The sequence below is a fragment of the Fructobacillus sp. ChS1-6f1-1-27 genome, assembly GCF_059579415.1.
Genome location: NZ_JCAOER010000003.1, coordinates 46,511 through 161,853, shown reverse-complemented (window position 1 = coordinate 161,853; position 115,343 = coordinate 46,511). Strand labels below are relative to the sequence as shown.

Here is a 115,343-nt window from a genome sequence, read left to right as displayed (position 1 = left end):
CCAACAACTAACGATAGTGATGACCAGAGACCAAAGCCTCGATTCAATTTTTCTTCTTGCGCCATAAAAATGACCCTCCAATACTAAAACTTCCGAATGCTACTATTTTATCATAAATTCGGACATTCCCGCCATTATTTGATTGTTTTATGAGAAAATATTCGTATAATACGAACTATAAAACCTTAAAAATCGTTTTTATTCAATAAAATATTATAAAATCAAATAACTTCTCTACTATATTATCGAAATTTATGAATTGCTGCAAACAAAAAAGAACCTCCGAACCAACCATCATTTGGTCGATAAAAAGTTCTTTTTCTTCTATTATATAGTGTTTTCTGTAAGTACCCTTACAGTTCCTGCTTAAAGTCTTCAGGCGTATACCACTTGAGTAACTTTGAAAAGATAAATTGAGCTAGCAATCCGGCAACAACTGGAATAATAAACCAAGCCAAGATTGCTACTACTGGTGAAATCCAGTTATCCATTACTGACAATGGCACCGCTGAGTCTTTCAAGATTGATTGAAGTGGCGAAACCATTCCGATGTAGCCAAAACCAGCGGTTGTTGCAGTCCCTTGGATGTTAAAGAGCGCAACTGACACACCAGAAATGGCGGCTGCAAACATAAAGGATAGGATGGTAACCGGCTTTTTGAAGACCGATGGCATCATTCCCTTCATGGCACCCAAGAAGATGGCAACTGTTGTCCCCTTCTTGTTAACCTTCCAAGAGTTAATTAGTAAGACAACCGTTGTCGCAACCACACCCATAGCAGCTGCTCCAGCAGTCATACCGTGCAAGTTGATAGCCAAAGAAATTCCAACAGTCGAAATTGGGGTAATGATAATCACCGCAAAGGCCATCCCGATCAGAATTGCCATTGGCAATGGTGCCAAAGTGGTAAACTTTTCGACCAAGTCGCCAATCCAAGTCGTGACCTTTCCGACTGTTGGGGCCATTTCCTTACCAAGCAAGCCAACACCACCACCAACGATGATTGGCGTCAAAATAATGGCAACAGAACCAAATCCGGCTAAGTAACGATAGATTAACCACATCACGAAGACAGCGATCCCCGCTACTAACATGGCGTTAATCACATCACCGGCACCATTGGCGACGTACAAACGAGTGTCAGCCAAGTAGGCTTTTCCGGTCAAAGGTTGGCTTGTACCAGCTTTCATCATTCCCCACTGGATTGAGTTAGATGAAACCAAAGCCGCCAAAGCAACCACACCGGTGTCAAGGGGCTTCATTTTGAAGTTCATCGCCACGGCCATTCCAATCAAGAAAGGTACCATTGAGGTAAATAAAGTTAAAATGGCGGAATAGTTAGCCCCGGCTTGGGTATTGGCCATCCCTGTAAACTGAATAACGTACTTCATCACGGCTGATGGTAGCACGCCAATCAAAATTCCATTGGCAGAACCTGACAAAACCTTAAAGAAGAAATCTTTGATCTTGATGGATTCTTTACCTGAAAATACTGCTTCTGTCATAATAATCCTCCGGCCCCACTTAGTGAGGTCTTTTATTTCACCTATAAGTATACCAGCTTTCACCAATAATGTGAACATTTTTACATAATAAGTTTAGAAAATTTAACCAAATATCATAATTTAACACCTTTTATTTAGAATAATTATAAATATAATCAAATTTACTAAATGATAAGTGATAAATTTCACGGTATTAACAACCACAAAAAAAGGCAAGAACTACAGTTCTTGTCTTTTTAAACTAAGTTGTTTTAATCAAATTAGTACTTAACAGCGATTGAAGGTGTTTCACCCTTGGCAAATGATACAGCAGCATCAAATGATTGGTGAATCATTTCTTCAACGGCCTTCGTCGTGTAGAAAGCGATGTGTGGCGTAACCAAGACGTTTTCACGGGCAATCAAGTCCGCAATCTTAGGGTCAGGGAATTCCTTACCAGACCAGTCTTCGTTGAACAAACCAACTTCTTCTTCGTAAACATCCATAGCGAAGTCTGAAATCTTACCTGAGTTCAAGCCATCAATAACGGCATCAACATCAACCAAGTTTCCACGAGAAACGTTAACAATCACAACGCCATCCTTCATCTTAGCGATGCTGTCCTTGTTAATCAAGTGGTGGTTTTCAGGAACACCAGGAACGTACATTGAGATTGCATCAGCTTGGGCGAACAATTCGTCCAAAGTATCAACATACAGACCTTCTTCTTGCAATTCCTTGTTAGGGAACTTGTCAAAAGCAATCACCTTAGCGCCGAAGCCCTTCAAGATGTTGATAGCTTTGCGACCAATGTTACCGGTTCCGATAACCCCAACAGTTTGCATCCGCATTTCACGACCAATTGTTGGTGCCCAGCGCAAGTCATGCTTAGCAACCTTGGCATCCATTGGCTTGGTGCGACGGAGCAAACGTGACAATTGAATCATTGAGTGTTCCGCAATTGCGTTTGGTGAGTAAACAGGGACGTTTGAGATGTTAAAACCAAGTTCCTTGGCTGCATCAAAGTCGATGTTGTCTGTACCAACGTTACGCAAAGACATGTTCTTAACACCAACAGCGGCCAAGGCTTCCAAAGTTTCCTTGGTGTAGTCCAATTGTTGGTAAACAACGGCTGAATCAGCCCCTTCGGCCAACTTAGCAGTTTCAGGCGTCAACAATTCCTGGGTGTAGTCAACTTCGACTTCAGGGTTTTGTTTCTTCCAATCTTCCAAAGATGGCTTTTCATCATCACGAATTCCGTAAGCAAAAACTTTCATGTTCGTCCTCCAAATTAATATCTAAGCATATTATACCGCAAAACGGCTTTAAATTGTCTAAATTAACGGCTTATTTTTTTAAAGTGGTTGGCTTTTCGCCAGCTTTTTCCATAATGCCGTCAATCAAACCATACTTCAAAGTTTCTTCCGCTGACATCCAGAAATCACGTTCTGTGTCACGGGCAATTTCTTCAATCTTCTTGCCAGAACCATCAGCTAAAATTTTGTTCAACTTTTGCCGGGTCTTGGTCAACTGGTCGGCAATAATCGCCATATCCGTTTGTTGGGTACCACCAGCAGCCCCACCCATTGGTTGGTGAATCAAGTATTCGGCATTTGGCAACATGTAGCGGTGACCTTTTTCACCAGAAGCGGCGATAATGGTTCCCATTGAAGCTGCCAAGCCCATCACGATTGTCGTAACTGGGGCCTTGATAAAGTTCATCGTATCAGTAATTGATAGACCAGCAGTCACTGACCCACCCGGTGAATTGATGTACATTGAAATTTCTTTTTCAGGGTCTTGGGCTTCCAAGAAGAGTAACTGAGCAACGATCGACGTTGCCATGCTATCTTCAACCTCTCCTTGAACCAAGATAATTCGGTCTTTTAACAACCGGGATGGCAAATCGTATGATTCACGTCCGTTTGCTGTTTGTTCAATAACTCCAGGCCACATATGCTGTACTCCTTTTCCCTTTTCTTAAAGTATAATTGTAACGCAAAACTAGCACAAGAAACAGGACTCTGCTAAATTTGGACTAAATTTTGTCCAAATCAACTTCCTCGCCGGCCTTAATCTGCTCAGCCAGCTTGGTCAACTTCCGCATCCGATGGTTGGCACCCGATTTTGAAATTTCAAGCATATCACCAATTTCTGCCAAGGAAGCATCCTGGTATTCCAAGCGAATTCTGGCAAAGTCAGCTAATTTAGGTGGCAAGTCATCTAGGTCACCAATTTGGCCCTGAATCGTTAACAAGGCTTGGACTTGACTGTTAGCCGCATCCGCTGTCCGCTGCAAGTTTGCCGTGTCGGCGTTGTTAACCCGGTTAACCGAATTCCTGGTATCACGGACCAGGCGGATATCTTCAAAACGCAGCATCATCTGACTAGCACCAATGACTTTCAAAAAATCAACAATTTTTTCGGCCCGCTTCATGTAGACCACATAGTTATGGTGACGACTAATCATTTTGACCGGCAAGGTAAAACCATCAATCAATTCAAGTAATTGCTTGGCCAAAGTTTCCTGACCCGTGGAAATTTCCAAATGATAGTTAGCTTTTTCCGGCGAATTGACTGATCCCGCCGCTAAAAAGGCACCGCGCAAAAACGACTGTCGCTTTTCTTCGGTATTTAATAACCAGGCTGGTACGTCTTGGTCTAATCCAAGCGGATCAACCCCCAAGTTATCCAAAATTTCTTCGACATGGCTCTGCAAGACAACAATCAACGTCTTACGCTCCGTCAGCGCCATTCGGTGGTTCACTTGGACATCCACCAGGGCATCTGGATAGATTTGCCGGATCAAGGTGTAAATTCGCCGAGCAATCGCTGGATTTTCTGTTTGGACACGAACTTCTTGGTCTAACCCCCAGGTTGAAACCCCATTCATTTGTAATAAGGCTGCCAGTTCTGACCGGGCCCCGTCATCCGAAACAATTTTTCCAGTTAATTCTTTTTTGACTTCAGCAGCGTATGACATCTTAGTCCTCCACTAGTGAAAGCAAGGCATCGGCTACCTTTTGGCCATCGTGGAAGGCACCGGCATCCCGCAGTTTCAAAAAATCACTTGAGATTGACTGGGCACCAAGGCCTTCAACTCCGGTTGGGTCCAAAACAACCTGCTTGGCAATCTCAGACCAACGTTGCAGGTCAACGAAGTCAGCTGGAACTTCCTCGTTATTACTCAAAACGTAGTCGATTAAATTGGCACCTAAGTGCTGGTTCAAAGCCGCCAAATGTTTGGCGTCGGTGTACCCACCAGTTTCACCTTTTTGGGTCATGATGTTAGCAATGTAGACTTGCTTGGCCTTAGTTTTTTGCAAGGCCTCTTTAATGCCTGGCACAACCACATTTGGCAAAACGGAGGTAAAGAGTGACCCTGGTCCGTAAATGACCATGTCAGCCTCTTCAATCGCTTGAATAGCATCCAGTGATGCCGTAATCGGCTTTTCACTTACGTCATTTTCAGACCGAGTCAGCCAAACCTTTTCCAAGTCATCATGGGCAGCAGTGATGGTTGCCTCACCAACTAGTTCTCTGCCAGACCGAGTCTTAGCATGTAAGATAAGCGGTTCCTTAGCAACCGGAAACACATGGCCTTTAATTTTTAAGTACCGGGCCAACCGGGCAATCGCAGTTGAAACATCCCCCGTCATTTCCGTCAAAGCAGCAATTAGCAAGTTGCCAATCGCATGCTTGGCCAAAAAGTCATCATTGGTATTAAAGCGGTATTGAATTAAGTCTAAGAGTTCCTGGTCCGCTTGTGACATCGCCACTAAGATATTGCGGATATCCCCAGGCGGAATAATATTGACGTAGTCCCGTAAAAGCCCAGAAGAGCCCCCATCATCAGCAACCGTCACGATTGCCGTCAAGTCGACGTCTTGTTGGATTAGCGGGTTAATTATGACCGGCAGGCCGGACCCCCCACCAATCATCACAATTTTTGCAGTCATTTACTGACCCCTTTTGCTGGTATTCTTACTTTTTATTTTACCATTTTTTCATTAAATAAAAGTAGACGGTTCACTCAGTTTTATCGGTTATCACCACTAAATTCTTTGCCTAGTTGGTGATTTTCTTGCATCGACCAATACTTTGTTTTTGTCACTACAAAAGCATCCAAGACTGGCAAATTCAATAAGTTCCCCAATTCGACCAACCGCCTGGTTAGCTGAATATCTTGGATGGATGGTTTTACCTGACCAGATGGATGGTTATGGGCAACAATCACAGCATAGGCATTAGCCTGCAGGGCCCGTTGAAAGATTTCTCGCGGTGAAGCCGCCACCTCGGTCAAGGTCCCAACGAAGACAACCTCAAAACCAATCACATCTAATTGTGCATTTAGCAAAAGCAAGAAAAATTGTTCCTGCCTCAAATGGCCAAGCTCTTCTTTTACAAAGGCACCAACCTCTTCTGAGTGTTTAGCAGACAGCAAAACCGGTCGGACCGCTTTTGCCAGTTCTTGGCCCAAGGCCATCGCTGTTAGTAAGGCCTCATTAACCGCCGGGTTTTCCGCAATAAAGTCAGCCTTGGTATCCTCATCTATCTCTTTGAGTAAGTAACCGTGCTGGAAGTACAGCAAAAACTGGTCCAAACCCTTTTGCCCGTCCTGGCCAAGCAACTGGTAAAAATTAAAAATCTGTTCTTTCATGAAAATACTCCTTTCAAAGTATTAGACGAAAAAACAGATTAATTATTTTTTGAATTTAATTATTTTTTTTGTTGGTAGGACTTCTTCACCACTGATAGCGATAGTAAGACCGCCACCACAATCAAGACGACATCCAACCGGTAGGTAAACTTAATACCGGCTAAAGTACTCTTTGCCAGGTCGTGACTCCCTGCTTGGAAGAAGGAAACCACCGAAGCTGCCAAGGCAATTCCGACCGCTGCCGAATAATTGTTAACAGCAGAGAAGACCGAATTACCAGCACTATGGTAGTTTTGCTCCAGGTAAGAAATCGCGTTGGTCATGTTATTTCCAGTCCAAATCCCACCCCCAATTTGTGTGAGGATGAAACCAAAGGTAGCTGAAAAAACAGTAAAGGGGGCCAAAACCATCCAGGCCATCCCACCAGCAATAAAGGTCAACCCAACCATGTTCGGCACTTTCAAGCCAATCCGGTCATAGAAGTTACCAGCAACCACAGCCATTACGGCAAAGCAAATTGCCCCTGGGAAGAGGGCTAAGCCAGCAACATCCGAATTTTGGTGCAAAACCAACTGCAAGCCCATTGGGATTGCGTAGTTATAGGTCAGGTTAACTAATTGAATTAAGACCACTGCTAAAACAGCTTGGCGGAAAATCGGGATAGCAAAGATATGGGGTGGCAAAACTGGATCATCAACCCGCTTTACATGCCGGTAATACAAGACCATGCTAATAACCGACAAGACTACCAATCCAAATGTCAGTAAATTCAATAACCCAACTGAAGACAAACGGTCAATTGTGATCACCAAACTAATTAAGAAAATTGAAAGGTAAGACCAGCCGACAAAGTCAAATTTGGCCGGGTGAACGGCATCAAACTGACGGATGGTCACCCAACCCAAAACTAAGGCCATAAACTGGACTGGAATCACAGCCCAAAAGACCATGTGCCAACCATAGTACTCGGTCAAAAAACCACCGAAAGCAGGGCCCAAAGCTGGTGAGAAAGAAACAATCAAAGAGGCTAAGCCAATCATTGTTCCCCGCTGGTTCATTGGGGCCTGCTCAAAAATAACATTATTCATCAATGGCAAACCGACACCGGCACCAACGCCTTGCAAAAGTCGGCCAAATAAAATGAAACCGAACTGATTTGAGGTGGCATCAATCAAAATACCGATTAAAGAAATAATTCCAGCCACCATAAACTGGGACCGGTTGGAAAACCGCTTCTTTAACCAGGGGGACATCAGGATAATCATCGTTGTTAACAAGATTACCCCAGAAGTCAACCACTGAACAGTGGCCGAGCTAACATGAAGCTGGGCCATCAGCGTTGGGAAAGAAACGTTTAAAGCCGTTTCCAACATAATATCAGTAAAGCCAAGCAAGGCAATGGCTAGGATACTTAAAATAAACCGTAAATCTAATCTTTTTTCTGGCATAGTTTCTTTCTAATTTCACTAACAAAGTAAAGAGAACCCGTTACCACCACTGTACTACCCTTGGCAAAGTCAAAAGCCTCTTCAATCGTGTCAAAGTAGGTTAAGTCTGCCAAGCCCTCATGCACATCAGCCAAGGTCAAGCCGGCCCGGCCATGCAGACCCTCAAAGGGTACCAAAACAAGTTGGATATTCGTGTCCTTTTCCAAATCCAAAAAGGCGCTGTCAATATGCTTATCTGCTAGGGCCCCAACAATGACCGTCACTTTACCAGTGAACTGGTCTTTAATTGTTTGGTGCAAAGCCGTAATTCCGGCTTTATTATGAGCACCGTCAAGGTAAAGGTCAGGCGTGATTTTTTCAAACCGGGCTGGGATAAAGGCTTTGGCCAAACCAGCTTGGATAACTTCGTCTGAGACGGCCGGGTCAAAGGACCGGATGGCAGCCACGGCAGTGGCTGTATTTTCCACCTGGTAAGACCCGGGCAAGCCAGGGGTAAACTCGCCAACCTTGACCGGTTGAATTGGGCTTTCCAGACTTGTCGTAATTTCCTTAATCACTCGCATTGGTTCTTTACCAACCGAAGGACCGACAATTGTCTTTTCACTAGCCTGGATAATCCCGGCCTTTTGCCAGGCAATTTCTTTCACCGTGTCTCCAAGCATCCCCTGGTGGTCTAAGGCGATACTGGTAATCACAGCGACCTTACTAGTTTTCAAGATATTGGTTGAGTCATACCGGCCCCCAATACCAACTTCAACCACGGCCAAATCCAAGTCCTGGTCCTTAAAGTAGGTCAGCATAATCGCTGTTACCACTTCAAATTCAGTTGGTTGGAGGCGGAAAGCGGTCGCATTCTCGAGAAAATCAACCCCGTTTTTAACAATCTTAGTGTAACGGGTCAGATCAGCTGCAGAGATTTTTTGACCGTTAACTTGGATTCGTTCCTCAAAGTCAACAATATAGGGCGAAGTAAAGGTTCCCACCCTCATGCCAGCTTCTTTAGCAATCGCGGCCACCATGGTGACAACAGAACCCTTCCCATTAGTTCCCGTTACGTGAATGGCGGGTCCTAGGTCGTTTTCAGGATGGTCCAAGACACCCAGTAAAGCGGCCATCCGTTCAAAGCTGTCCTTTTTACCAGACTTCGGCCGACCATGAATGTATTCAATTGCCTCATCAACGGTTTCCAAAATTTATCTCCAATAGTTAATTTAAACGTGTAATTTCATTATAAAACAAAAATCCCGCTAAAACCGGTAGTTTAAGTGGGATTTATCAAATTAGCTTAGTCTTTTTCGCGGACAGTAAAGTCACGACGACGGCGTTGGCCACCTTGACGGTTACCACCACGGTTATCTGAATGAGACCGGTTACCTTGTCCATTACCGTTCTTGCGGTAACCACCGTTTGACCGACCACCATTGCGGTGGTTGTTACCACGGTAGCCACCATTTGACCGACGGTTACCACCACGGTAACCGCCACGACGTGATGACCCACCCTTGCGGCGAGGCAATGGGCGTTCACGTGACAAAACAACCGGTGCATTTTGCTTGTCCAAACCAGCAACGCTAGCCAACAAACCAGCAGCCAACTGTTCAGCAGTAAACTGTGAAGTCAGTTGGTTCACCTGAGACTACAAGTCAGCAGGATCAATTTCGTTCATCGTCTTTGCAGCGGTATCAATTGAACCATTAATCCGGCCAATCCGAGCTTCCTTCAAGGTTGCTGGTTGCATCGGCGTCATCCGCTTCTTGGTCAATTCTTCAATGGCCCGCAAGTAGTCCATTTCATTTGGTGCAACCAAGGTAACAGAGGTTCCTTCAGCCCCGGCACGACCTGTCCGGCCAATCCGGTGAACATATGATTCTGGGTCTTGTGGAATATCAAAGTTATAAACGTGTGAAACGTCCTTAACATCCAAACCACGGGCAGCCACATCAGTCGCCACCAACAAGTTAATTTCATGAGACTTGAATTGGTCCAAGACGCGAGACCGCATTTGCTGGGTCAAATCACCGTGCAAACCAGCTGCACGGTAACCACGGGCTTCCAAGCCACGAGCCAATTCTTCAACCCGGCGCTTTGTTCGACCAAAGACAATTCCCAAGAATGGTTCTTGGATATCAATTGTTCGTGACAAAGCATCAAACTTTTCTTCGTGACGAACACGGATAAAGTACTGGTCAACCAAGTCAGTGGTCAACTGCTTTGCTTCAATCTTCACCATTTCAGGGTTGGTCATAAACTTAACCCCAATCCGACGGATTGATTCAGGCATCGTTGCTGAGAAGAGCAAAGTCTGACGGGAATCAGGGACTTGGGCGATAATTGATTCAATATCGTCCAAGAAGCCCATGTTCAACATTTCATCGGCTTCATCTAAGACCAAAGTCTTAACGTTGTTTAACTTAGCCGTCTTACGGTTGATGTGGTCAAGCAAACGACCAGGAGTACCAACCAAGATCTGTGGGTGAGACTTCAAGCCCTTAATTTGAGCCCGAATATCAGAACCACCAAAAACAACTTGGACGTTGACAGACTTATCGTGGCCTAACTTCTTTAATTCATCAGCCGTTTGGATGGCCAATTCACGGGTTGGTGAAATAATAACTGCTTGAATATTTTGATCATTTAAATCAATGTGTTCCAAGATTGGCAAGCCAAAAGCTGCGGTCTTACCAGTTCCGGTTTGGGCCTGACCGATAACGTCTTTACCCGCTAAGGTCAATGGAATTGTTTTTTCTTGGATTGGGGTTGCGTCAACGTAACCATGGGCTTCAATTGACTGCAAAATGGCTTGTGACAAGCCGAGTTCACTAAACTTCAAAATTATCTCCTTTGTGCGTGCCGTCTTGCACGCCTTGACCCCAATGGGGCCTTTTACAACAAACGTGCAATTGGCACGTCAAACGCCAAGCAGTTTAGAGTCTAGCTGGGCTGACTATTAACTTTAATCTGAGATTGTTTGACCGGTAACTGTCTCATACAAACTCTCAGATAAGTTTTCAAATGAATGACCATTATAGAATTGGTTGGCCAGTAAGATTACAGCATCCTGGCCGTTGTGACCAACTACCGTTGATGGTTCATAACCATTAAAGACACCATGGGAAGTATAAATATCGCCATAGCGGTACAAACCAGAAGTATAATGGGCTGGCAAGTGTTGGCTAAATAAAGTGTTTGAATTTTTAACAATCTTATTATTAAAGGTCAACCAGTATAGCCGATATAAGCTTCCTGCTGAGACTGCATAAGCCCCAGTTCCCGTTTCTCGCTGGTATTCTTCTTTAGTTGAATCAGTTGATGTTGTCAAATCCTTTTGATAGCCAGAAGCGGCATGCTTATCAGAATGGAACTTAGTGTACCCTTCCAAATTCAACCCTAGAGTCTTATTGTAGTACTGGTTCATCAAGGTTGTAAACGACTTACCAGTAATCTTCATTAAGATACCAGCCAAAAGGCGGTAGTTAACCGGCTGGTATGACCAGCCAGAACCAGCCCCAATGGTTTCCCCAGTAGTAATGGCGGTATCAGCAGAATACTGGACGTTATCTTGGTCCGAAGTAAAAGTCGTTGGCTGGGTAGCCTGTCGCAAACCAGAAGTCATCGTCAACAAGTCCCGAATGGTAATCTGATCAGCATCCTTAACGTTTGGATAATACTTTGACAGCAAGTCATCATAAGAAAGCTTGCCCTGGTCAACCTCACGGCCAATCAGCAAGGCGGTCATCACTTTTGCAGACGAAGCAATGTGATAAGTCGTTTTGGCATTATTCTTCCACTGCTTAGCATAATTAGCATAGCCATAACCTTGGTTCAAAATAATCTGACCGTTTTTAACAATCAAAGCTGTTCCAGTAAACTTGTTCTTCTTTAACTGCTTATCAACTTCCTTGGCCGTACTGGTTTCAGCCGACAAGTTGGTTGACAAGTTCGTAACATTGGCTGCTGACAGCGTTTTTTGTGTTGGACTAGCTTGCTTAACTTCCGGCTGGCTATACTTTGACAAAGCAATTGACCCACCCAAGCACAAGACAATTAAGATAATGGTTGTAATGGTCAACCAGTGGTCCTTTAACCACAAGGCCTTCACTTTTTCGGGGAAAATATCAACCCGTTTCAGCATTGAAACCCTCCTAGTCTTTAGAATCCGAGACTAATCGTTCAACAATTTTTTCAAGGTGGACACCGTGGCTGCCCTTTAAGAATACTGTATCATTTTTTAAAACAGTTTGAGCAATTTGCTCGGCTAAGTCATCAACCTGATGACCACGGTACTCACGAATTTTCTCAACTACCATCGTGTTTGGCAAAGCCTGGCCTAAGTTATCGGCCATTAGCGGTCCAACCAAGTAAACTTTTTTGGGCTTTGCAGCTACCACTGCACCCGCCAAGCCCGCGTGTAAGGCTGGACCATCTTCGCCTAACTCCAGCATGTCTCCCAAGACCAACACTAAGTTAGTCGCCTGATCTTTGGCTAAGGACTGCAAAACTTCCTTTGTTGCCGTAGGGTTTGCATTGTAAACATCTGAAATAACAGTACAACCATTGGTTGCCGTTAAAATTTGAGTTCGGTTCTTAGTTAAAGAAAAGTTTTCTAGCGCACTGGCAATTGTCTTCAGGTCAATTCCAAACGATTGACCGACTTTAATTGCAGCTAGAGCATTCCTAACATTATAACGGCCAGGCAAAGGAATTGCAAACTCTTGGTCAAAAATGACAAATTCAGTCCGGCTTAATGATTCTTGAATATCCGCCGGCTCTGGTCCAAAAGTCACCGTGTTAACTGGCAAGTTCTTCGCCTTTGTTAACAACGGTTCATCAGCCGGGATAAAGAAGACCCCGTTTTCCTTTAGACCAGCCATAATTTCTAGCTTAGCCTTGGCAATATTAGCCCGGGTATGGAAGAATTCCAAGTGGGCCTCACCAATCATGGTAATAATGGCCATATCGGGTCGAGCTAATTCCGATAAGAAGGTTAACTGGCCTGGTCGGTCCATCCCCATTTCCAAAACAAGAATTTCGGTTGTTTCCGGCATTTCTAAAATCGTCACCGGCACCCCAATTTCATTATTAAAATTATCCGGTGTCTTATAAGTCGCAAACTTCTGCGACAAAATAGCAGCAACCATATCCTTGGTCGTTGTCTTACCATTTGACCCCGTGACCGCTACTACCTGAGGTTGGACTTCAGCCAAGTAGTACTGGGCCAAATCTTGCAGACCTTTTAAGGTATCTGGCACAATGACAGCCGGAACGTCCCCACCCACCGGATGCCCTTCTTCGGCTAAGACGGCCAAGGCCCCCTTTTCAAGCGCCATCTCAATATAGTTATGGCCATCATTTTCACCAACTAGGGCCACAAAAAGGTCGCCCGGCTTCACTTTGCGAGAATCAAAAGCAACCCCGGTCAATTCTTGGTCTAAGTCACCTTGCAAAATTCCATCAGTTGCTAGTGCAATTGCTGGTAATGAAAGTTTCATCTTTTTCTCCACTTACTCAACTTTTTTGTAAAACCGTAATCGTTTCAATATGGGCCGTTTGTGGGAACTGGTCCACCGGAACCACTGGACCCTTGATGACATAGCCCTGGTCTTTGAACAAGGCAATGTCTCTGGCCGCCGTTACCGGGTTACATGATACGTAAACAACCCGGTCTGGCCCCATTGCCACTGTACTATCAATTAAAGCACTTGTTAAGCCTCGCCGCGGCGGGTCAACAAAGACCACATCCGGCTGAATGCCAGCCTCCTGCCATTCTTGGAATTGCACAGGGGCATCTTTTTCGATATAGGTCGCGTTTTGGATGTTATTCAAAGCCAGGTTTTTGTTCGCATCGACAACAGCGCCTGACACAACCTCGACACCAATCACCTGCTTAACCCGGTCAGCAACCGAAATCCCAATCGTGCCGATGCCGGCATAAGCATCAACTACTAGGTCGGTTTCTTTCAACTCGGCCAGGTCGGCCGCCTTTTGGTAGAGCTTTTCGGTCATAACTGGGTTAACTTGGTAAAAAGAATTTGGCCCAATCAAAAACTTTTTATCAAAGAGCGTGTCTTCAATGGCATCCTTGCCAAATAAGGTCCGGTTTTTTGCACTCAACAAAACGTAATCTTTCTTCGGGGCATAGTTCCAGATCAATGATGTCAAATCCGGCAAAGCCGCCTGAATCCTTTGAACTAAGTCGTCCTCTTGGTCAACCCTATCTTGATTGGCCACTAGGACCACCATTAGCTGTTCGGAGTAATACCCCCGGCGGACCATCACGTACCGGATGGCCCCAGCCTCAGCATCTGGGTCAAAGGCCGAAATTCCAAGGTCTTTGATAATATCACGGACAATCACAATGACTTCATCCAAGCGAGCATCGTTAACATAGTAGTCTGTCATTGAAACTAAATGGTGGGACCCACGTTGGTAAAAGCCAGACAGCAGGTCACCATCTTGGTACTTCAACGGCACGACCGTTTTGTTCCGGTAGTAATTAGGGGCCGTATCCATTGTAATTGGTTCAGCCACTTGAACTTGCAGGCCGGCATCCTCAAAGTTCTTTTGCACTTGGGCTTTTTTAAAGGCAACCTGGGCTTGATAGCCCCAGTTTACCAAGGGTGCGGTCCCCGCTTCAATCAGGTACTGCCGGTCTTGGTTTTGCCGCAAATCCGACGACTTGACCCAGTTAATAATTTTGCCATAAGCAGAGTGCTTATCGACTTGGATAATTTGAACGTCGACCACTTCACCAAGCATGGCATCAGCTAGGTAAATTGGGTAGTTTGGCTTGTCTTCTAAATAGGCCATCCCCATCGCATTTTGACGAATTGCTGATACAGTCAGCTCAAGTCGTTGATTTAATTGAACGGGTACAACCGTCTTAGCCATCCAAGCCTCCTTTAAAAAATATGTATTAAGGAAAAAAACGCCCACCAAGGTGAGCGCTTTTTAATCCAGAACTTAATCGTTGTTCTTAAAACCGAAGTTAGCAAACTTCTTGTTAAACTTGTCAACCGCACCATCGGCTTGGGTAAACTTCTGCTTACCAGTGTAGAATGGGTGGGAATCTGAAGTGATTTCCATACGGATTGATGGGTATTCTTGACCGTCAAATTCAACAGTCGTATCAGTTTCAGCAGTTGAAGCTGACAAGAACTTCTTACCAGTTGCAGCATCAATGAAGACAACTGGACGGTAATTTGGATGGATATCTTGTTTCATGAGTTTCTCCTTAGCGCCCTGGTCTTTGTCAACCAGAGTCAGTTATTAACCTAATTATTCTACCATGGACCCTTGGTTTAAGCAAGGACTTTATGGCATCAAATTAATCATGTCAACGCCTTCGATGGTTAAATCAACCCCAAGATCTGCTAACTTTTCAGCCAAGCGGTCATAGCCACGCAAAATGTGGGTCGCATTATCAACAATCGTTTGACCGTCCGCCATAATTCCAGCAATTATCAATGCAGCCCCTGCACGGATTTCGGCAGCTTCAACTGTCGTACCAACCAAACGTTCGGAATGGTTGACCTTGATTTCACCAGGGTTAACAGATGACACTTCAGCCCCCATCCGACGGAGTTCCGCCACATGCTTGTTTCGCATCGGGTAAATCGTTTCGGTAATCACACTTTCACCATTTGCTAGGAAAAGCAACGGTGTAATTGGTTGTTGTAAATCAGTGGCAAATCCTGGGTATGGCATTGTTTTAATAGCAACAGGCTTTAAATCATGGCTTGGTCCGATATAAACGGAATCTTCACCAATCGTCATATCAACGCCCATTTCCACTAACTTAGAAGTATATGACTCCAAGTGCTCTGGAATAACATTTTTAACAGTTACTCCTTCGCCAAATGCAGCAGCCATCGACATATAGGTTCCGGCCTCAATCCGGTCAGGAATGACCGTATGAGTATTCCGTGCTTCCAGCCGGTCAACCCCGGCAATTCGGATCGTATCGGTTCCAGCACCACGGATATTGGCGCCCATGTTGTTTAAGAAGGTCGCAATATCGATGATTTCTGGTTCCTTGGCAACGTTTTCAATGATGGTCTGACCCTTAGCTCGGACCGCTGCCAAAATAATGTTAATCGTTGCACCGACCGAAACCGTATCAAGGGTAACGCGGGCACCCTTCAAACCATTTTTGCTAGCATCGATGTTAATGACATCATCTTTTTCGGTCACGACCGCACCCAAGGCTTCAAAGCCCTTAATGTGCTGGTCGATTGGACGTGAACCCAGGTTATCACCGCCTGGGAAAGTCACCGTTGCCCGACCGAACCGGCCGAGCAAGGCCCCCATAAAGTAATAAGAAGCCCGCAAGGACTTAATTGCTGAAGATGGGAGTTCTGATTCCATAATTGTTGTTGGATCAATTGATAAATTGCCTTCCATGAAGTCAGAGCGGACGTTCATTGCGGCCAAAATATATTGTAAGTTTTTAACGTCTAAAATCTGGGGGACATTATCAAATTTAACTGGTGTATCCGCTAAAATAGCGGCCGGAATCAACGCAACGGTTGAGTTCTTGGCACCACCAATTGTGACCGATCCTGAAATCTTTCGGCCACCATTAATTATAATTTTTGCCATGAGGGCTTATCCTACTTATTTTTGGTCTTAGTGTAATTATATCTTTTTTGTTACAAAAGCTCAATTACTTTAGCGAATTTCCCCATTAAATTCTTTGACCAATTCAGCTGTCATTTTGTCAAAATCGGTCGTGACATTCTCTTCTACCAGGGTATCAGTCAAGTCTTGGTAGACTAACTGGTAAGCCAATGACTTCTTACCCTCTGGCAAACCTTGGCCTTCATACAAGTCAAAGAAAGTGACTTGTTGCAAGTACTGGCCACCGTTGGCAACAATACTAGTTTTGACTGTTTCTTCGCTCACTTCTTGGTCAACTAAGATGGCTAAGTCCCGGCTAATTTGCGGGTACTTAGAAATTGGCTGGTAAGCAACAACGTTTTGACTTTTGGCAATCACTGCTTCTAAGTCCAACTCAAATGCGAAGACCGCTGGCAACTTTTGGTTGGCCAATAATTCTGGGTGGATTTGGCCGACAAAGCCCAAGTAGGTATCACCTAAATAAATATCAGCTGTTTGGCCAGGGTGCATCTGAGCGTGGACCTGGCTTTGAACAAAGCGGGCGCCTTGAATGCCAATCGTTTCAAGGTAAGCTTCGACCCGACCCTTAATAGCAAAGAAGTCAACTTCTTGGTCTTTTTGGCCAGCCTGCCAAGTTGATTCAGCCAAGTTTCCAACTATCACACCAGCCAAGTGTTCGCGTTCTTCAGGCTGCTTATCTGCTGTCGTTGCCAAGAAGACCCGGCCCTGTTCGTACAAGTAAATATCCTTGACTGACCGGGCAACGTTATAAGCAACATCGTCAAGCAAACCAGCCAGCAAATTTTGCCGGGCAGTCGTCCGGTCTGATGACATTGGGTAATCCAAGGCCACCGCTTGGCGGTCCTGATTAAAGCTAAACATCATCGCTTTTTCAGGCGTAGTCAAAGCATATGAAATCGCTTGGTCAAAACCAAGGCCTTCCATAATTGACCGGCTGGCCCGGATTTTTTGCTGTCGGGCAGTCAACTTACCTGGGGTAGTTTGACCAACAATCAAGGCAGTTGGCAAGTTATCATAACCATATATCCGGCCAACTTCTTCAATCAAGTCAGCAGGAATCGTCAAATCAGTCCGTCGGCCCGGAATGGTAACCGTTAGCTGACCGTTTTGGTTATCGACTGGCAAAGACAGGCGGGCAAAAATCGCCAAAACTGTTTCAACTGATAAGTCGGTTCCCAAAATCTGGTTAATCCGGTCAACGGAAATATTAATCGTAGTTGGCTTGTGGTAGCCAAAGCCAGCCTGGCTAATACCAGGAGTTAACTGACCGTCGGCCAACTTTGTCGTATAAGCGGACACTTGGTCCAAAACCTCAATGGTTTGATCCAAGTCAATCCCACGTTCAAAGCGGAAAGAAGCTTCTGACCGGAGAGTATGGCGGCGGGCTGCCTGACGGATTTTACCTAGGTTAAATTGACCAGCTTCAATCACAACGCGAGTGGTTTGATCTGTCACGGCAACATCTGCAGCGGCCTGGATACCGGCCAATGAGATGACCTGGTCACCTGCTGCAACCACAATATCTTGACCAGGACGGAGGTCAACAGCTTCTTCAGCAGTCGCCTGCGCCAATTTTTCACCTTCTTTTGCCAAACGAACGGTCAATTCTTGACCGTTAATTTGGTCCAAGTCATAAACCTGGACTGGTTGCCCCGTCAAAAGCATCCAGTAGTTAGCCATATCAACCACGTTGTTAACCGGCTTAAAGCCAGCATTCCACAACCGGCTTTGCAACCAGAGTGGTGAGTCTTGGACATGGAGGTCCTCGATAACTCGGACCCCATAACCAGTGGCCAATTCTTCGTCCACTTTAACAGTCACAACAGAATTAGAATTGGCTTGGTCAGCCAGCAAAACTGGTGTTGGCAACACCACTTCTTGATCAGTCATGGCCGCCATTTCATAGGCCATCCCCGTCATTGACAACAGGTCGGCCCGGTTTGGAGTCAAGTCGGTATCGATGATTGGGTCGAGCAAGCCAAGGGCATTTAACCCATCATCGCCAGGATTCACGCCAGCATCATCTGCAAAGACGTGGATACCAAGGGCTAATTCTTGTGGGGCCACGGCGTCAGGCAAGCCGATTTCTTGCAAGGCGACCAACATTCCAAGGGATTCTTCACCACGGAGCTTGGCCTTTTTAATTTTTACTAGTTCGCCTGATTCGCGGTCAATAATCGTTGAACCAACCGTTGCCAAAATTACCAACTGGCCTTCGGCCACGTTTGGTGCCCCAGTCACAACTTGGAAAGTCTTTTCGCCATCAAAAACTTGGGTAATGTGCAAGTGGTCTGAATCAGGGTGGTCAACCACGGTCTCAACTCGAACGACAACTAAGCCAGACTGCTTGGCAGCTGGGTTACCGACTGATTCGAGCTCAACACTTGTTTTTTCGATTTGCTGGGCTAGGGCCAAAACACTTTCATCTGATAAGTCTAGACCGGGTTTCAAGTATTCATTAAGCCAGGTTAAGTTTGTTTTCATGATTAGTTTCCTCGCTGGTTAAATTGGTCTAAGAAGCGGACATCATTCAAGTAGAACTGACGGATGTCTTCAACGCCGTACTTCAACATGGCAAAGCGGTCTGGACCCAAGCCAAAGGCAAAGGCCGAGTATTCTTCAGGGTCAACCCCGTCCATCTTCAAGACGTTTGGATGGGTCATCCCGGCTCCCAAAACTTCAATCCAACGGATGTCTTCTGGCTTGGTATCTTCGGTCACTTCGTCCCAAGAAACATCGACTTCAACAGAAGGTTCCGTAAATGGGAAGTAAGATGGACGCAAACGAATTTGGTGCTTTTCGCCGAAGAGTTCTTGCATAATTGATAGCAAAGTTCCCTTCAAGTCGGCCATCGTAATATTTTTTCCAACAACCAATCCTTCAACCTGGTGGAATTGGTGGGAGTGGGTCGCATCATCAGTGTCACGGCGGTAAACCTTACCAGGGGCAATCATCTTCAATGGCCCCTTTGAAAAGTCATGCTTTTCCAAAACGCGGGATTGGACCGGCGAAGTCTGCGTCCGCAATAGAATTTCTGGGGTCACATAAAAAGTATCTTGCATGTCCCGAGCCGGGTGGTCCTTTGGCAAGTTTTCCCGTTCAAAGTTATATTCATCGGTTTCAACTTCCGGTGAGTCAATTGGATCATCAATGACTTGAAAGCCAAGACCCAAAAAGTGAGTTTCAATTTCATCAATAATTTGCTGCAAAACGTGACGGTTGCCGACTTCTGGCTTAGCACCTGGTAGCGTCACGTCAATCGTTTCAGCAGCCAACTTGGCATCTAAAGCTGCCTTTTTCTGAGCCGCCTGCTTATCAGCTAAGTCTGCTTGGATTTCTTGGCGGACCTGGTTTCCCACCTGGCCAACCGCCTTCTTTTCATCAACCGACAAGTCCTTCATCGACTTCAAAACGGTCGTAATCTTTCCCTTTTTACCAAGGTATGCGACCCGAACTTGTTCAAGGTCAGCCCCCTCTTCAGCTAAGTCCGCCTTGGCCTGCACAGCTAGTGCTTGTAATTCATCAATTAGTGTCATTTTCTTCCTCTTTTTTCCAAATAAAAAAGTCCCTCACGTTATAAAACGTAAGGGACGTAAGAGAACTTCCGCGGTACCACCCAGTTTCTAGCAGTTGCTAGCACTTGAAGCCGGTATCGGCGGCTGCCGTTGGCGGTTAAGCCAAAGTCTCCAGACTGAAATTCAGGGTTTTCTTAGACGGCCTTCCACTGGCTACCGCTCGCTTGACTAAGAAAGGACCCCTACTAGGTCTTTCATCGTAAGTTCAGTATACCAGATTTAACCGTTGCTTTCACACCTTAGTTGACTTGGTGGTCAGTTCCTTTACCAGTCAAAACATCCACCACATCATCAACCGCTGTCTTAGCAACTTCATAGATAGCTTCCTTTGAAATCATACCAACGTGTGGCAAAACAAAGGCATTTGGCAATGACAGCAATTCGTTTTGTGGTGAAACGGGTTCGTGGGTGACAACATCCAACCCTGCCCCAGCAATTTGACCCGACTTCAAAGCCTTAATTAAGGCCGGTTCATCAATGACTGGCCCACGGCCAACGTTAACAATCACAGCAGATGGCTTCATCTTGTCAAAGGCGGCTTGGTTAATCAAGCCGGTTGTTGCCGGTGTTGCTGGAACCGCTGAAACAATAAAATCGGCCTGTTCAAAGATTTCATCCAAGTCGGCCATCCGGCCATTTGGTACTACACGGTCATGACGGGCATAGGCCAGGATATGGACGCCAAAGCCAGACAAGAGTTTGGCAATTGTTTGGCCAATATGACCAAAGCCGATAATTCCAACAATCTTACCGGAAACTTGCTGGCCTTGTTGGCCAACCAGGTACTTTTGATCAGCTTCATTGGTGATAGAATCATGGCGGGTCACAAAGAGCCGACCAGCGTTTAACATCAAACTAACGGCCGTTTCGGCTACGGCTGTCGCGTTAGCCCCGGGCGTATTGGTGACAATAATACCTCGGTCTTTAGCAGCTTGTAGGTCAACGTTATCATAGCCAACACCATGTCGGGCGATAACCTTCAAGTTTGGGAACCGGTCCATCACGGCCCCGTCCACCTTATAAATCATCAAAACCATTCCAACGACGTCTGGATCACCGGCAAAGTCTTCAGCACTTTGTTGCTTGTTAGCTACGATTTCGTAACCAGCCTTCTTCAAGGGAGCTAAAGCATCTTCGTTAATGCCGTCAAATACCAAAACTTTTTCCATGGAGTCTATCTTCTTTCTATTCTTACTTTTGTTCTAACAATACTTCTAACTGGTTCAACCGGTCTTCAAAAACCTTAAAGGCCTGATCAAGGTACTCACCTTGTTCCATATCAACCCCGGCCTTTTTAATCACAGCCAATGGGTTAGCAGATGAGCCAGCCTTCAAGTAGTCTTTATATTGTTCGGCCTGACCTTTTTCAACAATGTTTTGAGCCAGAGTGGTTGCGGCCGCTTCCCCGGTTGAATACTGGTAAACGTAGAAATTGTAATAAAAATGCGGAATCCGAGTCCACTCATAAGCAATTTCTTCGTCCTTATCTAGGGCTGGTCCGTAGTACTTGGCATTCAAATCACCGTAGTAATTAGCCATGCTTTCAGCAGTTAAGGCCTGACCCGCTGCATCTTGGTCATGGATCCAGGCTTCAAAGTTGGCAAACTGAGTTTGCCGGTAAACCGTCCCCTTGAACCCATCCAAGTACTGGTTCAAAACATAGGCTTGGACCTTAGGGTCATCATAGGTCTTTAAGAGGTAGTCCGTCAAGAGCCCTTCATTGGTTGTTGAGGCAATTTCAGCCAAGAAAATTGGGTAATCGCCGTAGTAATAAGGCTGGTTATGCCGGGTCAAATAAGAGTGAACCGTGTGCCCCATCTCATGGACCAGGGTATAAACGTTGTCCAGAGTGTCTTGCCAATTTAACAAAATGTATGGGTTAGTATCATAGGCCCCACCGGAATAGGCCCCAGACCGCTTCCCCTTGTTTTCAACCACGTCAATCCACCGTTCAGCAAAGGCCTTTTTGACGACTGCCAAATAATCCTCACCCAGAGGAGCCAAGGCCCTCAAGGCAATTTCCTTAGCGTCTTCATAAGTCACTGGCAAATCAACTTCATCCGTCAACGAAACATACAAGTCGGCTGAATGAAGGTGGTCAACGCCCAAAACCTTTTTGCGTAAGGCGACATAGCGGTGCAAGAGTGGCAAGTTTTCTTCAACCTTTTGGTTCAACGTATCGTAAACCGCCGTTGGAATTTGGTTTGAAGTCATCGCTGCTTGCTTAGCTGACTCGTACTTACGAGTCTTAGCCAAAAAGTTATGCTTTTTAACCGTGGCTGACAGGGTCGAAGCAAAGGTATTCTTCAATGACATGTAAGCGTCATAGAGGCTAGTAAAAGCTTCCATCCGCACTGCTGGTTTCTTCGACCGGAGCATGATGGCGTAAAGTCCATTGGTCAATTCTTGGACCTGACCGTCTTCATCCATCACATCGCCAAAGTCGATATCGGCATTGTCCAAAACTGAAAAGGTCTGTTCAGCAGATGACATCACCGTTGAAGCTCCTGCCAACAAAGCTTCCTGGTCAGCTGGCAAAGTATGAGGCTTTTCTGCTAACAAGACTTCAAAGAAGTGAGCATAATGCTTTAACCCTGGCGTAGCCAAGTACTGGTCCAAGGTTTTAGCGTCCATGGCCAAAACTTCTGGTTGAAAGAAAGCCGTTTTCTGGCTCACTTGAGCCAACAAGTCTTGGGCCTGGGCGTTCATCGCTGCATAAGTGCTGTTGGCCGTGTCCTGGTCAAACTTTTGGTGAGCATAAACGTACAAAGTTTCAAAGGCCCGTTCGATGGCTAAATCAGTCTCCAAGCCAGCTTGCAAAACCTCAGCAGAGTCAGCCAGGTGGCCAACATACTGGTCTAAGTCAGCCAAACGGTTTTGGAGGTCCTGAAAGGCTTGTTCATAAGCCTGGTCATCTTTAAAAATCGTCGATAAGTCCCAAGTTAACTCACTTGGAACCTCTTGTCTGGTAATTTGTCCCATCACATTTTTCTGCGGATTTTTAGTCCTCACAACCCACAGAATTCCCCCTTTGTTCTTTTAACTCATTTTAACATAGGGCTTTTAATCGGTGACAAATTCAGGCAGGTTTTGTACCAAGATTTGCTGGTGTGAGATGACCACAATGTTTCTCTTGACCATCTCTGCTAGCACAATTTTTATTTCTACTTGAGAGCCCAGGTACCCCGGGTAGAAATAACGAGATAACCGCTGATAAAAGGCGGCTAGGTTGACAGACTTTTGAAGACCCTTTTCCAATAATACCCAAATCACGAGGCGGAAGTGCCAGTTTGGCACCTTCAAGCCAAAAGTCTTTCCTAATAAGCACCAGTCAGGTACCTGGTCTAATCGATAGCCCCGCTGGTATAAGTAGGCAATAATTTTTGGGTCAGCTCTTTTTTGGAGCATGAGCAACATCAGTTTAGTCCGCTGATAGTCAACTCTGGCCTGGTCCTTGGCAACATTAATCGGTTGGCCCAGCCTGTTAAATTGTTGGGGTCCCTCCAAGCCCACTAGTTTTCGCCACTGATTTTCAGCCACTCTGTAAGTCGGCCTGTGAAAGTCTTCTTTCATAAAATCAGTCCTCGTCACTAACCGCCTGCCCTCTGGTAAAAAGAACCATAGCTGACCTGCCTGTTCAAACCGACAAATTGTTTTAGCAGACAACCGTTTTTCAAAGTATTTTGGTCCTAATACCCAGCAGACTGTTAGGCCGACCCTAGCATACCCGGCATTGCGCCTTGATAATAAATCCGGACTAATTGGGGAACACTGATATTCAACGGCCAGTTTATCCCCATCTGCTCGTTTTAAAAGCAAATCTGGCCGCTGGCTAATTTCAGACAGAACAGGTTCAATTTGGACAGAGCCAAAGACCTGCAAATGTTTAGCTAAAGCTAGTTTGCCGGACAAGTGGCCCAGACTTTCGCCTTCTGTTAAAAAGTGACAGCGGTGCTCTTTTTGGTGAGCAAAGTGAGCCACCATCACAGTCCCCCGCCTGAGTAAAACAGGCGCTAAACAGCCTGGACAGAAGTAATCCTGACTGCGGTCTGCCTGTTCAGCCAGGCAATATTCTTGTTGTTGGTTTAGTGCAATTAACATAAAAAAGACCCCAGTTCATTAGACGAACTGGAGTCAAAATTATTTTAATTATTTTTAGCGTAACCGCTTCTTCAACCAATTTGATAGCCAAGTTAAGAGCGTAATCACAATTAAGTAGATTACTCCAACAATGGCCCAAACCCGGAATCCCTGAGAGTTACGAGCAACAATCAACGTGCCGGTCTGAGTTAATTCCAAGATACCGATGGCTGACAAGATTGACGTATCCTTCAAGGTAATGATGAATTGGTTAACAAAGGACGGCACAATGATCTTCAACCCTTGTGGCACAACCACCTTCCACATTGACTTACCATATGGCAAACCAAGTGAGCGAGCAGCCTCTAACTGACCGTCATCAACAGCTTCGAATCCACCACGAACAAAGGCACCGGTATAAGCACCTTCGTTCAAAATCAACGTTAGCAACCCAGCAGTAAAGGCTGGAATCTTAGCACCAACCACGCCAGGCAAACCGATATAGATAAAGAAGGCCAAAACCATCAGTGGCAAACCACGGAAGATATAAATGATTGTCGTTGACAAAGCACGAATCCACTTTGATTGGGCAATACCCATGAATCCAAGTAACAAGCCCCAGAGGGAAGCTAAGATAATTCCCGCAACGGTCAAGTAAATTGTTTGAACTAAGCCGTTCCAGAAGGCAGTCTTGTTTGACTTCAGAATTCCCCAAACAGAGTTGTTATCAGACTGGTTACCAGCAAACTTTGATTGCTTTGAGTTCAAGTACTTGTTAACAATCTTTTGGTAAGTCCCATCGGCCTTCATTTGCTTCAAGGTCTTGTTAAAGTCGGCAATCAACTGTGGGTTTGACCCCTTCTTAACGAAGAAACCATATGAGCCAGCGTTACCAGGGTTGTTTTCGTTGCGAATTTCAAGCTTCAAGCCGTTCTTGATAGCATATTGCATCACGGGCAGGTCTTCAAAGGTAGCAGCAGAGTTACCGTTGACAACATCGTTATACATGGTATCGGTGTCGTTGAAGTACTTAACCTTAAAACCGTACTTCTTTTGCATTTCCAAACCGTAGTTTGCAGCGGCAGTACCAGACTTTAAGGCAACCGTCTTGCCCTTCAAGTCAGCCAAAGACTTAATCTTGGAATTTTTCTTAGTAACCCAGGCAACCCCAGAAGCATAGTAAGGGTCTGACACATCATAGACTTGCTTACGTTCGTCAGTAATTGCCATTCCGGCAATAATTCCGTCTGCCTGGCCGTTGGCCACCATTTGAGCCGCTGAGTTAAAGGACATTGGCTTCAAAGTATAGGTAAAGTGGTTTCGTTTCGCCACTTCTTTTAAAATATCTTGGTCAATTCCAACATAATTATTATTCTTATCTTGGAAATCAAAGGGTGCATAAGTGGCATCCGTTGAGATAATGTAGTTGGGTTCAGAAGCACTGGCGCGGTTTCCAAGGGCAATTAGTCCAAAGAAAAACGCCAAGACAACCAAAAGCGGCTTTAATCGTTGCTTGACCATAAATCTTATTCTTCCTATTCTATCAATGGCTAAGAGAAAGGCTTACATCACCTTTGACAAGAAGGTTTGCAAACGTTCGTTCTTTGGCGCATTGAAAACTTGTTCAGGCGTACCGGATTCTTGAATCTTACCAGATTCGAAGAAGACCACTCGGTCAGCCACTTGCTTGGCAAAGCCCATTTCGTGGGTAACGATAATCATCGTCATTCCAGACTTAGCCAACTTCTTCATGACGTCCAAAACATCGCCGACCACTTCAGGGTCCAAGGCAGAGGTTGGTTCATCAAAGAGCATAATATCTGGGTCCATTGCCAAGGCACGAGCAATCGCGATTCGTTGCTTTTGTCCACCAGACAATGAATTAACGGAAACATTGGCCTTGTCAGGCAAACCAACTGTTTCAAGCAGTTCCTTGGCCTTCTTTTCAGCTTCTTCCTTGGTCATCTTACCCAATTGAACGGGTGCCAAGGTGATGTTTTCCAAAACTGTGTAGTTATTAAAGAGGTTAAAAGTCTGGAATACCATTCCAATGTTTTCACGGACCTTGTTAATATCAGTCTTTGGGTTTGAAATATCAAATCCGTCAACTTCAATCAAACCAGAATTTGGTTCTTCCAATTGGTTTAGCATCCGCAAGAAAGTTGACTTTCCTGAACCAGATGGGCCGATCATTACAACCACTTCGTTGTCTTCAACATCCAAAGAAATGTCACGTAAAACGTGGTTGTCACCGTATGACTTGTTGACCTTGTCAACGTGTACTTTTACTTGCTTTTCTTCACTCATACTCGTGTCCTTTTTTCAACCCAGTTACTAAACCATGTTAGTAACGTAATTACAATTAAGTATATCACAGCAACAATTGCCCACACACGGAATCCCTGAGAATTTCGAGTAACAATTAACGTTCCTGTTTGTGTCAATTCCAAAATACCAATAGCAGAAAGAATTGATGTATCCTTCAACGTGATAATGAATTGGTTAATAAATGAAGGAACCATCAACTTCAAACCTTGTGGAATGATAACCTTACGCATGGCTGCCGAGTGTGACAAACCAAGTGACCGGGCGGCTTCCATTTGACCAGCGTCAACAGAATTGAAACCGCCGCGAACAAAGGCACCAGTATAGGCTCCTTCGTTTAAGACTAAGGTCAAAACGCCAGCGGTAAAGGCCGGAATCTTGGTTCCCAAAGCGACTGGCAAACCAATGTAGATAAAGAAGGCCAAAACCAACATTGGCATTCCACGGAAGAAGTAAATGATGGTTGTTGAAATAGCCCGAACCCAGGCAGCCTTAGCAACACCCATTACACCCAAGACCAATCCGAAAATTGAAGCTAAGATAATTCCAACCACTGTCAAATAAAGGGTTTCTTTCAAGCCAGACCAGAAAGCAGAGCTGTTTGAAGTCAAAATGCCCCAAACAGTGCTATTGTCAGAGGATGACCCAGTAAACTTAGAAGCAGAAGAATCCAAGTACTTGTCAACAATCTTTTGGTAAGTGCCATCAGCCTTGATAGCAGCCAGACCATTGTTAAATGATGTCAACAATTGCTTGTTAGCGCCCTTTTGAACGGCAAAGCCATAGTCACCAGCGTTAAATGGATTCTTAGCGTTTTGGACCTTCAACTTTGTACCGTTCTTAATCGTATATTGCAAAACTGGCAAGTCACCGAAGGTAGCGGCAGAGTTACCATTAATGACGTCACGGTAAGAAGTATCAGAATCAGAGAAGTAAGTAACCTTAAAGCCGTACTTATCCTTGATTGATTCAGCGTACAAGGCTCCAGCAGTTCCGGTCTTCAAAGCAACCGTCTTACCACGCAAGTCATCTAATGACTTAATCTTTGAATTCTTTGCCGTTGCCCAGCCAATGCCACTGTTATAGTAAGGCGTTGAGAAGTCAAAGACCTGCTTACGGGCGTCAGTAATCGACATACCAGCAATGACACCATCGGCCTGTGATGATGAAACCGCTTGAGTTGCCGCGTTGAAAGACATTGGCTTTAACTCGTAAGTAAAGTGTTCTTTCTTGGCAATCGCAGCCAATAAGTCTTGGTCAATTCCAACATACTTGTTGTTCTTGTCTTGGAAGTCAAAGGGTGCATAAGTTGCATCCGTTGCAATCACATAATGCTTTTCGCTTGCAGAAGCAGGCTTAGCGCTTGGTAGGCCAAGCACCAAAAAAGCTGCCAGAGCAGCCACCAAAGTCAAAAGTCCCTTTTTCATAATAACCTCTTTTTTATCTTGATTTAATTGTACCAAAAACTGCCCCAGCCCGTCTGGCCGATGTCAGTTTTTATGACATCGCCGGTCTAGTCCAAGTCAGATTTAAAAGGTCGTTCTAAAGTTAAAAACTCTGCTATAATGAGGTCGATGACAGAGTGGATTAGCCAAACAATCGAGCCTTGGATGCCCGCTGGTGCGCTAAAGGCCAAAGATGATTACGCCAAAATTGCTGTAGAAAACCATTGGCAAATCCTGCCAATCGAACGCTATAACGATGACAGACTCGGAGCCGTTGTCCGCTCTGAAAAAATCACGGCCTGGGTTGACCAAGTTCACACCGGTGACCTTGTTTTACACCAATTCCCTACATATCTAAGCACAACCTTTGAACAAGAGTGGCAAGAAGCCATTCAAACCGTTGGTGCTTACTACGTCTTACTAATCCATGACTTTGAGCCCTTCCGACTAGATAAAAAAACTAGCACGGAATTTGATTTAGCCAAAAAAGCTGACCTAATTGTGGTCCATTCACAGGCCATGGCTGACAAATTAAAACAGAACGGTGTCAGCACTAAAACAATCGTCCAACCACTCTTTGACTACTTAGGACCGACGACAAGGCTAGCCCACTTTAGCCAAATGGTTAACTTCGCCGGTACTTTTCAAAAATCTCCCTGGTTACATGACTATACCGGACCAAAGGTTCGACTCTTTGGATCCAAACCGCGAAAATGGAAGGACTGGCAAGTCCCAGCAAATATTGACTGGCAGGGCAACTTAGACCCCGACGAAATCACGACAGCCCTAACTGATGGCTTTGGTCTAATCTGGGATGAAGACATTGACAAGGGCCTGTACCAAACCTACACCAAAATTAACGCCCCCCATAAGGCCAGCCTCTATCTCAAAGCCGGCCTACCGTTGATTGCTTGGAACCAAAGTCATATCGGACGACTAATTAACCAGCACTACCTGGGCTTCACTATTGAAAATCTCAGTGACCTAGAACCGGTTTTGAAGAATACAACCGCTAACCAATATCAAAAATGGCAGAATAACTTGCAACCATTCCGCGACAAAGTCAGCCAGGGCGACTTCACTAAGAGGACTCTTCAGCAAGTTAAAACCTTTTTCAACGACTAAAAAAGTACCACGCTTTTCTAATAGAAGAGTTGTGGTACTTTTTGCTTTTATTTTCAAAGTTGCTCAAAGGCCTGCGCCAAGTCCCCCTTCAAATCTTCCAAATCTTCCAGTCCAACCGAAAACCGTAGCAACCCATCCGTAATTCCGCGGTCATGGCGTTCTTCTCGTGATAATTCAGCATGCGACATCTTGGGTGGGTAAGACAAAATTGATTCGGTTGCACCCAAAGAAACTGAAAAAACAGGAATTTTAGTCAGTTCGGCCACCTTGCGGGCATTGTCTTCATTGCCTACATCAAAGGACAAAACCGCCCCACCGGCCTTTGCCTGAACAGACTGAACATTATAACCGGAGTGACTAGTCAAACCAGGGTAGTTTACCTGGGTCACTTGGGGTTGACCACCCAGCCATTCTGCCAAGGACTGGGCATTTTGATTTTCTTTTTCAACTCGGATCGCCAAGGTCTTAATTCCACGCAGCAAGAACCAGGAATCTAAGACACTCAGAGTTGCTCCCATGGCGTTTTGTAAGAAATAGATTTGCTCGCCTAAGTCCTTACTTTTTGTGACCACCAAGCCAGCCAAAACATCACTGTGGCCAGCGATAAACTTTGTCCCGGAGTGCAGGACCAAGTCGGCACCCAAGTCCAGAGGCTTTTGCAAGATTGGCGTCATAAAGGTATTATCAGCAAAGACCAAGGCCCCGTGTTGGTGGGCAATCTCAGCAACACGGCGGATGTCGGTTACTTGCAGGGTCGGATTGGACGGCGTTTCCAAATAAACCACCCGGGTATTATCCCGAAAAGCAGCTTCCAAAGCCGCTTCATCACTCAAGTCAACAAAGGTATAAGAAATCCCATACTTGACCAAAATCTCAGTAACCAAGCGGAAGGTCCCACCGTAAATATTTTTAGTTAAAATCACGTGGTCACCCTGGTTCAGCGTCAATAAGGACGTTGAAATGGCCGCCATCCCCGTTGCAAAAGCAAAGCCACGGCTGCCGTGCTCCAGGTCAGCAATACTTTCTTCTAAGACCTGCCTGGTTGGGTTGCCCGACCGGGCGTAGTCGTACTGGCCAAAGTGGTCAAAGTCCTTTTGCTCAAAGGTGGATGATAGGTAAATCGGCGGGTTAACTGCCCCCGTGGCAGGGTCTGGTTTGGTTGTGGACTTAATCGCCTTCGTCCAATCAGAGTATTCTTCAATCGACATCAGCTTCCTCCTTAACGGCTTGTTGTAGCGCTTGGTTAATATCATGAACTAAGTCAGCTTGGTTTTCAATTCCACAAGAAATTCGCAACAGGTTCTTAGTCAGTCCCCGCCGGTTCCGCTCTTTTTCTGATAAATTAGCATGAGTCTGAACTGCTGGCACCGTCACCAAACTTTCAGTCCCACCCAGGCTTTCAGCAAACGACAACACTTCTAGTGACTGTAAGAACCGATTGATGTCAACAGTATCTTTGACATATAGGCTGACCATTCCGCCCCGACCAGGGTACAGAACCTTTTCAACCAAGGAATGCTCTTGCAAATCAGCCACAATCGCCGTCGCATTTTTCTCCTGCCGCTCTAAGCGAAGTGGCAGGGTTTTTAAGGAACGCAACAGCAACCATGAATCAAATGCTGACAAATTTGGACCAGTCGTGATTAAATTACTGCCAATCACTTCGGCAGTCTTTTCGTCCTTACAAACCACCACCCCAGCTAACAAATCATTGTGTCCAGACAGGTATTTGGTCGCCGAATGAACGACCACATCAGCCCCTAACTTCAAGGGCTGCTGGATCAAGGGTGTGTAGAAAGTATTATCAACAAAGAGCTTGGCCCCAAAGCGGTGGGCATGGTCTGCTGCTTTTTTGATGTCAATTACCTTCATCAGCGGGTTCGACGGGGTTTCTAACCAGAGACCTTTGCCACCATCTGCTAATAACCCATCTAATTGCTGGTAGTTTTGCCCGTCCCATTCGCTAAAGCGTAAGTGATATTGCTCTTCTAACAAGTCAAAGAAGCGGAAGCTGCCACCATATAAGTCATCTGAGACAATAATATGGTCACCCGTGCCAAATTGGCTGAGCGCCAACTGGATGGCTGCCATTCCTGACGAGACCGCAAAGGCCTTCGTCCCTTCTTCCAACCGGGCCAAAACATCTTCTAAAACATCCCTAGTCGGAATATTCATCCGCGAATAATCATAACCAGTTGATTGGCCTAAGCCCTCATGCCGGTAGGCTGTTGAAAAATACAATGGCATCGAAATTGACCCGGTAACATTATCCACCCGGTTACCAGCCTGGGCTAGGATTGTCTCAATCTTTTTGGTCCACGAACAGTCACTTGTTGTCATACATACTCCTTTTGATTTCAAATCTTCCTACTAACTACCAAATTAATGCTTACAACGAAACCACTTTCCGGTCATAACTAACTTCTCCTTCTTCAATCAAATCCAACCAATTTTGGTATAACAACTGGCTGCTCTCCCGCCAGGTGTTTTTCACTTCTTCACCATGGTCATAATAGCCATCCGGATAGTAATTTTTTGGTTCGACAATTACCCGGCGTAAATTTAAATCCCGCCGGTACTCCTCATCCAAAGTATTTGTTTGGTACTCCGCGTGGCCAGTTAAGTAAGTCTGCCTTTGGTCCGAATCGGCCAAGATAATTGGCCCGGCTTCCTGGCTATCAACCAAAACTTCCAAACCCTCTGGCAAATCCTGCCGGTCAACTACTGCTTCAGAATGCCGCGATTGGGGTACCAAGACCCGGTCAAAGCCCCGAACCAAGGGGCTGACCTTTTGAACAGCAACTCCCTCGTAAATGCCAAAGAGCTTACAGGCGAGTGGCTGTTTTTCAATCCCAAAGTCTTGGTACAAAGCTGCTTGAGCAGCCCAACAGGTATTGATCGTTTGCTTAACGTGGGTCTTGGCCCAGGACCGGATTTGCAAAAATTCTGACCAATAGTCGACGTCCTCAAATTTCAAACTTTCAAGTGGCGCCCCCGTAATAATCAAACCGTCAAAATTTTGGTTGTGTACGTCTGCTAAGTTAGCATAAGTAGCCTCGATTTTGGCCTGACTAACCGTTTTAAACCGGTGCGACTGAGCATAGAGGAAGGTGACTTCCACATCTTGACGAAGGCTATCCAACAATTCCAAAAACTGCTGTTCGGTATTGACCTTAGTTGGCATCAAGTTCCAAACCAAAATTCGCAGTGGCTGGCTAACCACCTGGTCCTGCCATTCACCCTTGTCATGTAAAAATCCATTTACTGCGGTTGCTGTCATTTTCTTCCTCCTTTTTCCAAATAAAAAACGCCCCTAGAACTACAAAAAGTAATTCTAGGGGCGCCTAAATCAATGGCACGGTACCACCCTACTGTTGGTTTATTGACCAACCCTCAAGACACTAAAGAAGCTATCTATCAACACAGTAACGTGTGTTAACCCGTGGATAGCTCATCGAAACTCACCACCCAAACCATTTTTAAAGACCATCTTCAACATCCTTTGAAATACCCGCTTTCACCAACCCGGGCTCTCTTCTCAAATCAAATGAACGTTTACTCATCTTTTTATTAGCTGAATATAATTTATTTGTTGTTTGTATCTTAGGGCTTTGAATTTTATTTGTCAACAGTCAATTAGAATCTTTTTAATAAATTCCACTGCCACTAAGTTAGCAAAAAAGGACAAGAGCCTGACTTTACAGTCATTTTCTTGTCCTTTAAAAATTTTAGCAATTATGCCCCAAAAATCTTAGCAACTTGGGCTTGCACCTTGTTCAAGTAAGTTTCTTGGTCCTTTTCAGACTGGTCAAACATGCCTTCGTCAATAGCTTGCTTGTCTAACAAGACACCATCAGCCATCATCTTAGTGGCATCGGCGTAATCTTGGTAAGCCTTCGCCAAAATCTTGTGAACACCGAGGAAACGAACTGGGGCGGTTAAGCCTGCCAAAGTCTTGGCGTTTTCTTGGTAGACAGCAACAGCATCGTCAAATTCTGACTTAATTTCGGCAAATTCAGCCTTGGGCATGTCAGCCAAAGCACCCTTTTCCTTTGCTTCATCGAGCCTCACGTAAAATGGTGAAACTTGGTCAGCTGTTTCTTGGGTCTTCGTCAACACTTCTTGAATGCTTTGCAAGTAATACTGTAATTGTTTGGGGTTAAATTTAGCCACTATCTTTTATCCTTTATTGAAAAATTGTCGTTGCACCCATTTTACCAGTTCAACAATCACAATGATAGCAAAAGCTGCACCCAGAACAATTGACCACTGGTGACCATTCAAGGCCGTCACGTGGAAGATTGGGTTCAATGGTTCGATAAAGACCACGGCCATCATGGCAAAGAGTGAGAAGACCAACGCCCAGTTAAAGAACTTATTTGAGAAGGCCTGCTTACCAATTTCTGACTGGTAAACACTCTTAACGTTAAAGGCGTTAAACATTTGCATCAAACCTAAGGTCATAAAGGCCATCGTCAAGGCATCGGCGTGGGCCAAGCTCGTTGCAGCGTGGTCTGGGAAAGCTAAGGCTAAGCCATAAACGCCCAAGACCAAGGCTGCTTGCAACATTCCCTGCCAGATAATGGCAGATCCGACTCCACCAGATAAGAAGTTTGCCGACTTACCCCGTGGCTTTTGGGACATCACACCCTTTTGGGCTGGTTCCAAACCAAGGGCAATTGCTGGCAAAGTATCAGTCACCAGGTTAATCCATAAGATCATCACTGGGGCCAAGACTTCCCAACCAAGCAAGGTCATCATAAAGATCGCAATTACTTCGGCTAAGTTTGAGGCCAACAAGTACTGCAACGCCTTTTGAATGTTGGAGAAGACCTTCCGGCCTTCCTTAACGGCTGAAACAATCGTCGAGAAATTATCATCGGCCAAGACCATATCGGCCGCTTCCTTGGAAACTTCCGTTCCGGTAATTCCCATCGCAACGCCAATATCGGCTGTCTTCAAGGCTGGTGCATCGTTGACCCCGTCACCAGTCATGGCAACGACCTTCCCCTTATCCTGCCAAGCCTTCACAATTTTCACCTTGTGAGCTGGGGCAACCCGGGCGTAAACATGGACGTCTTTGACCTTTTGGTCAAATTCTTCTTCAGACATTTCGTCTAAATCAGCCCCGGTCATCACAGCCTTGGTCCGGTCCTCATCCTCTTCCAGGATGCCTAACCGACCAGCGATTGCTGCCGCCGTCTTCGGGTGGTCACCAGTAATCATGATTGGTTGGATACCAGCCTGCTTGGCTTGGGCAACCGCATCCTTAACTTCCGGACGTTCGGGGTCAATCATGGCAATCATGCCGACCAAGGTCAAGCCCTGTTCAACTTGGTCAGCTGCTAATTCAGCTGGCACTTCATCCATATTCTTAGTAGCAAAGGCCAACACTCGTAAGGCTTGGTCAGCCAACTGAGCGTTGATATCTTGGTACAGAGCCAAATCGGCCTCGGTTACCGGCCGGGCAGCCCCATTTTCCATAACCTGAGTAATCCGGGCTAAGATGGAATCCGGTGCCCCCTTAACGGTTGCTTCATAGGCTGAACCTTCGGCATGGACAGTCGTCATCAACTTTCGTTCGGAATCAAATGGAATCTCATTCAACCGTGGCTTAGCAGCCAACATTTTCTTGTAGTAATCAGGACGGTACTTTTGGTTAAAGGAAATCAAGGCCGTTTCGGTCGGGTCACCAACCAAGCCATTATCCGTTTCCTTGGTATCGTTGTTTAAGGCTAACAAATCGGCCAACTTAGCTAAGGCCGGGTTGTCTTGTTTAGTTTCAAAGGGGTTTTCTTCTTTTAAGTCAATAATTTGACCATCCAAGACCAACTTTTCGACCGTCATCTTATTTTGGGTCAAAGTTCCAGTCTTATCAGAACCGATAATATCGGTTGACCCTAAGGTTTCAACCGCTGGCAACTTACGAACCAAGGCAGCCTTTTTGGCCATCCGGGCCGTACCAAGGGCCAAGGTAACCGTCACAATCGCTGGCAAGCCTTCTGGAATTGCGGCAACGGCCAATGAAATTGAGGTCAAAATCAAGTCAATAATCTTGGCGTTTTGAGTAAAGTAACCCACCATGAAGGTCAAAGCGGCAATTCCCAAAATCAAATAAGTCAAAATCCGGCTCAATTGGGCCAAGTTTTCTTGCAATGGCGTCTTATTTTCATCAGCCGACTGCAAGGATTCGGCAATCAAACCGACTTGAGTCTTCATTCCGGTTGCAACCACAACCCCAGTCGCCTTTCCATAGGTGACGTTGGCATTCATAAAGGCCAGGTTGGCTTGGTCACCCAATGGCAGCTTGTCACCAGACAAGGTATCGGCAGTCTTTTCAACGGGAACTGATTCACCTGTCAAAGTTGATTCTTCCACCCGTAGGTTGGCAACATCGACCAACCGCAAGTCGGCTGGAACAACATCCCCCGCTTCCAAATAAACGACATCCCCGGGCACCAAGTCCGTCGCTAAGACTTCTTGGTCCTTACCATCACGGATAACCTTGGCCTTTGGAGTCGCTAAGGCCTTCAAGGCGTCAATCGCCCCTTCAGCCTTCGATTCTTGGAAAACACCAAAAATAGCGTTAATAATGACAATCGCTAAGATAAAGATGGCATCAGTCTGTTCACCGGTAAAGGCTGCCACTAGGGCAGCCACCAGCAAAATTCCAATCATCAAGTCCTTAAACTGGTCCACAAACTTTTGAAAAAGGGACTTCTTTTTCTTAGCCACTAAGGCGTTTTGCCCGTATTCTGCCAACCGGTCTTGGACCTGGTTCTTTGACAAACCAGCCTGAGCACTGGTTTCGAGCTGACTGGTTAAGTCAGCCACATCTACTTGGTAAGCTTTCTTCGACAAGGTTCTCTCCTTTATTGTCTACTTTTTCTGCGGTAAAAGAAAAAGACCCATACCACACAAAAATAAGTGTTAGTATGAGTCTCACTGTTTAAGGCTGAGCCGGTGTCATCGACACGATATAAAACATTGCTGTTTTGCTTTGACGGTTATCAGCCACGAACATTTCGTCAGTTACTCCCTCAGAAATTTAACTATGTCATTATTATAACAGAATTTTTTCAACTGGTAAACATTTCGCCCGACTTTACGGCTAAACCACGGTATTTATTCATTTCTTTTTAATTTTTCTTGACATACTTTCAAAAGCCCGTTATGATTGAAACATCGAAATAAACAAGTTGATCAGGAAAGTAAAAAGCAAACTTGGCTTAGAGACTTACCGGTTGGTGCAAGGTAAGGTAAGCAAGCTTTTGAAAATGACCTGTGATTGGCGACTGCGACCCGGTTTACCGTTAGCAGTCGACGGTTTGGCCCTCGTTACTTGGGCACACCATTCGGCTAGGATCATTCCCCGATGCCCGATGGTTAGTGAGCTGCCTAAGGGTAACCCTAGGCAAAAACTCAGAATGGTAACGCGAAAGTCGCTTCTGTCTTAAATCTTAGAGATAGAAGCGACTTTTTTTTGTTATCAAATATATACCTACCTGCGCAGGAGAACACACATATCATGACAGCAAAACGTTGGCTTAAATTAGGAATTGGTTTTCTAATCCTAGTAATCCTTGGCTACTTTAGTTTTGGTAACCCCGGAAAGAGCACACAAAAGACCGTAACCGTTGGAATTATGGCCGGTGATAAATCAGATGACGCCGTTTGGCAAAGCGTTGCTAAAACAGCAAAATCAAAGTACCACATCACCATCAAATTCAAGCAATTCACCGACTACTCACAACCAAACAACGCCCTGCAAAACGGTGACGTTGATTTGAACGCCTTCCAACACTACGCCTTTCTAAAGGCTTACAACCAAAAGAATGGTAACCAGTTGAAGGCAATCGGTGAAACGGTCATTAGCCCAATCCACTTGTACTCGAACACTTATAAGAAGGTTTCTGAATTTAAGGATGGCGATACCATCGCCATTCCAAACGACCCTTCTAATGAAAGTCGGGCCCTATACCTACTAAAGTATGCCGGATTAATTAAGCTCAAGTCAGGCCTGTCACTTGCAACAACCAAAGACATTACGTCAAACCCTAAGAACTTGAACATCAAGGAAATGTCTGCTGACCAAACGGCCCGGACACTTGATAATGTTCAAGGGGCAGTCGTGAATGCCAACTACGCCAAGACGGCCAACTTGAAGGAAAAGCAATCAATCTTCACGGAACCACTGAACAAGGACTCCCACCAGTGGGTCAACATCATCGTGGCCAAGAAGTCTGATGCTTCCAACAAGCTCTACCAAGATGTCGTCAAAGCTTACCAAACAACCACAACGAAGAAAGTGTTGAAGGAACAATACGGCTCAGCCGAAATTCCAGCTTGGGACCGGGCCTTTAACTAAATCTTCTTATTTACTAACGGGAGAGTTTAGCTATGAAAAAAATTATTACTTGGACTGTTGTTGTCCTTGCCTTAATCGGGATCACCTATGTTTCTTTCTTTAACCACGGTACTCAAGCCTCAAAGACTGTTAAAGTCGGGGTCATGACCGGTAATAAGGCCGATGATGCCATTTGGGCCCAAGCCGCCAAAACTGCTAAGAAGAAGTATGGGATTACCCTTAAGACCGTGAAGTTCTCGGATTACTCACAGCCTAACAAGGCCTTGCAAAACGGCGAAATTGACATCAACGCCTTCCAGAACTACCCATTCTTGGAAAATTGGAACAAGGCGAATAAGACCAACATTGTCGCAATTGGTGACACTTGGACGACCCCATTGCGCTTGTACTCTGACTCTTATAAAAAGGTTTCTGATATTCCTGATGGTAGCCAGATTGCTGTTGCTAACGATGTTACCAACGAAAACCGCGGCTTGCATTTGCTCCAAGAAGCCGGCTTGATCAAGTTGAAGAATACCAACAAGGCAACCACTAAGGACATTACCTCAAACCCTAAGAACTTGCAAATTGTGGCAGTTGACGCCTCGCAAACAGCTACTTCATTGAAGGACCCTAAGTTTGCTGGTGCCGTTATTAATACCAACTATGCCCAAACAGCTGGTATTAACTTCAACTCCGCCATCTACGTCGAAGGTTTGAACAAGAACACTACTCAGTACTTTAATTTTGTGGCTACAACCAAGAAGGAAAAGAACAACAAGTTGTACAAGGACGTTGTTAAGTCACTTCAGACCGATGAAACTAAGAAGTTGGTCAAGAAGTACTACGGCAGCGCCGAAGTCACGGTTTGGGACTATAACAAATAAAACCAAGCAAGCGGGCCTTGCCCGCATACATATTATCCAAAATGAACGGAGGAAAAATTCATGACAGACCGCTACCAGCAATACTTAGACCTATTAGCTGACTTAATCCACCAACCGAGTGTCTCAGCTAAACATGCCGCTTTGCCAGAAACCGCTGCCATTATCGGCCAGGCCTTAACCGATTTGGGTGGTCAGGTGACCATCGATGACCAGTACTTTGCCCCGCTCGTAATTGGCCAATTCAAGAGTAATGCCCCCCAGGCTAAAACCTTACTGATTTACAACCACTACGATGTCCAACCAGCCGAACCGCTTGACTTATGGGATTCAGACCCCTGGACCTTAACGAAGGTTGGCGACCAACTAGTCGGCCGTGGCGTTAATGACGATAAAGGTAATCTCACCGCCCGGTTAACGGCCTTGGCCGAATACCTCGATGAAAACAACGGCCAACTACCAGTCAATATTACCTTTGTGGTCGAAGGTTCAGAGGAAACAGCTTCCCAACACCTCGATGACTACTTAGCCAAGTACCAAGACTTAAAGGCAGACTTAATCATCTGGGAATCAGGCAACAAAAACGAAGCTGGCCAACTCGAACTCAGTGGTGGAAACAAGGGGATTGTCACCTTTGACGTTAAGGCAAAAACAGCAGTAGACGACCTCCACTCTTCTCTAGCCACGGTTGTTAATTCAGCAGCCTGGCGGTTATCGCAGGCCTTAGCCACTTTCTTTGACCAAGACGGTCATGTCTTAGTTGACGGTTTCTTTGACCAAGTGATTGCCCCAAACGACCGCGAAATCGCCCTAATTAACCAACTGGACCAAAACCAAGCTGATTTTGCCAAGGCCCACGGGCTTAAAGCCCCACTCTTGGCAACCAGGGACCGACAATCCTTCCAACAGGCTTTACACTTTGAACCAAGCCTAAATATTGAAGGCATCACTTCCGGCTACCAGGGTCAGGGTGTTAAGACCGTTCTCCCTGCTGAGGCGAGTGCTAAAATGGAGGCGCGGTTGGTCCCAGGCATGGACCCCGATGTCACTTTGGACAAAATCAAGGCCCACTTGGCCAAGCAAGGCTTTGACGACATTATCGTTGAAAAGACCCTTGGCCAGCCTGGCTACCGGTCTGATATGTCGGACCCTGAAATCTTAAAGGTTGTCACCCTGGCTAAAGAGTTGTCTGGCAAAGAACCAGTGGTCACCCCTACTAGTCCGGGAACCGGCCCCATGGCCTACGTCAACAATGCCATCCAGGCCCCAATTATTAGCCTTGGCATTGGTTACACTCACAACCTAGACCACGCCCCCAACGAAAACATCCGGCTGGTCGACTACCAAGAAAATATAAAACTAATCAAGGCAATCATTAAAAACTACCAAGCCTAGTACCTTAGAAAGGAATGTGCATTCGCACAAGTATCTTTATGACAAATCCAATTATTTCCCTTCAAAATATCGACGTGACTTTCAAGCAAAAGAAAAAGACCATCGAGGCCGTTAAAGACGTCTCAATTGACGTCAACCGCGGTGACATTTTCGGAATCGTCGGTTATTCTGGGGCCGGTAAGTCAACCTTGGTCCGAGTCTTAAACCTCTTGCAAATTCCAACGGCCGGCAAGGTCAGTGTTAACGACGAAACCTTCTTTGATAATGGCATCAAAATTAAGCCCCGCCAACTGCGCGAACGGCGCCGCAAGATTGGAATGATCTTCCAGCACTTTAATTTGATGAACGAACGGACCGTTTCTGAAAACGTGTCCTTCGCCTTGCAACACAGTCCATTAAAGACCAAAGAACGTGATGCCAAGGTCAAGGAATTACTGGACCTGGTCGAATTATCTGACCGGGCTGACCAATACCCATCACAACTATCTGGTGGGCAAAAGCAACGGGTGGCCATCGCCCGGGCCTTAGCCAACGACCCTGAAATCTTAATTTCAGATGAAGCCACTTCGGCCTTGGACCCAAAGACCACCAATCAAATTCTTTCACTATTAAAGAAACTAAACGAAGAATACAACTTGACGGTCTTACTGATCACCCACGAAATGGACGCTGTTAAAGAAATCGCTAACAAGGTGGCCGTGATGCAACAGGGCCAGGTCTTAGAGCAAGGGTCAACCTTGGATATCTTTACCAAGCCCCAGGCTGATTTGACCAAGGAGTTTATCGAAACGGCTACCAACCAAGATAAGGCCTTGCAGACTATCGAAGAATCTGATGCCATCAAGGACTTGGGTGATGGCGACATCTTTGCCCGCTTAACATACTCCGGCAATGCCACTAACGAACCACTCATTACCGCCTTGTACCAAAAGTACGCCGTGGTTGCCAACATCTTGTATGGTAGCGTCGAGATCTTACAAGGGACTGAAGTTGGTTCCCTCCTCGTCGTTCTCTCCGGCGAAAAAGAAAGCTTAAACAATGCCCTCAGAGCCCTTGACCAACAAGGCGTTTCCGTTGAAATTTTGAAAGGACAACAAGCATGAGTAATTGGATTTCACAAACCTTCCCAAACGTAATTTACCAAGGCTGGACCGGTGATACCGGCTGGTGGACGGCCATTACCCAGACTATTTTCATGACCTTCTGGGCCGCTGTTTTTGGTGGTATTCTCGGCTTGATCTTTGGCTTTGGCCTGGTTGTTACAGAACCAAAGGGGATTACCCCAAACCGGGTCTTGTTTTGGATCTTTGATAAGGTTGTTTCGGTCTTCCGTGCCGTGCCCTTTATCATCCTGCTGGCCTTCATTGCGCCCTTCACGAAGGCAATTGTTGGTACCCAAATTGGATCAACGGCAGCCTTGGTTCCCTTGTCCCTTGGAGTCTTCCCCTTCTTCGCCCGTCAAGTCCAAGTGGCTTTGAGTGAAGTTGACGCAGGAATCGTTGAAGCCGCCCAAGCGACCGGAGCAACTTTTGGAGAAATCATCATCGATGTTTACCTCCGCGAAGGTCGGTCAGAATTGATCCGCGTCTCAACCGTGACCTTGATTTCTTTGATTGGTTTGACTGCCATGGCCGGTGCCATCGGGGCCGGTGGTCTCGGAAACATGGCCATCGCCTACGGTTACAACCGTTTTGCCAATGATACGACCATCGTCGCCACCCTCTTGGTCTTGGTCTTCGTCTTAATCGTGCAAGTTGTTGGGGACTTCTTGGCTAGGCACTATAACCACAAGTAATTGAACAAATAAAACCGCGAGAGCTAATGCTCCCGCGGTTTTTTTATATTATCTGTATACTTTTTCTTTAACTTCTTTTCAAAAATCCTTTATTTATAGACATAAACCGGTTAATATGATAAAATTATGATAATAATTAGGAAAGCTTCATTTAAGTTACTGGAGAGTTATTATGATTACCCTACTCAAAAACAAAGCCTTTCAAGGCATCACCCTTGCTACGTTTTTCCAAGTAATTGGGATCAGCTTTTTTAACATCGTTCTATTACTATTAGCAAAAAGCACCAGTGCCCCAACCGTCTGGATTGCGGTGGTTTCAATCGCCACCGTTTTACCAGGAATCACCTCGATCATGCTCGGTAAAGTTTCCAGTCAGATTACCAATAAAATCGGAGCGATGGTTGTCTTAACACTGGTGCAAAGCCTGCTTTTCTGCAGTCTTGCTCTTCTCACCAACTTCTTTCCCCACTACTTACCAATGGCGATTACAATCAACCTCATTTCCAATATTATTGGCATTATTATTTCGTTGGTTAAGATTCCTATCATACAGCAAAAAGTACCAGCTGAATCCCGTCAGCAAGCAATGGGAATTTACCAAAGTATCGCTCTGTTAATCGAACCATTCGGTCAATCAATTGGACTAGCTTACATTACCGCAACCCATAACTATACGTTTGGTGCCGCCGTGAATGCGGTCACTTTCCTGCTATCCGCTTTCATGATTTCTGTCTACCGGAAGAATTTAGCTACCCCCTCGCCAACAGACACACAATCAGACCAAGAGTCAGACCACCAACCACCTATTAAATTAAAAGATGCCTTTGCTACTTTTAGTCAGGTAACCGACCTACCGCTTTTTAATATTCTAGGTTCAATCATCCTGATCAATACACTTGGGGCCAGCATTGATGGAATTTTAAACCTTTATATTCTTCAAAATCCAAGCATTTCGCCACTGCCCTTCGCCACCACTATTTTAGTCATCAACACGGTCTTTATCCTCGGAAACTTATCAGGGGCCCTAATCGTGAATGACATCTTCAAAAACATCAGTTTTAAAACCCTGATTACCCTAATGGCTGTCGCGTTAATTGCTCTTTACTTGACCATTAATCTAACGCTGAATATCATTTTTACTCTAATTTTGTGTGGTTTAATGACCTACTTGTCCGGTAAGGCTAACCCGAAAATTTACACCCTCTTAATGGCCAAGTCTACCCCAGACCAACTCAGTGTCATTCTTGGCATTTTAAACTCCGTTTTGACGGTTGCTGCCCCACTCGGCAGCATTATCTTAGTTGGTGGCTACCCTATTTTTGGCAAAACGGCCGTGATTGGGCTATCACTGACACTCGCCGTTATCGTTCTGACCTTAGTTAACCTAATTCATTTCAAAACCAAAAAACAGTCTGAATAATAAAACAGGACTTCCATCTCGGTAGTCCTGTTTTTATCTATTCTATTAGCGCGTCAGCTTAAATTCAAACCGTTCGCCAACGTAGTAAGAGCGGACGTACTCAAACGGCTGGTCCTGCTGGTCAAATGATACTTGGCGGACTGACAAGATTGGGTCGCCCCGCTTGATTTGCAAGAAGGCGGCCTGCCGTTCTGTTGCCAGACTAGCCGTCACGGTCTGTTCGGCCCGGCCCGGTTGGATACCGGCTTCAATCAAAGTGGCATATAGTGATTCGGTTAGGCTTGACCGGGTAAAGTTGTTGACCAATTTCACTGGCAAGGTGGTCTGTTCCAGCAAGATCGGTTCGTCATCACCCATCCGTAACCGTTCCATCACCAAAACCTCGTCGTCGGGGCCGAGCTTCAAGTGCTCCAATTCAGAGGCTGATGGTGAAGTGACTTTGTAAGAAACCGTCACCGTTTGGGCCTCCTTACCAGACTTTTTCATTAGTTCGGTAAAGGAAGTCACGCCCAAGGCCCGTTCGGAAACCTTCTTTTCGGCCACGTATGTCCCAGAACCGACCCGGCGTTCCAAGATACCCTCGTCAACCAAGGTTTGAATGGCCTGGCGGAGGGTCATCCGCGAAACATCAAAAGATTCGGCCAGATCACGTTCGGCGGGCAGGCGCTTGTTTTTGCCCCATTCCCCGGCGGCAATCCGCTGACGAATTTCATTATGAATCTCAATATAACGTGGTATAGCCATCTTGCTGAACACTCCTAATTTGATAATTCCTGTTATTTACTAGGGTTATCCCCAGCTACCTTATTTTTAATTATAATTGGTCTAGTCAGATATTTCAAATCAAAGCAACACCCGGTCAATTTTCTAAAAAACGCTTGCAAATCAAGGCAAAAACAGGTAACATATATCAAGTAATTGCCCCTTAGCCAAGCGGTAAGGCGGTGGCTTCTGGTGCCATTATGCGCTGGTTCGAATCCAGCAGGGGCAATTTAGAAAAGCGGTCTCATTCCTATGAGACCGCTTTTTATGTTATTATATTATTAGTTAAATCCTTTGGCCTTGGCCAGTTTGAACCCGTTGGAGAGAACCCGTGAACATCCGTCCACTTGCAAGACAAGACCTACCCCATATTTACCAGCAAAAAAACTCCCGGTCCGTGATGGCTTTGTGGTTTGAGGAACCCTATAATTCCTTAGACGAACTAACCATTTTGTACGACCGCCACGTCTTAGACCAGACGGAACGCCGGTTTGTGATTGAAGATGGTGATGAATTTGCTGGCGTGGTGGAATTAATTGATATTAACACCATCCACCGGCATGCCGAAATTCAAATTATCGTCGACAGCAAGTTCCAAGGACACGGTTTGGCCCAGGAAGGAATGGCAGCTGGAATTGAGTATGCCTTTTCCGTTTTGAATCTGCATAAGATTTACCTCTATGTCGACGTGGAAAACCCAGCAGCCATCCACATTTATAAAAAATTAGGTTTCCAAGAAGAGGGCCGGTTAAACCAGCACTTCTTTGCAGAAGGCAAGTACCATGATTCCTTGGTCATGGGCCTCTTCCAACGCGACTTTTTGTCCCAAAACGATTAACAAGAGTAACACAAATATGAAAACTGACGCACGCTATACCAAAGCTGACCAAGCAATTCGGACAACTTTTTTAAAGTTACTGGAACACAAAGACTTCCATAAAATTTCGGTTCAAGAGATTATTTCCGAAGCGGAAATCAACCGGTCAACTTTTTATGCCCATTTTTTGGATAAAGACGACCTAATGGAAACGATTCAATTGGATTTATTGGATAAAACTTTGGGAGCCCTACCAACAGCAAGACTTAGTACTATCCAACCTGATTCTGCCTTCAATGACCGGGTTGGTTTTTTAATCAAGAACCTCTATGACAACCATGACTTAGTTTCATTGCTCTTATCAAAGCACGCTGAGCATTCCTTTGAAAACCGGTTAATTAACCAGGCCAAACAGACATTTTTCAGTACAACGGAGCATATGTCACTATCAATTCCTCCCCGCTATGCCGTTAACGTCTTGACTGGGACAGTAATCACAATGATTATTACTTGGATTCGGACCGATTATCAAGAAAGTCCGGCTGAATTCACGCAAATCATCTTAAACGTTGTTCCACCTTTGCTTGACAAGGTAATCCAACAGCAGAATTCGATTAACTACTGAGACATATGACTTTTAAGACCAAATCCATTTGTCGGATTTGGTCTTTTATTTGGCAAAAATGCCTTTAAATTAAAAATAATGGACAACGCTGGTTTGGGAATTGCCGCCGTAATGCTCATCTTGCTTGGTAACCCACTTTCAGGTTTGTCTTCAGCTCCTGAAATGTTGCCTAAGGGTTGGGGCTTCTTCGGACAACTTTTTCCACCTGGTGCAACTGGTTCACTCTTACGTAACACCGTCTTCTTCGATGGCCACGCAACTGCTATGCCTTTGACAGTCTTGTTCAGCTACATCATCGTTGGTTTGATCTTGTTTGCTATTGGTAAGAAGTCTTCAGTTAAGCTAGTTGAAGAATAATTTAAAGACTTTATCAAATGAAGCCCCCGTTTTGAAAACGGGGGCTTTTTTATTCGAAATATAATTGGTACTATTTGATATGTAAGTGTATAATTACCATTGTATTTGTATTTATTGATACGTGTAATCACTGAATCACGTTAAAAGCTGGGAAAGAGGTATATCATGAAGGAAACGAAGATTAACAAGCACATGTTTGTTTGGTTAGGCGCATTCTTATTTGGTGGATTCGGTGTTGACCGCTTTATGCGTGGACAAATCGGCGTAGGTATTTGCAAGTTCATCTTTAGTTGGTGGACTCTTGGTATCTGGACATTGGTTGACTGGATTATTGCCTTGAGCAAGGCATATAGTACTTACAGTGATACTGAAGAAATCACATTCATCAACGGTCTTTACAGCAAGTAATGACCAATAAAAAAGATCTCGATATATCGAGATCTTTTTTATTTTAGACTTTAGTTCGGACAGAATTAAACCGGTAATGTAATAAGAATAAAATACACCATAAAATTCCGATCATTCCAAAACTAACGTTAAAAAACCAAACCGTATACTTCCACCGCGTTTTAACTAAATAGGTTGGTAACATATAAACAATGACGGAACCGAAATATAGTAAAACAACAACCAAAATCAAAATGAGATTATCACTAAGATTAATAACCTGATCAAATTTCATCAGATGTTCGAAAATTCTTGGTGAAAAATACATATATGGCAATAACCCTACTAAACCAGCAATCCACAGTATGCTAACCGGAATTATTCCCGAAACAAAAATCATCGCTCCTAATTGAGGGGTATTTTTTTGATTATAGTTAGCCCTTTCAATCAGAAAATCAATTTTTGTCCGTTTAGTTTCTGTTGCAATTGTTCCCTTCCGGTTAGTCTTATAAGCATTAAGGCCGTGTGCCCAAAACACTTTTTCTAGTATTGTTGCCCAGAAACCAGAATTAGATTTAAACGTTCGCAACTTAATTTGTCGTTGGTCTCCCAAACGTTTCGTCAATAAGGGAAAATAATGAAAGGGATCATGGGGTGAAAAATAATTAGTGATTTTTAACTTTACTTGCTTTTTTCGGATGGCTTTACGTTTTTTACGACCTAAAGCCCACCAAGGTTCCAATGCACTAACAGTCATTGCCTCAATATCAAAATCAACAGATAATATTTGCGCCAGTTCTCCACCTAATGAATGTCCAATTACAACAACATCTTGACATTCATTATGTTGTCCTGTTATTTTTAAATAAAATTTTTTCAAATCACGGTATTGTACTAATGGAACTAGTCCCAAAGTTGCCAAGCAACCGTTATATATCCAATCTTGAAAAACTGTTCTTATCGGATGGTGACTACGAGAATTAGGAATGAACCCCTCATCAGCTCCCAACATTTTAAAAACACGCCGGCCAATTCCAACATCAGCACCACGAACCACAAATATTAGTTGTTTTTTGTACACACACGCAATAGCTTCTAATCCACCAAAAATAGAATTAGAAGTATCTGTATGGCCCACTACATCAACATAGCTTACTTCACCATCTCTTTTAATTCGAATCTTTTTTTTGTATAAAAAATCATCCAGATAGATTTTCTTTAATAACGAACTCGCTACCTCTAAGTTAATCACAATCTCTCACTAAACCTAACCAATATTTCTAATAATATAAAAATATTTCTTTTATTAAAACACTCTCTCTGTTCATTATATCTTTTCTTGACTTTGTAGTACAATATTACCCGTATTATCGGAGGTATTTATTTTGACTAAAACGACTTTTCCATCCCACGAGCGGCTGCTCTTCGCCAGCCTATTAACTTTAACAGCAGGATCACTTGATGCCTATTCTTACCTGGTCCACCGCGAAGTCTTTGCCGGCTTGCAGACCGGAAACTTAATCTTACTCGGAATCAACCTAGGCAAGTTTCACCTGACCGCCGCTGGCCGCTACGGCATTTCCCTCCTGGCCTTTGGGATTGGAACACTCTTAATCAAAATTCTCCAACACTACTTTTTAAAGAAAGACCATAACTTGGTCCTAGAGCGGCAAATTGTCCTGTGGTATATCACCGCTTTACTGGTCCTCTCAGCCTTTTTACAAAATCATGTACCAAACCTGCTCAGTACCTCAATCTTGTCGCTAGCGGCCGCTGGTGCCTTACAGGAGTTCCGTAAGCTTAAGGGTGCCCCCTTTATGCCACTGATGATGACCGGAAACTTCCGGACCTTCTATGAGGCCCTGTACGAAGCTATCTTCTTGCACAACAAGAAAATGGCTACTAAGGCAAAGGACATCATCACCGTCATCTTCACTTTTTTCCTTGGGGCCTTTCTTATCAGCCTTACCGTCCCACACCTGGGTGCTTACGCCATTCTCATCCCCGCAGCTATCACCCTCTTAATGAGTTACATCGCTACCATCGATTAAGCTGTTAACAAACCAATAATTTGATACGAAAAAGGCCGCCCCAATCGGGGCGGCCTTTGATTTGCAATGGAAACCTTAATCAGCTACCAACTGTGACCGACGTTCGTCAATCAACTGTGTCAATTCATCAAGGTCAGCATTCGTCGCATGGTTTCGAATAAAGCCACGACTAGTTGAGCGGTAACTCAAATAGCGGGAATGTTCTTTATTCTTTTCTTTCCAGCGCTTATTTTTTTCAATTTGCGTTAATGCCATGCCTTCTCTCAACTTCCAATAATTCAATTTCTTACTATCTAAATAGTATTTTTAACGTTCTTATATTACCGTGTAACTTACCTTTTTTCAATTGATTCCAGCCATTTATAATATTAATTCAAAAAGTGTCATACCCTCGTAAAAAACGCAAGCCTTTTATCGTTTGTTAAGACCCATTATTAAAAAAACAACTACCAAAAATTTATTGGTAGCTGTTTCAATTTAGTAAGTCTTATTTTTTCTTTTTCAAGTTCAAAGTTCCTAGTCCTAAGAAACTAGCAAATAAGCCAATCAAACCAAGAGCCGCTCCTTTGCGAACTTCTTCTTTACCTGTTTTAGGTAGAGTAGCTTGGTCATTTGAGTCATTTAGCGTCCCATTTGTCGCTGACAGATTATCAACTACGTCCGCTTGGCCACCACCTGGTATTCCAAAGCCATCGGTCCAACCACCATTTGAAATCGTATAAACGACTGTAATATCAGCATTCCGGCTTGGGTCATCTGGGTTTAGAACCACCTTCATTGGATTTGGCATATTTGGGGTGTACCCAGCGATTTCTGGTAAGCCAACCGATTGCGTTGCTTGGTCACTCTGCCATGGATCCCATTCCATTACCCCAGCGCTATCCATCGCACCGGTTCGGTTGAATTGAGCGGAGATGGTTTGGTCTGGGTAAAGCGTGTTTCCTCCTTGATCAACAAAATGGATCTTACGACTAACAGTTTGACTTTGAGTAGTGCTTTGATTGGTAATATACCGCAATGTAATATCACTATTCTTGGTCTCATCATTTGGATCAAAGCTAACTTTCATTGGATTATCAACATCTGTGCGATGCTTTGCAATTACCGGCAACGACACCATTTCATCCGCCTGGTTGCTTTCCCAAGCACTCCACTGAATTTCACCGGTACTATCTTCAACACCGGTTCTTTCAAACTTGGCGTTAACGACCTGGTCATCGTGAAGCTTTTGACCATTCACATCAACGAAATGAATCGTTCGAGTGACAGTTTTGGTCTGCTTTACTGGTTGGTTTCCCACGTAATTCACCGTAATATCCGTGTTCTTACTATCGTCATTCAAATCCAAGGTCACTGGCAAAGGGTTAGTTTCCTTCGTCTGATAGCCAGGAATAGTTGGCAGTGTGATTGACTGACTTGTCTGGTCACTTTGCCATGGCTTATAGTGCATCTTGCCATAGCTGTCGGCAACACTTAACCTAGTTGCCGTCGCTTCAACAGGCAAATCATCATGGACCTTTTCACCATTTGGTCCAACAAAGTGAATAACCCGACGAACGGTCTTACTCTCATGGTTAACCGGAATGGCAGTATAGGCAATCGTTAAAGGCGTATTCTTGCTATCATCATTGGGGTCGACCGTGAAAGTAAAGGAATCAACATGGTCCGTCTTATAGCCAATAATTGCTGGAAGTTTATAGGTCTGTGTCCCCTCACTAGTTTTCCATTCTCCCCAGTGAATCTTATGGTCGCTATCCATGATACCGGTTCTTGTACAATCAGCTTGAATAAAGCCATCATATCGGATTTGCTTACCGTCTTGGTCAACAAAGTGAATAAAGCGAGCAGCAGTTTTGACATCGTTAATTGGCGGAATAGCCATATAATCAATAACATCATCCCCGTTGTTATACCCATCTGGGTCTAGGTCAATAATTGCTAACGGATTATGAACAGTTTGATAACCCATAATAATTGGTAAAGTAATAATTTGTTCCGCCTTATCGCTCTTCCAGTTGCCCCACTTGGTATTACCATTAATGTCCACTAATCCAGTCCTTGTAAAGACGGCAGAAACAACTAGGTCATCATGAATTTTTTTGCCTTCTTCGTCAACAAACCGAATTTTCCGACTAATCGTTTCAGATTGAGTAACCTGCTTTTTGGCCTGGTAGACAACATTGATATCAGCGTTTTGACTATCATCATCCGGGTTCAAGACAACCGTGAGCGGATTATCACCAGTCGGATCGTATCCATCCACAGTTGGCAGCTTCAACTTTTGACTAGCATTATCACTTTGCCACTTTTGCCACTCCATCACACCTGCACTATTAGCAACTCCTGTCCGCGTAAAGTCCCCAGTAAAGGTTTGGTCATCGAGCAGCTTTTTGCCATCTTGGTCAACAAAGTGAACCGTCCGCTTAACCGTCTTAGTCTGGGTTTCCGGTTGGTTAGCCGTATAATAAACGTTAACAAATCGACCATTTTTATCTTTATCATTTGGATAAAAAGTAACAGTCATCGGGCTCTGAGTTGTCGTCTTATAGCCAGAAATCACTGGCAAAGTATAAGAAAGGTCCGGGTCACCTTCCCAATCACCCCACTTGATACTACCATCAGCACTTTCTATCCCGGTCTGAGTAAATGGCTTATTAATGGTGTCATCCTTGTAAATCACCTTACCATTTTCATCCACGAAGTGGACAGTTCGATAAAATTGCAACTCCCGAGTAACCACTTTTTGTGCATCATAAGTCACCGTGATATCGGTATTTTGGGCTGGGTCTGATGAAAGTGTCACTGGCAAAGTCTGACTGCCACCTTCAACTTGGTACCCAGCAATTACTGGCAAAGCCAAGTCCTGGTTGGGGTTCTTGCCGGCCCAGTCACTCCAAGTTAAGTTTCCAGAACTATCCTGGGCAGTCCCTGTCCGAGAAAAATCCGTGGATAAGGTCACATCGGGACTAACTTTCTTCCCACTTTGGTCAACAAAGTGAATTGTTCGATTGACTGTCTCACTTTGTGGCACTTCAGTCTGCCAAGTCCAAGTACCTGGATGAGCTGTCCCATCAGTTAATTGGTCCGCTGTCAAAACTTGGCTAGGGTTATCTTTATTAACCCAATTAGAACTAGCAGCATAGCCCGTAAAGACCCCATTACTATCGTACATCTTCGTACCGGCAACGTGGTCTGGGTTGTCCCATTTGAAGGTTTCCGAACCCAGTAGGGTATTAGGGCCTAATTTAATGACATTCAAACCCCAGCCAGTACCAAACTTATTGGTAAAGGAATCCGCTAACATATTTGTCATCGGGGTCGTACTGTTCCGAGTATCAAAAGTGGACAAGTCAAGGCTGGTCAGAACCATGTCACCTCTAAACATGGAATCAAAGTTAGTGACGGTATCCGTCTTAAATTTACTTGTATCAACATAGTTTAAACGATTATTGTTCATAAAAGCTTCATGAACATCCTTCAGGGTCGTATTCCGAGTTAAATCAATCCCCGTGATTGACTCCAAGTTTGAACAGAAGTTCAATAACCCTGTCAAGTTAGTCGCCGAGTCAAAGTTAAAGGTTGAAAAGTCCATTGACTTTAAGGCATTTTGCGAAAACATGTAACTAAAGTCCTGGACACCAGTCGTATCCAGGTAGCTTAAGTTCGTGATGTCTTCCAATGCAAACATGTTAATAAACAATTTATAGGCATTTGAAACATGAACCGGACCCGTAAATTTGATGTGCTTGATGTCAGTTATATCGTCCACTAAAGTCATTGGCATCTCATCACGGGAAATCATATCTCCAGGGCCAATTATTAAAGTCATTGTGGACTTATCAAGTCCAACAGATGCGGTTCCCCAAGTACCACGGTCATCCACCGTCCCACTCGTGGAATCGCTACCACTATCGGAGGTGCTTGCTGAGGTCGAGGTACTTGTTGAAGTACTATCAACGTCAGAGGCCTGGGCTTCAATGTCTTGGTCGCTAGTATTCGCCTTCTTCGTTTGGTCAGCTGTTCCAGTGGAGGCGGCTGAGGAAGTATCTTGGGTCTGCTTTGAGTTCCCATTCGCTGAGGAACTGTCACTTCCCGACTGACTCGTTAGCACACCAGCACTAACGCTAGCAGAAACACTAGCTGATTCGGCTTCCGATGACGTATTAGCGGTTGCTGTAGTCGAAGCACTAATCGAGTCAGCACTAACGGCCGTACTGGTTGTCGCACTAACCGTTGTTTGAGCAACTGCGGTCGCTTGATTTTGGACCTGGTCCGCCGATACCGTTACTCTCTCCAAAGTAACTGGCATCGCCGCCAATACCAAGCCCGAAGCAACCGTGACTAAGGCCTTCTTGCTTTTAATTAACTTATAGCGTTTTTGCTCCTCTCCCGTCAGCCAACTGGCCTTCTTGCGTTTTTCACTAACTTTACGCAAAGTTCTCATAATTCGTTCTCCTGTTCTCTCTAATTCAGAGTTTGCTAACTCTAAAACGAATTTACCATGAAAAATTTGTAAAATATAGCGATATTTTTAATTATATATAAATTGATAGCGACTGTTTAATATCTTCAAAAATGATAGATAAACACCTAATAAATCGTCTTGTTTTAAGATAAAATAAGACTTTATCAAATAAAAAATCTCACTTCTTTGATAAGCCAAACAAAGTAAGATAGATAGTTTTGAATAGATTGTGAAAATAAATACTTCCTTTCTTTTTAATTGGAAATCCAATCGGCAGAAAGCTAGATTTGATACAATAGACCAAGATTATTTAAACCGTTAAAGGGAGCAATTCACTATGAAAGTACTCATCGATAACCAAGCTGGTGGCCAAGTCTTGGTCTAAGGAGCCACTGGTGGTGTCGGCCTCTTTAGCCGGCAAAAGGTTGGTGGCGCCTCTGTCGCCTTCCTCCGTGGTAATTGGGTTAAGAAGCTTGAAAGCCTAGCTAACCAAAAGGCCCTTGCTCCTTATTTGGACAAGACCTATGACTGGTCTGAGGCTGATCAGGCTTTAAAGGAAACAGTTCTAAACCATCCGAAGGGTAAGGTTGCCTTGCGGATTAAACGATAATTTAGCAAAGTAAAAACGGGTCACTCTAAAATCAGAGTAGCCCGTTTTTTCTAGCCAGTAAACCGCTCTATGCTAATAATTCTGCCGCCAAATGGTGTTCTACCAGTTTAGTTGGTTGTGAATTTGGAACAATCAGATAACCGTAACTAGTCAAATTTTCTAAGCACTTCTTGACCTCAAACCGACTAATACCCTCTTTATGCAACAAAGCAACCAGGTTAACGTCCTTAACAGCCGTCTGCTGGTTGGCATTCAAGACATCAGACTGGGCAACCAGGTTTAATATCTTGAATTCTACGCTGGTTACATCTGGATAAATTTCCTTGAGTTTTTTCCGGACAGCGGCTAATGCAGCCATTTTTTGCCGTAATTTAACAACCAAGTTCTCTTGCTTTTCAACCAAAATTGCTAGCATCCCACTGACAAAGTTAGTTCCTTCCGCAAAGTTTCGAACATCCTCCGCTACTCGAAAAAGCTTGTAGTATTCTTGCTGTCTATCCTGGATTGCGCCAGCGACACTAATCCCAGTTAACGGGTCAAACTGATTTGCTAAGTAAGAACTCAGTAAAAAACGGCCGAGCCGGCCATTACCATCGTAAAATGGATGGATATTTTCAAAGACCAAATGGCCTAGTAAAACCTTAAGTGCTGAATTCAGGTCATTCCGGTTAAGGAAATCAAGCCAAGCTAATAATTGCTTATTAATCGCCTGTTCACCGCTTTTAGGAATGAAAACTGTCTTATTATCAGTTCCGATTCGAACAAAGCCGTCACGGAACCGGTCTCCATTAGGCATTGTTTGTGCTGGTATCTCACCAGTTAATAAGTCATCGTAGGCGGTCCGAATATCGTCTAGGGTCTTTAATCTGGGCTGAACACGGTTCAAGACGGCTAAATAGGTTTTCACAGTTGATACCAACCGTAACCCTGCCTGCTGGTTGCCCTGCAAAATACTTTCAACGGTTGTTCCAATTTCGTCTAAGGTTGATTGGACCCCTTCGATATCGTTGGTACTTTTAATTTCAACCATCATCGTATTGTAAAGCCATAACCGTTGAGCAAGGTCTGGTAAGCTGGCCATCATCGCCGTTAACTGTTTGCTTAACCGGTTTAACTCATTTAGCAAGCCTTCAATTTCAGGGATGCCCACCACAAATGCCGGATAAGACTTTCCACTTGCCTGACCGCGGTTCATTAACGTTAACTGACAAGCTGATTTAATTGTTTTAGGCTGACCCAATCGGTCTTGATACAGGTCCAAAACCTGGTCAGCGGTTAAATGGTGCTCATATTTGATTGTTGAAAGTAAATGATGTGACATGCCTTCTCTCCTACACTCAAATCATTTTTTTGGTAAGGATATTATAAATCATTTTGAAAATTCGATTTCTTAAATTTTCAACCTAAATAAAAAAAGACCCTTCCGGGTCCTTTTCTAAAATATTAATCAAACCAATAAGTTGAAACGTAAGTTCCACTATCGTCATCACAAGTTTGGATGCCAATAGCGTGTTGGCTGGCCAAGCTCTTAACTGTTTGGTAAGAGCTTTGACGGTACATATGATGAACAATGTCAGTCACATGGTAGGTCTTGCCGTTCAAAACCAATTCGCTACCAATGTTCAATTGCTTAACAGCAATTCCAGCGTTTGAAGCAGCTTCGGCTAAGTAGTAGTTGTTAATCGCTGACCACTGGAAGATGTAGTTGGTCCACTGCGGTGTACTACCACCGGTAGTGTTGCTGAAGTAGCCAACGTCAAAGTGCTGGCCTAAGAAGTTAAAGCCATCCGTCCGAGTTGCCGTTGAGCTAGCGGCAGTTGAAGTTGTCGCTGTCGTTGATGCTGAGCTTGATGCACTAGTAGCAGTCGTTGACTGTGACTGGCTGCTTGCAGAGCTGGCGGTTGTGCTTGAGCTGCTTTCACTAGCAGTACTTGATGTAGCACTTGATGCAGCACTCGAGTTAGAGCTTTCCTTAGCAGCAGTTTTTTCTTCTTTAGTAGAAACAACACTGGCAGCTTTGGCTACGATTGATTTGTTTTCTTGATCACCTTGGATTTGATTAAACGCAAAATTGCCGGTAACTGATAAAGTGACCGCGGCAGTTGCTGCAACCAATAATCCTTTTCGACTAATTTTCATGTATCTGATCCCCGTCTTTTATCTCTCTCAAATAAAAAATTACTCTATATAGGTTACCAACCCTGTCGTTACCAAGGTATAACAAGACGTTTCAGAAATATTATTCGGACTTTACACTAGAATTTCTTACACAAAAGTGACCAAGTATTACCGTCTCAACCCCTGTTATTAAACAGTTTTCAAACAGGTGTTTGATAAAGTTGCACAGACGTAACAATACTATCGAATGTGTTACTTTGCTGTTTTTTCAGAATTAAATCGGCTAACTTAGAAATTAATTTGGAATGATTTTGAAATAGCGGCCATAGGCAAGGTTTTTTCCAAACAAAACTAAGCGGCCAGTCGCCGATTAAATATCGACAACCAACCGCTTAGCGAACTAGTAAATATTTACTTTAGTTTTTGGGTATACGTCAAAAGATACTCCATTAATCTGACATACATCTAAAACACAGGTGACTTATACTTCAACCCAATCTACGGAAGAGACCCCATTAATCTGACATACATCTAAAACAATGGCCAATTCGACTTCATCAGCCAAACTGGAAGAGACCCCATTAATCTGACATACATCTAAAACATCAGACCACCAATCGTGTTTTGAAGCACGGGAAGAGACCCCATTAATCTGACATACATCTAAAACTAACTTCCCACCGCCAATATTGTCATCTGGGGAAGAGACCCCATTAATCTGACATACATCTAAAACAAAATCCGAAAGTGTACCAGACAAGCTGTCGGAAGAGACCCCATTAATCTGACATACATCTAAAACTACGTTGGCCGGTGTAATTTGGATAGCCGAGGAAGAGACCCCATTAATCTGACATACATCTAAAACAATTTTTGCGTTGTTCTTGATGTGCAAATCGGAAGAGACCCCATTAATCTGACATACATCTAAAACCCCAAACCGTTTGATGCCAAACGTGATGACGGAAGAGACCCCATTAATCTGACATACATCTAAAACATTCGTCCATGTTTTCAATTTGGACCTTAGGGAAGAGACCCCATTAATCTGACATACATCTAAAACATTAACAATTCCAGAAACATCATTTCCTTGGGAAGAGACCCCATTAATCTGACATACATCTAAAACAATGGCCAATTCGACTTCATCAGCCAAACTGGAAGAGACCCCATTAATCTGACATACATCTAAAACATTTGAAAGGAAATCAAAATGGACTTTACAGGAAGAGACCCCATTAATCTGACATACATCTAAAACAACTTGCGTTAAATAACTTGAACGGGTCTGGGAAGAGACCCCATTAATCTGACATACATCTAAAACGAGTTTATCGGAAAGCAAAAGTGGTACACTGGAAGAGACCCCATTAATCTGACATACATCTAAAACTCAGTTAGTTTTTTTGGAACTGATATTGTAGGAAGAGACCCCATTAATCTGACATACATCTAAAACGAGATGACCATGACAACACAAGTCAAACTTGGAAGAGACCCCATTAATCTGACATACATCTAAAACACTATTCTTGATTGCACCAATTACGGGACTGGAAGAGACCCCATTAATCTGACATACATCTAAAACCAAAAGGATTTCAGGAATATTACAAAACGAGGAAGAGACCCCATTAATCTGACATACATCTAAAACAAAGAGAAATTGATAAGATGCCTGCAAGTGGGAAGAGACCCCATTAATCTGACATACATCTAAAACCATCTAGTTCTTCTGTTTCTTTTTTCATGTGGAAGAGACCCCATTAATCTGACATACATCTAAAACCCTTGGGGGTCATGTGCGCGTGAAAGGAGTGGAAGAGACCCCATTAATCTGACATACATCTAAAACAAGTCGTTGGCACGCTTTTTGTATGGAAAAGGAAGAGACCCCATTAATCTGACATACATCTAAAACGTTTTCTTTTGGATAGACTATATTGCCAGAGGAAGAGACCCCATTAATCTGACATACATCTAAAACATAACCGATTAATTAGTTCAAACATTAACTGGAAGAGACCCCATTAATCTGACATACATCTAAAACAGGAGAATTTGTCCTAAACTGTCCATTTACGGAAGAGACCCCATTAATCTGACATACATCTAAAACAATGTTTTCGGATAACTCTTGTTTGATTGTGGAAGAGACCCCATTAATCTGACATACATCTAAAACAATTGGTACTGCTTTAACGCCATATACAGGGGAAGAGACCCCATTAATCTGACATACATCTAAAACCTTAACGCTTTCGAGCTGTTCACTTAGACCGGAAGAGACCCCATTAATCTGACATACATCTAAAACTGACGAGTCTTCTTCGACTGGTTCGGGTTGGGAAGAGACCCCATTAATCTGACATACATCTAAAACTTGTGGGAGATAGGAAAACGTTGATATGACGGAAGAGACCCCATTAATCTGACATACATCTAAAACTGTCGGCTGTTTGTAAATCCAACCGTATCAAGGAAGAGACCCCATTAATCTGACATACATCTAAAACATTACCGTGACCCATATGGCAATGACTTGTGGAAGAGACCCCATTAATCTGACATACATCTAAAACATTGCATAATTAATGAATAGCGTGAGGCTTGGAAGAGACCCCATTAATCTGACATACATCTAAAACAGATTATTGGAAAGGTTGTAGAAGACTCTGGGAAGAGACCCCATTAATCTGACATACATCTAAAACATGGTTTAAAATCTTAAAGTGTTCAATGTTGGAAGAGACCCCATTAATCTGACATACATCTAAAACCTACCGCATACGACTTATAAGACATTCAGTGCTATAAAAGTACAAAATCTTGGTCAATAAAGGTAGATTTAAAGGTTTCGTCAAAGATGGAATTCTCCCGACTTAGGTTTAGAGATATAAGATTAATGCCTTCAGCTAAAAGACATTGATGGAGTTCGTTTAATTCTGACATATTGCAATATAAAGATAGGTTAGTGAGCAATAAATATTTGCTCTCATCCAGCATCCCCATCACATGTATTACACTTTCTATTTTACCAAAAATAGTCGCTGAATTGGTCTTTTCAAGGCTAATATTTTGTGATTTAATCAGTCGTTCTATATCCCAATCACTATTAATATCAAAAGGTAAATTGTTGTCTATAATCTCATTTTCAAAGACAGAACGAACTTGCATATTCAGTTGAAATAACTGTTCCTGCGCTTCTTCTGAAATTGATTTTTGTAAAGTAGTAGCAATAAATTTACTATAAGCTGTTTGAATATTGCCACCACTAACTGGGTCTCCTAGAAAAATAGAAGTTTTTCCCAGCAACTTTGGATGGTTATTTTCGCTATAAATAATTCGATCATTGGTTAATGAACCAATTGATTCTACTAAACGGCTGTATAAAAGTGAGTCAGCTACTGTCAATAAATTCAACCCTTCTTCAATTTTAACCACACCAATACTTTCAATTGTCAGTTGTCCAATACTCATATCACAATCACCTTATCATCCCGGTTTTTAATATCTTGTTTTGCCTCTCCAGCCAAAAAGTTCATACTAGCATACTGCTTTTCAGTAACTTGCAAAGTTTGTACTAATCCGTCTGCTGGCACAAAAGCTTCGATTCGTTTTTCTAACAACTTAGCAGCCTTTTGATTTGTGACCACTCTGACATAAATACTTTCTTGCATCATCAAAAACCCTTCACTCAGCAATGCTTTACGAAACTGCCGATATGCCTTCTGTTCTTTAGCCGTATCTACTGGTAAATCAAACATCACAATTAGTCGCATAATCCGATACCTCATTATTGAAACTCCATAGCCGGAACGTTATCAATTTCTTCACTTAAAAATTTCAAGCATTCCAAAACATGAGTGGTAATCGCTTGAGCAAATTCTAGGTGTTTACCGTTGTACATAATTGTCTCGTTCAAAACATTAACTAGGTTCAATTTTAAATCCAATGACAAGGAGAGATTTTGTTGGTGCAAAACAACCCTGTCAAAAAAAGGACGAAAGGGTTCCATTAAGTCGGAAGCTAAATTAAAGACATTACTGGCACTATCATGGTGAATACCAAGTTGCGTCAAATAACCATTTGCAACCACTTCACGACTAACCGCTGCTAACAGTAACGAATAACCATAATTCAAATGGGCGTTTGTCCATTGGTCTTCATCAGACCGGACAAAGTCTTTACCATACATCTTTGGAAAATATAACCGTGCCGCATACCCCTCAATATTGGTTGGATCACCTTCTTCAACTTGTTCTACTAAGTCAATCAACTTAGAAAATCCTAGTTGTTTGTCAGCTGTTAAAGAGCGATACTGATTCAAAATTTTGGTTTTGATAACTTTTTGCCACAACAAATCTTTACGTTCTTTTGACCAAATAATTTGTTTTTTCAAATTCGTATTTTGATTTATATTTTCATGGTAACCGCTATACTCGCCAACGGGCATCCCCTTCTCATCACAAGTAATAATTTTGACGTGTTTCTTATTCAATTCATTAATCGCATAAGAAGTAATTACTGACCGCGTATTACCTAATATTAATACCCGAATATCATCAATTGGTATTTGAAACGCTCCCTTCTTTGTCTGCACGTTAATATCATTCATTTTAAAATTAACTTTTGCATGTTCATTAATTAAAACTGTTCGCCAAGCCATATTTTTCTCCCTTTTCTTGGTTTGATATGCTATAATAACTTTTGTGGTTAGCTACCACGTCAGAAAATTGTTTAGCTAACAATTTTCTTGGAAGAACCCATTAATCTGACATACAGGGTTAAAATAACGCAAGGACTTTTGTCCAAGCTTCATGATCTGAAAAGATGGCCTTATGGCCTTTTTTATTTGAATTTTTATACAAAAAGCACCGCTTAATTTTATCTAAGCGGTGCTTTTCTAGTTTTAAAGTAAGTCTGAAATTTTAATTCGTTTTTCAAAGATACCGGTAGTAGATTGGTAAATGATTTCTGTATTATCAGACAGCCTAATACCACCAACCGATTGTAGTGCATGCCAATCTGACAACTTTTTATCAATCATTTTCATTGGTTTTTTATAAGCCGAATCCAACTGCAATGCTTCTAAAACTGTCTTTAGGATATCTAATTTATTATCAACAGCAGCAAACCGTTCTCGAGCAATTTCTAATTTTTCAATATCTGATTGATAAAACGGAAAACGCTTCTTCACCGTATCCGCAGTCAAAATATCAAATGAGTGCATCAGTTCAGCTTCGGTCGAATCCTTACTCAAACCACTAACAAAATCTGCGTCCTTTGTTGAAAGCCACAGTTGCTTAGCGTTATGTCGATATTCATTGGATGACAAGTAAATCAACTTACCATTTTCTTCAACCAACTGTCCCAACGGCATTCGTTCAATCAAAACCTTTTCAAACTTCTTAACTTCAGGCAAAGACTTGATATAGTCAACTAGTTGTAATTGACCATTCTTAATTTGGCTAGCAGCCGCACGACTAATTTTAACAACTTGGTTCTTATCGTTAGCACGAACTAATGACATGTAGGCCGACCACGGATAATCATACCCACCATACAACGATACATCAGCACGTTGCTTGCCCATTGCAATCAGCTTAGACTTTGCACCAGGTGTATAAACAGTTTCCTTATTGAGTGCTCCTCGATCCTTACCAGTCTTCTTCGTAGTCAAAATATTCTTATAATTCATGACCTTACGAAGGTAATCAGTATCAGTAGTTGACCAGTTTTCGTTACCTTTAGCCATTGTCCCAACCACGAATCCAAACGGCTTTAGGCGACGGGTATCAGCACTTGCTGCATTTTTACGAAGGTTTTTCAGATAGTCATTAGTATAACGGTCAAACTCATCATAAACATTAGCACCATCCCGTTCTGGATAACGGGCTTGCATATACTGACCTGCAGCAGTAATCAACAAGGCATCAAAAGCGTGGTGGAAAGAATTAATTTCACGGTGCTTTTTAATTTTAACCAAATTGCGCATATCTGCAGTAATTTCTGAACGAATTGCCACAGCCTTTGTTTGATCAAATTCACTTTCAATCAAAGCTGCCACGTTTTTAATAATCTGACGGGTTTCAACCAGCTGACGAGCAATAAATCCAGTCTTTTGCCCTTCAGAATAATCACCATTTTTCGTCAACCGGTCATACTTCTTTTGTGAGATGAAGCCAGCATTACGCAAGCGCTTCCATAATGAACCAGCACTTTGCTGAACCTCAGTCGTATAGGTTGCCGAATCCGACTTACGGGCGTTTTCAGGACGCGAAACTAAGACACGATTATCCAGTGAATCATCCTTGGTATAGGCCTGAGGAATAATATGGTCAATATCATAATGCGTGCTAATTTGATCGATATTAATTGGTTGTCCAGTATACATGTCCTTTCCTTGTTGCTGGAAGTACAAGTACAAACGGTCATCGCTGAATTCTTGCTGGTTACGGTCTTGCAGATCTTTCTTTAATACCTTTAAGTCATCAGTCAAAGACTTTGATTGGTACATTGCCTTTAAGGTATTGTACCGACTCATTGTTTGAACCGAATTTTGAGTTTCCTTAGCAAATTCAAGGTAAACTCGGTCTGGTTCAGCACCCATCGCCTTTTTGATATCTGCCAAAACATTAAATGCTTGCTTAATTCCACGTTTATTAGCTGGTGATGTTGTCAAATCATTGATGCGGTCTTGAATATCTTGGTCACTGTCTTCAACAATGTTTTGTTCTTTAATCCAAGCTTGAACCCCATACTCATCATTACTGATAATTGACATAAAGTTCTTGCTTGTCGACTGGAGCTTATCCAAGATTGAAACCTTACGGCCACGTTCTTCAATAATTTTAGTTGTCAGTAACTTTTTAGACAAGTTTCCCCAACCGGTGTAATGGGTCTTAGCTAATCGCTCAACTTGTTCTTCAGTCAAATCCAATTTGGCAAGCTCACGTCGCGCAATTTCAGCATCTTCAAAAACAGTCTGGATTTCAATAATCTTTTCAAGCGTCGATAAGTTTGCTGGGTTTTCCAAGTAATCAACGTCAAAAGTTTTAGCCAAATCATTATAAGATGACAAGGTGCTATTAAACTTAGTCTTATCAGCTAGGCCATTAACAGTCACTTCACCCTTACCTTGTGACAAATAGTAGTCCTTCAAGTTTTTCTCAGTAACAGACTTCTTGGCCTTAAAGTAAGTTTTAATCAGGTTATCTTTAGTAACGGAATCAATTTTGTGACCGTTAATTTTAACGTTATTCAATTCATTAAGAACGGTAAACAATTGATACTGTAATGAATTTTTAGGTAAAGTGTCTTCACCAATCAAGTAAGTATCAGTTCCAGTTAAACGTTTAATAAAGTCTTGAGCAGCCTGGTCACGGTCAAAAACCTGATCAAAGTTCCAGGGTGTCACTTCCGTTGTTTCTTGTCCAAGCTTACGGGTAGCCCAATGATTGGTAGCATCCCCACCAGCATTCTTTACATCCGATTCAGTTACCAATGGGCCAACATAATAAGGTACGCGGAACTTCATCAATTGCGCAAGCTTATTTTGTTCTTGACCTTTTGCATCTTTAAAAGTATCGAGCAAGAATGGGTAGTATTGTCCTTGCTTTTGAATAATTTGCTCTAATTCAGCTAAATGTAATTGGTAAGGAATGACCGAATTAGCTTTCGTTCGTTGCTTAGGTAAGAAATCTAAGCTTTCGATTCTTAATGTTTTTTCTTGTTTCTCACCATCAGGCAAATCTGACTTTTCAATCAAGGTTTTCACATCTTTATCATTACCAGCTAAAAAGTCTTGGTACATTGCTGAAATTTCTTTATGTGAGAATCCCTGTTCCTTAGCGATTTTTTTCAAAAGAGCTAAGTCTTGCCGGTGTTGTTCATAATGACTGACCATTGCTCCTGAAACAGATGTTTGATCACCCAACAAGTTCATCAAGGTAAAGCCATCAAAGGCTGCACGAATTGCTTCTAAGAGGGCAGATTCATCATCATCCAAATCAGCCATCACAACTTCAATTTCTTCATCGAAGTTTTCACTATCAAGTTTCAAAGACCATAACTTTTGAGCATCTTTATCTAACTTTCGGTTAAAGACCTTCGTGAAATCAATCTTGTTACCGACAATTCCCTTTAGGATAGCTTGAATAGCATCTTTGTCTTCTTTAGTGTCAAATGAGAACCCTTGTAGAAGTTCTTCTGATTTTGCTTTTTTACTCAACCCAAATCCTTGTTGACCAACCAAAACATTCGTCAACAATTCAGGGTCTTCAAGTGACCAAGACAGTCCCTTCACTTCAGCATAATTTCGAACTGCATCTTGAAGGCGACTTGGATTATAACTTTCCAGTGCCCCTGTCGACATTTTTGCCTGAGTATTCAAAAAATGGCCACGGTATTTAACAATATGGTGCATAGCCAAATAAACTAGCCGCAAATCAAACTGCTTTTCCTCCGTCATTAAGGTCTGACGCAGATGATAAATCGTTGGATAATTTTTATGAAAGGCCTGGGTTTCTTCTCTTGTTGGGAAAAGATAGCCCCCATAATAGTGATCTTTATTAGCTTCATCCTTTGGATGAACATACGAATACTTTTGACGAGCCAAAAAAGTTGAATCAATTTCATTCAATTCGATAGCAAATAATTTTTCTAAAGACCGTAGCCGCCACTTACGCCGTGATAGGCGACGCCGAGTAGTTCGGTTACCTCGCCGGTCAGCCGCCGTGTCAGCCATATTAAACAGGCGAACCCCAATTAAGTTTTTTCCTTTGGCCCGAGCTAAACGACCCTTTTCAGTCAAAACAGCCCAACCAACTGATCCAGTTCCAATATCTAGTCCAACACTATAACCCATACTTCTCTCCTATTTTTGATTTAAAAAATTTAACTGATTTGCTAAATCTCTATTCTATTTTACAGGATTTTGTTCAAATGTACATATTTTAACAAAGTTTTTTAGACAAACAAAAAGACCGCTTCCGCAGTCTCTTTTTCAAATATTTACTTTGCATCACTTTGTTCTGCTTCATCCGAAATGTCGCGGCGGTCTGTGTTGGTAAAAGTCTGACCCGAATGTGGGACATTCTTCTTACCAGTGCGGACAAAGTAAACAATTACGGCTGCAATCACCAGGGACAAGACCCAGTGGTGCAAGAAGAAGGCGATAACTAGCAAGACACCTACCATCATGATTAGGTATGAAAACAGGTTAATTGTGAAGCGAAAGAGGGAGAAAAATCCCCAAATAATTAAAATCAATCCAAATAGTAAAAACATTGTACTCCTCATTAACTTTCAAAAGGTTACTGCTATTTTACTAGGTTTTGCTAAATTTACCAGTCTTTTCTTTTGCCAAATGAAAATACCAAATGATTGGCCTAAACAGCCCTTCATTTGGCATTAGTAGTAAATTAAAGTGAAGCGGTAATGGCCTTGATGATCAATCCCATCAAGATAAAGTAAAGGATAATCACAGCGATAAAAATCACAAACTGGAAAATTCCTGCTCGGTTCCAAGTTGCTTGAACAGCCTTGAAGGTTTCAACGTCTTGGTAATCCCCTTTTTTCCAGGCCCATTCGTTTCCTTTAACGCCACAAACAAACATCCAAACCAGGTTGAAAAATGGAATCCAGCATAGCAATGGCAAGTAAGTCTTGTTACCAATTCCCCATGAGCTACTCATCATAAAGGCCGCCCAGTTCCAACCCTTTACTTCTTGTGGTACTTCTTCTTGCATCTTTCTCTCCTTACAGCTTTTAACGTGGTTCAGAACCTGCACGTTTTAATACTGTTCTTACTATAAATGTTTAATTACTTTGACAAATTATTACCGGCTCGACAACCGCTTCCCCTGCGCCTGAGCATCCGCTTCCGTCATCGTCACCACATTGGCCTTGTTAGTCCGAGAGGGCATATTATCCATGCTGTACCAGTAAACATCGGACTTACCACCACCGGTGACGTAGACGGTCCGGGTTGACCCAGTGTTGGTAGTTGTTGTTTGACTAGTCGTGGCTTTGGTCGTCTTCTTTTTCTTAGTAGAAGATTGGGTTGCGGTGCTGGTCTTAGAAACGGTATTCGTAGCCCGACCAGTAGCATAGTCAATCGTTGCATTTGGCGAAACATTGTCCAAGGTAACATGGGTAACACCATTTTGGTCCGTCGATTCCTTATCAGAACCAAGGTTAATGGTTAACAGCTTGCCACTAGCATCGATTCCAACATATGAAAGTTGAACCTGACGCGGAACTAATTCACTTCCCTGGTAAACTGGCTTAACCAAATAATCTAACCAATAATTTGGATGGTTGGCCAACCAGGAATCTAACCGGTTTTCATAGTAGAGCATCGAACCATTATTACCGTCGTTCATCCCCTTATAATTTCCAGCATTCATCCAGGCCGTTTCAGGGACCAAGTTCTTGGGCTCATCGTTCAAGCCACTAAACTGGTAACCCACCAAGTGACCCCGGTTCATTAGCCAGGCTTGGCTCGACCCATTTCCATAATAGAACTTAAAATTATGCCAACCAACCGGGTTATAGGTCAACCGAGCTGACCGCTTTTGCTTTGGTTCATCCTTGTCTTGCAACTGGATATGCGAATAAGTAGCGCGACCGAGACTATCACGGTCGCCCATCACCATTTGCCTCTTACCAGTGAAAGTTAAAATCCCACTTGGTTCAGTCGTTTTCTTCACCGAATGCGACTTTTTACTCTTGGCAAATGCAGTCCCCTGACCTTCAACGTTGGTCACTGCCGTTCCAACTACCAGTAAGGCCAGCAAGGCAACCGCTAACCACCGGCTAATCCGGGTGCCCTTGCTAATAGCCAAAATCAACGTAGCCACTGCAGCAACGGCCACTACCAATAAAATCAAAATCACGGTCTTCTCTCCAACACTTTTATACTTTTCTCTTCTCTTTGTATCGTTAAAATACTTTTTCTATTTTACAGTATATTATTTATGATTTGGAGAAAAAGATAGGAAATCATAAGAAAATACTTAGAAAGATATGCCGTAAAAAATAATAATTTTCTGAATAAAATTCATGTTATTATTTTTTTGTAAAAGCAAATTCATAAAATATATTGTGAGGTTTATTTTCATGAAAGGAAAAAGCATAAATGGACTGATGATTCATATTCGAGACGAACATCATATTAATATTAGTGGCTCAGTAGATAAAAAAAGATTAACAGAAATGGGATACTACCATGGTTATAAAGCCTATCGTTTTTTAACTAGCAAAGATAATCCACTAAACGTTTCTAACTTCTCTCAAATAACAGCATCTACAACTATGATATGGCGTTAAAGCAAGTCATGTATCCATACATAATGAAGCTAGAAACCTTACTTAAAAATGTAGTACTCAACGAGATTGTTACAGATAACGTTTCTTTCTCAAGTGTGTTTGAAAACCATTTAACACATTTTAGAGAACTGCCAGCTGGTAGTTCTAACTACAAAAAAGAAATGTCCAAGCGACTCAGACTGAAGTCAAAACTTGAAAAACTTATTGCTGACAATTATTCTCGACCTTACGTTCAGCACTACATTAACAGTGAACGGTCCCTTCCTATTTGGGCATATTTTGAGCTTATGATGATGGGCACTTTGGTAATTTTGTATCACTATTAAATACTCAAACAAAATTAAACATCGCCAAGGCGTTACACACTGCAAATACTGCTATTGATACTGATGGTTCAATTCTTGTCGACCATATATTCATCTTAAAGGATTTAAGAAATGCCATTGCACACAATAATATCGTGTTTGATACTCGTTTTCGTAGTGCGAAAATCAAAACTAGGGTTGGCAAACAGTTAAAAACAGAATTCAACATTCCCGTTGATATTAACTTTAGAACTATAACTGACTATCCTATTCTAATTGCCCACTACTTTAATAATTTTGGCCAATCAAAACAAGAAACAAAACGCTTTATCAAGTCATTCTTATCAAGTGCAGAAAAATTAAAAAACGACTTAAATGACAACACAATTGCATTCCGTATTCTTGGATCTGATTATGACCTAAAGTTAACGTCAGTAATTACTAATTTGTAGGCGTAATTTTTGATAAATCAAACCCCTTTTCTAAAAATTGACATCCCCATTTTTTTACGCTAATATATTTAATATAAATTGCGGCGACGGTTTTCGGACCACGCCTAAAACGTCCTGATCCGTCGGGACGTTTTTTATTTTCTTAAAATATGTTAACTACACAAAAAAACGACCCTATAGGTCGTTTTTTGTTTACAGGCGGAAATGAGCCACCCAAAATAATTCAACTTCATTCATCCAAGTCCTTATCCAACAAGTCCGCCGCGGATTTTTGATCACGCTGCATCAGGTGGAGTTTGTAGATGTAGACCACAATTGTGCGGACAATGGCATAAACTGGGACGACAATAATCATACCGATGATGCCCCAAAGGTTGCCGGCCCCAAGCAAGAGCAACATCACTGTTAATGGGTGAATTTGTAAACTCTTACCAATCAAAACTGGGTAGATAATCGAGCCGTTGACCTGTTGGACAATCGCCATCGCAATGGCAATTCCAATCACCATCTTCCATGAAATCGACAAGGCCACGATTACGGCTGGGATAACCCCGATAAAGGGACCGATGTAAGGGACAATGTTGGCAATCCCGGCAATGAAACCAAGTAACCAGATATAAGGCAGACCAGTCAGGCCGTACCCAATACTCATCGCAAATCCAACAAAGATCATCTGGATGGCCTGACCAGAGATGTACCGTTCAATTGTCCGGTCGAGTTGCTTGCCCAGCTTTTGGACATCTGCTTGGTTCTTCTTGGGGAAGAACTTTTCCATGGCGGGCAAAAAGCGGTTGGAATCATTTAACATGTAAAACAAAATAATTGGAATCGTCAAGGCGTTAATGGTAAATGAAGTTGCCCCCATAATGACCGACTGGATGGTACCAGCAGTTGCGGACAGCACGGAAGTGCTGTATTTGGCAACGTTTTTCTTAATTTCATCATCAGGGACCATGATATCCAAACGCTTAAACCACTCTTGGTTAGTGACGTCTTGGATAAATTCCTGGCCGCGGTTAATAAAGTCCGGCGTTGAACTAATCAAGTTCGAAATTTCATTTAAAATCAGCGGGATAAAGATGATCCCGGCCCCAATAATCACCAACAAAAACAGTGAAAAAGTGATGATCACGGCCAAAGACCGGGGCATCTGCCACTTGCCAACCTTGACCCTTTGGATCAGCTTTAAAATTGGCTTCAAAACATAGTAGAAGAAGCCCGCCACCAACAACGGCATAAAAACCGTGTTGGCAAAGACTGCCAAGGGGTGCATGATAAAGTCAAAGCGGAAAACTAGGTAAATTAAGCAGGCGACCGCCAGTGCTTCAATCGTCCAGAAAAATAATTTTTTAGCTTTTTCATTGGGAAACATCGTCAATCTCCTTTAGAGCGGAAAGTAATTTATGTTGGACTTTGGGCAGCGCCAACGCCTCTTCATCTGCTATCGAGAAAAAAGACTGGTTATCTGCTAAAGCAAAATCCGTCGGCAAATCTTGTTCAACCAACCAAATCTCCCACCGTCGGTGGGAAAAGACGTGAACGACCGGCTTGATGGTCAACTGAGTGCCAACCAACTCTTCAACCGAACCGACTTCTTTTAAAGGCAGGGTCCAAAAACCAGCCAGCAAACCAGTTTCTGGCCGGTGTTCGTACAATAGCCGACCGTCACCATCCCGGCTAACCTGGGCTTGGTAGACCTGGCGGACTGGTTTTTTCTTCTTGGTTTTAACCGGGTACTGGTCCTCGACCCCGTCGCGGTAAGCGGCATTATAGGACTTAACCGGCGAATGGGCAGTATCCGGGTTATCGGTCTTCATATAAGTTGCCCCAAGGTCCATTACCGCTTGGTTAAAGTCACCAGGCCGGTCTGGGTCGACCAGGGGTTCAATCGCCTGGTAAAAGACCTTCCTAGTCTTAGGTTGGGCAATATCATCGTCAATTTTGAGCAAACGGGCGAAAACCCGGAAGAAGTTCCCGTCAATCGCGGGTACCACCTGGCCAAAGGCAATCGAAGCGATTGCCGCTGCCGTATAAGGGCCGACCCCAGGCAAGGCCAGCAAGTCATCGTATGATTCGGGCCAATGGCCGCCTAAGTCGTTAGTCACGTATTTGGCAGCCTTGTGTAGGTTTCTGGCCCGGGAATAATAACCAAGGCCTTCCCAAAGTTTTAAGACCAAGTCTTCATCTGCCACCGCTAAGTCGGCAACCGTTGGCAGGACTTCCATAAAACGGTTAAAATAAGTAATCACCGTGTCAACCCGGGTCTGCTGGAGCATTAGCTCCGAAACCAAAACCCGGTAAGGGTCATGGTCTTTCCGCCAGGGTAAGGTCGACCGACCTTCCTGGTCATACCAGGCTAAGAGGTCTTTGCGAAAGGCTTCAATTGTTGCTTGGTCCCAAATCTCCATACCTAATATTATAACACTTGAAAACCCTGAGAAAAGCTAGTATAATAGTTCTTTGTACGAATGGTTTATAATTATTTAAATATAAGGAGTGACTACTATGGCAGTAAAGACGCCGTTGAACTCATTTGCCCGTGGACGTAAGGTAGGACATGATTCTGCTAAGAAGAAGCGCCAAGCAGCTGTTGCTCAATTGCAACAATGGGCAAAGGGTAAGACAAAAGAAATCCCTAACACCAAGTAAGAAAACTAGCCTAGCGCTAGTTTTTTTCTTTATCATTGGCAAAATCAACCAAGTTTCTTGCCTTAGAAACAAAACTTAGTTTATACTAGATTTAATAAGCTATTTTGCTTTTCGGAGATTTTCTATGATCATAAATGTTGAAAACAAGCAACGCCGTCGAGCAGTCTTTGCTGCTCTACTTTTTATTATCCTTGCCGTCTTAGTCGGAACCAACGCTGCTTTTCCAAGCCAAATGGACGAATCAATCCGGTCCTTTATGGCCGGGACGCAAACTAGCTACGGAGACGCCTTAATGTCGGTTGCTTCATTTCTTGGTTCACCTGAAATTAACATTGCTTATGCTTTGATTTTGGCAATTGTTTTACTCTTGGCCGACTTAAAAATCCCATCAATCTGGGTCTTGTTGACTGCTGGTGGCGGTGATGTGATTACCCAAATCATCAAGGTCTTGGTCCGGCGCGACCGGCCAGTTGGTCACTTACTGTCTGACAACGGGTTCTCATTTCCCTCCAACCATGTTCTGGCGATGTGGGTAACGGTCATGATGATGTTCTTGCTGGTTACCCCCAACATTAACAACGCCGTCATCCGGATTGTGGTCAAGTGGCTTTTAGTCACCCTAGCCTTGATGGATATGGTTTCCCGGGTTTATTTCTCAGCCCACTACACCTCTGACACCATCGCCGCTTACCTCTTGGCTTACGCCTGGGTAATCTTGTGTGCCAGTCTTTATCCTGTGGTTGCCTCATACTTGAAGCGCAACTTCCACTACTTTAAAGACCAAGAAGCCTAGGCCTTTCGCTCTAGCAAATAAAAATCCAAACTCAAAAAGCGACCCACTGATTTTATCAGCGGGTCGCTTTTATTTGTTATCAGTACTTAATTACTTTTGGTAGTCATCATCTGACATGGCTTCAACTTGACCAAGCAAGTAACCATTACCAACTCCTGAGAAGAAGTCATGGTTTGAAGTTGAAGTTGAAATTCCGTTCATCACAACCGGATTAACGTCTTCGGCGTTGTCAGGGAACATTGGTTCTTGACCCAAGTTCATCAAGGCCTTGTTAGCGTTGTAGCGCAAGAAGGCCAAAACGTCATCGGTCCAACCGATTTGGTCGTAGATTTCATGGGTAAACTTTTCTTCGTTGTCGTACAAGTCGTACAACAAATCATACATCCAAGCCTTCATTTCTTCTTGTTCGTCTTCAGAAAGCTGGTTGAAGCCGATTTGGAACTTGTAACCGATGTAAGTACCGTGGACTGATTCATCACGCAAGATTAACTTGATGATTTCAGCAACGTTTAACATCCGGTTGTGGCCCAAGTAATACAATGGCGTGTAAAAACCAGAGTAGAACAAGAAGGTTTCCAAGAAGACGGAAGCAACCTTCTTTTGCAAAGGTGTTCCAGTTTGGTAAATATCGTTAATCTTGTTGGCCTTGTATTGCAAGAATTCGTCAGTGTCAGCCCATTCGAAGGTAGCATCGATTTCTGACTTTTCATTCAACGTTTCAAAGATTGAAGAATATGACTTGGCGTGAACAGATTCCATAAATTGGATGTTGTTCAAGACTGCTTCTTCTTTTTGGTTAACAGCATCACGACGGAGTGAAGCCATTCCGTCTTGGGACTGCAAAGTATCCAAGGTGGTTAAACCACCAAAGACCAAGTTGTAAACCCGACGTTCTGTTTCGTTCAAGTCCCCACGCCAGTTACGCAAGTCGTTTGAAATTGGGACACGGGTGTCCAACCAGAATTGCTGGGTCAACTTTTCCCAAGTCGCCTTATCTAAGGCATCTTCGATATCATTCCAGTTAATCGCTGTATATGAGCCCTTATTTACGTGTTCCATCTTAATCTCCTAGTGTTTCCTTGATCTTTTGGTAGATCTTCTCGGCGTCCCGGCTAGTACCACGGAGTTCGTAGTCGCCTAACAACGGGGTTTGGTATTTGTCAGCATAGCGCTTCGCCGTCAAAATATATTGGTCATTGAAGTTCCGGTTGCCAGAACCAACCACGCCCTTAATCAAAGTGGCGTTTTCCTCAAAGTCGATATAGTCTTGCAGCGCGTTCGTGAAAATTTCAGTGACTTCCGGACCCGTGCCAGTTCCACCCGTCAAATAAGTGGGTACCACTGCCACAAAGGGCTTGGCCTCAACTTGAAAATCAGTTTCTTCGCCGACCGCTAAGGTATCAAGGGCATTGCCGTCGGCCTCAGCCTCGGCCTTAAGCTTTTGGATGAATGATTCGGTGTTGCCTTCGATACTAGCATATAAGAGCCGGTAGGTCGCCATAGTGGGTCCTTTCTGTTGGTGGGTACTCATCAGAAAACCCATCAGCCACAAAATAAAAAATGCACAAACATTTAACATTGACTAATTTAACAAGAAAGTTGACGGAGGTCAACTATCCAATATGTACGGTGAAATCGCTTCCACCCTATCACTATCGGCCTTTGCGGTCGTTTGTGACAAAACTTACAATTCGTTAGAATGATTTTACAAAAAGACACAAGGGCCTTAAATTGAGCAAGACTCACATTCGTTGATACCAGATTCTTGGTTATCATCGGTGAAGGTCCGGACATAGTACAAAGACTTGATACCCTTGGTAAAGGCGTAGTTCCGCAACAATGACAAGTCACGAGTCGTCATCTTATCAGTCCGACCATTCTTCCAATCATACAAGCCCTCGGGAATCGTTGACCGCATAAAGAAGGTCAATGACATTCCCTGGTCGACGTGTTCTTGGGCAGCCGCATAAATGTCGATCACCTTCTTCATGTTGGTGTCATAGGCTGACACGTAGTAAGGCATCGTTTCATTTGATAGTCCTGGGGCTGGATAGTAAACCTTCCCAATCATTCCTTCTTGTCGTTCTTCAATCTTGTTAACAATTGGTAGCAATGAAGCGGTCGTGTTGTTAACGTATGAGATTGAACCAGTTGGCGCAACGGCGTGACGGTAGGCGTTGTACAAACCATTTTCCATGACTTGGTCACGAAGTTCTGCCCAGTCTTCCTTAGTTGGCACTGGCAAGTTGGCGAACAACTCCTTAACCTTTGGTGTCGTAGCTGACCAATCCTTGGTCAAGTACTTTTCAAAGTATGAACCATCAGCGTAAGCTGACTTATCAAAGTCCTTGAAAGTTTCCTTGCGGTCGATGGCAATCTTCATGGAAGCCTTCAATGAGTAGAAGTTCAAGGTCATAAAGAAGGTCTTGGTAAAGTCCAAGGCTTCTTCGTCACCATACATCATCTTGTTTTGAGCGAAGAAGGCTGCCAAGCCCATTGCCCCCAAACCAACAGCGTGGTTTGATTGGTTCCCGTTTTGTACGGAAGGCACAACGTTCAAGTTGGATTGGTCTGAAACAAATGACAAAGCCCGGATCATGGCTTCGACAGAAGCACCAAAGTCAGGGGTCTTCATCATGTTAACGATGTTGATTGATCCCAAGTTACATGAGATATCTTCACCTAGCTCCGTATAGTTTTGTTCATCATTAATCGTTGATGGGGTTTGAACCTGCAAGATTTCAGAACAAAGGTTAGAAGAAACGACCTTACCGGCAACAGGGTTGGCCCGGTTAACCGTATCGACGTTAACAACATATGGGTACCCTGACTCTTGTTGGAGCTTTGAAATTTCTTCTTCAACAGTTCGTGCTGATACCATCCGACGATTGATCTTGTCGTTGGCCAACATGTTGTCATATTCAGCAGTCAAATCAACGTAGTTGTAAGGCACGCCGTATTCACGTTCCACATCAACTGGTGAGAACAAGGCCATTTCCTTGTTATCCTTGGCCAATTCGTAGAACTTGTCTGGCATCATCAACCCAAGTGACAAAGTCTTAACTCGGACCTTTTCATCGGCGTTTTCCTTCTTAGTTGAAAGGAAAGTCAACACGTCGGGGTGGAAGACGTTCAAATAAACAACCCCAGCACCCTGACGGGCCCCAACTTGTGATGAGAATGAGAAAGAATCTTCCAACAGCTTCATAACTGGGACAATTCCACCAGCTGAGTTGGCGATTCCCATAACGGGTGCACCGGCTTCACGAAGGTTGGACAAGTTGATTCCAACTCCCCCTCCCATCTTGGACAACTGTAAGGCAGAGTTAATGATCCGACCAATGGAGTTCATGTCATCGCCTGATTGCAAGACGAAACAAGAAACCAATTCACCACGGCGAGCCCGGCCAGCATTCAAGAATGAAGGGGTTGCTGGTTGGTAGCGTTGGTGGATCATTTCGTTGGCCAATGACATGGCCAAGTCTTCATCACCATTCGCGTAGAACAAAGCGTTAAAGGCCACCCGGTCCAAGTATGATTCAACGTAGTAAGCCTTATCGTTGGTCTTTTGGGCGTACTGGTTGTAAAACTTGAAGGCCGCCATAAAGGAACTAAAGTGGAAGTCTTGTTCTTCTAAAAAGTCGTACAACTTTTCAATGAAAGACATCTCGTATTGGTCGACGAATTCCGGTTCCAAGAAATCGTTATCAATCAACCATTGGAAGTGTTCAGCGACTGAACCAAAACGCTTCATGTTTGGTTCAACGTTTTCCTTCATAAAAGCTTCCAAAGCTTCTTGGTCTTTGCCAAGTTGGATTTGGTTATCCTTTGGAATGTTGATTTCGTTGTTTAAATCAAAGTATGTAACCTCATTGAGGTCTAAATCAAGTAGTGACATCTACTTCCCCTTCTTGAATGCATTGGAAAATTTCCTGCACCCTTACTTAAAATATTTCAGCTAGGCCAATTTTTTTCAGAGTGCAAAAAAAGACGACAAAAAACCTTAAGCCGTCAAAGCTTTCAATGCTGAAGGCTGGAAGCCAGAAAAGGCTTCTTGACCAGCGATTTGAACAACTGGAGTCTGCTTGAAACCAGCTTCTTTCAATTGGTCAACATATTCTGGTTGTTCGTTAATGTTGATTTCGTCATAAGAAACACCGATTCCATCGAGGTACTTCTTCGTCATTTTGCATTGTACGCAATTATTTTTGGTAAAGACCGTTACTTGAGACATATTCTAGGTCCAACTTTCTCTTAAATTTCAACTTCCCCCGTTGGTGCGATGCGGTTTGCAATCAGCACTGGGCAATTGAGCTAATTACTAGTTTAGACGATTTTTTTGAGAGTTCAAGGTCTAAAATTGTCTGCACAAACATTTGTTCGGACAAAGCCTATCAGACTAGGCTTTTTACAAAAATAAGAATTTTAATTCACAAATGTTACTAAGGTTGCAAAAGGCCCGTCTGTTCACTTTCCATGATTTGTAAGGCTCATTTTTCACGAAGAAAGCCCAAGTTTAGGGAGGCGAACAAATTTTTTCTTTGTGAATTTTTCGGCCCAAATTTTCCTAGACCAATTTCAGAACTGGTTTAAGAAACACTTTGCCTTCAGACCATAGCACTTTTGGTAAAATTTGATATAATAGAAAGTAATTTATCTAATAACTATTTATGAAAGTGAAATGAGGTATTTAACTGTGGATTCTGGACCTTCGTTCTTATTGAATACGTTCGTCATTATCTTTATCTTATTATTGGCGGTCTTGTTTACGTTAACGGAGTACTCACTCGTTAAGGTCCGCTTATCGGCCTTGGAAGCCCTCCAAGCCGACCGCGAAAAACCTTCTAAGAACATTGCGCATGCCATTCACATGGTCTCGCACTTAACCGAATTCTTATCAACCGCCCAGGTTGGAATCACTTTAACCTCCCTAATCTTAGGGTGGATTGGTGAAGAAACGGTTGCTGATGTGATTTTAGCAACCCACATCTTGCCAAGTGATTATGCTAAGCCCGTGGCTTCAGTGTCTGCCATCGTAATTTTCACGATTGTCCACGCTGTCTTCACCGACTTGGTGCCAAAAAACATCGCCATCGAAGAACCAATCAAGGTCTTGCTCTTTATCGTCAAGCCCGTCCGCTTCTTCCACGTCCTCTTGTACCCCTTCATTTGGATTTTGGATCATTTGTCAAATGCCATTACCCATATGCTTGGCTTCCAAGTCAATTCAGAAGAAGATATTTACTCACAAACCGAAATCCTATCCCTATCTAAAAATGCGGCGGAAGCCGGTGAGCTGGATACCGAAGACTTGACCTTCATGCAACGAGCCTTTGAAATGAACGATAAGGTCGCCATGGATGTCATGATTGACCGGACCTCGATGGACGTGATTGACGTGATGGACCCAATTTCTAAGGGTCTGGACGAGTACTTGCAAAAACGCCACTCCCGCTTCCCGGTCGTGGCGGAAAACGACAAGGATAAAGTTTTAGGCTACGTCTTTAATTATGACCTTGTCCGTCAAAACCGGATCTCCGGCCAAGAGCCCGTCGCCCGGATTATGCGAGATATCCCAGCCGTTAACGAAAACATGGACTTGCACGACGTCATGGATGAAATGATGATCAAGCGGTCCCCAATCGCAGTGGTAGTTGATGAGTACGGTGGTACCGCCGGAATCATTACCGATAAGGATATCTACGAGGAGCTCTTTGGCTCTGTCCGCGATGAAATGGATGACGTTGCCGATGACTACATCGAAAAGCTCGGTGACCGTCGTTACAAGGTTTCTGGTAAGACAACCTTGTATGACTTCCAGGACTACTTTAAGACCAACATCAAGGAATTGGACGATGATGAAGCCGTCACCTTGACTGGGTACGTCTTAAAGCGTGACCCTGAGTTTAGAACGGGTGATTCCCTGCGAATTGCCAACTACCAGGTCACAGCCCTCTCTTATGAAAATGCCTTTATCCCAGAATTTGCCGTCAAGGAATTGGACCCCGAACCAGAGGAACCATCAACTGACAGCGAAGAAAATGATGACCAAGGCAGCCAACAAGGTGAACGGCACTTTAAGTCCGACCAAGAACGGATCAAGTTCGAATTGGACGAAAAGCGTAAGCGCCAATAATAATTTTCATGCCGGTGACTGTTAAACAGCCGCCGGTTTTTTCTTTGAAAAATTCGCCGATTGTAAAATTTCAGCCCGAACTTTCGTGGTACACTTAAGGTATTCTAATCCATCATTTTTGATGGCGAAAAATCAGAACAAAAGGAGCCTCATTCATGGCAAGTATCGACGTTTACATGGTCCGTCACGGTCAAACCTATTTTAATTTGCTCCGGCGGTTTCAAGGCCACTCGGATGCCCCATTAACTGAAAGTGGCATCCAAGACGGCCACAAGGCTGGTCAGCGCTTGGCTAAGGTCCACTTCGATGGTGCTTACTCATCAGACTTGACCCGGGCCATCCATACCGCCCGCTATGCTTTGAGTGAAAACCAGGCCAGCTCACCCAAGGAACCAACGACCTTGCCCAACTTCCGGGAAGAAAACTTTGGTTCTTTTGAGGGTCGGGACTCCCAGGTCACCCAAACGGACCTGAATGCCCACACCGATAAGGCCTACGGCTCTTATTCTGAAATGGTCCAAGACCTATCAATGCCAAAGGCAATGGACCTCTTTGCCGCGGTTGACCCCTACCACCTGGCCGAAACCTATGATGAATTTATCACCCGGGTTCAAAAGGGCTTTGACCAAATCCGGGCCATGCACCAAGACGGTGACAAGGTTCTCTTAGTCTCTCACGGTACCACCATCCGCGGTGTCGCCGATTACTTTGGCCACCCCGAAATGGCCGCTGATTCCGTCCACAACGGTGGGATTATGCACCTGCGGTTAACAGATAACGGGGCTGATATTTTGACCTACAACGATATCACCACGGTCTTTGAAGGTTAAGTTTTTTTCAACATATTATTTTGCAAGCGGTGGCCTTCCCACCGTTTTTATACATCCAGAAAGGCTCCCTATGGCAAATAACCCCGCTGGCACAACCAGTACCGATACCCCTGCTCGTCCAGTCCTCCTAGCCGGCCTAAAGTCCGACCAAAAACAGAACTTGGACTACGAGTTAAAAGAATTAGAAAACTTGGCCCTGGCCAATAACCTCCACCCGGTGGAAACTTTCTTACAACCACTCGAACGGCCCAACCCAGCAACTTACTTCGGTAAGGGCAAGGTCGAAGAATTGAAGATTGCCGTGAAAACTTACGAAGCCGACCTGATTGTCACTAATGACGAACTCTCGCCTTCTCAAATCCGGAACTTAGAAGAAGCGACTGAAGCCACTGTGGTTGACCGGACTGGTCTGATCTTAGATATCTTCGCTCAGCGGGCCCAGACTAAGGTTGCTAAGCTCCAGGTTCAATTAGCCCGGTTGGAGTACCAACTTCCCCGGTTGCGGACCTCAATGTCGGTTTCCCTCGACCAGCAAACTGGTGCCGGTGGCGGTGGCTTTACGAGCCGTGGTTCTGGTGAAACCAAGTTGGAACAGTCCCGCCGCCAGGTCACCAACGAAATGGTTCAAATCAAAAAGGAACTGGCCGAATTGCAAAAAGACGCCAGCACCCAGTCGAAAAAGCGGCAGGAAGCTGATTTGCCAACAGTCGCTCTGGTCGGTTATACCAACGCCGGTAAGTCAACCTTGATGAACCAGCTGCTTGCTCGCTTTGGCCAGGGAGCTGAAAGCGAAAACGTCAAGCAGGTCTTTGAAAAGGACATGCTCTTTGCGACCTTGAACACCACCATCCGCCAGTTAACGCTGCCGGACAAGGCCCAATTCTTACTTTCTGATACAGTCGGCTTTGTTTCCAAGCTCCCCCACCACTTAGTGGCCGCCTTCGAATCAACCTTGCAAGAGGCCGCTCAGGCGGACTTGCTCCTACAAGTTGTCGATGTTGCTGATGACCACCACGAAGCGATGATGGTCACAACCAAGGAAACCTTGGCACGACTAGGGATTACCGACAAGCCAATGATTACGGTTTACAACAAGGCCGACCAGGCTGGCTTAAACTACCCAATCATTGATGGCGACCAATCAATTACGATTTCGGCCCGTGACCGGGCTTCCCAAGATGCCGTGATTGATTTGATCAAAAAGGCGGTTTTCGCCAACATGCAAGAAGTGACTTTGCACGTGCCCTTCGCCGATTCAGCGGTAGTTGCCACGATTCTAGACAAGCACGCCCTAATCAACCAAGACTTTGACGAGCACGGCACCCTCATCCGGGTCGCTCTCAGCCCTAAAGAAGTTGACCAATACCAACAATACTTAGCCTAATAAAAAACGCTCTGACAAGCTGTCAGGGCGTTTTTAAATGGAATTAGCAAAGAAGGTCCCCGGTCAAAGAAAACTGGCCCTTGGTCACGAGTCCAGCCAGGTTTAGTCCGTTCTTTTTTCCAAAGAAAAAGCCGGTTCTCATCTGAGAACCGACTGATAACTTATTGCCCCTGCTGGGATCGAACCAGCGCATGGAGGTACCAAAAACCTCTGCCTTACCACTTGGCCAAGGGGCAATCGTAAAGTCTTGCTGACAGTCAAGCCAGCGGGATTACGCTACCCGTCAAGGTAGCAATGGGAGCGGTAGGATTCGAACCTACGAACCCGAAGGAACGGAGTTACAGTCCGTCGCGTTTAGCCAGACTTCGCTACACTCCCAAAATCTTTACGACTAAAATAGTATAGCAAGCAAAGCCGACTTTGGCAAGCCCTTCACCCGAAAAAAAGTTAAAAATTTTCACCTAGCAAAAATCCGAGTTAAACCCAGCCCACCACTGCCTTAAACAAAACCATGGCAAGCAAAAAAACAGCCACAAAAGTGACTGTTTCCAATCCAGCTAGAAGCTGATTTTTAATTACTTGTTTTTCTTGCTACCAAAGAAGACCCAGTTGGCCTTGCCAAAGATCTTCAACATTGCTGGGACAAAGAGTAAGCGGACAATAAAGGCATCAAAGAAGATACCAAAGGCCAAGGCCAAGCCCATTGACTTAACCATTGGGTCTTCGTTCAAAGCAAATGAACCAAAGACCGCAATCATAATCAAAGCCGCCGTAATCACGATTGGTCCTGAATCCTGCAAAGCCACCGTCACGGCCCGGTCGTTATCACCGGTCTTGGTGAATTCTTCACGCGCCCGTGAAACCATAAAGACTTCGTAGTCCATCGCCAAACCAAAGATAATCGCAATCACGATAATTGGCAAGAATGATAGGACTGGAGCACCCTTAGCAATACCAAAGATATTCTTCATTACACCATCTTGGATGGTTAAGGTCGTAAAGCCAAAGGTTGCCAAGATTGACAAAGCAAAACCGGCCATCGCTACAACTGGAACTAAGAATGAACGGAAGACAAACATCAACAAAATCAAAGCCAAAATAACAACTGAGATTAAGAAGACTGGCAAAGCACCGTTCAACTTGTTGGTGATGTCCAAGTTAACCGCGTTCACCCCGGTCAAAGTAATCTTAGCATCGTACTTTGACTTCGTCGTGCCAGAGTAGTTGTTAATCTTGGTAACCAAGTTAGAAGTTTCCTTGGCTTCTGAACCCTTGTTAGGGATCAAAACCATAATCGCATACTTACCATCTGCACTAATCTGGTAAGGCTTTGAAGCTTGGGCCAAAATTTCTGCCTTAATCTTAGCAGCGGCTTGGTCCTTTTGAGCCTGGGTAATGGTTTGACCAGCAGCAACGGCCGTGGCCATTTGTTGTTGGGCTTCTGCAGTCAATTGCGTCTGCAAAGTAGCTGCCTTTTGTTGGTCAACGTTAGGGGTAATCATCTTGACACCCTTCATATCGGCCATCTTAGTTGCCATCTTAGCCAAGTTAGCTTCGTTGGCTGCAGTACCCTTCTTGGTATCCAACTTCACAACCGCCACAAGTGGTGAGTTGATTCCTTCACCAAACTTGTCTGAGACGATGTCGTAAGCCTTCCGTTCTGTCCGGTCCTTAGGTAAAGCACCGTCGTAGCTCATACCAAGGCGCATATGGCTAGCAGGTACCGCCATAGCACCCAAGAAGACAACTGCCAAGATAGCAGCAACCCATGGGTGACCCGTCAAGAACTTAGTTGCCTTGGATGGGTTCTTGGCCATGTGGTCAACCGTCTTGGTGTTAGGCTTGATGAATTTGCCAGAAATTGCAATCATCGCTGGCAGGAATGTCAAAGCAGAGAAGACCGCAAAGGCCACAGCAATTGCAGCAGCAAAGCCCATCACCGTCAGGAAGCTCATGTTAACAAAGGCCAAAGCTGACACGGCGATAATAACCGTCATACCAGCAAAGAGAACAGAAGCACCAGCTTCAGAAACGGCCCGACCCAAGGCTTCCTCACGGTCGCCGTCGGTTTCGGCCAAGTCAGTCCGGTACCGGTTAACGATGAACAAAGCGTAGTCGATTCCAACTGCCAAAGCCATCATGGTTGCCAATGTTTCAGCAAAGGAAGCCGTTGTGATGAATTTGGTTCCAATCGTAATCAAGACAACTCCTGATGCCAAGCCAACCAAGGCTGACAAGATTGGCAAACCAGCTGTCACAAATGACCGGAACAAAACCAAGAGCAAAATAAAGGCCACAGCAATTCCAATAATTTCAGAAGTTGCACCAAGCTGAAGGTTGGTTACCTTCACAGAACCAGTGTATTCAACTTCTGTCTTAGAAGACTTCACCTTGTCGTTAAAGGTCTTTTTAATGCCGTCAATTGCTGAGCGAGACACCTCAGTTGAGTGCTTGTTAAAGGTAATTGACACGTAAGAAGTCGTGTTATCGGAAGAAATACCAGAGGCAGTGTATGGGTCAGAAATTGATGAAATATCCTTACCATACTTGTCTTGGACCTTCTTAATGGCTGCTTCAGTAGCAGACTTAACTGAGTCCTGGTTAACACCATTCGTCTGATTGTTTTGAATAACGACCTTCATCGTTCCGTCATTCGGATCCTGGTGGAACTCCTTTTTCAAAGTTCCTTGAATCTCAGTTGATGGTAGATTTGAAACAGTGATGCTTTCGGTATAATGTGACCCAGTGGAAGCAACTCCCACAATTAAGGCAACCAAAATTACCAGCCAACCGAATAAAGTCTTGAATTTATTACGATAAATCCATTTCCCCATACTCTTGAGCATGATTGCTCCTCCTTTTATTTTAAATTAACATACCAATTATAGTACAAGGAAAGCTAGGTTCAACAGACAAAAAATGGTATACTGTCTTTAAATGCAACAAATTTAAGAAAGTGTCCTATTTTTAAAACCTATGGCCAATAAATCATACGAATTAATGCACGACCACCTCTTGGATACTGTCGGTAAGATGATGGAAACCGTCTTGTTTTCCAAGCTATCTGTCAAAGACATCTGTTCAGAGGCCGGCGTCCACCGCAACACCTTTTACCGGCACTTTGAGGATAAGTACGACTTATTAGAAGAGTTACTCACAGCGTCTCTAACTAGCCTCTTCAAAGACATCGATTTGGCCGCCTTTAAGGACCACCCTTTTGAGTCAATCACGCCAATCCGCTTTAACACGGCGATTACTGTCTTAAACTTTCAAAGCACCGACCCCTCCTTTGAAGCATTATTTGACAAGATGATCTTACAACAGCTGATGGAACTAACGCCTGACCCAGATATCCCTTGGCTAGTCGGTAAGATGTACGTTATCCGCCTCTGGAACCATACCCGGTCAAAGCCATACGAATTAAAAGATGGCTACCACGTTTTTGACCAGATTATCCGTGACGGAACCTTACCAAAGGATTAACCACCGGCAAATAAAAATCCAAACAAAAACCGCCCGCTCGTCTTATCAACAGCAGGCGGTTTTTGATTTTAGTGGTCTACCACATCATGGTTGGAACCACACAACAATACTTACTAGGATTAAAATAAAGAGACTCCCATAAAAAATGGCTCGAGTCTTACGCATTTCTTTATCGTCATCACTCATGCTCGTCACCCCTTATCGCTTAAATCCAGTGGAAAATCTCACCAATCAGGATCAGTATGTTCAAGGCCAAGGTCAGCACCGCAAGAACAGCCAAAGCGACCCAAAAGCGGTTAGTTTCAAACGTTCGTTCGAATAATGACTGTTTTTTCTTCTTCACGGCACCCTCCTCTCACTCTCATATATTACCATTCTAATACACATTCTAAATTAATGATAGCCTTTCTTGCAATTTTAGTAAAAAAACCGACAAACCCTCTTAACAGAGCCGTCGGTTTTGCAAAAATCAATGGAAAAGAGTCACTAACGTTACTACTTGGATCCAGCCGTTGTGAAAGACGTGAATCAAAATCGACGATGACAGTTTACCAGTCTTATAGTAAACATAGGCCAAGGCCCAACCAATAATTAAGTAAGGAGGCAAGTCTAACAGAGAAACCCAAGAAATCGAAGCCAGGTGGTAGAGGCCAAAGACCAGGCCGGAGAGAAAGATGGTTAGCCAGGGGTACTTGTGGCTGGTAAAGTAGCGGAAGAACAACCCACGGAAGAGCAGTTCTTCCATCAGTGGTCCCAAAAAGACAATCACCAGCGAAAAGACGACCGTTGTATACCAGCCGCCCAAGTGCATAACCGAATCAATCGCCGATTGGTTCTCCGTTGTCCCATGGGTCTGGTTATAAAAGAAGTACAGTTCAATTTCGTTCCAGATGACCATCCCAGACCACCCTAAGATATAGTAGGCCACCATCGTCTTAAGGTCAGTAACATCTGGCCAGCCAACCTTTTTTAAAGACAAGCGGTGAGACCGATGGATGGCCCGCAAGGCATAGCAGGTATAAGCGACCGCCAACCCAAGGCCTAAGAGCAGGAGAGCGAGTTGCTGCTGGCCGGAAAAGTAGACCGACCCCTGAATAAAGACCATCGTCACATACTCTAATAGGAAGAAAGCCAAAAAAGCCGACAAATTCAAAGTAATCGTCTTCGCAGCTTTCAAGCGGTTAAAAATTGTTTGGTTGTGGTCCGTCATTTCTCTAAAGGCCTCTCCTTAACCCAATTAGCGTACCATATCTCAGCATTTCTGCCAATTTTAGCGACTTTTACTATTATCAAAGTAACCGACCAAGATTAAGCAGATATCAAAAAAGCTTGGTCCAACGGTCAATTCGACCGCTAAACCAAGCTTTTATCAAATTCAATCTTAGTCCTGACCAAAAGTGTCAGTTGGCAAAATCTTAATCAAAAAGTTGGCCAACATCACCAGCATAAAGACCGGCACCTGCCAAATTGCAACCGGACCGCCAGTGTAAATCTGCCAGCCGGTATAGGCCGCCCCAATGCTAGCCACAAACTTAGCAGGTTCTAGCAAGAAGGCCCATGACTTCAACCCAGTATCGCGGTAACGACGGTATGACATCGTCAGATTTGGAATGAAGGTAACGGCCCGGTACAAGAAATAAGCCAAGGCCACCAAGACAAACAATGCTGGAAAGAGCATTGAAACCTTGGTATGACCACCAAATTCAAACTCACCCTTCAGCAAAGAGTCCAAGGCTCCCGCCAAGACCGTAAAGGTCACAATCGTCAAAGCGGAATTCATCAAAGACACCAGCCAGTAACTTGACCGGGAAGTCCGTTCTTCCAAATTAAAATAATTTTGCCAATATTTTTTATAAGCGTTAAACATACTTCTCTCCTCGGTCTCTAAACCACCACTAATTCTAACATGGTTTCAGAAATTCCGATACAAAAATAAGCCATTAATCTAATAAAATACAGGAAAATTAGAACCTTGGCAAGACCGACCAAGAAAAAAAGGTACAGCCCAAACGGCTGTACCTAATAAATGGAATTAATCTTCTGCAACTTGTGCATCGTTATTGTAGTACTTAGCGGTTGGCAAGACCAAGATCACCAAGGTTGTCACTGCCAAGATAATTGTTGGCACCAGGAAGAAACCGTCCCGGGTCAACTTCCACAATAATTCGAAGATATACCGGGCAACGACAATCGTAAACCACCAAGGGTTCAAACCAGCATCAACAAACCGGCGGAACTTCAAGGAGATCACTGGAATGAAAATGGCGATGTTATAAACAATCAAAGCCACACCCAGAGCCAAAACCAGGCCAAAGATAACGGCACCGAACCAACCTAAGTTATCCATACCGACATAGCTAATCAACATCAGCAATCCGGCAAAAAGGCCAATACCGATCACTTCAATAATTGCGTTGGCCAAGATGGCCAACCAATAATCAGACCGAGTTGACCGCCGCTTAAAATCAACATATTGGTACCAGAAATTCTTATATGCATGAATCATTTTTCTTCACCTAAACCTTTTTAACTTAGATTTAGTTTAACACTAAAAAATGGTTTTGCAAAGCTCTACGACAGCCTTTTACCACCCTTCCCCATTCCCCAAACATTGCAATACACAACCCAATTCTAAGTCTAAAATCTTCCCCACCAACCAAGAAAAGCCCCCAATAACCGAAGTTATCGGGGGCTTTTAAATCAGCTACTTGTTAGCAGCTGGTTGCTTGGTCGTTTTCTTGGCTTCTTGCACCTTTTCAGTCCGCAACTGGCAGAGCTCCTCTCGAAGCTCCCTTAATTCAGTCTGAACCTGCTCAACCACCTCAGCCTCAACTGGGTAATAATAATTAACCAAGTTAATCATCATCCCCGTCTGCACCATCATGCCGACGTTTTGACCCTTCTGTGTTTGCCTGGTTGATGGTGATGTTGCCAATCTGTTCTTGCCGGTCAATGTCATGACCTGTTTGCCTCTGCCTCGCCTTCTGCTTCGCACGAGAACGAAACCCAGCGGCTACCACTGCTATCACCGTCACAATGACCGGAATAATAATTGGCAGGTACTGCTTGAGAAACTCTGAATTGGTCATATAAGACCTCCTTTAATTGGTAGTCGAAGAAGTAATTCTTCGCTAGTAAATAATACGTTCTCGGAATTAAAAAATTCCTCACAGAAGCCTGCTTTATTCAATAATTTTTTCTGACCGATATAAGTCGTTAGGCTTTGAATCGCAGTGTTTCTGCTTCCAAATTCAAGCTATAATATTTCCCAAATTTTAGCAACAAAAACCGTCAAAAAGGCGTGAAATTGGCATAAGTCGTATTTATGATACATATAGACAATAAATATTTCATTCATACGCCTAAACGCTCATCAGCCATAACTACTTGACATAATACCGATTTCATGCTATTATATATGTCCGGTAAAAACGAATAGGAGGTTCATATTGGCACAATCAAACGAGTCACTTTTCCCTTCACACGATGAACTACTGCAAGGCTATGCAGAAATGATGGTCGCATTCCGCAAGGACGACACTATCGAAGATAAAACAGTTCATCTTAATTTATCGCTACCAGAATCCACGAGCCAATCACTGCTAGCAATGGCGAAGAAAGCTGGTATGACAAGGTCTAAACTGATTATAAAATTGGTAGAAGACCACATAATGAAAGAATAGTTTAAAATAATAGAAGGCATCCAAAAATATTTTGGGTCCTTTTTTTATGTCAAAAGCACTATTCCTTTTGGAACATAGGTGAATGCTTTTGTATAATATAATAGGGTGAAAAGGTGAGGAGTTTTTATGAAAAAAATATATTTTTATACTTGGCGCACTGCGCCTCGATCCATCATTGTATTATTGAGATGGTTGCCATATTTTAAGAAATACGAAAATTTGGATTTAGATAAAACGGCAGCAAATCGAAACCTTGCATACAGTAATACCACAACTTTACATCCAACTAGAAGAGATTTATTGTATGATTACGTTTTAGATAACGAAGATACAATGCATCCTCAAATGCTTAAAATTCTTGAAGTTTCCAAAGATGAATTTCGAAATGGAATTCAAGCAACTGGTGATAAGGCTGAAAAAGAATCATCCGTTCGGCAAGCACTCACTACTGCGCAACAATTTGGCTTTTTAGATGACCATGGAAAATTAACTCCTGTTGGAAACAGTGTGGTTGAAGGAAATTTCAATAGTGAAGATTTTCTGAAACAACTTTTAAAAATGTACGTTGTAGTTGGAAATCATAGCGGTGTTTTCCCTATGAAATTAATTCTTAGGGCGATTTTTGAAAATGGTTGGATTTCAAGAAACGAAATGGGATTCGTATTTGGCGTGCTAAATACTTCCGATGAAGAGACCGGACTCGCTGCTATTAACGAATTTCGTAATCGTTATAATGATAAAACAGAAATCACAAATAAAAACAGCAAAAAACAAGTTGAAAAATTGTTTAGAAATGTCTGGGAGAAACACTTTAAAAATGAATTAACTCAAACGCAAGTCGAATCTATTTGGGAAGCTAGTACCGACGCGTTTTCTCGTGCTCTAGTTTTTACGGATATGTTTTATACACATGGTAGAGGAACTGCAAAAAAAATACGGGTTACTGAACTTAACCAGAAAAAATTTGAGTTGTTAATCCAAAAATTTACTTTTATAAAGCCGCCGCTTCAATCCAAAAATGGAAAAAAAGTCCAGACAGGTTCTCGGTATGTCACTGAATGGTTCGGTGCAATAGATAATATTCACTTACCCTGGGAGAATATTGACGAAAGGCGTGAGCTGCTTTTGGATAAACTTCAAAAAGCAAGAACACTTTTCGAAAATGTACCTGATTCATCCTTAACTAAGCAACGAATCAATGACTTGACTTCTTTAATTCCTCAGACCTCAATTAGTAATTTGAAGAATATAGAGACTGAACTCGACCAAAAAGTACTTCTTCATAACGAAGAAAGATACGTTCAATTAAATGCCCGAGAACAGAAATCTCGTGATGACATACTGGAGCGCTTTGATATCATTACAGGCAAAAAAAAGGATACTGATTCGAATGATATGGCTGCCTTATGGTTAGAAGTAAATACTTGGCGATCATTTGTTGCTTTAGCAGGAAATAACAAAAAGGTGATTCATAATTTTAAAATGAATCCTGATTTAACACCAAAATCATTCGCACCAGGTATTGGTAATACTCCTGATATGGAAGTTCACTTTCAAGATAAAATGATTTTACCCGAAGTTTCACTAATGACTGGTGTTCAACAATGGGAGCATGAGGCTTCTTCGGTAATTGAACATGTATATCGACGTATTGAAAAAAATGCACAATTATCTATTCTTGGTTTATTTATATCGACAAAAATAAATATTCGAACTATGTGGCAGTTCTATTTACTTAATAGGGAGTCCTGGATTGGAACTCCAGTTCCGGTTGTTCCATTAACAATCGAAAGTTTTTCTGATATTATGCGATTCGCTTATCAAGAAAATATAGAAATAAATGAAATCTATATGCTTCTAAAAAAAATATCTAACAACACGAAAGAAGTGCAAAACTTTGATCTCTGGCAAAAAAACATAGATGGTATAATTAATTCTTGGAAAGACTTAATCAAAGTTGGTGCATAAAAATGCAAAAAATAAAAAAGCTAACTCCCCTTTTAAAATATCCCGGTGGCAAAGCAAAAGAATTACCATTTATACTCCCAGCCTTGCCTACAGCCATTGATAATTATTATGAACCTTTTGTTGGAGGCGGGGCTGTTTATTGGGCAATTCCAGAAATTAATAATTCATACTTTATTAACGATAAAGCGAATGATTTAATTCTTTTGTATACATCGATTAAAAATCAAGATGAAAGTTTTTTCAAAATGATTGATGATATGGATACAGTTTGGGAAACTTTGGGAGCTTATTCTAAAAGCAATCGAAACGAACTGTTGAATTTGAGTGAATCATTTATTAAAACAGATGATGTTTCCGCTGTCAGATTAGTTCGCTCTTTTTTGGACAAAGAAAAGAAGTTTTTTTCCAATATCAACTTGACGGATATTAATTCAAAGCGTTCTTTTCCTGAAATTGTTCTTGACGATTTTCTTCGTAAATTAAATCACTTAAAAAAAGTATACAAAAATGATTCTAATTTTATTGCTAATGATGTTTTATCTCTTTTAGAAACTGGGCTCAAATCAAGCTTTTATTTGAATATTAGAGATTTGTTTAATGGTTTTACTTCTAGAAAGCTTCAAGCTGGTGAAAGAGCAGCTCTTTATTTAAATATAAGAAGCTATTCGTATTCTTCAATGTTCCGTTATAACAAAATGGGCCATTTCAATGTTCCATACGGCGGCAGAAGTTACAACACCAAATATTTGCAATCAAAACGCGACCAGTTTAAAAATCCCAAAGTAATTGAAAGGCTTACTAAAACTGTAATAGGGAATGACGACTTTTACAATTTCGTTAATCAATACACACCAAAAGAAAATGATTTTATTTTTCTTGACCCTCCTTACGATAGTAAATTTTCAACATATTCGAATAATGCATTTATTGAATCTGACCAAAAAAGATTAGCCAATTATTTAGTTGGCCAAACCAAAGCAAATTGGATGCTCGTTATTAAGAATACACCTTTGATTTCTTCTCTTTATATAGCTGGAACAAAAACCGCAAATGATAGGCAAATCTATATTTCCGCGTTTGATAAAAAGTATCAAGTATCTTTTAAAAATAGAAACGACAAAGTAGCAGAACATCTTATCATCACCAATTATAAAATATAATCAGTTGCCTTTTAGGACTAACGTCGAATATTTAATCGGCATCAGTCCTTTTTATTTGCTCCTGATTTTTTTATATTGTAATAGTAAAGATATTTGTGATGGCTCAATTACATTCAACAATTGAACATAAATTCTATTAAGAGCAAAAAAATTTCCATTTTAAATTGACAAAGAAATTCTCAATCAAGCCTCTTTCAATAGCTTTTGACGTTTTCATAAGTACTTTCTATTTGCTAACAACCTAATCATTTCATCCCCTCTTAACCACATCTGCTGATAATAAAAATCAAACCCGTTAAGATGTAATGGCTTATTGGAAGAATCAGAGCTGGTTCCGTTTAAGAAGAAGTTACCTTCTGTGGATTTTGGAAAGTTATTCTTCATCCGAATTTTTCCGTTTTTATTTATCACTGTTGTGCCATTCGGCTTCACGTGTGGTTCAGCCCTGAGCGTTTTATCAACTAGCAAATGATTAATTCGTTCAAGAACCGGCGTCAAATATTCTTCAAGATATTCATCTGAAAAAGTAAACCGTTTGAATCCCTTAAAGACATCATCAAGCTGTCCCTTTTTGCCACCCTCTTCAAAGATGGCATACAAAAACTGAGTATTAGCAAAGTAATCATAAACTTCAGTTTCATGAACATCAATAATTTTACTGTCAAACTCAGTGAAATCGATTGACTGAAATTTACAATTTTCCTTTTTCTTACCACCTTGCTTAACGACAAAGGCTTTTACAACTAAACCTGATTTTTTTATCAAATCAAATTGTTCTTCACCCTTAGTAGAGTCCACTTCTGGATTTAAAATCTTAGTAATCAATGAATGAGCAATGGACTTTGTTGACTGGTTGATATCTAATTGTTGTTGAATGTCAGCAACTGTCCTGTCCTTATATTGTTTGGACTGTTTGGCAATAAAATTATCCAAATCTGAATAAGACTCAACAGCTTCACCAAAACTAGCAGATGTTTCACCAAAATGTTCCTGAATAATTGTATTGACGTAAGATTTACGCAGAGCAAACCGTGGGCCGTTTTTCCAACCCGGTGCGGTTTCCAGGTACATCATATCCTTTTTAGCAGCTGAATAAGCCTTTCCCTGTTCAGGGTCCTTCTTATCAATTACTTCTTGTGCGGCACAAAAGTCTCGAACAATCTGCCAATCCTTCATGATAATTTTTTTATCGGCTTCAGGAAAATCATGTAATTGATAACCCAAAAATGGAAAATCAGCATATTCTGCTGCTTTAACTGGCTTTGAATTATCATAAAGATAATAAGCTAATAATGTATTTTCTAACTTATCCCAGAGTGAACTAGTTTCGAAAGTTTCTTTAACAATATGTTGAGGCGAAACATTAGTAATAGTAATTCGTTCCTTCGCCACATAAGTTTTTGGGTCTTCAAATTTTCCTCTAACCCCAGTGGTCTTGACTTCGATGCTTTTACCATCAATTTTGATATCAGCTTCTTGCTTTACATCAGATTCATAACCCAAAATTGAATGCTCGACAACATCCCCAGCAATTCCTGTAATTTTGGGATTTTCTTTTGTTCTTTCAAAGTCACCAGCAGTATCAATTTGTCCAAGAGTTTTACCGACAGCGCTCTCGAACCGCTCCTTGATTTGATACTTAGTATATTCGTGTTCCATAAATACAACCTCTAAAGTGTTATTATTGGCATTATAACCTACTAAATGTCTTTTATCTTTACCCAAAAGAAAAAGGACAATTTCTTGTCCTTCTTAACTTAAATATCTAAATCAGTTTGTTCAGTATGGTGTACATAGTCAACTCGCCCTGGTGCTTTAAAGTCTTTAGCATCTGCCAAATCGCCTTCGTTAGCAATGATATCATCAATTCCAGAACCAATAGCTTTAATAACGCCAACTACCAAAGCATTTCCCATCGTAAAGTAACGGAAACGATTTGGCATTCCAGTATCAGTCCAATTATCCGGGAACATATTTAAGCGCTCTGCTTCTAATGGGGTAATCATTCGGAGACGGCCATTTTCTTTATCACGAACAACATGAGTTGAACGGTTGACGCTCCGTTCAGAAGTCAACATAGTCCGTCCTGGCATTTCCGCCTTATCAGGAAATGCCATCCCACCTTCAGAATACACATACTCATGGCCACTCGCACTCGTACGGGGAATCCTTTTTGGTCCCTTCATATACTCAAACTTTTCCAACTGACCTTCTTTTTGGTCAAGATACAATGTCTCATCATCGGCATGGTCAACCATGATATCACCTAACGTTGTGTGTGGACCATGATAGTCTGACTGGTACTTGCCGGTAAAGATTTGATTATTATGCATGACACCGGTATTTTCAAACTTAAATGAAAACTTGTTTGAAAAATCAACAATATCCTTAAAGCCTTCTAAAGAACCCTCGTGTTCTTCGCTCAATTCTTTCTTGATAGGCATTTCTTTATTATAAGGGTTATTGGTCAAAACGGCATCTTTGAGTGTTGCATTGCCGACTTGCTGATAAAAGTTTGTATCGTTTCGATAAGCAAAAATAAAGACACGACGGCGGCGCTGAGGAAAGCCGTATTCAGCAGCATTAATTACCCGCCATTGAACACCATACCCTAATTGCTGCAAAGTATACAAAATCATCCCAAAGTCGCGGCCGCGTAAGTTACGACCAGGTGATGAAAGTAGCCGATCAACATTCTCTAAAAAGATGAACGGTGGGAACTTAGCTTCAATCATATCTCGGATATCCCACCAAAGAACACCCTTCTTACCTTGGATACCCTTAGCGCCCGTTGTTGCCACCGAATAATCCTGACAAGGAAATCCTCCAACCAACAGTTCGATATCGGGAACCTTTGTCTTATCAACGGTATTAATATCAATATTTGTGTGATTTTCACTTTCACCAAAGTGTGCCACATAGGCATCAAAGGCATGTTGAACCTTTTTTCCCGGTTCCCATTGGTTTGCCCAAACAGTATCCCAACCAGAATCTAACTGGTCAAGCCCCACTCGAAAACCACCAACACCGGCAAACATTTCTGCAACCCGTTTTTTCATGATTGACAAAAGTTCCTTTCATAGGAATGAATAACTTTTAATATTATATCTTTTTTAGGGTGAAAGATCAAGGAAGTATATTTCTTGTCATTTACCACAATATCTGACAAAATTTTGTACTCTAATCCCCTGTAAGTGATTTATGGTTATCAAACAATTCTTGGACTGTCTTTCGAGCTTTTGTAGGGTTATCAACAATGTCTTGTATAGTCAAAATCGTTTCTTGAGTAGTTATCCCGTTTTCGTTGTCTAGAACTTTAGCGGTAATTGTTAACGGCTGTAAGTTCCACATGGTTTCGTCATACAGCAATTCCTGTTTTTTATTTGGTGTATAAGTCGTCAGAGTAGTCTTTGATTTTATTTGAGTCTTACTACCCCTAAACGGGAATAAAAGCTCGAGAAGAGCTTTCAGAGTGTCTGTATATTCTTTTTCTGTCTTGACAGTGGGGTGTGCAAACGTACTGACTTTTCGGTGCCAATCAAGGGCACCAGCAGCCACTCTTTTCAATTCGCCGTCATCACTAAAGGCGTCCTTAAGCCACTTATAATTGGCCGACTGGTTATCGGTTGACATTTGGAACATGTCTTCATATGAAAGATATTGATCAGCTTGTGCCATTTCGGGCAACTCGTTAAGGTTTTCAATACCGTATCGAGTAATATAGACTGTTGTAACCATTGGTGTGATTTTGTCCCCGTACACTTCATGGTGTAATTCTAAAGCACGCTTTCGGTACAAAGTGAGGTTGTTGAAACCGGCTTGGTGTTTAATTTTATTTTCCACCACAAGGACAGTCGTTTTTGTTACCAAAGCAAAATCAAGACGACCGTTTTCATTGTCTTTAGTTTCTCTAAAGACTTCAATGTGGTCAGGTTCGCTACAACCAGTAATAGACATGATAAACTTTGGGTCAGTTCGCATTAGTTCTGCTAAAGCGTCTGACATCGGATTTTCTAAGCCAGCAATGTTGGCAATACGATATGGATTTGTTTCGATGTACATAAAAATCTCCTATAAATCTCAAATATTTTTATTTTTTCAAAGTAATGATTTAAAGATGTTAATACTAAATTAAATAGATACTTGTTATATCAACACCATTATTTAAAAAAATAATAATAGTTACCCAATAAATTGACAATCTCTTCTGATAATTTCATTCATATTTTCCTTTATCTACAATCCTTCTCCTAAGAACATATATTTTTATTAGCAACAATTGTAATTTTAACATGTGTTTAAAAAAGCTCATCCGACATCTAGTTATTTATATGTATTTATAAAAGATACACTATTGAAATTATTTCCGCATGAATATAATATGATTATTGGTATATTTGTTTCTTTTTGTTTATTTATATTGCAAACAGTTGCTTTGTGGATTAATGTGATGACGAAAATATTATATAACATTACCGAATAGACAAATATACTTCTATGCTAATAATAAAAGATATAAGGAGAGAAAAATGATTCAAAATAAAAATCTTCAGCATCGTAACATTCAAATTTTAATTGCATTGTTAGCATTTTTTATAGCAGCATTTATGCTCTTTTCTGCAAAAAACGTATCAGCAAACGATACTAATAGCCAATACATTACTGGCGCTAGTCTCACTGATACAACAAACCCTTCCGCAACCCAATATGGTCAGTACGACGACTTAACTGCCCACTGGAATTTTACAATCCCACAAAATAGCGATTTAAATTCTGGCGATACGATGACCGTAACGGTCCCTAGCCAGCTCAAAATCCCTTCGGATTTAACCTTCAACGTAACGGATAATGCTGGTGATACCATTGGAACTGCTCATGTTGATGCGGCTAGTCAAAAAATGGTTGTGACCTTTAACGATACAGCTGCTTCAGCTGTGGCTAACCATAGTCTCGTAGGTACCTTAGACCTTAAACTGGGCTGGAACATGACCGTTATCAAAACTGATGCTACCAACGTAGTGAACTGGAATTTGACTGGTCAAACCGATACTTCTGTGTATATTAAGGGTCAGTCCATTGATTCAACCGAGAAATTATACAAATGGGCTTGGTATGATACTGCCAATCCATCGATTATTCACTGGCGTATTCGAGTAAATTACAACAAAGCCTCAATCAATAATGCAGTATTAAAAGATGTAGTCGGAGCTAACCAAGAACTCGTCAACAATTCCTTCAGTGTTTACCAAGCAACTTACACCGATTCAAGCGATAATTTTAATGTTGGACAAGCTTTGGACTCATCCAAAATCGCAATCAACTCACCATCGGATTTCCAAATCAACTTCGGTGACATCGATTCGACTTACATGGTCGACTATGAAACCAAAATTACTGATAATCGTGCTTCAACCAACTACACTAATACAGCTAAGCTTACCGGTGATAATTTAACAGAACAAGACGTGACTGTCCCAAGTCCAACCATCAGTGGGTCAGGGTCTGCTAACGGTAATGGTGGTTCATCAAACAATAACACACCAAGCAACAATAATAATTCCGGTAACAACAGTTCCAACAATAACAGTTCGAACACACCTAGCTCATCAAACGATAACCCCAACAATAGTTCGAACACACCAACGAACAACAATAACAAAGTAAGTGATAATACACCTGCTGCAACGTCTAACCAGACGACACCAGCAATTAACACTGCTACTGACCAATCAACCAACCAAACGTCTGCCTTGCCTCACACTGGCAAGCAGGTTAAGGAAAACATTGGTGCATTAGTTGGTCTGGCCTTGGTTGCCAGCTTCGCTCTGATCTTGACTAACAAAAAGTCAAACAAGCGCCACTAAGCAATCAAAAACATTTTTCAACCCAAAAAGGAGGTCTTAGTTCAAAACTAAGACCTCCTTTTTATTCACCGATTTTACTTTTCACATATATCCCAACCTTCCCCGCCTCTTCCCTCTCCAAGAATCCAGCATGATAACAAGCTAGGTCTTCATCAGTTGTGGGTAAGTTGCCTTGGACGTACCACTTATCAACGATTTGGAGCAGATCTTTTAGGTCGGCTTGGCCGTGTTGGCCATTGCTTTCGATGACGATTAGGGCGTGGAGGATGAGGTGTTCAATTAGGTTGCAGTAAACCAGACGATTTTTGGTTTGGTAATTGTAGGAATACTGGTTGGCACGGATGGCGGTAGCTTGGTAGAGGCCGTCATGGACCTTAGCGTCGATGTGGTGGCAGTAAAGACCTTGGGTCTTTTTGGAGACGGCTGGGTCGGGTATTAGCGTATCGGTTTTACCGGCCAGGAAGTTTTGGTAGTCGGATTCGGGATAGAAATTGGCCTGGCCGGAACCGTTTTGAAGTAGGCAGTCGGCGACGACGGCGTCATAGGATTGGTCGAGCATTTTGAGGTATTTTTTAAGGGTTGATTTAGCCATGGATGGGACTGCCTTTCATTTGAAATTGGTGCTGTTACCCCCTATTGTATCGTAAGAACGAGAAAAGCCGAAAGCGAAGCTTTCGGCTTTTGTATTTGCAAGCAGATTAGGCATTTTTACGGAACTTGAAGTAGCAGAAGGTGCCGAAAATAATGACCCAGGCGATGGCACCAGCAGCAGGAATCACATCGGCGGAGTTGGCGAACAAGGAGAAGAAGACCAAGACAAAGACCGTGATTGTCAGCGGGCTGGTGAACCGATAACCAGGCATCTTGAAGCCGTCATTGATGAAGTCCAGTGACTGACGGTACTGGCGGTGGGCCACCAGGGTCATGATGTAAACGACCAGGTACAGGTCGGTGGCCCCGGAAGTGACAAACTGGAAGGCATTGGAGATAGACGGCACAACGGCAATCACAGGCGCAAAAAGCAAGAGTGTGGCTGAAGTTAGAACAGACCGGGCTGGAATACCGGTTGTCGACACCCTGTTAAGGGGCTTGAAGTTGAGTTCCTGGGACAGCTGGAAGAGGTGCCGGCCGGCAGAGAAGAGAACACTGTTCAGGGCCGAAGCGGCCGAGGTCAAAACCACGAAGTTAATCACGGCGGCGGCGGCCGGAAAGCCGACCAGCTTGAAGACTTCCACAAAGGGACTGTTTTCCGGGGTGATCTTGGTCCAAGGCGTGATCGACATGATGACAAACAAGGCGCCAATATAAAAGAGCAAGACCCGGTAAACGGTTTGGTTGATCGCCTTTTTCAAGACGTTGCGGGGGTTCTTGGTTTCACCAATCGTGATCCCGACAAATTCCATCCCGGCCATGGCGAAGAAGACCATTGGAATAGCCGAAACAAAGTTGTTTAGGCCATTGGGAAAGAGCGAGAAGTGGTCAAAGACATTGCCAAATGAGGCCGTCGCCCCATCCGGGGACTTAAAGCCGGTCAAAACCAAGATGACCCCGGTAATAATCAAGGCGGAAATGGCGATGATTTTAATCATGGCAAACCAAAACTCGGTCTCACCAAAGGCCCGCGCCGCCAAAATATTTAAGGAGGCCAAAGCAACCAGGAAGACAATTTCAATTACGGCCATGTTCCAGTCCGGGAACCAGTATTTGACGTAGGTGGCAATCGCCGTGAGTTCTGACATGCTGGCAAAGATTAGAGCCAGCCAGTAGGTTAGACCGGCAAAGACCCCAAAGCCTTCCCCGGTATACTTGGTAATAAAGCCAACGAAGGTGTGCTGGTCCGGTTGGGCGTAGAGCATTTCGCCGATGGCCCGCATCATAAAGAAGAAGAGCAGGCCCAAGACGGCGTACAAGATAATGATTGATGGTCCTGACTTGGAAATCGTTGACCCGGCTCCTAAGAACAGGCCGGTTCCAATCGTCCCGCCAATCGCAATCATTTGGACATGACGGTTCGAAAGCGTCCGCTTCGTTCCATCGAGGTTGGTTGATGAATCAATAACACGTTCAGTCATTATTGGGTACCTCTTTTCTGTGCTCGATTAATAATTGTTCTAATTCTAGGAAAAGACCGACTGATGTATGGTCGGCGAACTTTTATTAATACTTTTTAATTTAACGTTGTGAACAGTTTAGGGCCCATAGTTTAGAAAAAAGATTATTTTGTGAGGAAAGGTAACATATGAGAACCTTTGGTTGAGCTGGTCTCCTTGGGTATAAAAGCCTTGAGAACAGTATTTTTGGCTGGATTTTATCATCAAATTTTAAGAAAATATTTTGGTGAGATTTTGATTAAAATCAGTGATTTATTTAAATTTATTTTTAATTTTCTATTGACATTCTCATTTTGACTCGTTATTATGAGTGACAACAGTTGGCATTCGCCAACACCATCATAAAAACGATGATCGGAAATTTTAGTTAACTTTGTTTTCACAGAAAAGCTGGATGTTAATTCGTGAGAACCGGCCAAACAAACTAACTAAATCGTGCCCGTGAGTTAGCCGCCGAATTGAGTAGGCGGTTTCGGTTCTTAGCTCGTTACCGCTAAATGCTTTTTCAGCATGCCAAGCTGTCCTGCGTGAGCAGGCCAGGAACTGAGGTGGTACCACGTCCAAACGTCCTCTTGCACTATATTTTGTAGTGTGAGGGGGCGTTTTTTTATGTATTCGATCAAAAGGAGACCAATTATGACCAGCAAGCAAACATTTTTTCAAAACCAATTTTATGGCAAGTCAATTTTAAAAGAGACCGACCTGAGCCCAGCCGAGCTAAAGTACTTAGTCGACTACGGCTTGCACTTAAAGTACTTGCACCAAACCCACCAAGACCAGCAGGTCTTGGCTGGTAAGAACATTGCCCTTCTGTTTGAAAAGTCATCGACCCGGACCCGGTCAGCCTTCACCACCGCCGCCTTTGAACTGGGCGCCAACCCAACCTTCCTTGGCAAAGACGACATTCACCTCTTCCACAAGGAATCCTTGAAGGATACCGCCAAGGTCTTGGGTTCGATGTATGACGGGATTGAGTTCCGGGGCTTTGCCCAGTCCTCTGTTGAAGACTTGGCAGAGTATTCAGGTGTCCCAGTTTGGAACGGGTTAACCGATGACTGGCACCCCAGCCAAACCATCCCCGACCTGATGACCATCAAGGAAAACTTCGGTGGCTTTGACGGGATTAAGCTGGCCTACCTGGGCGACGGCCGGAACAACGTCGCCCACTCATTACTGGTTGGGGCCGCGATGGTTGGTTTGAATGTTAGCATCGTCAGCCCGAAGGGCTTGCAACCGGATGAAGAAGTTTTGAAAACGGCTATGGCCTATGCGGCTGAGTCGGGGGCGGTGGTCGAAGTGACTGACGATTTGGAAGTTGGCCTAAAAGGTGCCAATGTTGTCACCACTGACGTCTGGGTTTCAATGGGTGAGGACAACTGGCAAGAACGAATTGACCAGTTGCTCCCCTACCAGTTAAACCAAGAAGCCCTCGAACTAACCGGGCACCTAACTGACGACCAGTTAATCGTGATGCACTGCCTGCCCGCCTTCCACGACTTGGAAACCAAGGTTGGCCAAGAGGTCTACGAAAAGTACGGCCTGCCCGCCTTAGAAATTACCGACGAAGTCTTTAATTCTAAGTATGCCCGTCAGTTTGACGAAGCCGAAAACCGCAAGCACGGGATTAAGGCGATGATGGCCGCCACCTTGGGCCAACAGTTTATTCCAAAGGTTTAATTTGAAAGCATTCAGCAAAGTATCAAAGAAAGGACCCCTACCATGCAAGTTGCGCTAACAGGCGTGACCGGCTATGCCGGCATGCAACTCTATTACTTATTAGAAAACCATCCCCAAGTTGACCAAATCAATGTTTACCAACACGACTTGGACCGACCGGTCGAATTGAAAGAGCTGAACCCGCGCTTGCACCTGGCAGAAAACAGCGGGTCACAGGGGGGCAAATTATTGGCCTACCCCTACGACCCGGCGGCGGTCATGGAAAGTTCTGATTTGATTTTCTTCGCCACGCCCGCTGGAGTAACGGCTAAGTTAGCCAAGCCCTACCTTGACCAGGATTTTCCGGTCGTTGACCTGTCTGGTGACTTCCGCTTAAAGGACCCGGCGACCTATTCTAAGTGGTACCACTTAGACCCGGCTGCACAGGACTTGATTGACCTGGCCAACTACAAGCTCGCTGACTTGGTTGGTGGTCACAGCAGTTTAGAGGCAGGGGCCAACCAGCTGACCTACATTGCCAACCCCGGTTGCTACGCCACTGCCACCCTACTGGGCCTGGCTCCCTTGGTCCAGCAAGACTTAATCGAGCCCAACTCGATTGTGGTTGATGCCAAGTCAGGCGTAACGGGGGCCGGCAAGTCCCTCTCGCAGTCTTCCCACTTCACAAAGGCCAACGAAAACCTGCAGGTTTACAAGGCTAACCAGCACAAGCACATTCCAGAAATTGTCCAACAGTTACAGGAATGGAACCCGGCCGTTGACCACCTCCAGTTTATGACTACCCTGGTCCCAATCGACCGCGGGATTATGGCCACAATTTATGCCAAGGTTTCAGCCGGGGTTAGCACTAAAGCAATCCAGGCCGCCTTCGAAAAAACTTACGACCAAGCCCCATTCGTAAAAGTTTTGACCGACGGTCTCCCAGACATCAAGGCGGTGGTTGGCACAAACGACTGTCAAATTGGCTGGTCCTACAATCAGACAACTGGTTACATCACGGTTGTGTCCGTGATTGATAACATGCTCAAAGGAGCGGCCGGCCAAGCCGTCCAAAACATGAACTGGCTCTTTGGTTTCGACCAAAAGGCCGGGCTAAACCTGCACCCACTAGCCTTTTAATCCCTAATATTTTAACGAGCGGTTTTTTAACCCTTTTTATTTTTTTGCTTTTTTTCACTTTTATCCACCATTTATACCAAATTTACCCGCTATTTATGCCAAAAAGGAGTCCAATTATGACAACATCATTCACCTGGCCAAAAGGTTTCCAATCCGGGACCACCCACGCCGGTTTTAAAGATAACGACAAACTCGACATGGCCTGGCTAGTCTCAGATGTCCCTGCCGCCGCGGCCGGGGTCTACACCAAAAACCAATTCCAGGCTGCGCCAGTCCAATACACCAAGTCGGTCATCCAAGACCAACAGGCCCTCCAAGCCATCATCATTAATTCTGGTAACGCCAACTCCTTCACCGGCGAAGAAGGGCTAGCCAATGTCGCCAAGTCGCAGGCCTTAGCCGCTGATAAGCTCGGCCTTCCCCATAACTTAGTTGGGGTCGCCTCGACTGGTGTCATCGGGAAACAACTGGATATGGACGTTTATCAAAAAGGCGTTAACCAGTTAACCCTGGCCCCCGCATCAGATATTCCCGAAGCCATCTTAACGACTGACAGCATTTCAAAGAAGACCACCGTGCAAGTCAAAATTGGTGGTCAAGTTGTCACGATCACCGGAATTGCCAAAGGGTCCGGGATGATCCACCCCAACATGGGAACGACCTTAGGCTTTGTCGCTACCGACGCCAAGATTGACGGGCCCCTCTTACAAGACTTGTTAAAGGACAGCATCCAATCCTCCTTTAACCAAATTACGGTTGATGGTTGCATGTCGACCAACGACATGGTGCTCGTCATGGCCAACGGCCAGGCCGGCAACGAAGAATTGCTAGCTGGTCAAGCTGACTTGAAAGTCTTCCAAGATGGCCTCCACCAAGTTTTGGTGAACTTGGCCAAGATGGTTGCCAAGGACGGTGAAGGGTCAAATAAGTTTGTCGAAGCCAAGGTTACTGGCGCTGCTAACCAAGTCGAAGCCAACCAGGTGGCTCGGGCAATTGTTGGCTCGAACCTAATTAAGGCAATGCTCTTCGGTGAAGAAAACAACTGGGGGCGGATTGTCCAAGCCATCGGCCAAACCCAAGCCAAGGTTAACCCGGCCAAGGTTATGATTAAGCTCGGCGAGCTTACCATCATTGAAGACAGTCAAACTCAGTTAGTCGACCAGGACCAACTAGCCGCAGTTCTAGGAGCCGACCAAATTCAAATCCAGGTTGACCTGGGCGTTGGCGCAGCAACCGGGGTGGCCTGGGGTTGTGACCTCACCTACCAATACGTTGAAATCAATGCCGCCTACGAGGGTTAGTCATGATCGTGATTAAAATTGGCGGAAACGCCATTAAGGACTTAAATCAGAGTTTTTTTGACCAGGTTAGTGCCTGGGTAAAAGGTGGCCAAACCGTCGTGGTTGTCCACGGTGGCGGCGGTTTAATTTCCCAGGCAACCGAATTTTTCGGCCAAGTCCCGCAAAAAATTGACGGGACCCGGGTGACCCCAAAGGACCAACTCCTGGTTTCCAAAGCAGTCGTCCGGTCAGTCGTCCAGCCCTACTTGGCTAGCTTATTTAAGGCCAATGGTGTGCCAGTCCTAGCCTGGAACCAGGACCACCCCGCTATCTTTCAAGCGGACTACTTAGACGTTGACCGCTTTGGTCAGGTGGGTCGAGTAGTGGCAGTGGACTTAGACCGGTTGGCAACGGTGACAGGTAGTAGGTCTGAGTCAGCGTCGGGCGCAGGTCAGGGCCAGGTCATCCTAATGGATTCCTTTGCCAAGGGCCCTGCCGGCCAAGACCTCAACGTCAATGCCGATGAAGCCGTCCAGGCCCTGGCAACAGCAGCAGCCGCTGACCAATTAATTCTATTAACCGATGTCCCGGGTATCCTAGTTGACGGTCAAATTGTGGCGGACTTGGACACTGAGTCAGTTCAGTCCCTGGTTGCCTCTGGTGCAGTCACTGGCGGGATGGTGGCCAAGGTCCAGGCTTGCCTGGCCGCCTTAAACCAGGGTGTTCAAGCAGTAGTGGTCACTAACGACTTGGGGGAGCCCGGCACTAGGATAACGATTTAGCAAGCAAGAAGGAGATTTTTACATGTCAAAAACGATGAACACATACAGCCAGTTTCCGATGGAAATTGTTAACGGGGACGGGGTCTATTTAACAGACCAAAAGGACAAGACCTACTTAGACCTAACCGCAGGAATCGGGGTCTGCAACTTCGGCTACCACCAGCCGCAAATCCAAGCAGCCGTCGAGGGCCAGCTCCAGCAGATTTGGCACACCTCCAACCTCTATGCCAACCACCTGGCCGAGGAGGTCGCTGAAAAATTAGCGCCCGAAGGCTACCAGGCTTTCTTCTGCAATTCCGGGACCGAGGCCAACGAGGCGGCCATCAAGCTGGCCCACAAGGCGACCCAGAAGCAAGAAATCATTGCCTTTGACTATGGCTTTCACGGTCGGACGACCGGGTCTTTGGCAGTCACCGGCTACCAAGGTATCAAGGAAGGTTTCCAGCCGTTGATGCCAGACACCAAGTTACTGGCCTACAACGACTTTGCCAGTTTGGACCAGATTACGACTCAGACGGCGGCCGTTTTCTTAGAAGTTATCCAGGGTGAAGGCGGGATTAACGTTGGTGATACAGACTGGTTGCAGGCTGTTCAGGCCAAGTGCCAGCAAACCGGGGCGTTGTTTGTGGTTGACGAAGTCCAATCTGGGATGGGCCGGACTGGCTATAAGTTTGCCTTTGAAGCCTTTGGACTGGCCCCTGATATTATCACTTCTGCTAAAGGGTTGGCCAACGGCCTCCCGGTCGGGGCGATGTTAGCCAAGCAATCCGTGGCAGAGCACTTTATCCCGGGGGACCATGGGACGACCTTTGGCGGCAACCAGGTGGTGATGAGTGCGGCCAAGGAGGTCTTGGACTTGCTGTCACCGGAATTTTTGGCGGGTGTCCGCGCCAAGGGCGACTGGCTCTTCCAAACAATGGATGAGGAATTGTCTCATTTACCAGCGGTCAAAGCCATTACTGGCAAGGGGTTGATGGTCGGCATCCACTTGGACGAATCCGTTCCAGTTGGTCACGTGATCTCGTTGTTACACCGGGCTGGGGTTTTGACATTATCCGCTCGGGCCAACACCTTGCGACTCTTGCCACCGTTGGTCATTAACCAAGACCAATTGGCCACTGGTGTTCAAAAAATTAAGACAGTGATTGAAGAACTGAGTGCCTGAATCGGTCGATTCAGCTAATAAGATAGGAGGAAAAGTGACATGGACCGTTACCTTGTTTTGAAAAATGGGTCCGTTTACCCGGGCCAGGCCTTCGGGTCGACTAAGGACATTTATACTGAAATTGTCTTTTCAACCGGGATGGTTGGCTACCAGGAAACGATTACGGACCCGAGTTACTACGGCCAGTCGATGGCCTTCACCTACCCGCTGATTGGTAACTATGGCATTAACGACGAGGACTCTGAAAGTTTGGCCCCCGCTGTTGATGCGATCTTGGTCCACCAGCTGGCCACCCACCCGACTGACTACCGGATGACGCAGACTTTAGCCGAGTACGCCGAATCGGTGGACTTGGTGGGCTTAACGGGCATTGATACCCGGGCCTTGACCCAAGAAATTCGAGAAGAAGGGTCGATGCCAGCGGTGATTGTCTCAGAGCTTAATTGGGACAAGATTCAGACCACTTTTGCCACGGACTACCAAAAAGTTTTGGAAGCTAAGGTCGCAAACCGGGCCGGCGGTGACTGGCATACGGGTGCGGACTGGCCTGAGGCTGGTGTAACTGGTGTTGGTGGTGTGACTGAAGTGGATGGCATTGATGGTTTGGCTGGTACTGATTTTGACAGTGCCCCAGGTCGGCCAAAGGTGGCCGTCTTAGACTTTGGGATTAAGAATTCGATTATCACTGCTTTGGAAAAGCGCGGGGCCGTGGTCAAGGTCTACGACGGGGAAACTGTCACGGCGGCGATGGTGGCAGCTGACCAGCCGGACGGGATTGTCCTGTCGAATGGGCCAGGCAACCCTAGCAAGTACGACAAGGCCCTACCGGTTATCAAGGACTTGCAGGAAAAGTTCCCAATCTTTGGCATTTGCCTGGGTCACCAGCTCTTTGCCCGGGCCAATGGGGCATCGACTTATAAGATGAAGTTTGGCCACCGGGGCTTTAACCATGCGGTTGCAAGTATCGGTGCTGGTGCTAACCAAGACCGCAACGACTTCACCTCGCAAAACCACGGCTATGCGGTCGACCGGGGCTCTCTGGCAGGTACGGACTTGGTGATTACCCATGAAGAAATTAACGACCACGTAGTTGAGGGTGTCAAGCACCAAACCTTGCCGGCCTTTTCCGTCCAGTTCCACCCGGATGCTTGTCCAGGGCCGCATGATGCCGAATATTTATTTGACGACTTTTTAAAAACTTGCTTGAAAGGAGCCACCGATGCCCAAGAACCAGCATATTCATAAGATTTTAGTGATCGGGTCTGGCCCAATTATCATCGGCCAGGCGGCCGAGTTCGACTACTCAGGCTCGCAGGCTTGCCTAGCCTTGAAGGAAGAAGGCTTTGAGGTGGTCTTGGTCAACTCCAACCCGGCCACCATCATGACCGATGAAGACATTGCCGACCAGGTCTACTTGGAACCTTTGACGGTTCCTTCTTTAAAGCAGATTATTGCAAAGGAAAAACCGGATGCCTTGTTGCCAACTTTGGGTGGACAGATTGCTTTGAATTTAACCAAGGACTTGGCGGAAGCCGGGATTTTGTCCGAAAACGGGGTGGCCCTTTTGGGTACCAAATTGTCAGCGATTGAAGAGGCCGAGGACCGGGAGCTCTTTAAGGAACTGATGGTCAAAATTGGTCAGCCGGTGCCGGCGTCATTAACGGTCACGACTTTGGCAGAAGCGGAAGCTTTTGTCGACCAGGTTGGCTTTCCCGTGATTATCCGGCCCGCCTATACCATGGGCGGGACCGGCGGTGGTTTTGCGCATTCAAAGAGTGAGCTGACTGAGATTGGCGGCCGGGGGTTGGATTTGTCACCCGTCGGCCAGGTCTTAGTGGAGCAGTCGATTGCCGGTTTTCGGGAAATCGAGTTCGAGGTCATGCGCGACTCCGCCGACAACGCTTTAATCGTGGCCTCGATGGAAAACATCGACCCAGTTGGCGTGCACACCGGCGATTCCATGGTGGTTTCTCCAACTCAAACGCTGTCAGACCGCGACTTTCAAAGAATGCGTGATGCGGCTTTGGCCATCATTCGGGCTTTGAAAATCGAGGGCGGGTGTAACGTGCAAATGGCTTTGGACCAAGCGTCTGGCCAGTACTACATCATTGAAGTCAATCCGCGGGTATCGCGGTCATCGGCCCTGGCTTCCAAAGCAACCGGGTACCCGATTGCCAAGTTAGCCGCTAAGATTGCAGTGGGCTTGACCTTGGATGAAATCAAGAACCCGGTTACCCAAACGACCTGGGCCGACTTCGAGCCGGCCTTGGACTACGTCGTAACCAAGCTACCCCGCCTCCCCTTTGACAAGTTCGCCCAGGCGGACCGGTCATTAGGGACGCAAATGAAAGCAACCGGAGAAGTGATGGCAATCGGCCGGACCTTTGAAGAATCCTTGTTAAAGGCAGTCCGGTCGTTGGAAAACGGGTTAAATTCGGTCTTTGACCCCAGTCTGGCAGACGTTTCGACTGATGACTTAGTGACAGCTGTTGGGCAGGCGACTGACCAGCGGTTATGGGAAACCTTGGAGTTGTTAAAGCGAGATTTGACAGTTGATGAAGTCCACCAATTGACCAAGGTTTCACCCTTTTTCTTATACAAATTCAGTGATTTAGTTCAATTACTTAGGGATTTAGGCGGCGATGGCGCGACTGGTGTTGCCGAAATTGAGGCTGATCAAAGTCCGGCCAGTTCGCTTGGGATGGACGTCACAGCAATCCGGGCGGCCAAAGAGGCCGGCGTGAGTGATGCTATTTTGGCCAGTGCCTATGGACTGGTCGAGAGCCAAGTCCGGGCCTTCCGGAAAGAAGCGGGCATCATCCCCGCCTACCAGATGGTCGACACGGTTGCCGGTGAGTTCGAGTCGAAGACGCCCTACTTTTACAGCTCTTATTCTGGTGTCAACGAATCGGTGGTTTCCGACCAACCGTCTGTTTTGGTGGTCGGTTCGGGGCCAATCCGGATTGGCCAAGGGGTCGAGTTCGACTACTCGACCGTTCATTCAATCAAGGCCATCCAACAGGCTGGCTTTGAAGCGATTATGGTTAACTCCAACCCCGAAACCGTTTCGACTGACTTCTCGATCTCTGACAAATTATACTTTGAGCCGTTAACCCTAGAGGACGTGTTGAACATTGTTGACTTGGAAAAGCCAATCGGCGTTGTCTTGCAGTTCGGCGGCCAAACGGCGATTAATTTGGCAGCGGGATTAGAAGCAAATGGCGTCAAAGTCTTGGGAACAACAGTCGAAGATATTAACCGTGGCGAGGACCGGGACCTCTTTAACCAGGTCATTAAGGACTTAGACTTGCCGCAACCAAATGGGGCAACGGCGACAACCGTTGACCAGGCGGTCACGGTGGCCAATGACCTGGGCTACCCCGTCTTGGTCCGGCCTTCTTACGTCTTGGGCGGTCGGGCGATGGAAATCGTCTGGAACGAGGCCGAATTGGTTACTTATATGAAAGAAGCCGTCTCGGTTTCGCCAGACCACCCGGTCTTAATTGACTCCTACTTAGTTGGTTCCGAGGCGGAAGTCGATATCATCGCTGACGGGGACACGGTCGTAATTCCAGGAATTTTGGAACACATCGAACCGGCCGGCATCCATTCGGGTGACTCAGTTTCGGTTTACCCACCTCAGCATTTGTCCGTTTCCGTGATTGACCAGATTACCTCGGCTTCGTTGAAACTAGGAAAGGCCTTGAATGTTGTTGGCCTAATGAACATCCAATTTGTCATCCATGACGAAGTTGCCTATGTCATTGAAGTTAACCCGCGAGCGTCACGGACGGTACCGTTTTTGTCAAAGGTAACCAAGACCAGCATGGCCGAATTGGCAACTCAGACAATCTTGGGAGAAAAATTAGCAGTAGCTGGCTGGCAAAGTGGCTTGCAGGAAGTATCGCCCTTTATCTCAGTCAAGGCGCCGGTCTTTAGTTTTAACAAGCTACCAGGCGTTGACACCCTGCTCAGCCCAGAAATGAAGTCAACAGGGGAAGTGATGGGGTCGGCTCCTACCTACCCGGCGGCCTTGTCCAAGGCTTTAATGGCGGCGGGATTGGTGCCGGAAGGGACTGATGTTTGGGGTTCCCAGCAAGCTAATAGCACTGAAAGCCCCGCTATTCCTGCTAAATCTAAAGCCAAGATTTTTGTCAACTTTGCTAAAGAAGAGTTAGCAGAATTGGCACCGGTGCTTGGGCGGCTGACTGACAATGGCTTTGATATTCTAGCTACCCCTGAGGTGAGCATCTGCTTGGCCTCTGCCGGCCTAATGGTCGCTGGGGAAAACCAGGTTGAAGTTGATGACTTATTAGCTGATGGTGATCGTCAGGTTGACCTGCTTTTTGATAATGTGGCTAACCTGGCCGATGAACATTTACGGGCGTCACTGCTAAAACAAAAGGTTCCTGTTTATACTGCGGTAGCAACCTTGCAGGCTCTGGCTGACTCTCTGTCAGCTAGGCCGGCAGAGTTGGCCCCAATTGAACTAGCAGAACTGTAAGAAAAATAAAAAACCGGCTGGTTCAACTAAGGTGGAAACACTGAAATTGGATGGCCGGTTTTTTGTAACTAGTAGCATTTTTAAGCGAAAAATGTGAGAAAGTTAGTGGTACTTTTGTATTGTTTTAAGAGCGAGATTTTGAGTTATAAGACAAAAGATTTACTAGTGTTATAACATCTTTTAAGAGTGTTCCCAGCGCGAATAAAAACTGTTATAGTGGCTTTAGGAAGGCGGAAGACGCAGCCGCCTTCCCCTATGCGCTACACTGTAGCACCTCCCTTTTCTTGTTAGTATCCCACACGGATTCTCTGACTCGAAAGTAAAGGCCTCAAACTTCGGGGGAGCGAAGTTTGAGGCTTTTGCTTTACACCAAACTTTTTATATAAAAATACCAATGAATGTATAAGATATTCGAGCGAACTTCCATACCCAAAATTACATGCTATAATATAGAAAAAGGAGGTTGTAGTGGCAACTACAACCTCCTTGGGTGGAACCCGTTTAAAACGGTGGCTGTCCTTTGGTTTTTTTCAAACCATCAAGGCCTTGCTAACGAACTTGATGGTTTTTCTTTGCACTATTTTCTAGAAAATAGTGCAATACAGATTACCGTAATTTCTAAAATTTCTTTTAGAAGGTGCAGTAATGCAAAAATAATATCCAAATAGGATATCATTCAGCTCTCCTTTCTGAAAAGAAGAGCCACCATATGTTATTCAAAACATAGGCACCACCTCCTTTCAATCTTGAAAGGACAGCCAAACCATCATAATCGTATTCCACTTAAATTTAATATAGCATGGTTCATCCAGACAAAGAATATGGGGATTGTATAACATCTCTCTGGCCTGTTCTAAAGCCAAAAATCCCATGCTACAATATAGAAAAAGGAGGTTGTAGCTCCAACTACAACCTCCTTGGGTGGAACCCGTTTAAAACGGTGGTTGTCCTTTGGTTTTTTAGACCATCAAGGCCTTGCTAACGAACTTGATGGTTTTTCTTTGCACTTTTAAACACCTAACAACTAATATTTAACCTTTCTTAAACTCCCAAATGTCGCCGATTTGAAAAAATATGGTACACTTTTGGTGGTGATTGTCTAAGCCCTTTGTGCGGAATAGTCGCTGCACTGACGACTTCATTTGAACGAGCCGGTGGAACTTGTCACCGACCAGTGCCAAACACCTCTGTGCTTGACGCGGTTTTATTTGACATCATTCATAGGAGAAAAAATGATAGACATTCTACGCGCTGCCATTATCGGAGTGGTGGAAGGAATCTCTGAATTCCTGCCAATCAGTTCGACTGGCCACATTGACCTTGCTAGTCAATTCGTTAAAATCAACCAAAACGCCGACTTCATGTCGATGTTTGAATACGTTATCCAGCTGGGAGCCATCATGGCCGTGGTCATCTTGTACTTCTCAAAGCTGAACCCCTTCTCTGGTAAGAAAACCAGCCAAGAAAAGTCTGATACTTGGACATTGTGGTGGAAGGTCTTAGTGGCCTGCTTGCCATCAATCATCATCGGCTTGCCTTTGAACAGCTGGATGGACAAGCACTTGCACACCCCAGCGGTAGTCGCAAGTACTTTGATCATCTACGGTATCTTGTTTATCATCATTGAAAATATGTTCCGTGACCGGTCACCTAAGTTGACAACTTTGGGTTCAATTGGTTTCAACACCGCCTTTTACATCGGTTTGTTCCAAGCCTTGTCAATTGTTCCTGGAACGTCACGTTCAGGGGCGACAATCCTGGGAGCCGTTATCTTGGGTGCCAGCCGTTACGTTGCGACTGAATTCTCATTCTTCTTGGCCATCCCAACGATGTTTGGGGTCTCAATCTTGAAGATTGGTAAGTACCTGGCTGATGGCAACACTTTTAACGGTGAACAATGGGCCATCTTGATCACTGGAACTTTGGTTTCATTTATCATCGCCTACATCGCCATCAAGTGGTTGTTGCAGTTCGTGCAGACCCACGACTTCAAACCATTCGGTTGGTACCGAATTATCTTGGGACTGATTGTCTTTGGACTGATGTTCCTAAAATTCTAAGCAATTGATAGCAAATGAAAAACCGGCGAGAACGCCGGTTTTTTTGTGGTTATTTTTATTTGGTAAAGAGACGATTTTAACCCTGGGCCGCCTTGATAATTTCCTTGACCAAGTAAAATGACCCGGTGGCAATGATAACATCCCCCGCCTGGTCATACTGGGACTTGGCATAGTTGTAGGCCCACTTAGGGTTGGCAACCGCCACGACCCGGTCTGGCGTGGTGAACTTCAAAAACTCCTGGTAGAGGTCATCAGCTTCTAGCTGACGGGCCTGGTTATCAGGGGTGGTGACGATAAAGTCAGTGTCCTCCAAGTCGCAAAGGTCCTGGACGCACGACAGTGTGTCCTTATCGGCTAAGAAACCAACGATGATAACCTTCCGCCGGCCGGCAAAGTCCTGTTTAACGGTTTGAATTAGCGATTGAACCGCATCCTGGTTGTGGGCCCCGTCAACAATCACCGGCCGAGGTTCTGGTGCTAAGTACTGAAAGCGACCGGCAATCCGGGCGTTGGCAATCCCCTGTTCGAGAGCTTGCTGGCGGATAATCGGCTTTTGCCCCGGCTTGGTATTCCAGGCCAGGCCAAAGGCGAGGACGGTCCGGAGGTTTTCGATTTGATAGGCCCCCTGGAGGTTCAAGGTAATATCTTTCAGGCTTTGACCACCAATGGTTAGGTCAACTGACTTGGCCAAAGTGGTCGTTTTTTTGTCATAATCGGCAGTCGTTGGAGTAGACCCGGCTGAATTGCCGGTTGCTGGTCCTTGGTTGTCTACTTGGTATGGTCGACCATCAACCAGGTCAACCTTGACCTGGTCCGCCCAAATGACCTGGTTTTCTTTCTTAGCAGCCCGGGCTTTGATAATGGCTTTGACTTCATCACGCTGGTTAGGGGCAACCACCATTATTTCCTTTGGCCGGGTCATCTTGACCTTGGTTTTGGCAATCTTTTCAATCGTATCACCCAAGATGGCCATGTGGTCCATGCCAATTTTGGTAAAGATGGCATAATCGGACCGTGGAATGGCATTCGTGGCGTCAAGCTTGCCACCAAGTCCAGCTTCCAAGATAATAACGTCCGGCTTCTTAGTAATAAAGAAGGTCATCGCAATCAAAAAGGTCGTTTCAAACTCGGAGATATCACGGCCTAGTTCGAGTTTGAGAGTCTTCAAAACTTCGAGCAACTTTTCCAAGGCTAGAGCAAAGTCCCGTTGGCCAATCATCTGATTATCCAGCGAGATTTCTTCACGGAGGTCAAGTAAGTACGGGCTGTTAAACTGGCCAACTTGCAGGCCGGCTTCGGTTAGGACCTGGCTGACCATTGTCGCGGTTGACCCCTTTCCGTTCGTCCCGGCCACCCGGATAATGGTGGTTTGGTCAAGGCGGTCGAAACCTAATTTGCCAATAATCCCACGCAAAAAGGCAATCCGGTCAGTCCCGTCGTCATACTTCATCCCCGTTTTGATATTGGCCAAAATTTGCTTGGCTTCTTTATATGAGAGCTCTTTTTCTAACTGACTCATAGGACTAGGCCTGTTGCAAGAACAAACTTTGCTTTTGCAAGTCGCCCTTGAATTCACCGGTGTAGTAAGTCGTTTCGGTCACATTCCCGACCGATTTGACCCCACGCATTTCCATGCACATGTGGCGGGCCCGGACAACAATGGCGATGCCCTTCGGTTGAATTAACTCGTCTAACTTCTTGGCAACTTCGCTGGTCAAACGTTCTTGCACATTTGGCTTCTTCGCCACGTGGCCAATTAAACGGGGCACCTTGCTGAGGCCAACAATTTTTCCGTTATTGGGAATATAAGCCAAGGAAACTTCACCGAAAAATGGGAGTAAGTGGTGCTCACACATCGAGTAAAATGGGATTTTCTTAACCGTAATGATTTCGTTGTCAACATCGTCTTCGGTTGAGTCAAAAACGGTAAAGTTGGTGAAGTCTTCGTCAATTGATGAAAAAACTTCAGCATACATCTTGGCCACCCGCTTCGGCGTTTCAATCAGACCCTCACGGTTAACGTCTTCCCCGACTGCCTTTAAAATATTGCGGACGGATTCTTCAATAATTGCTTGGTTTTTACTATCCATGGTTCTGACACTTTCTTATCTAATGGTAATTCTTGGTTCAATTGGCTCGATTGCTTGGTCAGGGCCAATCTGGGTAATGGCTTGGCTAATTTGTTGGAAGCGGGGGTCTGTTTGGTGCGGCCGGCGAGAGTCGAACCCTTGATTTAAGTTTCGCCCCTGCTCTGAACCTGCCCCTCCTTGCTGCCCTTCTGTGGCAAATTCAGCCCCATTCTCGACATAAACGTCCAGCAACGGTACTAGGACAAACTTACGGTTATACATTTCCTTGTGTGGCACAACCAAGCGGTCATCATCAAAGGTCTGGTCGCCGTAATAAAGAATGTCTAAGTCAATTGTCCGGGGTCCCCAGTGAATTTGGCGGACCCGGTGGAGGTTTTGCTCGATTTCATGGAGGGCGTCAAGTAAGTCATAGGCGCCCAAGCTAGTGTCTAACCGGACGGCAATGTTGTAAAAATCGTCTTGGGGAACGCCACCAACTGGGCTGGTCTGGTAGACCTTTGACACCGCCTGGACTGAAATTTTGCCCGGTTGGTTGAGCTGATCAACCGCCATTTGTAAGGCCTTCAACCGGTCATTCAGGTTAGACCCGATACTAAGGTAAGTAATCATGGTCGCCCCTTAGTCCGTCAAGGTAATTTCAACGTTGTCAAAAACCCCGTTGATTGGTGTGCCAAGTTTCCGGAGGGAGATAGTTTGCTTGGCAATTTCAGACCCGTATTTGGCAGAAACGGCATCGAGAACTTGTTGACCGAGCTTTTCGACGAGGTCAACTTTGCTCTCAGCCACAACAGCGGCGACCGTCCGGTAGATGTCACCGTAGCTGACCGTATCAGTTAGGTCATCAGAATACCGGGCCCGGTCGGACTTCATTTGCACCAGGAGGTCAATTTCAAGACTTTGACCAATCTTTTTTTCCTCGGCATAGACGCCGATGTAAGAATGGAATTTCATGTTATTTAACTTAATGGTCAGCATATTTTCCTCGTAAATCTCCCTAAAATCCGTACTTTAAAATCATTTTTGATGATATTATAAGAGAAAGGTTGTAACTACTATTATACATTATCCGCCGGCAAATAACTGGAGCGGATTGAGGAGAAACAATGCAAATTACCCAAGTAAACCAAGCTGATTTTAACCCACTGATTGAGGGTAGCCGGCTACAGGTTGAGGTGGCTGGTTTAGCTACTACTGTTTTGCAGCAAGCTGTGGCCAGCCTGCAGAGCCTGAGCTTACGGGCAATGGTGAAAGAAGGCGGCGTGCTGGTTCTTGCTTTGACCCACCGAGAAATCAAGAAGGCGGCTCAGACGATGGGGCTGGTAAACCAGGACCTAGCAAATGCGCTGTTGATCATTTACGAAAACAATCAGGTCGTGTTCGAGGCCGAGGGAACTCGGTTTGACCTAACGGACGAGCCGATGATTCACTCGATCATGAACCTCTCGCCCGAGTCGTTTTATGACGGCAAGGACCACAACTTAACAGAATACCTCGGCCGGATTGAGGCCCAGGCGGCGCTCGGCGTGAAGTTTTTTGACATTGGTGGCAAGTCAACCAACCCCAAGGCCCCCGAGATGGGTGCTGAAGAAGAATGGAGCCGAATTGCGCCGTATTTATCAGAGATAAAAAAGGCCTTTCCTGACATTATCCTCTCGATTGACTCGAACAACCCAATCACCGTTGAGCGGGCACTTGACGGTGGCGTGCAGGTCATCAACACCATCGACGGATTCGAGACGCCCGAGATGTGGGACCTAGTCAGCCGGTACCAGCCCGCCGTTTTGACAACTTACAACAACCGCAACAAGCAGACGGTCAACTTGCGCCAGGAACTCTTGGACTACATGGAAGCCCAGGTCACCGGTTTGAAGCAACGGGGCTTGCAAGATAAAAACATCATCCTTGACCCCGGTGTTGGCTTCACTTCGCGCTACGAGGGCATTACCAAAGAAGAGATTGCTGCTGAAGATGTGATCAAGATGCAAGCGGTCCGCGACTTGGCCGAGATGAGGCTGCCAATCCTGGTGGGTGTGTCAAATAAAAGCTTCATGGGCACCCTTTACGGCCGCAAGTTGGGTGACCGGGTGATGTCCAGCTTACTGGTTGAGTACAACATGGTGATGAACGGTGGCCGCTTGGTCCGGGTTCACAATATTGAAGAGACAAAATTATTGATTGACGTCTTTAATTCGCTGGCCCAGTAAGGATTTTGAATCGGAATTGCTTTATTCGAGATTTGGGCTTGTTAAGGGCCGGACTTGGATGCCTTTAGGTGTAACTGAGGGTCTGCTGTTAGACAATTAACTAACACATTGTCTAACATCCCCGTTTGGCCTTCCAGAGTGAAATTTCGTGTTATAATAACGATAGAAAAAGAGAGCCGTAGTTGGTGCTACGACTCCCTTGGGTGGAACCGTTAGAAACGGTAGCTGTCCTTTAATGGTGTTGAACCATCAAATCCAGTCATGCGATTTGATGGTTTTTTGTTACATTATCTTCTAGAAGATAGCGCAACCATCATTAAAGCAATTTCTAAAATTTCTTTTAGACAGTGCAAGAATGAAAGAACAACATCCAAAATGGATATCACTCAGTTTCCCTTTCCAAAAAGAGAAGCTGCCAATGTTTGTCAAAACATTGGCACCACATCCTTTAATGGTTGTGTAAACCATCAAATCCAGTCATGCGATTTGATGGTTTTTTTGTTTGCCCAATCAAAAACACCAAGTTCACCACCACTTTGAAAATTAACAAGATTTTCAATGGTAGTAGACTTGGTGTTTTTAATTTATCAAATCATTGAGTCATTACTTCTTTGACTTCTTTAGTTCGAACCAAGCAGCTGTTGTCAGCAACATTGCAGACATCAAGACTGTTTCAATGCCCATCTGACGGTTAGCTTGTTTTTTAGCCGTCATTGGCAAAGCTGGATCACCAGTTACAGGTAGGACAGGGGTTGGCTCTTGGCTATCATTCAATTTTTGAGCAACCTGAAGGTCAGCCTTAAGTTGTTCGTAACCAGCGATTAAGGCAACTTGGATTTGAACTGGGTCTCCCCCAGCCTGAATGGCTTCGATAGCAGCGGCGGCGTCACGGTTCAGCTGGTCTAAGGCACTCTGCCGTTGAGCAGCTGTTAGGTTTGGCATGGCGTTAATCTTAGCCTTGTAGTCATTCACTGTCTGCTCGATTGACGTAATAGCCGCATCCCGAACTGAGTTCTTAACGGAGTTATTTAGTTCGCTAGCACCATCGGTTTGAATCTTAGTAACGCTGTCAATATCTGCAGCGGAATCAATATTTGCCTTAATGCGATTGGCTTCATCGTTTAACTTAGCAATTGCAGCCTGCTTTTCAGCAGCCGTCAAATTAGTTGCATTGTTAATGGCCTTGATGGCATCGGCCGTTGCGCCATCGATAGCCGTCTTCGCAGAGGACTTCTGGTCAGTCAATGGCTTTCCGGTTACATGCTGGTTATCAATTGACGTCTTCCCATCGGACAAAGCCCTGGCAACGCCGTCAGCAGAAGTTGCTGCTGAAACTGCGTTCTTAGCTGCAGCAGCCTCACTATCAACTTTAGCTTCTTGAGCCTGCTTTTCAGCAGCCGTTAAGGTAGGATCAGCAGCAATCTTTGTCTTAGTAGCACTTGCTTCATCATCGATTGACTTGCTAGCAGCGCTTTGCTGGTCAGCAACTGTCGTG

Annotated in this window: 96 protein-coding genes, 3 tRNA genes, 1 pseudogene, 1 CRISPR repeat array and 1 other annotated feature (1 of these 102 cut by a window edge); of the genes and pseudogenes, 34 read left to right on the top strand and 66 right to left on the bottom strand. The window is 44.2% G+C overall.

Going from position 1 to position 115,343, the window contains the following annotated elements; all coding sequences use genetic code 11:
* The 23 genes and pseudogenes from AC5162_RS02935 to AC5162_RS02825 form a co-directional block, all read right to left on the bottom strand.
* A protein-coding gene (locus AC5162_RS02935; protein WP_496533752.1) for an APC family permease crosses the window boundary here: on the bottom strand, positions 1 to 65 show its beginning. Its footprint begins 1,312 nt before the window's first position; only the first 65 of its 1,377 coding nucleotides appear in the window; its start codon is at positions 63 to 65; its stop codon lies beyond the left edge, outside the window.
* Between the two features lie 288 nt (positions 66 to 353).
* Positions 354 to 1,505 (bottom strand): PTS sugar transporter subunit IIC, encoded by a 1,152-nt coding sequence (locus AC5162_RS02930; RefSeq protein WP_496533751.1) that lies wholly within the window; start codon positions 1,503 to 1,505, stop codon positions 354 to 356.
* A 260-nt stretch (positions 1,506 to 1,765) separates the two neighbouring features.
* A complete protein-coding gene (locus tag AC5162_RS02925; RefSeq protein ID WP_496533750.1) occupies positions 1,766 to 2,761 on the bottom strand; it encodes a D-2-hydroxyacid dehydrogenase in 996 nt (331 codons plus the stop codon).
* Between the two features lie 70 nt (positions 2,762 to 2,831).
* Positions 2,832 to 3,440, bottom strand: a complete 609-nt coding sequence (locus tag AC5162_RS02920) for an ATP-dependent Clp protease proteolytic subunit (protein ID WP_496533749.1) — start codon at positions 3,438 to 3,440, stop codon at positions 2,832 to 2,834.
* Positions 3,441 to 3,522: 82 nt separating this feature from the next.
* The gene (gene whiA / locus AC5162_RS02915) at positions 3,523 to 4,467 is read right to left on the bottom strand and encodes a DNA-binding protein WhiA (protein WP_496533748.1); all 945 of its coding nucleotides are present in this window, start codon (positions 4,465 to 4,467) and stop codon (positions 3,523 to 3,525) included.
* Position 4,468: 1 nt separating this feature from the next.
* On the bottom strand, positions 4,469 to 5,443 hold the full coding sequence (locus tag AC5162_RS02910) for a gluconeogenesis factor YvcK family protein (RefSeq protein WP_496533747.1): 975 nt from the start codon (positions 5,441 to 5,443) through the stop codon (positions 4,469 to 4,471).
* Between the two features lie 80 nt (positions 5,444 to 5,523).
* A complete protein-coding gene (locus tag AC5162_RS02905) occupies positions 5,524 to 6,144 on the bottom strand; it encodes a JAB domain-containing protein (protein ID WP_496533746.1) in 621 nt (206 codons plus the stop codon).
* 59 nt (positions 6,145 to 6,203) lie between these two features.
* Positions 6,204 to 7,592 (bottom strand): MFS transporter, encoded by a 1,389-nt coding sequence (locus AC5162_RS02900; RefSeq protein ID WP_496533745.1) that lies wholly within the window; start codon positions 7,590 to 7,592, stop codon positions 6,204 to 6,206.
* Positions 7,574 to 8,782, bottom strand: coding sequence for a bifunctional folylpolyglutamate synthase/dihydrofolate synthase (locus AC5162_RS02895; protein WP_496533744.1), 1,209 nt, complete (start codon positions 8,780 to 8,782; stop codon positions 7,574 to 7,576). The genes AC5162_RS02900 and AC5162_RS02895 overlap by 19 nt, the downstream gene beginning before the upstream one ends.
* Positions 8,783 to 8,877: 95 nt before the next feature.
* A pseudogene (gene cshA, locus AC5162_RS02890) lies at positions 8,878 to 10,422 on the bottom strand (degradosome RNA helicase CshA).
* Positions 10,423 to 10,545: 123 nt separating this feature from the next.
* Positions 10,546 to 11,724, bottom strand: coding sequence for a serine hydrolase domain-containing protein (locus AC5162_RS02885; RefSeq protein ID WP_496533743.1), 1,179 nt, complete (start codon positions 11,722 to 11,724; stop codon positions 10,546 to 10,548).
* Between the two features lie 10 nt (positions 11,725 to 11,734).
* Positions 11,735 to 13,081, bottom strand: a complete 1,347-nt coding sequence (locus AC5162_RS02880) for a UDP-N-acetylmuramoyl-tripeptide--D-alanyl-D-alanine ligase (RefSeq protein ID WP_496533742.1) — start codon at positions 13,079 to 13,081, stop codon at positions 11,735 to 11,737.
* Between the two features lie 16 nt (positions 13,082 to 13,097).
* Positions 13,098 to 14,480, bottom strand: coding sequence for a 23S rRNA (uracil(1939)-C(5))-methyltransferase RlmD (gene rlmD / locus AC5162_RS02875; RefSeq protein WP_496533741.1), 1,383 nt, complete (start codon positions 14,478 to 14,480; stop codon positions 13,098 to 13,100).
* 72 nt (positions 14,481 to 14,552) lie between these two features.
* The gene (locus AC5162_RS02870) at positions 14,553 to 14,813 is read right to left on the bottom strand and encodes a type B 50S ribosomal protein L31 (RefSeq protein ID WP_496533740.1); all 261 of its coding nucleotides are present in this window, start codon (positions 14,811 to 14,813) and stop codon (positions 14,553 to 14,555) included.
* A gap of 90 nt (positions 14,814 to 14,903) precedes the next feature.
* On the bottom strand, positions 14,904 to 16,190 hold the full coding sequence (murA, locus tag AC5162_RS02865; protein ID WP_496533739.1) for a UDP-N-acetylglucosamine 1-carboxyvinyltransferase: 1,287 nt from the start codon (positions 16,188 to 16,190) through the stop codon (positions 14,904 to 14,906).
* A gap of 69 nt (positions 16,191 to 16,259) precedes the next feature.
* The gene (gene pheT / locus AC5162_RS02860; RefSeq protein ID WP_496533738.1) at positions 16,260 to 18,713 is read right to left on the bottom strand and encodes a phenylalanine--tRNA ligase subunit beta; all 2,454 of its coding nucleotides are present in this window, start codon (positions 18,711 to 18,713) and stop codon (positions 16,260 to 16,262) included.
* A gap of 2 nt (positions 18,714 to 18,715) precedes the next feature.
* Complete coding sequence (pheS, locus tag AC5162_RS02855) at positions 18,716 to 19,765, bottom strand: phenylalanine--tRNA ligase subunit alpha (RefSeq protein WP_496533737.1); 1,050 nt, start codon at positions 19,763 to 19,765, stop codon at positions 18,716 to 18,718.
* Positions 19,766 to 20,043: 278 nt separating this feature from the next.
* Positions 20,044 to 20,973, bottom strand: coding sequence for a phosphoglycerate dehydrogenase (locus tag AC5162_RS02850; protein ID WP_496533736.1), 930 nt, complete (start codon positions 20,971 to 20,973; stop codon positions 20,044 to 20,046).
* 22 nt (positions 20,974 to 20,995) lie between these two features.
* On the bottom strand, positions 20,996 to 22,786 hold the full coding sequence (gene pepF, locus AC5162_RS02845; RefSeq protein ID WP_496533735.1) for an oligoendopeptidase F: 1,791 nt from the start codon (positions 22,784 to 22,786) through the stop codon (positions 20,996 to 20,998).
* 81 nt (positions 22,787 to 22,867) lie between these two features.
* Positions 22,868 to 23,905 carry a competence protein CoiA gene (locus tag AC5162_RS02840; protein WP_496533734.1) on the bottom strand — a complete coding sequence of 346 codons (1,038 nt, stop codon included), beginning with the start codon at positions 23,903 to 23,905 and terminating at the stop codon, positions 22,868 to 22,870.
* A gap of 54 nt (positions 23,906 to 23,959) precedes the next feature.
* Positions 23,960 to 25,405, bottom strand: a complete 1,446-nt coding sequence (locus AC5162_RS02835) for an ABC transporter substrate-binding protein/permease (RefSeq protein WP_496533733.1) — start codon at positions 25,403 to 25,405, stop codon at positions 23,960 to 23,962.
* A gap of 42 nt (positions 25,406 to 25,447) precedes the next feature.
* Complete coding sequence (locus AC5162_RS02830; protein WP_496533732.1) at positions 25,448 to 26,191, bottom strand: amino acid ABC transporter ATP-binding protein; 744 nt, start codon at positions 26,189 to 26,191, stop codon at positions 25,448 to 25,450.
* Positions 26,188 to 27,636, bottom strand: a complete 1,449-nt coding sequence (locus AC5162_RS02825; RefSeq protein WP_496533731.1) for an ABC transporter substrate-binding protein/permease — start codon at positions 27,634 to 27,636, stop codon at positions 26,188 to 26,190. Before AC5162_RS02825 ends, AC5162_RS02830 begins: the two co-directional genes overlap by 4 nt.
* Before the next feature lie 147 nt (positions 27,637 to 27,783).
* Here AC5162_RS02825 and AC5162_RS02820 point away from each other — a divergent pair, with 147 nt between their 5' ends.
* Positions 27,784 to 28,779 carry a sugar transferase gene (locus AC5162_RS02820; RefSeq protein ID WP_496533730.1) on the top strand — a complete coding sequence of 332 codons (996 nt, stop codon included), beginning with the start codon at positions 27,784 to 27,786 and terminating at the stop codon, positions 28,777 to 28,779.
* A gap of 53 nt (positions 28,780 to 28,832) precedes the next feature.
* Here AC5162_RS02820 and AC5162_RS02815 read toward each other — a convergent pair whose 3' ends face one another.
* The 5 genes from AC5162_RS02815 to AC5162_RS02795 form a co-directional block, all read right to left on the bottom strand.
* Positions 28,833 to 29,987: a trans-sulfuration enzyme family protein gene (locus tag AC5162_RS02815; protein WP_496533729.1), complete on the bottom strand. Its 1,155-nt coding sequence runs from the start codon at positions 29,985 to 29,987 to the stop codon at positions 28,833 to 28,835.
* Positions 29,977 to 31,119: a PLP-dependent transferase gene (locus tag AC5162_RS02810; RefSeq protein ID WP_496533728.1), complete on the bottom strand. Its 1,143-nt coding sequence runs from the start codon at positions 31,117 to 31,119 to the stop codon at positions 29,977 to 29,979. Before AC5162_RS02810 ends, AC5162_RS02815 begins: the two co-directional genes overlap by 11 nt.
* Before the next feature lie 49 nt (positions 31,120 to 31,168).
* The gene (locus tag AC5162_RS02805) at positions 31,169 to 32,059 is read right to left on the bottom strand and encodes a homoserine O-acetyltransferase/O-succinyltransferase family protein (protein WP_496533727.1); all 891 of its coding nucleotides are present in this window, start codon (positions 32,057 to 32,059) and stop codon (positions 31,169 to 31,171) included.
* 455 nt (positions 32,060 to 32,514) lie between these two features.
* Entirely contained in the window at positions 32,515 to 32,952 is a 438-nt protein-coding gene (locus AC5162_RS02800) for a chemotaxis protein (protein WP_496533726.1), read from the bottom strand.
* 6 nt (positions 32,953 to 32,958) lie between these two features.
* A complete protein-coding gene (locus AC5162_RS02795; protein WP_496533725.1) occupies positions 32,959 to 35,640 on the bottom strand; it encodes a cation-translocating P-type ATPase in 2,682 nt (893 codons plus the stop codon).
* Between the two features lie 329 nt (positions 35,641 to 35,969).
* Positions 35,970 to 36,232 (top strand) — a binding site (T-box leader).
* 75 nt (positions 36,233 to 36,307) lie between these two features.
* Between AC5162_RS02795 and AC5162_RS02790 the strand changes: the two genes are divergently transcribed.
* The 6 genes from AC5162_RS02790 (at position 36,308) to AC5162_RS02765 (ending at position 42,620) form a co-directional block, all read left to right on the top strand.
* Positions 36,308 to 37,147 carry a MetQ/NlpA family ABC transporter substrate-binding protein gene (locus tag AC5162_RS02790; protein ID WP_496533724.1) on the top strand — a complete coding sequence of 280 codons (840 nt, stop codon included), beginning with the start codon at positions 36,308 to 36,310 and terminating at the stop codon, positions 37,145 to 37,147.
* A gap of 32 nt (positions 37,148 to 37,179) precedes the next feature.
* Positions 37,180 to 38,013, top strand: coding sequence for a MetQ/NlpA family ABC transporter substrate-binding protein (locus AC5162_RS02785; RefSeq protein ID WP_496533723.1), 834 nt, complete (start codon positions 37,180 to 37,182; stop codon positions 38,011 to 38,013).
* A gap of 60 nt (positions 38,014 to 38,073) precedes the next feature.
* Positions 38,074 to 39,405 (top strand): M20/M25/M40 family metallo-hydrolase, encoded by a 1,332-nt coding sequence (locus AC5162_RS02780; RefSeq protein ID WP_496533722.1) that lies wholly within the window; start codon positions 38,074 to 38,076, stop codon positions 39,403 to 39,405.
* A 38-nt stretch (positions 39,406 to 39,443) separates the two neighbouring features.
* Entirely contained in the window at positions 39,444 to 40,508 is a 1,065-nt protein-coding gene (locus AC5162_RS02775; protein ID WP_496533721.1) for a methionine ABC transporter ATP-binding protein, read from the top strand.
* Positions 40,505 to 41,200: a methionine ABC transporter permease gene (locus tag AC5162_RS02770; protein ID WP_496533720.1), complete on the top strand. Its 696-nt coding sequence runs from the start codon at positions 40,505 to 40,507 to the stop codon at positions 41,198 to 41,200. Before AC5162_RS02775 ends, AC5162_RS02770 begins: the two co-directional genes overlap by 4 nt.
* A gap of 172 nt (positions 41,201 to 41,372) precedes the next feature.
* A complete protein-coding gene (locus tag AC5162_RS02765) occupies positions 41,373 to 42,620 on the top strand; it encodes an MFS transporter (RefSeq protein WP_496533719.1) in 1,248 nt (415 codons plus the stop codon).
* Positions 42,621 to 42,665: 45 nt separating this feature from the next.
* Here AC5162_RS02765 and AC5162_RS02760 read toward each other — a convergent pair whose 3' ends face one another.
* Positions 42,666 to 43,364 carry a GntR family transcriptional regulator gene (locus AC5162_RS02760; RefSeq protein ID WP_496533718.1) on the bottom strand — a complete coding sequence of 233 codons (699 nt, stop codon included), beginning with the start codon at positions 43,362 to 43,364 and terminating at the stop codon, positions 42,666 to 42,668.
* A gap of 175 nt (positions 43,365 to 43,539) precedes the next feature.
* Between AC5162_RS02760 and AC5162_RS02755 the strand changes: the two genes are divergently transcribed.
* From AC5162_RS02755 to AC5162_RS02735, 5 genes are all read left to right on the top strand, one after another.
* A tRNA-Gln gene (locus tag AC5162_RS02755) sits at positions 43,540 to 43,611 on the top strand.
* 102 nt (positions 43,612 to 43,713) lie between these two features.
* Positions 43,714 to 44,220 (top strand): GNAT family N-acetyltransferase, encoded by a 507-nt coding sequence (locus AC5162_RS02750; RefSeq protein ID WP_496533717.1) that lies wholly within the window; start codon positions 43,714 to 43,716, stop codon positions 44,218 to 44,220.
* A gap of 16 nt (positions 44,221 to 44,236) precedes the next feature.
* Positions 44,237 to 44,824, top strand: a complete 588-nt coding sequence (locus AC5162_RS02745) for a TetR/AcrR family transcriptional regulator (protein ID WP_496533716.1) — start codon at positions 44,237 to 44,239, stop codon at positions 44,822 to 44,824.
* Positions 44,825 to 44,902: 78 nt separating this feature from the next.
* Positions 44,903 to 45,181 carry a hypothetical protein gene (locus AC5162_RS02740; protein ID WP_496533715.1) on the top strand — a complete coding sequence of 93 codons (279 nt, stop codon included), beginning with the start codon at positions 44,903 to 44,905 and terminating at the stop codon, positions 45,179 to 45,181.
* 165 nt (positions 45,182 to 45,346) lie between these two features.
* Positions 45,347 to 45,589, top strand: a complete 243-nt coding sequence (locus AC5162_RS02735; RefSeq protein WP_496533714.1) for an NINE protein — start codon at positions 45,347 to 45,349, stop codon at positions 45,587 to 45,589.
* 43 nt (positions 45,590 to 45,632) lie between these two features.
* Here the strand turns inward: AC5162_RS02735 and AC5162_RS02730 are convergent, their stop codons facing one another.
* Positions 45,633 to 46,820, bottom strand: coding sequence for a hypothetical protein (locus tag AC5162_RS02730; protein WP_496533713.1), 1,188 nt, complete (start codon positions 46,818 to 46,820; stop codon positions 45,633 to 45,635).
* A gap of 133 nt (positions 46,821 to 46,953) precedes the next feature.
* On the opposite strand from AC5162_RS02730, the gene AC5162_RS02725 reads away from it, so the two are divergent.
* On the top strand, positions 46,954 to 47,619 hold the full coding sequence (locus tag AC5162_RS02725) for a YoaK family protein (RefSeq protein ID WP_496533712.1): 666 nt from the start codon (positions 46,954 to 46,956) through the stop codon (positions 47,617 to 47,619).
* 75 nt (positions 47,620 to 47,694) lie between these two features.
* On the opposite strand, the gene AC5162_RS02720 is transcribed toward AC5162_RS02725, so the two are convergent.
* From AC5162_RS02720 to AC5162_RS02670, 11 genes are all read right to left on the bottom strand, one after another.
* Positions 47,695 to 47,874 carry a hypothetical protein gene (locus AC5162_RS02720; protein ID WP_496533711.1) on the bottom strand — a complete coding sequence of 60 codons (180 nt, stop codon included), beginning with the start codon at positions 47,872 to 47,874 and terminating at the stop codon, positions 47,695 to 47,697.
* A gap of 232 nt (positions 47,875 to 48,106) precedes the next feature.
* On the bottom strand, positions 48,107 to 52,063 hold the full coding sequence (locus AC5162_RS02715) for a mucin-binding protein (protein ID WP_496533710.1): 3,957 nt from the start codon (positions 52,061 to 52,063) through the stop codon (positions 48,107 to 48,109).
* 698 nt (positions 52,064 to 52,761) lie between these two features.
* Positions 52,762 to 54,015 (bottom strand): Fic family protein, encoded by a 1,254-nt coding sequence (locus AC5162_RS02710; protein WP_496533709.1) that lies wholly within the window; start codon positions 54,013 to 54,015, stop codon positions 52,762 to 52,764.
* A 122-nt stretch (positions 54,016 to 54,137) separates the two neighbouring features.
* On the bottom strand, positions 54,138 to 54,833 hold the full coding sequence (locus AC5162_RS02705) for a hypothetical protein (RefSeq protein WP_496533708.1): 696 nt from the start codon (positions 54,831 to 54,833) through the stop codon (positions 54,138 to 54,140).
* 415 nt (positions 54,834 to 55,248) lie between these two features.
* Positions 55,249 to 57,595: a CRISPR direct-repeat array (repeat unit 36 nt; unit sequence GGAAGAGACCCCATTAATCTGACATACATCTAAAAC).
* 31 nt (positions 57,596 to 57,626) lie between these two features.
* Entirely contained in the window at positions 57,627 to 58,295 is a 669-nt protein-coding gene (csn2, locus tag AC5162_RS02700) for a type II-A CRISPR-associated protein Csn2 (RefSeq protein WP_496533707.1), read from the bottom strand.
* The gene (gene cas2 / locus AC5162_RS02695; RefSeq protein ID WP_496533706.1) at positions 58,292 to 58,597 is read right to left on the bottom strand and encodes a CRISPR-associated endonuclease Cas2; all 306 of its coding nucleotides are present in this window, start codon (positions 58,595 to 58,597) and stop codon (positions 58,292 to 58,294) included. The genes csn2 and cas2 overlap by 4 nt, the downstream gene beginning before the upstream one ends.
* Before the next feature lie 14 nt (positions 58,598 to 58,611).
* Complete coding sequence (gene cas1 / locus AC5162_RS02690; RefSeq protein WP_496533705.1) at positions 58,612 to 59,484, bottom strand: type II CRISPR-associated endonuclease Cas1; 873 nt, start codon at positions 59,482 to 59,484, stop codon at positions 58,612 to 58,614.
* Between the two features lie 243 nt (positions 59,485 to 59,727).
* Positions 59,728 to 63,684, bottom strand: a complete 3,957-nt coding sequence (cas9, locus tag AC5162_RS02685; protein WP_496533704.1) for a type II CRISPR RNA-guided endonuclease Cas9 — start codon at positions 63,682 to 63,684, stop codon at positions 59,728 to 59,730.
* Positions 63,685 to 63,830: 146 nt separating this feature from the next.
* A complete protein-coding gene (locus AC5162_RS02680; protein ID WP_496533703.1) occupies positions 63,831 to 64,106 on the bottom strand; it encodes a hypothetical protein in 276 nt (91 codons plus the stop codon).
* A 134-nt stretch (positions 64,107 to 64,240) separates the two neighbouring features.
* The gene (locus AC5162_RS02675) at positions 64,241 to 64,567 is read right to left on the bottom strand and encodes a ribonuclease G (RefSeq protein WP_496533702.1); all 327 of its coding nucleotides are present in this window, start codon (positions 64,565 to 64,567) and stop codon (positions 64,241 to 64,243) included.
* 90 nt (positions 64,568 to 64,657) lie between these two features.
* The gene (locus AC5162_RS02670) at positions 64,658 to 65,659 is read right to left on the bottom strand and encodes a DNA/RNA non-specific endonuclease (protein ID WP_496533782.1); all 1,002 of its coding nucleotides are present in this window, start codon (positions 65,657 to 65,659) and stop codon (positions 64,658 to 64,660) included.
* Between the two features lie 280 nt (positions 65,660 to 65,939).
* Here AC5162_RS02670 and AC5162_RS02665 point away from each other — a divergent pair, with 280 nt between their 5' ends.
* Both AC5162_RS02665 and AC5162_RS02660 read left to right on the top strand, forming a co-directional pair.
* A complete protein-coding gene (locus AC5162_RS02665) occupies positions 65,940 to 66,149 on the top strand; it encodes a hypothetical protein (RefSeq protein ID WP_496533701.1) in 210 nt (69 codons plus the stop codon).
* Positions 66,140 to 66,475: an Abi family protein gene (locus tag AC5162_RS02660; protein WP_496533700.1), complete on the top strand. Its 336-nt coding sequence runs from the start codon at positions 66,140 to 66,142 to the stop codon at positions 66,473 to 66,475. The genes AC5162_RS02665 and AC5162_RS02660 overlap by 10 nt, the downstream gene beginning before the upstream one ends.
* 660 nt (positions 66,476 to 67,135) lie before the next feature.
* On the opposite strand, the gene AC5162_RS02655 is transcribed toward AC5162_RS02660, so the two are convergent.
* Both AC5162_RS02655 and mutY read right to left on the bottom strand, forming a co-directional pair.
* Positions 67,136 to 68,278: an AI-2E family transporter gene (locus AC5162_RS02655; protein ID WP_496533699.1), complete on the bottom strand. Its 1,143-nt coding sequence runs from the start codon at positions 68,276 to 68,278 to the stop codon at positions 67,136 to 67,138.
* The gene (gene mutY, locus AC5162_RS02650) at positions 68,265 to 69,314 is read right to left on the bottom strand and encodes an A/G-specific adenine glycosylase (RefSeq protein ID WP_496533698.1); all 1,050 of its coding nucleotides are present in this window, start codon (positions 69,312 to 69,314) and stop codon (positions 68,265 to 68,267) included. The genes AC5162_RS02655 and mutY overlap by 14 nt, the downstream gene beginning before the upstream one ends.
* Positions 69,315 to 69,411: 97 nt before the next feature.
* Between mutY and AC5162_RS02645 the strand changes: the two genes are divergently transcribed.
* Positions 69,412 to 69,555 carry a hypothetical protein gene (locus tag AC5162_RS02645; RefSeq protein WP_496533697.1) on the top strand — a complete coding sequence of 48 codons (144 nt, stop codon included), beginning with the start codon at positions 69,412 to 69,414 and terminating at the stop codon, positions 69,553 to 69,555.
* A gap of 124 nt (positions 69,556 to 69,679) precedes the next feature.
* The gene (locus AC5162_RS02640) at positions 69,680 to 70,348 is read left to right on the top strand and encodes a phosphatase PAP2 family protein (RefSeq protein ID WP_496533696.1); all 669 of its coding nucleotides are present in this window, start codon (positions 69,680 to 69,682) and stop codon (positions 70,346 to 70,348) included.
* Between the two features lie 90 nt (positions 70,349 to 70,438).
* On the opposite strand, the gene nrdF is transcribed toward AC5162_RS02640, so the two are convergent.
* The 4 genes from nrdF to nrdH form a co-directional block, all read right to left on the bottom strand.
* A complete protein-coding gene (gene nrdF / locus AC5162_RS02635) occupies positions 70,439 to 71,407 on the bottom strand; it encodes a class 1b ribonucleoside-diphosphate reductase subunit beta (RefSeq protein WP_496533695.1) in 969 nt (322 codons plus the stop codon).
* Position 71,408: 1 nt separating this feature from the next.
* Entirely contained in the window at positions 71,409 to 71,849 is a 441-nt protein-coding gene (nrdI, locus tag AC5162_RS02630; RefSeq protein ID WP_496533694.1) for a class Ib ribonucleoside-diphosphate reductase assembly flavoprotein NrdI, read from the bottom strand.
* A gap of 225 nt (positions 71,850 to 72,074) precedes the next feature.
* Entirely contained in the window at positions 72,075 to 74,246 is a 2,172-nt protein-coding gene (gene nrdE / locus AC5162_RS02625; protein WP_496533693.1) for a class 1b ribonucleoside-diphosphate reductase subunit alpha, read from the bottom strand.
* 105 nt (positions 74,247 to 74,351) lie between these two features.
* On the bottom strand, positions 74,352 to 74,582 hold the full coding sequence (gene nrdH, locus AC5162_RS02620; RefSeq protein WP_496533692.1) for a glutaredoxin-like protein NrdH: 231 nt from the start codon (positions 74,580 to 74,582) through the stop codon (positions 74,352 to 74,354).
* Between the two features lie 462 nt (positions 74,583 to 75,044).
* On the opposite strand from nrdH, the gene AC5162_RS02615 reads away from it, so the two are divergent.
* From AC5162_RS02615 to hflX, 3 genes are all read left to right on the top strand, one after another.
* On the top strand, positions 75,045 to 76,484 hold the full coding sequence (locus AC5162_RS02615; RefSeq protein WP_496533691.1) for a hemolysin family protein: 1,440 nt from the start codon (positions 75,045 to 75,047) through the stop codon (positions 76,482 to 76,484).
* Positions 76,485 to 76,639: 155 nt separating this feature from the next.
* Positions 76,640 to 77,314, top strand: coding sequence for a histidine phosphatase family protein (locus AC5162_RS02610; RefSeq protein WP_496533690.1), 675 nt, complete (start codon positions 76,640 to 76,642; stop codon positions 77,312 to 77,314).
* A gap of 70 nt (positions 77,315 to 77,384) precedes the next feature.
* On the top strand, positions 77,385 to 78,698 hold the full coding sequence (gene hflX / locus AC5162_RS02605; RefSeq protein ID WP_496533689.1) for a GTPase HflX: 1,314 nt from the start codon (positions 77,385 to 77,387) through the stop codon (positions 78,696 to 78,698).
* Between the two features lie 164 nt (positions 78,699 to 78,862).
* Here hflX and AC5162_RS02600 read toward each other — a convergent pair.
* The 3 genes from AC5162_RS02600 to AC5162_RS02590 all read right to left on the bottom strand — a co-directional run bounded on the left by AC5162_RS02600 (position 78,863) and on the right by AC5162_RS02590 (position 81,544).
* Positions 78,863 to 78,934, bottom strand: a tRNA-Gln gene (locus AC5162_RS02600).
* Between the two features lie 59 nt (positions 78,935 to 78,993).
* Positions 78,994 to 79,076: transfer RNA gene (locus AC5162_RS02595), tRNA-Tyr, on the bottom strand.
* Between the two features lie 197 nt (positions 79,077 to 79,273).
* Positions 79,274 to 81,544, bottom strand: coding sequence for an MMPL family transporter (locus AC5162_RS02590; RefSeq protein ID WP_496533688.1), 2,271 nt, complete (start codon positions 81,542 to 81,544; stop codon positions 79,274 to 79,276).
* 130 nt (positions 81,545 to 81,674) lie between these two features.
* Between AC5162_RS02590 and AC5162_RS02585 the strand changes: the two genes are divergently transcribed.
* The gene (locus AC5162_RS02585) at positions 81,675 to 82,181 is read left to right on the top strand and encodes a TetR/AcrR family transcriptional regulator (protein ID WP_496533687.1); all 507 of its coding nucleotides are present in this window, start codon (positions 81,675 to 81,677) and stop codon (positions 82,179 to 82,181) included.
* 205 nt (positions 82,182 to 82,386) lie between these two features.
* On the opposite strand, the gene AC5162_RS02580 is transcribed toward AC5162_RS02585, so the two are convergent.
* The 6 genes from AC5162_RS02580 to AC5162_RS02555 form a co-directional block, all read right to left on the bottom strand.
* Complete coding sequence (locus AC5162_RS02580) at positions 82,387 to 82,524, bottom strand: hypothetical protein (RefSeq protein WP_496533686.1); 138 nt, start codon at positions 82,522 to 82,524, stop codon at positions 82,387 to 82,389.
* 126 nt (positions 82,525 to 82,650) lie between these two features.
* Positions 82,651 to 83,391 (bottom strand): CPBP family intramembrane glutamic endopeptidase, encoded by a 741-nt coding sequence (locus AC5162_RS02575; RefSeq protein WP_496533685.1) that lies wholly within the window; start codon positions 83,389 to 83,391, stop codon positions 82,651 to 82,653.
* A 171-nt stretch (positions 83,392 to 83,562) separates the two neighbouring features.
* On the bottom strand, positions 83,563 to 84,048 hold the full coding sequence (locus AC5162_RS02570; protein WP_496533684.1) for a DUF805 domain-containing protein: 486 nt from the start codon (positions 84,046 to 84,048) through the stop codon (positions 83,563 to 83,565).
* Positions 84,049 to 84,213: 165 nt separating this feature from the next.
* Positions 84,214 to 84,687, bottom strand: a complete 474-nt coding sequence (locus tag AC5162_RS02565; protein ID WP_496533683.1) for a DUF805 domain-containing protein — start codon at positions 84,685 to 84,687, stop codon at positions 84,214 to 84,216.
* A gap of 198 nt (positions 84,688 to 84,885) precedes the next feature.
* A complete protein-coding gene (locus AC5162_RS02560) occupies positions 84,886 to 85,047 on the bottom strand; it encodes a hypothetical protein (RefSeq protein ID WP_496533682.1) in 162 nt (53 codons plus the stop codon).
* Positions 85,037 to 85,270, bottom strand: coding sequence for a hypothetical protein (locus AC5162_RS02555; RefSeq protein WP_496533681.1), 234 nt, complete (start codon positions 85,268 to 85,270; stop codon positions 85,037 to 85,039). The genes AC5162_RS02560 and AC5162_RS02555 overlap by 11 nt, the downstream gene beginning before the upstream one ends.
* 360 nt (positions 85,271 to 85,630) lie before the next feature.
* Between AC5162_RS02555 and AC5162_RS02550 the strand changes: the two genes are divergently transcribed.
* The 3 genes from AC5162_RS02550 (at position 85,631) to AC5162_RS02540 (ending at position 88,992) form a co-directional block, all read left to right on the top strand.
* Positions 85,631 to 85,864: a hypothetical protein gene (locus AC5162_RS02550; RefSeq protein ID WP_496533680.1), complete on the top strand. Its 234-nt coding sequence runs from the start codon at positions 85,631 to 85,633 to the stop codon at positions 85,862 to 85,864.
* A 126-nt stretch (positions 85,865 to 85,990) separates the two neighbouring features.
* Positions 85,991 to 87,832 (top strand): AlwI family type II restriction endonuclease, encoded by a 1,842-nt coding sequence (locus AC5162_RS02545; RefSeq protein ID WP_496533679.1) that lies wholly within the window; start codon positions 85,991 to 85,993, stop codon positions 87,830 to 87,832.
* A gap of 2 nt (positions 87,833 to 87,834) precedes the next feature.
* On the top strand, positions 87,835 to 88,992 hold the full coding sequence (locus AC5162_RS02540) for a DNA adenine methylase (protein WP_496533678.1): 1,158 nt from the start codon (positions 87,835 to 87,837) through the stop codon (positions 88,990 to 88,992).
* A 213-nt stretch (positions 88,993 to 89,205) separates the two neighbouring features.
* On the opposite strand, the gene AC5162_RS02535 is transcribed toward AC5162_RS02540, so the two are convergent.
* The 3 genes from AC5162_RS02535 to AC5162_RS02525 all read right to left on the bottom strand — a co-directional run bounded on the left by AC5162_RS02535 (position 89,206) and on the right by AC5162_RS02525 (position 93,054).
* Positions 89,206 to 90,717: a MutH/Sau3AI family endonuclease gene (locus AC5162_RS02535; protein WP_496533677.1), complete on the bottom strand. Its 1,512-nt coding sequence runs from the start codon at positions 90,715 to 90,717 to the stop codon at positions 89,206 to 89,208.
* Positions 90,718 to 90,749: 32 nt separating this feature from the next.
* Positions 90,750 to 92,051: a DNA (cytosine-5-)-methyltransferase gene (gene dcm, locus AC5162_RS02530; protein WP_496533676.1), complete on the bottom strand. Its 1,302-nt coding sequence runs from the start codon at positions 92,049 to 92,051 to the stop codon at positions 90,750 to 90,752.
* A 121-nt stretch (positions 92,052 to 92,172) separates the two neighbouring features.
* Positions 92,173 to 93,054 (bottom strand): PD-(D/E)XK nuclease family protein, encoded by an 882-nt coding sequence (locus tag AC5162_RS02525; RefSeq protein WP_496533675.1) that lies wholly within the window; start codon positions 93,052 to 93,054, stop codon positions 92,173 to 92,175.
* 467 nt (positions 93,055 to 93,521) lie between these two features.
* Here AC5162_RS02525 and AC5162_RS02520 point away from each other — a divergent pair, with 467 nt between their 5' ends.
* Complete coding sequence (locus AC5162_RS02520; RefSeq protein WP_496533674.1) at positions 93,522 to 94,856, top strand: collagen binding domain-containing protein; 1,335 nt, start codon at positions 93,522 to 93,524, stop codon at positions 94,854 to 94,856.
* A 61-nt stretch (positions 94,857 to 94,917) separates the two neighbouring features.
* Here the strand turns inward: AC5162_RS02520 and AC5162_RS02515 are convergent, their stop codons facing one another.
* Positions 94,918 to 95,448, bottom strand: coding sequence for an SAV1803-related protein (locus AC5162_RS02515; protein WP_496533673.1), 531 nt, complete (start codon positions 95,446 to 95,448; stop codon positions 94,918 to 94,920).
* Between the two features lie 106 nt (positions 95,449 to 95,554).
* The gene (locus AC5162_RS02510; protein WP_496533672.1) at positions 95,555 to 96,928 is read right to left on the bottom strand and encodes an amino acid permease; all 1,374 of its coding nucleotides are present in this window, start codon (positions 96,926 to 96,928) and stop codon (positions 95,555 to 95,557) included.
* Positions 96,929 to 97,603: 675 nt separating this feature from the next.
* Here AC5162_RS02510 and argF point away from each other — a divergent pair.
* The 8 genes from argF to AC5162_RS02470 all read left to right on the top strand — a co-directional run bounded on the left by argF (position 97,604) and on the right by AC5162_RS02470 (position 109,554).
* Positions 97,604 to 98,644, top strand: coding sequence for an ornithine carbamoyltransferase (gene argF, locus AC5162_RS02505; protein ID WP_496533671.1), 1,041 nt, complete (start codon positions 97,604 to 97,606; stop codon positions 98,642 to 98,644).
* A 42-nt stretch (positions 98,645 to 98,686) separates the two neighbouring features.
* Positions 98,687 to 99,763 (top strand): N-acetyl-gamma-glutamyl-phosphate reductase, encoded by a 1,077-nt coding sequence (argC, locus tag AC5162_RS02500; RefSeq protein WP_496533670.1) that lies wholly within the window; start codon positions 98,687 to 98,689, stop codon positions 99,761 to 99,763.
* 116 nt (positions 99,764 to 99,879) lie between these two features.
* Positions 99,880 to 101,064 (top strand): bifunctional glutamate N-acetyltransferase/amino-acid acetyltransferase ArgJ, encoded by a 1,185-nt coding sequence (argJ, locus tag AC5162_RS02495; protein ID WP_496533669.1) that lies wholly within the window; start codon positions 99,880 to 99,882, stop codon positions 101,062 to 101,064.
* 2 nt (positions 101,065 to 101,066) lie between these two features.
* On the top strand, positions 101,067 to 101,825 hold the full coding sequence (gene argB, locus AC5162_RS02490; protein ID WP_496533668.1) for an acetylglutamate kinase: 759 nt from the start codon (positions 101,067 to 101,069) through the stop codon (positions 101,823 to 101,825).
* A gap of 22 nt (positions 101,826 to 101,847) precedes the next feature.
* Positions 101,848 to 102,990: an acetylornithine transaminase gene (gene argD / locus AC5162_RS02485; RefSeq protein WP_496533667.1), complete on the top strand. Its 1,143-nt coding sequence runs from the start codon at positions 101,848 to 101,850 to the stop codon at positions 102,988 to 102,990.
* A gap of 39 nt (positions 102,991 to 103,029) precedes the next feature.
* Positions 103,030 to 104,235 carry a carbamoyl phosphate synthase small subunit gene (locus AC5162_RS02480; protein ID WP_496533666.1) on the top strand — a complete coding sequence of 402 codons (1,206 nt, stop codon included), beginning with the start codon at positions 103,030 to 103,032 and terminating at the stop codon, positions 104,233 to 104,235.
* Complete coding sequence (gene carB / locus AC5162_RS02475; protein WP_496533665.1) at positions 104,210 to 107,494, top strand: carbamoyl-phosphate synthase large subunit; 3,285 nt, start codon at positions 104,210 to 104,212, stop codon at positions 107,492 to 107,494. Before AC5162_RS02480 ends, carB begins: the two co-directional genes overlap by 26 nt.
* 1,232 nt (positions 107,495 to 108,726) lie before the next feature.
* A complete protein-coding gene (locus AC5162_RS02470; RefSeq protein WP_496533664.1) occupies positions 108,727 to 109,554 on the top strand; it encodes an undecaprenyl-diphosphate phosphatase in 828 nt (275 codons plus the stop codon).
* A gap of 76 nt (positions 109,555 to 109,630) precedes the next feature.
* On the opposite strand, the gene AC5162_RS02465 is transcribed toward AC5162_RS02470, so the two are convergent.
* Genes AC5162_RS02465 through folB form a run of 4 tightly spaced genes read right to left on the bottom strand, consistent with a single transcriptional unit; the run spans position 109,631 to position 112,619 of the window.
* The gene (locus tag AC5162_RS02465; RefSeq protein ID WP_496533663.1) at positions 109,631 to 111,073 is read right to left on the bottom strand and encodes a bifunctional folylpolyglutamate synthase/dihydrofolate synthase; all 1,443 of its coding nucleotides are present in this window, start codon (positions 111,071 to 111,073) and stop codon (positions 109,631 to 109,633) included.
* A gap of 4 nt (positions 111,074 to 111,077) precedes the next feature.
* Entirely contained in the window at positions 111,078 to 111,644 is a 567-nt protein-coding gene (gene folE / locus AC5162_RS02460; protein ID WP_496533662.1) for a GTP cyclohydrolase I FolE, read from the bottom strand.
* Positions 111,645 to 111,659: 15 nt separating this feature from the next.
* On the bottom strand, positions 111,660 to 112,253 hold the full coding sequence (gene folK, locus AC5162_RS02455) for a 2-amino-4-hydroxy-6-hydroxymethyldihydropteridine diphosphokinase (protein ID WP_496533661.1): 594 nt from the start codon (positions 112,251 to 112,253) through the stop codon (positions 111,660 to 111,662).
* Positions 112,254 to 112,262: 9 nt separating this feature from the next.
* On the bottom strand, positions 112,263 to 112,619 hold the full coding sequence (gene folB, locus AC5162_RS02450) for a dihydroneopterin aldolase (protein WP_496533660.1): 357 nt from the start codon (positions 112,617 to 112,619) through the stop codon (positions 112,263 to 112,265).
* A 128-nt stretch (positions 112,620 to 112,747) separates the two neighbouring features.
* On the opposite strand from folB, the gene folP reads away from it, so the two are divergent.
* On the top strand, positions 112,748 to 113,848 hold the full coding sequence (folP, locus tag AC5162_RS02445; RefSeq protein ID WP_496533659.1) for a dihydropteroate synthase: 1,101 nt from the start codon (positions 112,748 to 112,750) through the stop codon (positions 113,846 to 113,848).
* Positions 113,849 to 114,451: 603 nt separating this feature from the next.
* On the opposite strand, the gene AC5162_RS02440 is transcribed toward folP, so the two are convergent.
* Positions 114,452 to 115,343 (bottom strand): DUF1542 domain-containing protein (locus AC5162_RS02440; protein ID WP_496533658.1); only part of this gene is annotated, 892 nt, incomplete at its 5' end.

Excerpts from the sequence above, each read along its gene's own strand:
- AC5162_RS02930 (WP_496533751.1), bottom strand. The coding sequence starts at position 1,505 with ATGACAGAAGCAGTATTTTCAGGTAAAGAATCCATCAAGATCAAAGAT.
- AC5162_RS02925 (WP_496533750.1), bottom strand. The coding sequence starts at position 2,761 with ATGAAAGTTTTTGCTTACGGAATTCGTGATGATGAAAAGCCATCTTTG.
- AC5162_RS02920 (WP_496533749.1), bottom strand. The coding sequence starts at position 3,440 with ATGTGGCCTGGAGTTATTGAACAAACAGCAAACGGACGTGAATCATAC.
- whiA (WP_496533748.1), bottom strand. The coding sequence starts at position 4,467 with ATGTCATACGCTGCTGAAGTCAAAAAAGAATTAACTGGAAAAATTGTT.
- AC5162_RS02910 (WP_496533747.1), bottom strand. The coding sequence starts at position 5,443 with ATGACTGCAAAAATTGTGATGATTGGTGGGGGGTCCGGCCTGCCGGTC.
- AC5162_RS02905 (WP_496533746.1), bottom strand. The coding sequence starts at position 6,144 with ATGAAAGAACAGATTTTTAATTTTTACCAGTTGCTTGGCCAGGACGGG.
- AC5162_RS02900 (WP_496533745.1), bottom strand. The coding sequence starts at position 7,592 with ATGCCAGAAAAAAGATTAGATTTACGGTTTATTTTAAGTATCCTAGCC.
- AC5162_RS02885 (WP_496533743.1), bottom strand. The coding sequence starts at position 11,724 with ATGCTGAAACGGGTTGATATTTTCCCCGAAAAAGTGAAGGCCTTGTGG.
- AC5162_RS02880 (WP_496533742.1), bottom strand. The coding sequence starts at position 13,081 with ATGAAACTTTCATTACCAGCAATTGCACTAGCAACTGATGGAATTTTG.
- rlmD (WP_496533741.1), bottom strand. The coding sequence starts at position 14,480 with ATGGCTAAGACGGTTGTACCCGTTCAATTAAATCAACGACTTGAGCTG.
- AC5162_RS02870 (WP_496533740.1), bottom strand. The coding sequence starts at position 14,813 with ATGAAACAAGATATCCATCCAAATTACCGTCCAGTTGTCTTCATTGAT.
- murA (WP_496533739.1), bottom strand. The coding sequence starts at position 16,190 with ATGGCAAAAATTATAATTAATGGTGGCCGAAAGATTTCAGGATCGGTC.
- pheT (WP_496533738.1), bottom strand. The coding sequence starts at position 18,713 with ATGAAAACAAACTTAACCTGGCTTAATGAATACTTGAAACCCGGTCTA.
- pheS (WP_496533737.1), bottom strand. The coding sequence starts at position 19,765 with ATGACACTAATTGATGAATTACAAGCACTAGCTGTGCAGGCCAAGGCG.
- AC5162_RS02850 (WP_496533736.1), bottom strand. The coding sequence starts at position 20,973 with ATGGAAAAAGTTTTGGTATTTGACGGCATTAACGAAGATGCTTTAGCT.
- pepF (WP_496533735.1), bottom strand. The coding sequence starts at position 22,786 with ATGGGACAAATTACCAGACAAGAGGTTCCAAGTGAGTTAACTTGGGAC.
- AC5162_RS02840 (WP_496533734.1), bottom strand. The coding sequence starts at position 23,905 with ATGTTAATTGCACTAAACCAACAACAAGAATATTGCCTGGCTGAACAG.
- AC5162_RS02835 (WP_496533733.1), bottom strand. The coding sequence starts at position 25,405 with ATGGTCAAGCAACGATTAAAGCCGCTTTTGGTTGTCTTGGCGTTTTTC.
- AC5162_RS02830 (WP_496533732.1), bottom strand. The coding sequence starts at position 26,191 with ATGAGTGAAGAAAAGCAAGTAAAAGTACACGTTGACAAGGTCAACAAG.
- AC5162_RS02825 (WP_496533731.1), bottom strand. The coding sequence starts at position 27,636 with ATGAAAAAGGGACTTTTGACTTTGGTGGCTGCTCTGGCAGCTTTTTTG.
- AC5162_RS02820 (WP_496533730.1), top strand. The coding sequence starts at position 27,784 with ATGACAGAGTGGATTAGCCAAACAATCGAGCCTTGGATGCCCGCTGGT.
- AC5162_RS02815 (WP_496533729.1), bottom strand. The coding sequence starts at position 29,987 with ATGTCGATTGAAGAATACTCTGATTGGACGAAGGCGATTAAGTCCACA.
- AC5162_RS02810 (WP_496533728.1), bottom strand. The coding sequence starts at position 31,119 with ATGACAACAAGTGACTGTTCGTGGACCAAAAAGATTGAGACAATCCTA.
- AC5162_RS02805 (WP_496533727.1), bottom strand. The coding sequence starts at position 32,059 with ATGACAGCAACCGCAGTAAATGGATTTTTACATGACAAGGGTGAATGG.
- AC5162_RS02790 (WP_496533724.1), top strand. The coding sequence starts at position 36,308 with ATGACAGCAAAACGTTGGCTTAAATTAGGAATTGGTTTTCTAATCCTA.
- AC5162_RS02785 (WP_496533723.1), top strand. The coding sequence starts at position 37,180 with ATGAAAAAAATTATTACTTGGACTGTTGTTGTCCTTGCCTTAATCGGG.
- AC5162_RS02780 (WP_496533722.1), top strand. The coding sequence starts at position 38,074 with ATGACAGACCGCTACCAGCAATACTTAGACCTATTAGCTGACTTAATC.
- AC5162_RS02775 (WP_496533721.1), top strand. The coding sequence starts at position 39,444 with ATGACAAATCCAATTATTTCCCTTCAAAATATCGACGTGACTTTCAAG.
- AC5162_RS02770 (WP_496533720.1), top strand. The coding sequence starts at position 40,505 with ATGAGTAATTGGATTTCACAAACCTTCCCAAACGTAATTTACCAAGGC.
- AC5162_RS02765 (WP_496533719.1), top strand. The coding sequence starts at position 41,373 with ATGATTACCCTACTCAAAAACAAAGCCTTTCAAGGCATCACCCTTGCT.
- AC5162_RS02760 (WP_496533718.1), bottom strand. The coding sequence starts at position 43,364 with ATGGCTATACCACGTTATATTGAGATTCATAATGAAATTCGTCAGCGG.
- AC5162_RS02745 (WP_496533716.1), top strand. The coding sequence starts at position 44,237 with ATGAAAACTGACGCACGCTATACCAAAGCTGACCAAGCAATTCGGACA.
- AC5162_RS02740 (WP_496533715.1), top strand. The coding sequence starts at position 44,903 with ATGGACAACGCTGGTTTGGGAATTGCCGCCGTAATGCTCATCTTGCTT.
- AC5162_RS02735 (WP_496533714.1), top strand. The coding sequence starts at position 45,347 with ATGAAGGAAACGAAGATTAACAAGCACATGTTTGTTTGGTTAGGCGCA.
- AC5162_RS02720 (WP_496533711.1), bottom strand. The coding sequence starts at position 47,874 with ATGGCATTAACGCAAATTGAAAAAAATAAGCGCTGGAAAGAAAAGAAT.
- AC5162_RS02715 (WP_496533710.1), bottom strand. The coding sequence starts at position 52,063 with ATGAGAACTTTGCGTAAAGTTAGTGAAAAACGCAAGAAGGCCAGTTGG.
- AC5162_RS02710 (WP_496533709.1), bottom strand. The coding sequence starts at position 54,015 with ATGTCACATCATTTACTTTCAACAATCAAATATGAGCACCATTTAACC.
- AC5162_RS02705 (WP_496533708.1), bottom strand. The coding sequence starts at position 54,833 with ATGAAAATTAGTCGAAAAGGATTATTGGTTGCAGCAACTGCCGCGGTC.
- csn2 (WP_496533707.1), bottom strand. The coding sequence starts at position 58,295 with ATGAGTATTGGACAACTGACAATTGAAAGTATTGGTGTGGTTAAAATT.
- cas2 (WP_496533706.1), bottom strand. The coding sequence starts at position 58,597 with ATGCGACTAATTGTGATGTTTGATTTACCAGTAGATACGGCTAAAGAA.
- cas1 (WP_496533705.1), bottom strand. The coding sequence starts at position 59,484 with ATGGCTTGGCGAACAGTTTTAATTAATGAACATGCAAAAGTTAATTTT.
- cas9 (WP_496533704.1), bottom strand. The coding sequence starts at position 63,684 with ATGGGTTATAGTGTTGGACTAGATATTGGAACTGGATCAGTTGGTTGG.
- AC5162_RS02680 (WP_496533703.1), bottom strand. The coding sequence starts at position 64,106 with ATGTTTTTACTATTTGGATTGATTTTAATTATTTGGGGATTTTTCTCC.
- AC5162_RS02675 (WP_496533702.1), bottom strand. The coding sequence starts at position 64,567 with ATGCAAGAAGAAGTACCACAAGAAGTAAAGGGTTGGAACTGGGCGGCC.
- AC5162_RS02665 (WP_496533701.1), top strand. The coding sequence starts at position 65,940 with ATGAAAGGAAAAAGCATAAATGGACTGATGATTCATATTCGAGACGAA.
- AC5162_RS02660 (WP_496533700.1), top strand. The coding sequence starts at position 66,140 with ATGGCGTTAAAGCAAGTCATGTATCCATACATAATGAAGCTAGAAACC.
- AC5162_RS02655 (WP_496533699.1), bottom strand. The coding sequence starts at position 68,278 with ATGTTTCCCAATGAAAAAGCTAAAAAATTATTTTTCTGGACGATTGAA.
- mutY (WP_496533698.1), bottom strand. The coding sequence starts at position 69,314 with ATGGAGATTTGGGACCAAGCAACAATTGAAGCCTTTCGCAAAGACCTC.
- AC5162_RS02645 (WP_496533697.1), top strand. The coding sequence starts at position 69,412 with ATGGCAGTAAAGACGCCGTTGAACTCATTTGCCCGTGGACGTAAGGTA.
- AC5162_RS02640 (WP_496533696.1), top strand. The coding sequence starts at position 69,680 with ATGATCATAAATGTTGAAAACAAGCAACGCCGTCGAGCAGTCTTTGCT.
- nrdF (WP_496533695.1), bottom strand. The coding sequence starts at position 71,407 with ATGGAACACGTAAATAAGGGCTCATATACAGCGATTAACTGGAATGAT.
- nrdI (WP_496533694.1), bottom strand. The coding sequence starts at position 71,849 with ATGGCGACCTACCGGCTCTTATATGCTAGTATCGAAGGCAACACCGAA.
- nrdE (WP_496533693.1), bottom strand. The coding sequence starts at position 74,246 with ATGTCACTACTTGATTTAGACCTCAATGAGGTTACATACTTTGATTTA.
- nrdH (WP_496533692.1), bottom strand. The coding sequence starts at position 74,582 with ATGTCTCAAGTAACGGTCTTTACCAAAAATAATTGCGTACAATGCAAA.
- AC5162_RS02610 (WP_496533690.1), top strand. The coding sequence starts at position 76,640 with ATGGCAAGTATCGACGTTTACATGGTCCGTCACGGTCAAACCTATTTT.
- hflX (WP_496533689.1), top strand. The coding sequence starts at position 77,385 with ATGGCAAATAACCCCGCTGGCACAACCAGTACCGATACCCCTGCTCGT.
- AC5162_RS02590 (WP_496533688.1), bottom strand. The coding sequence starts at position 81,544 with ATGCTCAAGAGTATGGGGAAATGGATTTATCGTAATAAATTCAAGACT.
- AC5162_RS02585 (WP_496533687.1), top strand. The coding sequence starts at position 81,675 with ATGGCCAATAAATCATACGAATTAATGCACGACCACCTCTTGGATACT.
- AC5162_RS02575 (WP_496533685.1), bottom strand. The coding sequence starts at position 83,391 with ATGACGGACCACAACCAAACAATTTTTAACCGCTTGAAAGCTGCGAAG.
- AC5162_RS02570 (WP_496533684.1), bottom strand. The coding sequence starts at position 84,048 with ATGTTTAACGCTTATAAAAAATATTGGCAAAATTATTTTAATTTGGAA.
- AC5162_RS02565 (WP_496533683.1), bottom strand. The coding sequence starts at position 84,687 with ATGATTCATGCATATAAGAATTTCTGGTACCAATATGTTGATTTTAAG.
- AC5162_RS02560 (WP_496533682.1), bottom strand. The coding sequence starts at position 85,047 with ATGATGATTAACTTGGTTAATTATTATTACCCAGTTGAGGCTGAGGTG.
- AC5162_RS02555 (WP_496533681.1), bottom strand. The coding sequence starts at position 85,270 with ATGACCAATTCAGAGTTTCTCAAGCAGTACCTGCCAATTATTATTCCG.
- AC5162_RS02545 (WP_496533679.1), top strand. The coding sequence starts at position 85,991 with ATGAAAAAAATATATTTTTATACTTGGCGCACTGCGCCTCGATCCATC.
- AC5162_RS02540 (WP_496533678.1), top strand. The coding sequence starts at position 87,835 with ATGCAAAAAATAAAAAAGCTAACTCCCCTTTTAAAATATCCCGGTGGC.
- dcm (WP_496533676.1), bottom strand. The coding sequence starts at position 92,051 with ATGAAAAAACGGGTTGCAGAAATGTTTGCCGGTGTTGGTGGTTTTCGA.
- AC5162_RS02525 (WP_496533675.1), bottom strand. The coding sequence starts at position 93,054 with ATGTACATCGAAACAAATCCATATCGTATTGCCAACATTGCTGGCTTA.
- AC5162_RS02520 (WP_496533674.1), top strand. The coding sequence starts at position 93,522 with ATGATTCAAAATAAAAATCTTCAGCATCGTAACATTCAAATTTTAATT.
- AC5162_RS02515 (WP_496533673.1), bottom strand. The coding sequence starts at position 95,448 with ATGGCTAAATCAACCCTTAAAAAATACCTCAAAATGCTCGACCAATCC.
- AC5162_RS02510 (WP_496533672.1), bottom strand. The coding sequence starts at position 96,928 with ATGACTGAACGTGTTATTGATTCATCAACCAACCTCGATGGAACGAAG.
- argF (WP_496533671.1), top strand. The coding sequence starts at position 97,604 with ATGACCAGCAAGCAAACATTTTTTCAAAACCAATTTTATGGCAAGTCA.
- argC (WP_496533670.1), top strand. The coding sequence starts at position 98,687 with ATGCAAGTTGCGCTAACAGGCGTGACCGGCTATGCCGGCATGCAACTC.
- argJ (WP_496533669.1), top strand. The coding sequence starts at position 99,880 with ATGACAACATCATTCACCTGGCCAAAAGGTTTCCAATCCGGGACCACC.
- argB (WP_496533668.1), top strand. The coding sequence starts at position 101,067 with ATGATCGTGATTAAAATTGGCGGAAACGCCATTAAGGACTTAAATCAG.
- argD (WP_496533667.1), top strand. The coding sequence starts at position 101,848 with ATGTCAAAAACGATGAACACATACAGCCAGTTTCCGATGGAAATTGTT.
- AC5162_RS02480 (WP_496533666.1), top strand. The coding sequence starts at position 103,030 with ATGGACCGTTACCTTGTTTTGAAAAATGGGTCCGTTTACCCGGGCCAG.
- carB (WP_496533665.1), top strand. The coding sequence starts at position 104,210 with ATGCCCAAGAACCAGCATATTCATAAGATTTTAGTGATCGGGTCTGGC.
- AC5162_RS02470 (WP_496533664.1), top strand. The coding sequence starts at position 108,727 with ATGATAGACATTCTACGCGCTGCCATTATCGGAGTGGTGGAAGGAATC.
- AC5162_RS02465 (WP_496533663.1), bottom strand. The coding sequence starts at position 111,073 with ATGAGTCAGTTAGAAAAAGAGCTCTCATATAAAGAAGCCAAGCAAATT.
- folE (WP_496533662.1), bottom strand. The coding sequence starts at position 111,644 with ATGGATAGTAAAAACCAAGCAATTATTGAAGAATCCGTCCGCAATATT.
- folK (WP_496533661.1), bottom strand. The coding sequence starts at position 112,253 with ATGATTACTTACCTTAGTATCGGGTCTAACCTGAATGACCGGTTGAAG.
- folB (WP_496533660.1), bottom strand. The coding sequence starts at position 112,619 with ATGCTGACCATTAAGTTAAATAACATGAAATTCCATTCTTACATCGGC.
- folP (WP_496533659.1), top strand. The coding sequence starts at position 112,748 with ATGCAAATTACCCAAGTAAACCAAGCTGATTTTAACCCACTGATTGAG.